This is a genomic window from Kitasatospora sp. NPDC001261 (assembly GCF_042896795.1).
In the GTDB taxonomy this organism is placed as follows: domain Bacteria; phylum Actinomycetota; class Actinomycetes; order Streptomycetales; family Streptomycetaceae; genus Kitasatospora.
The window spans coordinates 547,817-662,287 of the sequence record NZ_JBIAXP010000001.1; the positions used below are offsets into that span (position 1 = coordinate 547,817).

91 protein-coding genes, 5 tRNA genes and 1 pseudogene (1 of these 97 running past the window's edge) are annotated in these 114,471 nt (G+C 73.3%); 17 read left to right on the forward strand and 80 right to left on the reverse strand.

Annotated elements, in window-relative coordinates:
• Positions 1-220 precede the first annotated feature (220 nt).
• The 15 genes from ACFY4B_RS02460 to ACFY4B_RS02530 all read right to left on the reverse strand — a co-directional run bounded on the left by ACFY4B_RS02460 (position 221) and on the right by ACFY4B_RS02530 (position 16,268).
• Positions 221-2,899, reverse strand: coding sequence for a ComEC/Rec2 family competence protein (locus tag ACFY4B_RS02460; RefSeq protein WP_387966268.1), 2,679 nt, complete (start codon positions 2,897-2,899; stop codon positions 221-223).
• 84 nt (positions 2,900-2,983) lie between these two features.
• Positions 2,984-3,946: a helix-hairpin-helix domain-containing protein gene (locus tag ACFY4B_RS02465; RefSeq protein ID WP_387966269.1), complete on the reverse strand. Its 963-nt coding sequence runs from the start codon at positions 3,944-3,946 to the stop codon at positions 2,984-2,986.
• A 207-nt stretch (positions 3,947-4,153) separates the two neighbouring features.
• Positions 4,154-4,999, reverse strand: a complete 846-nt coding sequence (locus ACFY4B_RS02470; protein ID WP_049657405.1) for a DegV family protein — start codon at positions 4,997-4,999, stop codon at positions 4,154-4,156.
• A gap of 118 nt (positions 5,000-5,117) precedes the next feature.
• The gene (locus ACFY4B_RS02475; RefSeq protein ID WP_387966270.1) at positions 5,118-5,939 is read right to left on the reverse strand and encodes a hypothetical protein; all 822 of its coding nucleotides are present in this window, start codon (positions 5,937-5,939) and stop codon (positions 5,118-5,120) included.
• Positions 5,940-6,329: 390 nt separating this feature from the next.
• Positions 6,330-9,224, reverse strand: coding sequence for a leucine--tRNA ligase (gene leuS / locus ACFY4B_RS02480; protein ID WP_375877173.1), 2,895 nt, complete (start codon positions 9,222-9,224; stop codon positions 6,330-6,332).
• A 369-nt stretch (positions 9,225-9,593) separates the two neighbouring features.
• Complete coding sequence (locus ACFY4B_RS02485; RefSeq protein ID WP_074000712.1) at positions 9,594-10,889, reverse strand: hypothetical protein; 1,296 nt, start codon at positions 10,887-10,889, stop codon at positions 9,594-9,596.
• A gap of 98 nt (positions 10,890-10,987) precedes the next feature.
• Positions 10,988-11,060 (reverse strand) — tRNA-Ala (locus tag ACFY4B_RS02490).
• Between the two features lie 370 nt (positions 11,061-11,430).
• A tRNA-Ala gene (locus ACFY4B_RS02495) sits at positions 11,431-11,503 on the reverse strand.
• Between the two features lie 43 nt (positions 11,504-11,546).
• Positions 11,547-11,619, reverse strand: a tRNA-Ala gene (locus tag ACFY4B_RS02500).
• Positions 11,620-11,789: 170 nt separating this feature from the next.
• The gene (locus ACFY4B_RS02505; protein ID WP_049658575.1) at positions 11,790-12,440 is read right to left on the reverse strand and encodes a histidine phosphatase family protein; all 651 of its coding nucleotides are present in this window, start codon (positions 12,438-12,440) and stop codon (positions 11,790-11,792) included.
• Positions 12,437-12,895, reverse strand: coding sequence for a ribosome silencing factor (gene rsfS / locus ACFY4B_RS02510; protein ID WP_049658573.1), 459 nt, complete (start codon positions 12,893-12,895; stop codon positions 12,437-12,439). Before rsfS ends, ACFY4B_RS02505 begins: the two co-directional genes overlap by 4 nt.
• 192 nt (positions 12,896-13,087) lie before the next feature.
• Positions 13,088-14,935: a LytR C-terminal domain-containing protein gene (locus ACFY4B_RS02515; RefSeq protein WP_387966271.1), complete on the reverse strand. Its 1,848-nt coding sequence runs from the start codon at positions 14,933-14,935 to the stop codon at positions 13,088-13,090.
• 14 nt (positions 14,936-14,949) lie between these two features.
• Complete coding sequence (gene nadD, locus ACFY4B_RS02520) at positions 14,950-15,582, reverse strand: nicotinate-nucleotide adenylyltransferase (protein ID WP_049658574.1); 633 nt, start codon at positions 15,580-15,582, stop codon at positions 14,950-14,952.
• 123 nt (positions 15,583-15,705) lie between these two features.
• The gene (locus ACFY4B_RS02525) at positions 15,706-15,861 is read right to left on the reverse strand and encodes a hypothetical protein (protein ID WP_181970583.1); all 156 of its coding nucleotides are present in this window, start codon (positions 15,859-15,861) and stop codon (positions 15,706-15,708) included.
• Positions 15,862-16,121: 260 nt separating this feature from the next.
• Complete coding sequence (locus ACFY4B_RS02530) at positions 16,122-16,268, reverse strand: hypothetical protein (protein WP_158077652.1); 147 nt, start codon at positions 16,266-16,268, stop codon at positions 16,122-16,124.
• 324 nt (positions 16,269-16,592) lie between these two features.
• Here ACFY4B_RS02530 and ACFY4B_RS02535 point away from each other — a divergent pair, with 324 nt between their 5' ends.
• Complete coding sequence (locus ACFY4B_RS02535; protein WP_375877175.1) at positions 16,593-17,672, forward strand: M48 family metallopeptidase; 1,080 nt, start codon at positions 16,593-16,595, stop codon at positions 17,670-17,672.
• A gap of 92 nt (positions 17,673-17,764) precedes the next feature.
• Here the strand turns inward: ACFY4B_RS02535 and ACFY4B_RS02540 are convergent, their stop codons facing one another.
• The 5 genes from ACFY4B_RS02540 to proB form a co-directional block, all read right to left on the reverse strand.
• Positions 17,765-18,826: a hypothetical protein gene (locus ACFY4B_RS02540; protein WP_387966272.1), complete on the reverse strand. Its 1,062-nt coding sequence runs from the start codon at positions 18,824-18,826 to the stop codon at positions 17,765-17,767.
• A gap of 106 nt (positions 18,827-18,932) precedes the next feature.
• The gene (locus tag ACFY4B_RS02545) at positions 18,933-19,514 is read right to left on the reverse strand and encodes a hypothetical protein (protein WP_387966273.1); all 582 of its coding nucleotides are present in this window, start codon (positions 19,512-19,514) and stop codon (positions 18,933-18,935) included.
• Between the two features lie 134 nt (positions 19,515-19,648).
• Positions 19,649-20,965: a glutamate-5-semialdehyde dehydrogenase gene (locus ACFY4B_RS02550; RefSeq protein ID WP_387966274.1), complete on the reverse strand. Its 1,317-nt coding sequence runs from the start codon at positions 20,963-20,965 to the stop codon at positions 19,649-19,651.
• A 98-nt stretch (positions 20,966-21,063) separates the two neighbouring features.
• Positions 21,064-21,588, reverse strand: coding sequence for a hypothetical protein (locus ACFY4B_RS02555; protein ID WP_387966275.1), 525 nt, complete (start codon positions 21,586-21,588; stop codon positions 21,064-21,066).
• 191 nt (positions 21,589-21,779) lie between these two features.
• Positions 21,780-22,916, reverse strand: coding sequence for a glutamate 5-kinase (proB, locus tag ACFY4B_RS02560; RefSeq protein WP_049660991.1), 1,137 nt, complete (start codon positions 22,914-22,916; stop codon positions 21,780-21,782).
• Positions 22,917-23,220: 304 nt separating this feature from the next.
• Between proB and ACFY4B_RS02565 the strand changes: the two genes are divergently transcribed.
• The gene (locus tag ACFY4B_RS02565; protein ID WP_387966276.1) at positions 23,221-23,970 is read left to right on the forward strand and encodes a hypothetical protein; all 750 of its coding nucleotides are present in this window, start codon (positions 23,221-23,223) and stop codon (positions 23,968-23,970) included.
• A gap of 92 nt (positions 23,971-24,062) precedes the next feature.
• On the opposite strand, the gene obgE is transcribed toward ACFY4B_RS02565, so the two are convergent.
• The 6 genes from obgE to ACFY4B_RS02595 all read right to left on the reverse strand — a co-directional run bounded on the left by obgE (position 24,063) and on the right by ACFY4B_RS02595 (position 33,555).
• Positions 24,063-25,541 carry a GTPase ObgE gene (gene obgE / locus ACFY4B_RS02570; RefSeq protein ID WP_049659936.1) on the reverse strand — a complete coding sequence of 493 codons (1,479 nt, stop codon included), beginning with the start codon at positions 25,539-25,541 and terminating at the stop codon, positions 24,063-24,065.
• A gap of 140 nt (positions 25,542-25,681) precedes the next feature.
• Complete coding sequence (rpmA, locus tag ACFY4B_RS02575) at positions 25,682-25,939, reverse strand: 50S ribosomal protein L27 (RefSeq protein ID WP_030309712.1); 258 nt, start codon at positions 25,937-25,939, stop codon at positions 25,682-25,684.
• Positions 25,940-25,953: 14 nt separating this feature from the next.
• Complete coding sequence (gene rplU, locus ACFY4B_RS02580) at positions 25,954-26,271, reverse strand: 50S ribosomal protein L21 (protein WP_045696828.1); 318 nt, start codon at positions 26,269-26,271, stop codon at positions 25,954-25,956.
• Positions 26,272-26,501: 230 nt separating this feature from the next.
• Positions 26,502-30,197: a ribonuclease E/G gene (locus ACFY4B_RS02585; RefSeq protein ID WP_387966277.1), complete on the reverse strand. Its 3,696-nt coding sequence runs from the start codon at positions 30,195-30,197 to the stop codon at positions 26,502-26,504.
• Between the two features lie 397 nt (positions 30,198-30,594).
• On the reverse strand, positions 30,595-31,395 hold the full coding sequence (locus ACFY4B_RS02590; protein ID WP_049659422.1) for a TIGR03936 family radical SAM-associated protein: 801 nt from the start codon (positions 31,393-31,395) through the stop codon (positions 30,595-30,597).
• A gap of 231 nt (positions 31,396-31,626) precedes the next feature.
• Positions 31,627-33,555: a TIGR03960 family B12-binding radical SAM protein gene (locus ACFY4B_RS02595; RefSeq protein WP_387966278.1), complete on the reverse strand. Its 1,929-nt coding sequence runs from the start codon at positions 33,553-33,555 to the stop codon at positions 31,627-31,629.
• Positions 33,556-34,110: 555 nt separating this feature from the next.
• Here ACFY4B_RS02595 and ACFY4B_RS02600 point away from each other — a divergent pair.
• Positions 34,111-35,415 (forward strand): M14 family zinc carboxypeptidase, encoded by a 1,305-nt coding sequence (locus ACFY4B_RS02600; RefSeq protein WP_387966279.1) that lies wholly within the window; start codon positions 34,111-34,113, stop codon positions 35,413-35,415.
• Positions 35,416-35,513: 98 nt separating this feature from the next.
• Here the strand turns inward: ACFY4B_RS02600 and rodA are convergent, their stop codons facing one another.
• The 8 genes from rodA to ACFY4B_RS02640 all read right to left on the reverse strand — a co-directional run bounded on the left by rodA (position 35,514) and on the right by ACFY4B_RS02640 (position 44,458).
• Positions 35,514-36,713: a rod shape-determining protein RodA gene (gene rodA, locus ACFY4B_RS02605; RefSeq protein WP_049658703.1), complete on the reverse strand. Its 1,200-nt coding sequence runs from the start codon at positions 36,711-36,713 to the stop codon at positions 35,514-35,516.
• Entirely contained in the window at positions 36,710-39,025 is a 2,316-nt protein-coding gene (gene mrdA, locus ACFY4B_RS02610) for a penicillin-binding protein 2 (protein ID WP_049658705.1), read from the reverse strand. Before mrdA ends, rodA begins: the two co-directional genes overlap by 4 nt.
• An 80-nt stretch (positions 39,026-39,105) precedes the next feature.
• Positions 39,106-39,744 (reverse strand): rod shape-determining protein MreD, encoded by a 639-nt coding sequence (gene mreD / locus ACFY4B_RS02615; RefSeq protein WP_049658707.1) that lies wholly within the window; start codon positions 39,742-39,744, stop codon positions 39,106-39,108.
• Between the two features lie 3 nt (positions 39,745-39,747).
• On the reverse strand, positions 39,748-40,719 hold the full coding sequence (mreC, locus tag ACFY4B_RS02620; RefSeq protein WP_074000688.1) for a rod shape-determining protein MreC: 972 nt from the start codon (positions 40,717-40,719) through the stop codon (positions 39,748-39,750).
• Positions 40,720-40,834: 115 nt separating this feature from the next.
• Positions 40,835-41,860 (reverse strand): rod shape-determining protein, encoded by a 1,026-nt coding sequence (locus ACFY4B_RS02625; protein WP_049648984.1) that lies wholly within the window; start codon positions 41,858-41,860, stop codon positions 40,835-40,837.
• A 332-nt stretch (positions 41,861-42,192) separates the two neighbouring features.
• On the reverse strand, positions 42,193-42,606 hold the full coding sequence (gene ndk / locus ACFY4B_RS02630) for a nucleoside-diphosphate kinase (protein ID WP_049648947.1): 414 nt from the start codon (positions 42,604-42,606) through the stop codon (positions 42,193-42,195).
• Between the two features lie 108 nt (positions 42,607-42,714).
• Positions 42,715-43,065, reverse strand: a complete 351-nt coding sequence (locus ACFY4B_RS02635) for a DUF4233 domain-containing protein (RefSeq protein WP_049648948.1) — start codon at positions 43,063-43,065, stop codon at positions 42,715-42,717.
• A 1-nt stretch (position 43,066) separates the two neighbouring features.
• Positions 43,067-44,458, reverse strand: coding sequence for a folylpolyglutamate synthase/dihydrofolate synthase family protein (locus ACFY4B_RS02640; protein ID WP_079271806.1), 1,392 nt, complete (start codon positions 44,456-44,458; stop codon positions 43,067-43,069).
• A gap of 184 nt (positions 44,459-44,642) precedes the next feature.
• Here ACFY4B_RS02640 and ACFY4B_RS02645 point away from each other — a divergent pair, with 184 nt between their 5' ends.
• From ACFY4B_RS02645 to ACFY4B_RS02655, 3 genes are all read left to right on the forward strand, one after another.
• Positions 44,643-46,076 carry a glycosyltransferase family 2 protein gene (locus ACFY4B_RS02645; protein ID WP_082345126.1) on the forward strand — a complete coding sequence of 478 codons (1,434 nt, stop codon included), beginning with the start codon at positions 44,643-44,645 and terminating at the stop codon, positions 46,074-46,076.
• A 52-nt stretch (positions 46,077-46,128) separates the two neighbouring features.
• A complete protein-coding gene (gene wecB / locus ACFY4B_RS02650; RefSeq protein ID WP_310593133.1) occupies positions 46,129-47,274 on the forward strand; it encodes a non-hydrolyzing UDP-N-acetylglucosamine 2-epimerase in 1,146 nt (381 codons plus the stop codon).
• Positions 47,275-47,439: 165 nt separating this feature from the next.
• Positions 47,440-48,987 carry a chitinase gene (locus ACFY4B_RS02655; RefSeq protein WP_387966280.1) on the forward strand — a complete coding sequence of 516 codons (1,548 nt, stop codon included), beginning with the start codon at positions 47,440-47,442 and terminating at the stop codon, positions 48,985-48,987.
• Positions 48,988-49,018: 31 nt separating this feature from the next.
• On the opposite strand, the gene ACFY4B_RS02660 is transcribed toward ACFY4B_RS02655, so the two are convergent.
• Together ACFY4B_RS02660 and ACFY4B_RS02665 are read right to left on the reverse strand one after the other, a co-directional pair.
• On the reverse strand, positions 49,019-49,543 hold the full coding sequence (locus tag ACFY4B_RS02660) for a hypothetical protein (RefSeq protein ID WP_074000687.1): 525 nt from the start codon (positions 49,541-49,543) through the stop codon (positions 49,019-49,021).
• Positions 49,544-49,854: 311 nt separating this feature from the next.
• Positions 49,855-52,494 (reverse strand): valine--tRNA ligase, encoded by a 2,640-nt coding sequence (locus ACFY4B_RS02665; protein ID WP_049648951.1) that lies wholly within the window; start codon positions 52,492-52,494, stop codon positions 49,855-49,857.
• Positions 52,495-52,684: 190 nt separating this feature from the next.
• Here ACFY4B_RS02665 and ACFY4B_RS02670 point away from each other — a divergent pair, with 190 nt between their 5' ends.
• Positions 52,685-53,515: a hypothetical protein gene (locus ACFY4B_RS02670; protein WP_387966281.1), complete on the forward strand. Its 831-nt coding sequence runs from the start codon at positions 52,685-52,687 to the stop codon at positions 53,513-53,515.
• 69 nt (positions 53,516-53,584) lie between these two features.
• Here the strand turns inward: ACFY4B_RS02670 and clpX are convergent, their stop codons facing one another.
• The 5 genes from clpX to ACFY4B_RS02695 all read right to left on the reverse strand — a co-directional run bounded on the left by clpX (position 53,585) and on the right by ACFY4B_RS02695 (position 58,531).
• Positions 53,585-54,874: an ATP-dependent Clp protease ATP-binding subunit ClpX gene (clpX, locus tag ACFY4B_RS02675; RefSeq protein WP_045696864.1), complete on the reverse strand. Its 1,290-nt coding sequence runs from the start codon at positions 54,872-54,874 to the stop codon at positions 53,585-53,587.
• A gap of 278 nt (positions 54,875-55,152) precedes the next feature.
• The gene (locus tag ACFY4B_RS02680; protein ID WP_049648953.1) at positions 55,153-55,815 is read right to left on the reverse strand and encodes an ATP-dependent Clp protease proteolytic subunit; all 663 of its coding nucleotides are present in this window, start codon (positions 55,813-55,815) and stop codon (positions 55,153-55,155) included.
• 56 nt (positions 55,816-55,871) lie between these two features.
• Positions 55,872-56,492, reverse strand: a complete 621-nt coding sequence (locus ACFY4B_RS02685; protein WP_049648988.1) for an ATP-dependent Clp protease proteolytic subunit — start codon at positions 56,490-56,492, stop codon at positions 55,872-55,874.
• A 268-nt stretch (positions 56,493-56,760) separates the two neighbouring features.
• Complete coding sequence (gene tig / locus ACFY4B_RS02690) at positions 56,761-58,152, reverse strand: trigger factor (protein WP_074000685.1); 1,392 nt, start codon at positions 58,150-58,152, stop codon at positions 56,761-56,763.
• 305 nt (positions 58,153-58,457) lie between these two features.
• Positions 58,458-58,531 (reverse strand) — tRNA-Pro (locus ACFY4B_RS02695).
• A gap of 182 nt (positions 58,532-58,713) precedes the next feature.
• On the opposite strand from ACFY4B_RS02695, the gene ACFY4B_RS02700 reads away from it, so the two are divergent.
• A tRNA-Gly gene (locus ACFY4B_RS02700) sits at positions 58,714-58,784 on the forward strand.
• A 105-nt stretch (positions 58,785-58,889) separates the two neighbouring features.
• Here the strand turns inward: ACFY4B_RS02700 and ACFY4B_RS02705 are convergent.
• Positions 58,890-59,447, reverse strand: a complete 558-nt coding sequence (locus ACFY4B_RS02705; protein ID WP_387966282.1) for a hypothetical protein — start codon at positions 59,445-59,447, stop codon at positions 58,890-58,892.
• A gap of 189 nt (positions 59,448-59,636) precedes the next feature.
• Between ACFY4B_RS02705 and ACFY4B_RS02710 the strand changes: the two genes are divergently transcribed.
• Entirely contained in the window at positions 59,637-60,428 is a 792-nt protein-coding gene (locus ACFY4B_RS02710) for a DUF6348 family protein (protein WP_143204453.1), read from the forward strand.
• Between the two features lie 33 nt (positions 60,429-60,461).
• Here the strand turns inward: ACFY4B_RS02710 and ACFY4B_RS02715 are convergent, their stop codons facing one another.
• The 4 genes from ACFY4B_RS02715 to ACFY4B_RS02730 form a co-directional block, all read right to left on the reverse strand.
• Positions 60,462-60,659 carry a hypothetical protein gene (locus tag ACFY4B_RS02715; RefSeq protein WP_049648957.1) on the reverse strand — a complete coding sequence of 66 codons (198 nt, stop codon included), beginning with the start codon at positions 60,657-60,659 and terminating at the stop codon, positions 60,462-60,464.
• A 500-nt stretch (positions 60,660-61,159) separates the two neighbouring features.
• The gene (locus tag ACFY4B_RS02720) at positions 61,160-62,386 is read right to left on the reverse strand and encodes a PP2C family protein-serine/threonine phosphatase (RefSeq protein ID WP_079271718.1); all 1,227 of its coding nucleotides are present in this window, start codon (positions 62,384-62,386) and stop codon (positions 61,160-61,162) included.
• Positions 62,387-62,715: 329 nt separating this feature from the next.
• A complete protein-coding gene (locus ACFY4B_RS02725; RefSeq protein WP_049648958.1) occupies positions 62,716-63,201 on the reverse strand; it encodes a ribose-5-phosphate isomerase in 486 nt (161 codons plus the stop codon).
• 79 nt (positions 63,202-63,280) lie between these two features.
• Entirely contained in the window at positions 63,281-63,880 is a 600-nt protein-coding gene (locus ACFY4B_RS02730; protein ID WP_074000683.1) for a biotin transporter BioY, read from the reverse strand.
• 266 nt (positions 63,881-64,146) lie between these two features.
• Between ACFY4B_RS02730 and ACFY4B_RS02735 the strand changes: the two genes are divergently transcribed.
• Positions 64,147-65,574: an amino acid permease gene (locus ACFY4B_RS02735; RefSeq protein WP_117487765.1), complete on the forward strand. Its 1,428-nt coding sequence runs from the start codon at positions 64,147-64,149 to the stop codon at positions 65,572-65,574.
• A gap of 66 nt (positions 65,575-65,640) precedes the next feature.
• Here ACFY4B_RS02735 and ACFY4B_RS02740 read toward each other — a convergent pair whose 3' ends face one another.
• Positions 65,641-66,273, reverse strand: coding sequence for a DsbA family protein (locus ACFY4B_RS02740; RefSeq protein WP_074000681.1), 633 nt, complete (start codon positions 66,271-66,273; stop codon positions 65,641-65,643).
• 226 nt (positions 66,274-66,499) lie between these two features.
• Between ACFY4B_RS02740 and pepN the strand changes: the two genes are divergently transcribed.
• Complete coding sequence (gene pepN, locus ACFY4B_RS02745; protein ID WP_387966283.1) at positions 66,500-69,064, forward strand: aminopeptidase N; 2,565 nt, start codon at positions 66,500-66,502, stop codon at positions 69,062-69,064.
• A 129-nt stretch (positions 69,065-69,193) separates the two neighbouring features.
• On the opposite strand, the gene ACFY4B_RS02750 is transcribed toward pepN, so the two are convergent.
• The 14 genes from ACFY4B_RS02750 to ACFY4B_RS02815 form a co-directional block, all read right to left on the reverse strand.
• Positions 69,194-69,493, reverse strand: coding sequence for a putative quinol monooxygenase (locus ACFY4B_RS02750; RefSeq protein WP_049648963.1), 300 nt, complete (start codon positions 69,491-69,493; stop codon positions 69,194-69,196).
• Positions 69,493-70,458, reverse strand: a complete 966-nt coding sequence (locus tag ACFY4B_RS02755) for an NAD-dependent epimerase/dehydratase family protein (protein WP_049648964.1) — start codon at positions 70,456-70,458, stop codon at positions 69,493-69,495. The genes ACFY4B_RS02750 and ACFY4B_RS02755 overlap by 1 nt, the downstream gene beginning before the upstream one ends.
• Positions 70,459-70,527: 69 nt before the next feature.
• Complete coding sequence (locus tag ACFY4B_RS02760) at positions 70,528-71,784, reverse strand: MFS transporter (protein WP_380782125.1); 1,257 nt, start codon at positions 71,782-71,784, stop codon at positions 70,528-70,530.
• Positions 71,781-73,130, reverse strand: a complete 1,350-nt coding sequence (locus ACFY4B_RS02765; RefSeq protein WP_117487769.1) for a hydrolase — start codon at positions 73,128-73,130, stop codon at positions 71,781-71,783. The genes ACFY4B_RS02760 and ACFY4B_RS02765 overlap by 4 nt, the downstream gene beginning before the upstream one ends.
• On the reverse strand, positions 73,127-74,380 hold the full coding sequence (locus ACFY4B_RS02770) for an ATP-grasp domain-containing protein (RefSeq protein ID WP_049648966.1): 1,254 nt from the start codon (positions 74,378-74,380) through the stop codon (positions 73,127-73,129). Before ACFY4B_RS02770 ends, ACFY4B_RS02765 begins: the two co-directional genes overlap by 4 nt.
• Before the next feature lie 78 nt (positions 74,381-74,458).
• On the reverse strand, positions 74,459-75,409 hold the full coding sequence (locus tag ACFY4B_RS02775) for a transketolase family protein (protein WP_117487770.1): 951 nt from the start codon (positions 75,407-75,409) through the stop codon (positions 74,459-74,461).
• Positions 75,406-76,224, reverse strand: coding sequence for a transketolase (locus ACFY4B_RS02780; protein WP_049648968.1), 819 nt, complete (start codon positions 76,222-76,224; stop codon positions 75,406-75,408). Before ACFY4B_RS02780 ends, ACFY4B_RS02775 begins: the two co-directional genes overlap by 4 nt.
• On the reverse strand, positions 76,221-78,074 hold the full coding sequence (locus tag ACFY4B_RS02785; RefSeq protein WP_387966284.1) for a M20/M25/M40 family metallo-hydrolase: 1,854 nt from the start codon (positions 78,072-78,074) through the stop codon (positions 76,221-76,223). Before ACFY4B_RS02785 ends, ACFY4B_RS02780 begins: the two co-directional genes overlap by 4 nt.
• Entirely contained in the window at positions 78,071-79,123 is a 1,053-nt protein-coding gene (argC, locus tag ACFY4B_RS02790; RefSeq protein ID WP_074000676.1) for an N-acetyl-gamma-glutamyl-phosphate reductase, read from the reverse strand. Before argC ends, ACFY4B_RS02785 begins: the two co-directional genes overlap by 4 nt.
• A complete protein-coding gene (locus ACFY4B_RS02795; RefSeq protein ID WP_387966285.1) occupies positions 79,116-80,435 on the reverse strand; it encodes a DegT/DnrJ/EryC1/StrS family aminotransferase in 1,320 nt (439 codons plus the stop codon). Before ACFY4B_RS02795 ends, argC begins: the two co-directional genes overlap by 8 nt.
• Positions 80,435-81,064 carry a DegT/DnrJ/EryC1/StrS family aminotransferase gene (locus tag ACFY4B_RS02800; RefSeq protein ID WP_049648972.1) on the reverse strand — a complete coding sequence of 210 codons (630 nt, stop codon included), beginning with the start codon at positions 81,062-81,064 and terminating at the stop codon, positions 80,435-80,437. Before ACFY4B_RS02800 ends, ACFY4B_RS02795 begins: the two co-directional genes overlap by 1 nt.
• Before the next feature lie 14 nt (positions 81,065-81,078).
• The gene (locus tag ACFY4B_RS02805; protein WP_049648973.1) at positions 81,079-81,948 is read right to left on the reverse strand and encodes a RimK family alpha-L-glutamate ligase; all 870 of its coding nucleotides are present in this window, start codon (positions 81,946-81,948) and stop codon (positions 81,079-81,081) included.
• Entirely contained in the window at positions 81,945-82,133 is a 189-nt protein-coding gene (locus ACFY4B_RS02810) for a lysine biosynthesis protein LysW (RefSeq protein ID WP_049648974.1), read from the reverse strand. The genes ACFY4B_RS02805 and ACFY4B_RS02810 overlap by 4 nt, the downstream gene beginning before the upstream one ends.
• A gap of 116 nt (positions 82,134-82,249) precedes the next feature.
• Entirely contained in the window at positions 82,250-82,408 is a 159-nt protein-coding gene (locus ACFY4B_RS02815; RefSeq protein WP_158077651.1) for a hypothetical protein, read from the reverse strand.
• A 138-nt stretch (positions 82,409-82,546) separates the two neighbouring features.
• On the opposite strand from ACFY4B_RS02815, the gene ACFY4B_RS02820 reads away from it, so the two are divergent.
• Positions 82,547-83,593 carry a LuxR C-terminal-related transcriptional regulator gene (locus tag ACFY4B_RS02820; protein WP_049648975.1) on the forward strand — a complete coding sequence of 349 codons (1,047 nt, stop codon included), beginning with the start codon at positions 82,547-82,549 and terminating at the stop codon, positions 83,591-83,593.
• Between the two features lie 57 nt (positions 83,594-83,650).
• Here the strand turns inward: ACFY4B_RS02820 and ACFY4B_RS02825 are convergent, their stop codons facing one another.
• Together ACFY4B_RS02825 and acnA are read right to left on the reverse strand one after the other, a co-directional pair.
• Positions 83,651-84,958, reverse strand: a complete 1,308-nt coding sequence (locus tag ACFY4B_RS02825; protein WP_074000673.1) for a glycoside hydrolase family 18 protein — start codon at positions 84,956-84,958, stop codon at positions 83,651-83,653.
• 191 nt (positions 84,959-85,149) lie between these two features.
• Positions 85,150-87,795: an aconitate hydratase AcnA gene (gene acnA, locus ACFY4B_RS02830; RefSeq protein WP_049648977.1), complete on the reverse strand. Its 2,646-nt coding sequence runs from the start codon at positions 87,793-87,795 to the stop codon at positions 85,150-85,152.
• A gap of 573 nt (positions 87,796-88,368) precedes the next feature.
• Here acnA and ACFY4B_RS02835 point away from each other — a divergent pair.
• Positions 88,369-88,902: a superoxide dismutase family protein gene (locus ACFY4B_RS02835; RefSeq protein WP_387966286.1), complete on the forward strand. Its 534-nt coding sequence runs from the start codon at positions 88,369-88,371 to the stop codon at positions 88,900-88,902.
• Between the two features lie 54 nt (positions 88,903-88,956).
• On the opposite strand, the gene argF is transcribed toward ACFY4B_RS02835, so the two are convergent.
• From argF to ACFY4B_RS02850, 3 genes are all read right to left on the reverse strand, one after another.
• Entirely contained in the window at positions 88,957-89,958 is a 1,002-nt protein-coding gene (gene argF / locus ACFY4B_RS02840) for an ornithine carbamoyltransferase (RefSeq protein ID WP_049648979.1), read from the reverse strand.
• Positions 89,959-90,132: 174 nt separating this feature from the next.
• The gene (locus ACFY4B_RS02845) at positions 90,133-92,829 is read right to left on the reverse strand and encodes a polynucleotide kinase-phosphatase (protein ID WP_387966287.1); all 2,697 of its coding nucleotides are present in this window, start codon (positions 92,827-92,829) and stop codon (positions 90,133-90,135) included.
• Complete coding sequence (locus ACFY4B_RS02850; RefSeq protein WP_387966288.1) at positions 92,826-94,427, reverse strand: 3' terminal RNA ribose 2'-O-methyltransferase Hen1; 1,602 nt, start codon at positions 94,425-94,427, stop codon at positions 92,826-92,828. Before ACFY4B_RS02850 ends, ACFY4B_RS02845 begins: the two co-directional genes overlap by 4 nt.
• A gap of 141 nt (positions 94,428-94,568) precedes the next feature.
• On the opposite strand from ACFY4B_RS02850, the gene dapD reads away from it, so the two are divergent.
• Positions 94,569-95,573, forward strand: coding sequence for a 2,3,4,5-tetrahydropyridine-2,6-dicarboxylate N-succinyltransferase (dapD, locus tag ACFY4B_RS02855; RefSeq protein WP_049648981.1), 1,005 nt, complete (start codon positions 94,569-94,571; stop codon positions 95,571-95,573).
• A gap of 185 nt (positions 95,574-95,758) precedes the next feature.
• On the opposite strand, the gene ACFY4B_RS02860 is transcribed toward dapD, so the two are convergent.
• Together ACFY4B_RS02860 and helR are read right to left on the reverse strand one after the other, a co-directional pair.
• The gene (locus ACFY4B_RS02860) at positions 95,759-96,058 is read right to left on the reverse strand and encodes a DUF6087 family protein (RefSeq protein WP_063780004.1); all 300 of its coding nucleotides are present in this window, start codon (positions 96,056-96,058) and stop codon (positions 95,759-95,761) included.
• Between the two features lie 142 nt (positions 96,059-96,200).
• On the reverse strand, positions 96,201-98,357 hold the full coding sequence (gene helR, locus ACFY4B_RS02865) for an RNA polymerase recycling motor ATPase HelR (RefSeq protein ID WP_387966289.1): 2,157 nt from the start codon (positions 98,355-98,357) through the stop codon (positions 96,201-96,203).
• 500 nt (positions 98,358-98,857) lie between these two features.
• Here helR and ACFY4B_RS02870 point away from each other — a divergent pair, with 500 nt between their 5' ends.
• Complete coding sequence (locus tag ACFY4B_RS02870; RefSeq protein WP_387966290.1) at positions 98,858-99,103, forward strand: hypothetical protein; 246 nt, start codon at positions 98,858-98,860, stop codon at positions 99,101-99,103.
• On the opposite strand, the gene ACFY4B_RS02875 is transcribed toward ACFY4B_RS02870, so the two are convergent.
• The 6 genes and pseudogenes from ACFY4B_RS02875 to ACFY4B_RS02900 all read right to left on the reverse strand — a co-directional run bounded on the left by ACFY4B_RS02875 (position 99,040) and on the right by ACFY4B_RS02900 (position 104,630).
• On the reverse strand, positions 99,040-99,759 hold the full coding sequence (locus ACFY4B_RS02875) for a DUF6099 family protein (protein ID WP_387966291.1): 720 nt from the start codon (positions 99,757-99,759) through the stop codon (positions 99,040-99,042). The two genes, ACFY4B_RS02870 and ACFY4B_RS02875, sit on opposite strands and share 64 nt — an antisense overlap.
• A gap of 299 nt (positions 99,760-100,058) precedes the next feature.
• Positions 100,059-100,364, reverse strand: a pseudogene (locus ACFY4B_RS02880) (nucleotide pyrophosphohydrolase); the annotation flags it as partial.
• A gap of 32 nt (positions 100,365-100,396) precedes the next feature.
• Positions 100,397-101,836 (reverse strand): AAA family ATPase, encoded by a 1,440-nt coding sequence (locus ACFY4B_RS02885; RefSeq protein WP_387966292.1) that lies wholly within the window; start codon positions 101,834-101,836, stop codon positions 100,397-100,399.
• Positions 101,837-101,981: 145 nt separating this feature from the next.
• Complete coding sequence (locus ACFY4B_RS02890) at positions 101,982-102,818, reverse strand: putative RNA methyltransferase (protein WP_375877225.1); 837 nt, start codon at positions 102,816-102,818, stop codon at positions 101,982-101,984.
• 88 nt (positions 102,819-102,906) lie between these two features.
• Positions 102,907-103,728 (reverse strand): RimK family alpha-L-glutamate ligase, encoded by an 822-nt coding sequence (locus ACFY4B_RS02895; RefSeq protein WP_387966293.1) that lies wholly within the window; start codon positions 103,726-103,728, stop codon positions 102,907-102,909.
• Positions 103,725-104,630 (reverse strand): RimK family alpha-L-glutamate ligase, encoded by a 906-nt coding sequence (locus ACFY4B_RS02900; protein WP_049659122.1) that lies wholly within the window; start codon positions 104,628-104,630, stop codon positions 103,725-103,727. The genes ACFY4B_RS02895 and ACFY4B_RS02900 overlap by 4 nt, the downstream gene beginning before the upstream one ends.
• Positions 104,631-104,857: 227 nt before the next feature.
• On the opposite strand from ACFY4B_RS02900, the gene ACFY4B_RS02905 reads away from it, so the two are divergent.
• A complete protein-coding gene (locus tag ACFY4B_RS02905) occupies positions 104,858-105,733 on the forward strand; it encodes a GNAT family N-acetyltransferase (protein ID WP_387966294.1) in 876 nt (291 codons plus the stop codon).
• A gap of 155 nt (positions 105,734-105,888) precedes the next feature.
• Here the strand turns inward: ACFY4B_RS02905 and ACFY4B_RS02910 are convergent, their stop codons facing one another.
• The 4 genes from ACFY4B_RS02910 to ACFY4B_RS02925 all read right to left on the reverse strand — a co-directional run bounded on the left by ACFY4B_RS02910 (position 105,889) and on the right by ACFY4B_RS02925 (position 110,525).
• A complete protein-coding gene (locus ACFY4B_RS02910) occupies positions 105,889-106,317 on the reverse strand; it encodes a fic family toxin-antitoxin system, toxin component (RefSeq protein ID WP_074000663.1) in 429 nt (142 codons plus the stop codon).
• Complete coding sequence (locus tag ACFY4B_RS02915) at positions 106,314-106,550, reverse strand: toxin-antitoxin system HicB family antitoxin (protein ID WP_049659744.1); 237 nt, start codon at positions 106,548-106,550, stop codon at positions 106,314-106,316. The genes ACFY4B_RS02910 and ACFY4B_RS02915 overlap by 4 nt, the downstream gene beginning before the upstream one ends.
• A 215-nt stretch (positions 106,551-106,765) precedes the next feature.
• Complete coding sequence (locus ACFY4B_RS02920; protein ID WP_387966295.1) at positions 106,766-109,417, reverse strand: collagenase; 2,652 nt, start codon at positions 109,415-109,417, stop codon at positions 106,766-106,768.
• A 157-nt stretch (positions 109,418-109,574) separates the two neighbouring features.
• Positions 109,575-110,525, reverse strand: a complete 951-nt coding sequence (locus tag ACFY4B_RS02925; protein ID WP_049659995.1) for a LysR family transcriptional regulator — start codon at positions 110,523-110,525, stop codon at positions 109,575-109,577.
• A gap of 401 nt (positions 110,526-110,926) precedes the next feature.
• On the opposite strand from ACFY4B_RS02925, the gene ACFY4B_RS02930 reads away from it, so the two are divergent.
• Positions 110,927-111,121 carry a hypothetical protein gene (locus ACFY4B_RS02930; RefSeq protein ID WP_143204452.1) on the forward strand — a complete coding sequence of 65 codons (195 nt, stop codon included), beginning with the start codon at positions 110,927-110,929 and terminating at the stop codon, positions 111,119-111,121.
• A 76-nt stretch (positions 111,122-111,197) separates the two neighbouring features.
• Here ACFY4B_RS02930 and ACFY4B_RS02935 read toward each other — a convergent pair whose 3' ends face one another.
• Both ACFY4B_RS02935 and ACFY4B_RS02940 read right to left on the reverse strand, forming a co-directional pair.
• Positions 111,198-112,547, reverse strand: coding sequence for a class I SAM-dependent RNA methyltransferase (locus ACFY4B_RS02935; RefSeq protein ID WP_074001135.1), 1,350 nt, complete (start codon positions 112,545-112,547; stop codon positions 111,198-111,200).
• Positions 112,548-112,966: 419 nt separating this feature from the next.
• A protein-coding gene (locus ACFY4B_RS02940; RefSeq protein WP_049657522.1) for an APC family permease crosses the window boundary here: on the reverse strand, positions 112,967-114,471 show its 3' portion. 571 nt of this gene lie beyond the right edge of the window; the window shows 1,505 of its 2,076 coding nt (coding positions 572-2,076); the start codon falls outside the window, past its right edge — the gene reads right to left on this strand; the stop codon is at positions 112,967-112,969.

A 114,471-nucleotide genomic window follows, 5' to 3' on the forward strand; every position in this document is an offset into this window, starting at 1 on the left:
CCCCGCCCTATTGTTTTTCTGTGTGTTTGTGCTCCTCGGGGTCCATCTTGGGGGGGTCCGCTGGTGGTTGGGTTTGTTGGTTTTGGGGGGGGGCCGGGGGGGGGGGGCCCGGCCCCCCCCCGGAACGTTTCTGCTGGCTTTGCGCCGCTCCTCCTCCCACCACCCCCCTTCTACTTTCCATGCCCCCACGTTGATTGGTGGAAGGAGGAGAGCGCGGGGGTCAGGTGGGCGGGGCCCGCGGGGCGCCCGGGGTCCGCTCCGGGTGGGCGTGGGGTGCGGGGCCGTGCCCGTCGGCCCCACCGGTTCCGCCGGCGCCGCCGGGCCTGGCGTTGCCGCTGGAGTGGCGGGCCGCGTGGGCGGGTTGGGGGTGGACGGCCGCGCCGAGGGTGGCCGGTGAGTCGCCCGTCACCGCGATGTCCCCCTCCCGATCGGTGCGCAGAACGGTGGCGCCGAGTGCGCGCAGGTGGTCGACCGTCTTCGGGGACGGGTGACCGTACGGGTTGCCCTCACCGCAGGAGACGAGGGCCAGCCGGGGCCGCAGCGCACCGGCCAAGTCCCAGTCCTGGTGGGCCGATCCATGGTGCGCCACCTTCACGACGTCGACCTTCCCCAGTCGGCCCAGCAGGGCCGACTGGGCCTGCGGTTCGAGATCTCCGAGCAGTGCCATCCGTAGTCCTCCGGTCAGTGACACCATCAATGCGACGCTTGCGTTGTTCGGTCCGGGCGCCTCGGCAGCCGCACCGGGGACGGGCCACACCACGTCCCAGGCCAACTCCGCCCCGACGGAGCGCCGTTCACCCCGACCCGCTCTCAGTAGCGGCAGGCCGGCCCCGGCGGCCCAGCCCGTCACCCGGGCCGCCTCGCCCGGCGGGTCGTCCAGCGTGGTGCCCTCGACGGCGCCGACCCGGCGGCCCCGCAACACCCCCGGCACGCCCTCGACGTGGTCGGCATGGAAATGCGTCAGCAGGAGTAAGGGGACGGTCGTGACGCCGAGGTCGCGCAGGCATCGGTCGGCGGCGTTCGGGTCCGGCCCGGCGTCGATCACCACCGCGCTGTCCGGCTCCCCCGTCGCCAGGGCCAGCATGTCCCCCTGCCCGATGTCGCACATCACCAGTCGCCACCCCGGCGGCGGCCAGCCGGTGGCGATCCGGATGAGCTGCGGCGGGCGGAGCAGCACGGCCAGCAGGACCATCATCAGCACTGCCGTCACCAGCGCCCGCGCCCAGCGCCGCCGGGCGGGCACCGGCACCGGACTGCCCGGCTCCCGCCGTCGGGGCAGCAGGAGCGGCGCCGCCCAGCAGGCCGCCAGGACGGCCAGCGCGACCGTCGCCGTCCCGAACCACCCGCCGGGCCAGGTCAGTTGGCCACCTGGCACCTCGGCGCCGCGCCGTGCGACCAGGGCCAGCCAGCCAGCCGGCAGCCCGGCCGGTTCCGCGAGCAGGCGGGCCAGGGCCGGAAGGAGCGGCTGAAGGGCGAGCACCCCGAAGCCGAGCAGCGTCGCCGGAGCCACCGCCAGCTCGGCCAGCAGGTTGCAGGGGATGCCGACCAGGCTGATGTGCCCGGACAACACCACCGTCACCGGCGCGCACAACGCCTGGGCGGCCGCCGTCGCCGCGAACGCGCCCGCCAGGTGGTGCGGCCAGCGGCGGGCCCGCAGGGCTTCGGCCCAGTGCGGCCCGAGGACGAGCAGCCCGGCGGTGGCGAGCACGGAGAGCAGGAAGCCGAACGAGCGCGCCAGGAACGGGTCCAGCAGGACCAGCACCAGGACGGCCCCGGCGAGCGCGGGCACGGCCTTGCGGGGACGGCCGGTGGCCAGGGCCAGCATGCCGATCAGTCCCGTCCCGGCCGCCCGAAGCACGCTGGGCTCGGGCCGGCAGACGGTGACGAAGGCCAGCGTCAGAGCCGTGCCGAGCAGCGCGCCGGTGCGAAGTGACAGCCCCAGCACCGCGGCCAGCCCGCGCCGTTCCGGGGTGCCGGCCTGCCCGGGCGCTCCCAGCAGCGCACCGAGGACGATCGCCAGGTTGGCCCCGCTGACCGCCACCAGGTGGACCAGGTCGGTGGCCCGGAAGGCGTCGTCGAGGTCGTCGGGCAGTCGCGAGGTGTCGCCGACGACCAGCCCCGGGAGCAGCCCGCGCGCGTCCGCGGGAAGTCCGTCGGTGGCCGTGCGGAGGCCTTCACGGAGGCGCCCGGCGATCCGCTGCGGCAGGCTCGGCGGCGCCAGCTGCCGGGGCGCCCCGTGGACGACCAGCAGAGCGGCGGACTCGGTGTCGTGCCCCTCCCCCGCCGGCCGTACCTCGGCCTCCACGGCCAGCCGCTGGGACGGGAGCAGCCGCTGCCAGGGCTCGCCCTCCGCCCCTCGGGCCATGACGGTCACCGGCGTACGCGTGCGGGTGCTCCGCCCGTCCGGGAGCGGGGTGACACGGTCGGCCACCGCGTCCACGGTCAGGAGCGTCTGCCCGCCGACGGTGCCGCCCCGGGAGGTGTGGACCTTCGGATCCCCCGCGACGGTCAGCTCCACCTCCACCACCGGGGCGGGCTCGCCCGGCGCTCGCGGACCGGCGGCCGCGGACGCACGGGCGAGCGCCGGCAGCGGCCCCCGGTGGAGGGCGGCGGTGTGCAGCGGGGTGGCGACCGCGGCCGCCGCCCCGGTGAGCAGGACGGCGGCCAGCGTCGCCGAGGCCCCGCGCCGGCGCAGGACCCCCGGCCGGGTGAGCAGCAGGACGGCCGCGACCGCGGCGATGCCCGCCGCGGTGAGGACGAGGGCCGCGTACCCCGGCTCCAAGCGCAGGAGTGCCGCCGTGACCGCCCAGGCCGAGACGGCGGGCAGCAGCAGCCGGAAGTCGGCGCCCGGGGAACGGGACGCAACGGCCGGACCGACCGGCACGGTGGCGACGGACATGGCGGCACCTCCCTTCGAAGGCCGGGCATGCGGGCGGGGGAAGCGGACAAGGGGGACGGGCAGGGACAGCGGCAGGACAGGGCGTCAGAGGGTGAGCAGCGGACGGAGCTCCGCGTACGTGCGGGCGCCGATGCCGCTGACCTGCCGGAGTTGGTCGAGGGAGCGGAAGGAGCCGTGCGAGGTGCGGTAGGCGAGGATGCGCTGGGCGAGGGTGGGGCCGACGCCGGGAAGGCTGTCGAGCTGTTCGAGCGTCGCGCGGTTGAGGCTGACGGGCGGCCGGGGCACGACGGCGCCCGGAGGGCCGCTCCCGCTTCCGACCACCGGGCCGGGAGCGGGCGCCTGCTCGCCGACCAGGATCTGCTCACCGTCCGTCAGGATGCGGGCCAGGTTGAGGTTCCTGGTGTCCGTCTCCGGCAACGGACCGCCCGCCGCCCGCAGGGCGTCGGCTACCCGGGAGCCGCCGGGCAGGGTGTGCAGGCCCGGGAGGTGGACCCGGCCGCCGATGTCCACCACGACAGCCGGCCCGGTGCCGGGCACGGCCTCGGCACCGGCGCCGGGCCCGGCCCTGGAAGGAGCGGAGCCGTCGGGGACGGACGGCTCCGCCCCCGACGGCGCCGCGACCGCCGCGAGCGCGGGTACGGCGACCGCCTCCGGCCGGGCCAGCCAGAAGTGCTGCACGGCGTAACCGACCGCGAACAGCAGCAGGATGGCCAATCCGGCCACCGCGCGCCGATCGAGTGCCAGCACCGAGGCGAACGAGGGGATTGAGGAGGATGCGGAGAACCGCGAACGCGCCCCGGCCTCCGGCGGACCCATGTCGGCGTCGCCCGGATCCGACGCAACACCCGCATCCGGCGGGACCGGCGTCGCATCCGACAGCACCGGCACCGCCATCGCAACCGGCGACGGCGGCGGGACCGGCCCCGAGGGACCCCCTCCGACACCGCCCTCCGGCTCGTCATCCATCGGCAGCAGCGCGGCCATCCGCAGCCGCACCGTCTCGTTGATCGCATGGCGCTTCGCCGCGCCCAGGCCCATGGTCGTCATGCCGAGGACGGTAGGAGTCCTCCGGCGAACGTGCGGAAATTAACGAAACCCTGTGGATAACCCGGGGGTTGTGGATAAAAAGCGTCACTCACAAGAGTGGGTAGGACCGCCTGAGGTTGACCGAGCGGCCAGCGAACCACCCACCGGACCACCCACCCAGCGAACCGCCCAACGAACCACCCACCGGACCGCCACCCCGCCACCCCCTCAGCGCGGCGCGACCACCACCGCCAGCAGCCCCGGCCCGACGTGCGCCCCGATCACCGCCCCCACCTCGCCCACGTACAGCTCCCGCAGCCCCGGCACCCGGGCCCGCAGCCGCTCCGCGAGCGGTTCGGCCCGCTCCTCGGCCGCCAGGTGGTGCACGGTGATGTCGACGTCCAGCTCCCCCGACCGCTCGACCGCGATCTCCTCCAGCCGCGCGATCGCCCGCGACGCCGTCCGCACCTTCTCCAGCGGCTCGATCCGCCCGCCGTCCAGGTGCAGCAGCGGTTTGACCGCCAGGGCCGACCCGAGCAGCGCCCGCGCCGCCCCGATCCGTCCGCCCCGGCGCAGGTGTTCCAGGGTGTCGACGTAGAAGAACCCGCTGGTCCCGGCCGCCCGCCGGCCGGCCGCCTCGGCCGCCTCGGCCAGGCCCTGCCCGGCCGCGATCGCCTCGGCCGCCGCCAGCACCCCGTACCCGAGCGCCATCCCGACCAGTCGGCTGTCCACCACCCGCACCGGTACGGGCGCCTCGGCGGCGGCCAGCCGGGCGGCCTCGACGGTGCCGGACAGTTCGCCGGAGATGTGCACCGAGACGATGCCCTTCGCCCCGGCCTCGGCGGCCGCCCGGTAGGCGGCGGCGAAGGTCTCCGGGTTCGGCCGGGAGGTGGTCACCCGCTGCTTGCCGCGCAGCGCCTCGGCGACGTCCTTCGGGGAGATCTCGACGCCCTCGCTCAGCACCGAGTCGCCGACAGCGACGCTCAGCGGGACCACCGTGATCCCGTACCGGTCGAGGGCGTCCTGCGGCAGATAGGCCGTGGAATCGGTGACAAGTGCGAGGTCGGAGGGCATGAGCCGGAGGTTACCCCCCGTCGCTCCGGGAGGACAGCGCCCGGTCCGGGCCCCCTCGGGAGGCCCCGTGACGCGCGACCGGATCAGCCCGCCCAGGGTCCCGTGACGCCCGACCGGCTCAGCCCGCCGAGGGCCCCGTCGAGGGCTTGCGCAGCCGCTGCGCCAGCTTGGCCAGCGGATCGGCGAGCCCGAGCAGCTCCTCCGCGCTCGGCCGCCCCTTCCCGTCGGTCAGCCCGGCCCGAGCCGCACCCCCGGCCCGCGCCGCACCCCCGGTCGCCCCCGCGGAACCACCAGAGCCCGCAGCAGCACCACCGACCCCCGCGGACCCACTGGCCCCCGAAGCTCCACCCGCCCCCGCGGAACCGGCAGCCCCCGAAGCACCCCCCGCGACATCCCAGTGCCGCAGCGCCCCCGCCTCGCTCTCGCACTCCTGGCTCAGCCGGCTCAGCTCGTCGTCCGCGAACCGGTGCATCCGGTCCTGCGCCGCCCAGCGCATGGTCTCCGCCGAGTGCGTGATCCGCTCCGCCCGCTCGCGCAGCTCCGGCAGCTTGGCGGCGATCCGCGCGGTGTCCGGCTCGCGCTCCAGCATCCGCAGCTCGCCGTCGAGTTCGGCGGCGTGCGTGTCGAGCCGGTCGAGCAGGGCGAGCGACTCGCCGAGCTGGCTGTCCTGTGCGAGGCCGCCCTCCAGTACCTGCCGGGTGCCGTCGAGCGAGGTCCGCAGGCCCAGCCGGACGGTGGCGATCTGCGCGGGCGGGCCGACCCTGGTGTACGTCTTCGCCTTGAGGGTGGCGGTCTCCACGGCGCGCCGGGCGTTGGCCTCGTGCTTCTCGATCTTCGCGCCGACGGCCTTGGCGGCCTTGACCGTGCCGATCACGGCCAGGACCATCGCCGCGACCCCGAAGAGCAGGACCAGCCCGATCATCACGCCGAACACGTCCATCGCGCGCCACCTTCCGCCGTCGTTCCGGCCCCCACCGGGCCCAACGCGGGCCGCATTGCCGAGGGTTCCACGGTAGCCGCCGGAACCCGCCCGGGGGCAGCCGAGAGGGCCCCGGCGGACGGAGATCAGGGTCAGATCCGGGATCTCCCCGAGGGCCCCCGACCACCCTGGAAGCCCCCCGCAAGCGCCCCGCAAGACGCCCAGCCGGCACCGAACCCGAAAACGCCGACTCCCCGAAAGCACCGGCCCCCGAGAACGCCGACTCCCCGGAAGCGCCGACCCCCCGAGACGCCCCGAAAACGCCGGACGGGCGCCCCGAAGGACGCCCGCCCGACCGCTCACGCGACCGCTCCCGCGATCACCCCGCGGTCACTTCCGCACCAAGAACACTCAGCCGGTGACGATGTTCACCAGCTTCGGCGCCCGCGCGATCACCTTCCGCACCTCGGCCCCGCCGATCGCCGCGACGACCGCCGGCTCCGCCAGCGCCAGCGCCTCCAGCTCGGCGTCCGAGATGCCCGGCGCGACCTCCAGCCGCGCCTTGACCTTGCCCTTGATCTGGACCACGCAGGTCACCGTCTCGTCCACCACGTACGCCGGGTCGGCGACCGGGTAGTCGGTGTGCGCCAGCGACTCGCCGTGGCCCAGTCGGCGCCACAGCTCCTCGGCGACGTGCGGGGCCAGCGGCGCGACCATCAGCACCAGCTGCTCGGCCACCGCCCGCGGCGTGGAGCCGCGCTTGACCAGGTAGTTGTTCAGCTCGATGGCCTTGGCGACGGCCGTGTTGAAGCGCAGCCCGGCCATGTCCCCGCGGATGCCGTCGATGGCCTTGTGCAGGGCGCGCAGCGTCGCCTCGTCCGGCTCCTCCTCGGTGACGACCAGTTCGCCGGTGGTCTCCGAGACGACGTTGCGCCACAGGCGCTGCAGGAAGCGGTACGAGCCGACGACGGCGCGGGTGTCCCACGGGCGGGAGACGTCCAGCGGGCCCATCGACATCTCGTACAGGCGCAGCGTGTCGGCGCCGTACTCGTCGGCGATGTCGTCCGGGGCGACGGCGTTCTTCAGGGACTTGCCCATCTTGCCGGCCTCGCGCTTGACCGGCTCGCCGTCCCAGAAGTACTGGCCGTCGCGCTCCTCGACCTCGGCGGCGGGCACCGGGAAGCCGCGCTCGTCGCGGTAGACGTCGGCGGTGATCATGCCCTGGTTGAACAGCTTGTGGAACGGCTCGACGGACGAGACGTGGCCCAGGTCGTGCAGCACCTTGTGCCAGAAGCGCGCGTACAGCAGGTGCAGCACGGCGTGCTCGGCGCCGCCGACGTACAGGTCGGCGCCGCCGGCGGGCTTGGTCTCCGTCGGGCCCAGCCAGTACTTCTCGTTGGCCGGGTCGACGACCGCCTCGGAGTTGGACGGGTCGACGTAGCGCAGCTCGTACCAGCAGGAGCCGGCCCAGTTGGGCATGGTGTTGGTCTCGCGGCGGTACTTCCTGACGCCGTCGCCCAGGTCCAGTTCGACGTTGACCCAGGCCTCGTTGCGCGACAGCGGGGTCTCCGGCGAGGAGGCGGCGTCGTACGCGTCGTAGGTGCGCGGCGAGTAGTCGTCGACCTCGGGGACCTCGACCGGCAGCATCGACTCGGGCAGCGCGTGCATCACGCCGTCCTCGTCGTAGACGATCGGGAAGGGCTCGCCCCAGTACCGCTGGCGGCTGAACAGCCAGTCGCGCAGGCGGTAGTTGACGGTGCCCTCGCCGATGCCGCGCTCGGCCAGCCAGGCGGTGACGGCGGCCTTGGCCTCGACGACGCTCAGCCCGTCCAGGGACAGCGACACGTCGCCCTCGGTGCGGGCGGAGTTGACGATGACGGAGTCGTAGGTGTCGAACGCGTCGTCCCACTCGGCCGGGTCCTGGCCCCGCCCGTCGGTGGGCTCGACGACGCAGCGCATCGGCAGCGCGAAGGCGCGGGCGAAGGCGAAGTCGCGGTGGTCGTGGGCGGGGACGGCCATGATGGCGCCGGTGCCGTAGCCCATCAGCACGTAGTCGGCGATGAACACCGGGACGGACTCGCCGCTGACCGGGTTGACGGCGTGGGCGCCGGTGAAGACACCGGTCTTGACCTTGGCCTCGACCTGCCGCTCGACGTCCGACTTGGCGGCGGCCGTGGCGCGGTAGGCGGCGACGGCCTCGGCGGGGGTGGCGGCACCGCCGGTCCACTCGGCGGGCACGCCCTCGGGCCAGGCGGCGGGGACGATCGAGTCGACCAGGGCGTGCTCGGGGGCCAGCACCATGTAGGTGGCGCCGAACAGGGTGTCGGGCCGGGTGGTGAAGACGGTGATCTTCTGGTCGCCGGGGGCCGCGAAGTCGACCCGGGCGCCCTCGGAGCGCCCGATCCAGTTGCGCTGCTGCAGCTTGATGGCCTCGGGCCAGTCCAGCAGGTCCAGGTCCTCGATCAGCCGGTCCGAGTACGCGGTGATGCGCATCATCCACTGGCGCAGGTTGGACTTGAACACCGGGAAGTTGCCGCGCTCGGAGCGGCCGTCCGCGGTGACCTCCTCGTTGGCCAGGACGGTGCCCAGGCCCGGGCACCAGTTGACCGGCACCTCCTTGGCGTAGGCCAGGCGGTACTCGCCCAGCACCTCGTCGCGCTCGGCGACGGTCAGCCCGGCCCAGGCGCGCCCGTCCGGCAGCTCACGCGCGCCGGACTCGAAGTCGGCGACCAGCTCGGCGATCGGGCGGGCCTTGCGGGCGTCCGCGTCGTACCAGGAGTTGAAGATCTGCAGGAAGATCCACTGGGTCCAGCGGTAGTAGTCCGGGTCGATCGTGGAGATCGAGCGGCGCGGGTCGTGGCCCAGGCCCAGCCGGCGCAGCTGCTGGCGCATGTTGGCGATGTTGGCCTCGGTGGAGACCCGCGGGTGGGTGCCGGTCTGCACCGCGTACTGCTCGGCGGGCAGGCCGAAGGCGTCGTAGCCCAGCGTGTGCAGCACGTTGTGGCCGGTCATCCGCTGGTAGCGGGCGAAGACGTCGGTGGCGATGTAGCCCAGCGGGTGGCCGACGTGCAGGCCCGCGCCCGAGGGGTACGGGAACATGTCCATGATGAAGCTGTGCGGCTTCGCGGCGACGTCGCCGGCCGCCGGGTCGGCCAGCGCACCGGTGGGGTTGGGGGCGTGGAAGGTGCCCTCCTTCTCCCAGATGTCCTGCCAGCGGGACTCGATCTCGGCCGCCAGCGCAGCGCTGTACCGGAACGGCTCGGTCGCGGTCTCGGCCGCGCCGGACGCAGGGGTCGTCTCGCTCATGGTCCTTCAAGCTCCATCGGTGTCGGTTGGCGAACCGCGCGGGCGGCCGGCCCGTGGACCCGGCCCGGGACGGGATCGGGGGGCGGAAAACAAAAAATCCCCTCGCAGGAGGGGACGCCACGCCGACTCCGGCACCGCCCGAAGGCTCAGCCGGTCCTGGTCAGCGCGGCCGGCTAAGGAGCAGGCGCACGGTTCGCATGGGCTCAGGGTACCGCAAGCGGGTCGACGGGCTGCGGGGTATACCGCCGGGACGGCGGCACGGAGCCGCCCAGGGCCGCACGGGGCTCCGCAGGACCACGCGGAGCCGCACGAGCCCCGCAGAGCCACGCAGGACCGCAGGAGGCCGTACGGCACCGACCCGGCCCCGCCCTACCGCGCCGCCACCCGCCCCGCCGCGTCGAACTCCCGCAGCGCCTTCGCCACCCGCTCGGACTGCATCCCCGCCGCGAGCGAGCGCGCCAGCGAGGCGGTGCGGGCCGCCTCCCGCTGGTCGCCGAGCCGGCGGTGGGCCTCGGCGAGGCGCACCATCAGCAGCGTCTTGGTGCGGGCCCGTCCCGGTCCGAGACCGGCCACCGCCTCGGCGAGCAGCACCTTGGCCAGCCGGTGCTGGCCGAGCGCCAGCCGCCCCTCCCCCACCATCCCGGAGAGGGCGGCCCGGACCTCCTCGGTGCCGGGCAGGCCGTCCAGTTCGGCGAAGGCCCGGGCGGCGGCGGCCTCGGCCCGTTCGGCCTCGCCCCGGCGGCCGTACGCGCCGGCGAGCCGGCCGTACTGGCGGGCCCGGGCGACGGGGCTGAGCGCGGCGCCGTGGGTGTCCAGGGCGGTCACCAGCGCGGAGACGGCGTCCAGCCCGCGCCCGCCGGTGCCCTGGGTGGCGAGCACGACCAGCGCGCCGAGCACCGCGACGCCGAGCCGGGGGTCGCCGCTGACGTGGGCGGCGCGCAGCGCGGCGACGAAGGCGCGCTGGGCGGCGGCGTCGTGGCCGAGGTCGTACGCGGCCCAGCCGGCCAGCCGGGCGAGTCTGCTGGCCGTGCCGTAGAGCTCGCGGCCGAGCCGTTCGTCGTACGCGCCGAGTTCCAGCAGCTTGGCCAGCATGGCGAGTTCGGCCCGAACGGGGCCGAGGACGAGGCCGCCGCCGCAGGCCCGTTCGAGCTTCTGCTTGCTGCGGTAGGACAGGCCGAGTTCGCCGGCCAGTCCGGGTTCGACGCGCAGCGCGCCCTCGCCGCCGCCGACGGGCGGCGGCGGGGAGTCCAGGCGGGCGGCGGCCTGGTCGAGGTCGGCACCGCGGAACAGGTCGGTGAGGCGCACCGGGCCGGCGTCGGTGGCGGCCTCGCGCAGCGCGGTCTGGGCGGTGTCGGCGGTCCACGGGTCGGTGAGCAGCCGGGGCGAGAGGATCTTGGCGCCGCGGTGGCCGCCCATCCGGCCCCAGAGCTGTTCGTAGGTGACGGCGATGCCGAGGGTGCGGCTGAGCACCTCGCAGACCGCCTGGTCGTGCGGGCTGCGCGGGACCATGCCACGGTCGCGCCACTTGTACGGGGCGGTGGAGCTGATGGCGAGGCCCGGCGGCAGAGCGAGGCTCACCTCGCGGGCGAGCCGTTCCGGACTCCATCCGAGCTGGTGGAGTATCCGGGCCAGTTCCTCGTTCCGCCTTCGCTCCAGATCGGCCATGGCACGACGGTAGCGGGATTCCGGCCGCCGGGACCGGCGGCGCGGGCAGAACGGCGAAGAGCCGCCCCCCGTTTCCGGGAGGCGGCTCTCGACTGCTGTGGAGCTATGGGGAATTGAACCCCAGACCTCTTGCATGCCATGCAAGCGCTCTACCAACTGAGCTATAGCCCCTTGACCTGCGTTGTCACCGTGGTTCCCGGTTGTTTCCGGCCGTTTCCCTCGGCGACATCGACTACTTTACACGCTCCGGGGCGTGCTCCTGAAATCCGTTTCCCGAGGTCCGCACCACGCGCCCCGGGAGCCCGTCTCCCGCACTCCGGGCGTACGGCGCCCACCCCCGGCGCCCGCCCTGACGCACGCTCCCAGCGCGCACTCCCGACGCACGCGCCCCGCCAACGCACCACCCGCCGACCGCACGCGCCCCAGGAGAACCGCGAAGCCGCACCACCCGCCGACCGCGCGCCCACCAGGAGAACCGCGAGGCCGGGCCCGAAACGCCGGAAGGCCGCCACCCCTTGGGTGACGGCCTTCCGAACTACTGTGGAGCTATGGGGAATTGAACCCCAGACCTCTTGCATGCCATGCAAGCGCTCTACCAACTGAGCTATAGCCCCGCGACACGGGCGACCCTGGCTGACCACGACCGCCGATGCGGAGTGGAGCTATGGGGAATTGAACCCCAGACCTCTTGCATGCCATGCAAGCGCTCTACCAACTGAGCTATAGCCCCGCACTCACCGGATCTCCCGCTTCCCTTCCGGGCCGCGTTCCTTCCCTGCGAACGAGGAAGACTCTAGCTGGTCAGGGCCGGAACTGCGAAATCCGCTCCCTCCGGACCCCCGCCGAGGGCCCCGTGAGGGCCCCCGGCACCCGGTGCCGCCCGAGCCGGTACGGCTCGGCTCAGGTGTCGTCGCCGATGACCGGCTGCGGGAGGGTGCCCGCGTTGTGCTCCAGCAGGCGCCAGCCGCGCGTGCCCTGGCCGAGCACCGACCAGCAGCAGTTGGACAGTCCGCCGAAGCGCTCCCACTGGTCCGGCTCCATGTCGAGCAGCCGCCCGAGCATGGTGCGGATCGTCCCGCCGTGGCTGACCACCACCAGCGTGCCGTCCTCGGGGAGCTTGCCGACGGCGTCCAGGACCACCGGCACCGAGCGGTCGGCGACCTCGGTGGCCAGCTCGCCGTCACCGCCCCGCCGCACCGGCTCACCGGCCGCCCAGGCCTCGTACTCCTCCGGGAAGCGCTCGCGGATCTCGGCGTTGGTCAGGCCCTGCCAGGAGCCCGCGAAGGTCTCCCGCAGGCCCTCGTGGTGCCGCACGTCGAGCCCGGTGACCTCGGCCAGCTCCGCGGCGGTGCGCCGGGCCCGCTGGAGGTCCGAGGAGATCAGCAGGTCGGGACGGAGCCCGGAGAGCAGCCGGGCCGCCCGCTGGGCCTGCTGGACGCCCTGGCCGGTCAGCTCGATGTCCGTGGTGCCCTGGAAGCGCGATTCGAGGTTCCAGGAGGTCTGGCCGTGCCGCCAGAAGACGATGCGCGGGCCGCGCGGGCCCCGGCTCAGTGCAGGTCCTCGGGCTTGCCGAAGTCGTCGGCGGGGGCGACGACGTTGCCGGCCTCGTCGGTGAACGCGTCCGGACGGTTGCGCGAGGCCAGGGCGTCCTCGGGCAGCGGGAGCTCGGGGCAGTCCTTCCAGAGCCGGTCCAGCGAGTAGAAGGAACGCTCCTCGGCGTGCTGGACGTGCACGACGATGTCCAGGTAGTCGAGCAGGATCCAGCGGCCGTCGCGCTCGCCCTCGCGGCGCACCGGCTTGATGTCCAGCTGCTCGCGCAGCTGGTCCTCGATCTCCTCGGCGATCGAGCGGACCTGGCGGTCGTTGTTCGCGGAGGCGATCAGGAAGGCGTCGGTGATCGACAGCACCTCGCTGACGTCGAAGGCGATGATGTTGTGCGCGAGCTTGTCGGCCGCCGCCTGCGCGGCGACGGTGATGAGCTGCTGGCTGTGGTCGGTAACGGTCACGGTGTTCTTCCGGCTCGGCGGCTTGGGGGGCGCCCCGGCGCTCGGCCGGGGTCGCCTTCCAGGATCTCACGCCGCCCGGGCGGGCCCGGAACCGTTTTTCCAGGCCCCCGAGCCCCGGGCCCCCAAGCCAATACCGGGCCACCGCCCCCGCCGCCACCAGGCCCGGACCCCCGTCGGGCCCGGGCCACCGCCCTACTGGGTCTTCGGCGGCTGGTAGTCCTTGCCGAGCACCACCAGCAGGTCCGCGTTCTGGGTGTCGCCGGTCACCTTCTTCACCGCCGTGTCCGGCAGCCCGAGGCTGGTCGCCAGCGACTTCGCCGCGCCCTGCCGGGCGTCGTCGGTGTAGCGGATCTCACTGGTGGCCTGCGGGGCGCCCTTGGCCCCGCCCGGGATGAAGGTCAGACCGGAGTTGACGATCTGGACCTGTACGGCGGCCGCCGCCGCGTCGTTGCCGCTGGAGTCCTGGACCGCGACCCGGACCGGGGCGTCGCCGGCGGCCGCGGACTTCACGGTGCCGCCCAGCACGTCCTTGACCTGCTTGCCCGCGGTCGCCTCGTCCAGGCTGCCGTCCGGCTTGACGGTCAGCGCGGTGGTGCCGAAGTGGCCGTCCTTCGCCTGCTGGGAGAGCTGGACGAGCACGCCGGCGAGGGCGTCCTCGGGCAGCGAGGGGTCGAGCACCGCGTTCATCCGGTGCACGTCGTCCTTGGCGTCCTTGAACTCGGTCGGCATGGCGCGCACCAGCGCGTCCATGACCTGCCCGAACCGGGCCAGCTGGGCGTCCCGGTTCTCGCCGGGGTTCTGCAGGGTGGCGTAGGCGACCGCGGCCTTCCCGCTGAGCATGGTGTTCTTGCCCGCCGCGGACAGCAGCTTGCCGTCCGGCTTGCCGCCCTCGTGGGTCTCGGCGTTGGTGTCCACCCGGACGCCGCCGAGCTGGGAGACCAGCAGTTCCAGGTACGGGGTATCCAGCCGCCAGGTGCCGGCCACCGGGGCGCCGAGCACGGTGGACAGGCCGTCGCGGGTCGCCGAGGCACCGATGCCGTCCATGGACTGGCCGACCGTGGTGACCGGCGGGTCCCCCGGGCCGGGCAGCCGCAGGGTGTCGGGCAGCAGCAGCACCGTGCCCTTCTTCCCGGAGGCGTCGTTGACCAGCAGCGCGCTGGACACCTTGCCCTGGAGGTCGCGCAGGTGGACGACGTTGACCTGGCGCCCGCCGGCGGCGGCGGCCGCGGTCGGCTTGCCGCCGGTGAGGAAGAGGTACCCGCCGACGCCGGCGGCGGCCAGCGCCACCACCGCACCGAGGCCGATCAGCCGGTTGCGCAGCTTGCGGCGGCGCTCGGCGCGCACCTCGCTGCGGGACTCGGCGAACTTCAGCCAGTCGATGACGTCCTCGGTCTCCTCCGCCTCCTCGTCGACGAAGGTGAACTCCCCCGTGGTGTAGCTGTCGTCGGGCGCCTTGCCGCCGCCCTTCCCGCCCTTCCCCGCCTTCCCGGCCCGCGCCCCGGCGACCTGCTCGGACGGCGGCTCGGCCTTGGCCGGCACCGGCTCGGCGGCCGGCCGGGGCACCCGCGGACGCGCCGGTGCAACCGCCGCGGCCGCGGCCGGCTCGGCCTGCACCGGTTCCTGCGCCTGCGACGGCGCCTGCGGTTCGGTCACGACCGGGGCGGCCGCCTGGTACGGCTGCTCCTGGTACCCCTGGTAGCCCTGCTGCTGGTAGACGTACGTGCCCTGCCCGTACACCGGCTGCCCGTACTGGTCGTACTGCTGGTCGTACTGCTGCTGCTCGTACGGCTGTTGCTGCGGGAACTGCCCGCCCTGCTGGTACCCGTCGTACCCCTGGTAGCCCTGCTGCTGGTAGCCGTACGCGCCCTGCCCGTACACCGGCTGCCCGTACTGGTCGTACTGCTGCTCGTACTGCTGCTGCTCGTACGACTGCGCCTGCGGCTGCTGCGGGTCCTGCGGCTGCTGGTAGCCCTGGTACGGCTGCTGGTACTGCCCGGTGGACCAGTCCTCCGGCCGCCGGCCGTCGCTGCGATCAGTCATGCACCGCTCCCGGATCAGTCCCCGCGCGGCGCGTACAGCGCCCGCTTGTCGATGTAGCGGACCACGCCGTCCGGGACGAGGTACCAGACCGGTTCGCCCTTGGCGACCCGGTTGCGGCAGTCCGTGGAGGAGATGGCCAGCGCCGGGACCTCCACCAGGGAGACCCCGCCCACCGGAAGCCCGGCGTCCGACAGAGTGTGCCCCGGGCGGGTGCATCCGATGAAGTGGGCCAGCGAGAAGAGCTCGTCGGAGTCGCGCCAGGACAGGATCTGGGCGAGCGCGTCGGCGCCGGTGATGAAGAAGAGGTCGGCGTCCGGGTGCAGGGCGTGCAGGTCGCGCAGGGTGTCGACGGTGTACGTCGGGCCCTCGCGGTCGATGTCGATCCGGCTGACCGAGAACTGCGGGTTCTCGGCGGTGGCGATGACCGTCATCAGGTAGCGGTCCTCGGCCGGGGTGACGTGCCGGTCGCTCTTCTGCCACGGCTGCCCGGTCGGCACGAAGATCACTTCGTCCAGGTGGAACGCGCTCGCGACCTCACTGGCGGCGACGAGGTGGCCGTGGTGGATCGGGTCGAAGGTGCCGCCCATCACGCCGAGGCGCTTCTTCACCGGTTCCGGTCCGCCGGGATTCCCGGCCTGCTCTCCCATGCCGCCACACCTTACGCGACACGCGTTACGGTGCGGGAACGGCCGGGTGGGGGTTCTCCGCAGACGCGTGAGGGAGCGTCCGGCCGGTGGCCGGACGCTCCCCGAGCGGCCCCAGGCCCCGGCTCAGCGGTCCCGGTTGAAGCGGGTGGTGATGAAGAGCAGGACGAGCAGGATGACCAGTGCGGCGCCACCGGTCAGGGCCGGGTTCAGACTGTCGTGGTTGCCCCCCTCGCCCTCGGCGAGCAGGTTCAGAACGGGGAGTGCGGCAGCAGTGCTCATGGTCGGCGGGACCTTCTCGGCTCGGTGAACGGACCTGGGGGTTGTTCCGGGCCGGGTGAGGGCCCACCCGTCATCGTACGGGGGGTTACACGGCAACCGCTCGGCGGCCCACCGCCGCTGACCGGGCGTGAGCGCGGGCCGAGGGACCGACCGGCGAACGGGCCCGGGCCCCGGCGAACGGACCGGAACGGCCCCGGCGAACGGACCGGGGACGGCCCCCAGGAACGGACCCCTGGGACGGCCCCGGGGAACGACCGGCCCTAGTTGTTCTTGAAGGCGCGGGCCATGATCCAGATCAGCAGGCCGATGCCCACGAAGGACGCGACCACGATGATCCGCAGGAACAGGCCGGGGCCGGACTCGTCGGAGATGGGCGCGGCCAGGCTGACAAGCGTGTCGGTGGACATCTGCGGGGGCTCCTCGTACTGCTCGGTACCGCGGCCGGGTCCGGTCTCGGTCGTCCAGGCCTCAGGGTAAACCGGCCTCACACCGGCGGAGCCCCCGGCCCCGCGGACGCGCCCCGCAGACGCGCGCCACCGGCCCCGCGGGCGCGCCCCGGCGGCCCACCGAGCCGCCCACGGCCCCGGCGCCCACCGCGCGGACCGCGCGTACGCTGACCCCGGGGACGAGTACGCAACCGCGCACGTTGCACAGACAGTCGTTGCAGGCGAAGACCAGCGGGGGGCGGGCCAGCGGGCCGCGGCCGCCGTCGACCAGGAGGTACTCACACCATGACCGACACGACCTCGAAGACGCCGAGCCGCCGCCGCGAGCGCTTCCCCGGGATCTCCACCCGGGCCTGGGAGCACCCGGCGGACCGCTCGGCCCTGGTCGCACTGCGCAGGCTGACCGGCTTCGACGACATCCTGAAGAAGCTCGCCGGCCTGGTCTCCGAGCGGGCGATCCGGCTGATGTTCCTGGCCACCGCGGTGAAGACCTCCGAGCGCCAGTTCCCGGAGCTGCACGACATGGTGCGCGACGCCGCCTACGTGCTCGACCTGGAGCAGGTCCCCGACCTGTACGTCTCCCAGGACCCGACGGTCAACGCGTACTGCATCGGCATCGACACCCCGGTCATCGTGATCACCAGCGGCCTGGTCGAGCTGCTGGACGAGGAGGAGCTGCGCTCCGTCATCGGCCACGAGGTCGGCCACGCGATGTCCGGCCACGCCGTCTACCGGACGATGCTGATGATCCTCACCAACATCGCCACCCGGATCGCCTGGGTGCCGCTCGGCAACCTGGCGATCACCGCGATCATCACCGCGCTCAAGGAGTGGTTCCGCAAGGCGGAGCTGTCCAGCGACCGGGCCGGCCTGCTCGCCGGGCAGGACCTCCAGGCGTCCATGCGGGCCCTGATGAAGCTGGCCGGCGGCCACAACCTGGCCGAGATGAACGTCGACGCCTTCCTGGAGCAGGCCGAGGAGTACGAGAAGGCCGGCGACCTGCGCGACGGCGTGCTCAAGGTGCTCCAGCTGCTGCCGCAGACCCACCCCTTCGCGGTGGTCCGGGTCGCCCAGCTGAAGAAGTGGGCGGAGAGCGACGACTACCGCTCGATCATGGCCGGCGCCTACCCGCGCCGCTCGGACGACCCGGACACCTCGGTGACCGAGCAGTGGAAGGCCGCCGCCGAGCACTACACGACCTCGGTCAAGGAGAGCAAGGACCCGCTGATGGGCCTGCTCCGGGACGTGGCCGGCGGCGCCGCGACGGTCGGCGGCAAGCTCCGCGACACCTTCACCGGAGGCGGCGGCAGCAGCAGCAACGGCAACGGCAGCCGCGGCGGCTCCGCGGACCGCGACGGCAGCTGACCCACCGCGACCGACCACGACCGCGAGCCGCGACGGCGGCCGGCGTCCCGCCCGGGGCACCGGCCGCCGTCGCGTTCCACGGCCCGGGCGCCTCAGCCGCCCGCCAGCACCTCGCACACCTGCCAGCCCGGCCGGGCGTGGTTGCCGGGGTCGACCGGCGCCGGCGGCGTGACCGCCGTGCCCTGCGCGGTGGCCAGCACCGGCTGCAGGAATCCCGCCATCGAGGCGCCGCAGGGCTCCGGCCCGGCCTGCACCACCGAGTCCACCAGCCGCAGCTGCCCCGAGGCCAGGTCCACCCGGTCGAACTCGAAGGTCAGCTGCCGCCGCACGGTCTCCAGGGTGACCGGTGCCCCGGCCGGGGCGCCGGCCGGCTTGAGCGCGTAGACGAAGGTGTGGTCGGTGGTGATCTGCAGCGTCCCGCTGTCCGCCTCGTCGATCCGCATCGCGCCGACCACCTTCACGGTGTTCGAGGCCAGCGCGACCTGTGCCGGGTCGAAGCGGACCATCCAGCCGGTCACCGCGTGGTGGCGGTCGTCCACCGGCTGCGCCACGCTCGCGTCGAACTCCGCCTGCTCACCGGGCGTGACGAAGACCCGTACGTCGGCGGTGGCGCCCTGGACCAGCGTCGCCGGGGAGAGCGAGGAGGCGACCAGGTAGCGCTGGACGGTGTCGAGCGCCTTGGCCACCTCGACCCGGCCGAAGTTCCCGGTGGCGGCGCCGGTCGGGGTGTTCAGCCCGATCGTGCCGTCCCCGTACCCGAGCGGCAGCGCGGCGAACGGGTCCACCGGGTCGGCGACCGGGTGGACGGCCGACGCCGGGCTCAACGCGACCAGGCTGACGGTCAGTTGGCTGCCCTCGGGCCGCACCGCGGTGCCCTTCGGCGAGCTCACCCCGAAGTACACCGCGGCCCCGAAGGCGAGCAGGATGAGCAGCAGCAGGATGAGTGCCTGGCGCGGGACGGTGCCCAGCGGGCCGAACCGCACCCGCGACCGGGTGGCCTTGCCGAAGGAGCCCGCCAGCCGCTCCCGGGCGGAGAGTTCCTGGATGCGGGCAGCCCGCACGAACGATTCGTCGAACACGACGGACCGGAATTCGTCCTCGTTGCCGGAACCGCCCTCGGGCGTCCCCTCAGGAGGCTCTCGCGGGTCACCCACACCACCAGGGTAGGCGGACACCAGCGCCGCCACGAGGGTCCGGGCGCACATTCCCGGGAACGCTCCGTGACCACCGCCCCGGGGCGTGCGCCCCCGGGCGCTCGGACTAGCCCGCGGGCGCCGTGACCACCAGCGGGGGCTCCGCCGGGGCCTGCCCGGGGGCCGCCCCGGTGCTGCTGCTGCCGGACTGGGGGCGCCGGGGCGTGCCCGAGGGGCCGCCCACCCCCTGGTAGATCGCCGCGACGGCGACCGCCACCAGGCTCACCCCCATGATCACGGCGAGCACCCAGGCCACCGGCCGGTGCCACCGCTGCTGGGCCACGTACCGCCCGGGGACGCGCACCGGGTCGTCACCGCGCCGCCACCGCCGGACCCGGCGGTCGGCCGCCCGGCCCGGCCCCGACCAGGGGTCGGGGTAGAGGTGGTCCGCGTCGAGTCCGCTCGGGTACGGGCGCAGCTCCAGCGGCAGCCCGTCCCCGGCCGGAACGTCACGGCCCCAGCCCGGCCCCGCGGCGTCCGGCTCGAACCGGGCCTCGGCGGCGGCGAGTTGCCGCTCCTTGGCGGTCGGCTCGTGCACGGCGGCGGACCGGACGAAGGCCTCGTCGAAGACCACGGTGGCGAACTCGTCGTCCGCACCACCGTGGTCGGAGCCGTCGGGGTACGGGAAGCCCCCCACATCCTCAGCCACGGATTCAGCGTATTACCGGCCGGACGATTTGTCTGTGGCTCCCGGCAGTTGGTCCGTCGCACGTGTGACGGACGCCCCGCGCGCGCCGCTCGGCGGCCGTCCGCGCCCCCGCCCGCGGCCTGCGGCCTGCGCGCCTACTCGGCCCCGCCGCCCACGGTCTGCGCGGCCTCGCCCCGCACGTGCCCGTCACCAGTGACGATGTACTTGGTGCTGGTCAGCTCGGGCAGGCCCATCGGGCCGCGGGCGTGCAGCTTCTGGGTGGAGATGCCGATCTCCGCGCCGAAGCCGAATTCGCCGCCGTCGGTGAAGCGGGTGGAGGCGTTGACGGCCACCGTGGTGGAGTCCACCAACCGGGTGAAGCGGCGGGCGGCGGCCTGCGAGGTGGTGACGATCGCCTCGGTGTGGCCGGAGGACCAGCGGCGGATGTGCTCGACGGCGGCGTCCAGCGAGGGCACCACGGCGGCGGCCAGGTCCAGCGAGAGGTACTCGGCACCCCAGTCCTCGTCGGTGGCCGGCACCACGGTGGCCGGTCCGCCCTCGGCGGCCTTCAGCACCGCCTCGTCGCCGTGCACGGTGACCCCGGCCTCGGCGAGCGCCGCCAGCGCGAGCGGCAGGAAGGCGTCCGCGACGTCCTGGTGGACCAGCAGCGTCTCGGCGGAGTTGCAGACGCTGACCCGCTGCGCCTTGGAGTTCAGCAGGATGCCGACGGCCATCGCCAGGTCGGTCTCGGCGTCCACGTAGACGTGGCAGTTGCCGGTGCCGGTCTCGATCACCGGGACGGTGGAGCCCTCGACCACGGTGCGGATCAGCGAGGCGCCGCCGCGCGGGATCAGCACGTCCACGTAGCCGCGGGCGCGCATCAGCTCCCGCACCGACTCCCGGCTCTCCCCCGGCACCAGCTGGACCGCGTCGGCGGGCAGCCCGGCCGCGGCGACGGCGTCGCGCACCACGGCGACCAGCGCGCTGTTGGAGCGGTAGGCCGAGGCGGAGCCGCGCAGCAGCACCGCGTTGCCGGACTTGAGGCAGAGCGCGGCGGCGTCCGCGGTGACGTTCGGGCGGGCCTCGTAGATGATGCCGACCACGCCGAGCGGCACCCGGACCTGCCGCACGTCCAGGCCGTTGGGCAGGGTGTAGCCGCGCACCACCTCGCCGACCGGGTCGGGCAGGCCGGCCACGTCGCGCACGTCGGAGGCGATCGCGGCGATCCGCTCGTCGGTCAGGGTCAGCCGGTCGATCACCGACTCGGCCGTGCCGGCCGCCCGGGCCCGCTCCACGTCCTCGGCGTTGGCCGCGACGATCTCCGCGCTGCGGGCCACCAGCGCGTCCGCGACCGCCAGCAGCGCGGCGTCCTTCGCGCCGCGCGGCAGCGGGGCGAGCGCGGCGGCGGCCTCCCGGGCTCGGCGCGCTACGGCGAGGACGGGGCTGTCGGCGGTGGCGAGATCGCTGGTCATGCCGCCAAGGGTAGCGACTGCGCCCGCCCCGCCCGGGCGGCATTTCGCCCGGTGAGACAGCTCGGTACGGCGTTCGGTCCGGCGTTCGGTCCGGGCGCTCAGTACGGGTGCACGCCGCCCAGGTGCGGCGGCGGCTCGCCGAAGCCCTCCGCCACCCGCTTGTGGTACGTCGCCCGGTCGACCACCTCCAGCCCGACGATCTCCCAGGGCGGCAGGTTCGAGGTGACCTTGTGCTCGCCCCACAGCCGCAGCGCGATGGCCGCCGCGTCGTGCAGGTCCCGGGCCTGCTCCCAGTAGCGGATCTCGGCGTGGTCGGCCGCGTAGCGGGCGGTCAGGAAGAACGAGTGGTCGTGCGCCAGCTGCTCCAGCGAGGCGCGCAGCGCGGACAGCGGGGTGACCTGCCCGGCCACGCTCAGCACCACGTGCCACAGCCGCGCCTGCTCGGGCACGGTGGGCGGCTGGGCCGCCCGGTCGAGTTCGGGCCGCATCCCGCGCATCCCGCCGGGCCGCTGCGTCGGCGGACCGGCCGGCTCGGCGGGGCCGTCCCCGCGTCCGCCGTCGATGCTGGTCAGCCGCCGGCCCGTGGTTCCTGCGGTCAGCGCTGCCTCGCGCCTGCGTTCCACCGGCGGCCTCCTGTTCGGCGATGTCGTGTCGTCCCCACCGGCCCCGTCGGCCCTCGGCCGACCGGTACGGCTGCGCCCCTCCTCGCCCGCGGCCGGGCCGCTCCCGGTACGGAGCGGCCCGCCGTCCGCGCGGCGCCGATCGGCCGGGCGGCCGGTGCCGGGGCAGGCCCCGGCACGGTCGACCGGGCCGGTCAGCCGCGCAGAACGACCAGGTCGTCGCGGTGGACGACCTCGCGCTCGTACGCGGCGCCGAACTCCTGGGCCAGGTCGCGGGTGGACCGGCCGAGCAGGCGGGGCAACTCCCTCGCATCAAAGTTGACCAGTCCGCGAGCCACGATGTGGCCGTTTTCGGCAAGAAGGTCCACCGGATCACCCGCGGCGAACTCCCCGTCGACCTTGGTGACCCCGGCGGGCAGCAGCGAGGCGCCGCCGGAGACGACCGCCCGGACGGCGCCCTCGTCCAGGTGCAGCGCCCCGCGCGGGCTGCTCGCGTGGGCCAGCCAGAGCATCCGGTCGGAGGTGCGGCTGCCGGTGCGCAGGAAGAGCGTGCCGGTGGGCCGGCCGGCCAGCGCGTCGGCGGCCTGGCTGGCGGCGGTGAGCACGACCGGGATGCCGGCGCCGGTGGCGATCCGGGCCGCCTCGACCTTGGTGACCATGCCGCCGGTGCCGACGCCGGCCTTGCCGGCGCTGCCGATCTCGATGCCGTCGAGGTCCTGCGGGCCGCGCACCTCGGCGATCCGGCTGGTGCCGGGGCGGGACGGGTCGCCGTCGTACAGGCCGTCCACGTCGGAGAGCAGTACGAGCAGGTCGGCCCGGACCAGGTGGGCGACCAGGGCGGCCAGCCGGTCGTTGTCGCCGAACTTGATTTCGGCGGTGGCGACGGTGTCGTTCTCGTTGACGATCGGCATCGCGCCCATCGCCAGCAGCTGGTCCAGGGTGCGGTACGCGTTGCGGTAGTGGGCGCGCCGGCTGGCGTCCTCGGCGGTGAGCAGCACCTGGCCGACCCGGATGCCGTACCGGGCGAAGGAGGCGGTGTAGCGGGCGACCAGCAGGCCCTGGCCGACGCTGGCGGCGGCCTGCTGGCGGGCCAGGTCCTTGGGCCGGCGGTCCAGGCCGAGCGGGGCGAGCCCGGCGGCGATCGCGCCGGAGGAGACCAGCACCACCTCCGGGGCCTCGGGGCGGCCGCGCAGCTTGGCGAGCGCGTCCACCAGGGCGTCGACGCGGTCGGCGTCCAGGCCGCCGGTCGCCGTGGTCAGGGACGAGGAGCCGACCTTGACGACGATCCGTCGTGCGGTCAGCACCTCCTCCCGCAGAGGGTCCTCGCTCATCTCGCTGTACGCCCTTCCGGTGTGGTGCGGGTACGGCGGGGCCCGGGCCCGGCCGTCACCCCCGAAATCTACGCGATCCCCGCAGGTCACCGGCGGGGTGTTTCACCGGATGGACCGGATCCGGTACGGGCCGCCGCGGGCCGCCCGCCAAGCCGGATGGCTGGTATGGTCCCTGACCGCAAGCCAGATCGGGGGACGGCTTCTTGCCCGCTGTACCCATGTCGTCATCGACCCTTCCTGTCACGACGGGCGGCGCCGCACTGGGCAAAGGCCGGCAACGGTCGCGGCCGTGCGCCCAGGAGAAATGCGCACCATGCGTTCGTACACCACCAAGCTGACCGTCGCCGCGCTCGCGGCGGCCACCGCCCTCTCGCTCGCGGCCTGCGGGCCGGACAACCCGGACACCCCGGCCGGTACCGGCGGCGCCACCGGCGCGGCCCCGGCCCAGACCGGCGCGCCCCAGACCGGCGCGACCCCGGGTGCCACCGCCGGGGGCGCAGCCGGCGGTTCGGCCGCGGCCCCCTCGGGCGCGGCCCCCTCCGGTGCGGCGGGCGGGGCCGGCACGGCGGGCGGCGGGGCCGGTGCCGGAGCCGTCCCGGCGGCCGCCACCAGCGTGAAGGTCGGCCAGAGCGCCACCGTGGACTTCGCCGACAAGACCTCCAAGGTCGCCACCAAGCTGGAGGTCACCATCACCGGCGTCGAGGCCGGTTCGGCGCAGGACTTCACCGCCGCCAAGATCAGCATCGTCGGCCTGGAAGGCCGCACCCCGATGTACGTCAGCTACACCATCAAGAACCTCGGGGACGCCAGCCTCTCCTTCACCGCCCCGGACTCGAAGCTCGTGCTCTTCGACACCACGGGCAAGAAGGGCGTCAACGTCCTGACCGCCGCGACCCCGCTGCCCAAGTGCACCGGCGCGAAGTTCCAGGGCGTGGCCAAGGGCGCCGAGGTCAAGGGCTGCACCATCATCTCCACCCCCGGCAACACCCCGGCCGCCGTCGGCTACACCGACCTGGCCGACCCGCTGAAGCTCCAGGCCTCCTGGACCAAGTGACGCCCAGTCACCGCCGGACACGCGGACGGCCCCCGCCACCTCGACAGGTGGCGGGGGCCGTCCGGACCGGACCGGTCAGCGGTCCTCAGTCCTCAGTCCTCGTCGTCGTCGCCCTCGATGGCGGCCTGGCGGCCGCTGGAGAGCGCCTCGAAGGCGAGGAACTCGGACTCGGCCGCGTCCCGGCCCTTCTGCTTCTCGCGACGGCGGTCGACCGCCGGGCGCGGGGTCTCGAAGCGGTGGTCCTCACCACGGCGGCCGAGCATCTCGGCACCGGCGGCCATGGTCGGCTCCCAGTCGAAGACGACGGCGTTCTCCTCGGGGCCGATGATGACGGTGTCGCCCTCGTGCGCCCCGATCTTCCACAGCTCCTGCTCGATCCCGAGGCGGGCCAGCCGGTCGGCGAGGTAGCCGACGGCCTCGTCGTTGCTGAAGTCGGTCTGGCGGACCCAGCGCTCCGGCTTGACGCCGCGGATGCGGTACGCGCCGTCCTCCTCGGTGATGGTGAAGCCGGCGTCGTCGACGGCCTTGGGCCGCAGCACGATCCGGGTCGACTCCTCGGCCGGCTTGGCGGCGCGCGCCTCGGCGACGATCCCGGCCACGGCGAAGCTCAGCTCGCGCAGGCCCTTGCGGGAGGCGGCGGAGACCTCGAACACCCGGTAGCCGCGCTCCTCCAGGGAGGCGCGGGTCAGGTCGGCGATGTCCTGGCCGTCCGGGACGTCCACCTTGTTGAGCGCGACCAGGCGCGGACGGTCTTCCAGACCGCCGTACTCGGCGAGCTCGGCCTCGATGGTCTCCAGGTCGGTCAGCGGGTCGCGGCCGGGCTCCAGGGTGGCGCAGTCCAGCACGTGCACCAGCACCGAACAGCGCTCGACGTGGCGCAGGAACTCCAGGCCCAGGCCGCGGCCCTGGCTGGCGCCCGGGATCAGGCCGGGCACGTCGGCGATGGTGTAGACGGTGTCGCCCGCGGTGACCACGCCCAGGTTGGGGATCAGGGTGGTGAACGGGTAGTCCGCGATCTTCGGCTTGGCGGCCGAGAGCACCGAGATCAGCGAGGACTTGCCGGCGCTCGGGTAGCCGACCAGGGCCACGTCGGCGACGGACTTGAGCTCCATGACGATGTCACGGGCCTCGCCGGGCTCGCCGAGCAGCGCGAAGCCGGGCGCCTTGCGGCGGGCCGAGGCCAGCGCGGCGTTGCCGAGGCCGCCGCGGCCGCCCTGGGCCGCGACGAAGCTGGTGCCGTGGCCGACCAGGTCGGCCAGCACGTTGCCCTTGCGGTCCAGCACCACGGTGCCGTCCGGCACCAGCAGGACGAGGTCCTCGCCGTCCGCGCCGGTGCGGTGGCCGCCCGCGCCGGGCTTGCCGTTGGTGGCCTTGCGCTTGGGCGAGTGGTGGTACTCCAGCAGGGTGGTGACCTGCGAGTCCACGGTGAGGATGACGCTGCCGCCCTCCCCGCCGTTGCCGCCGTCCGGGCCGCCGAGCGGCTTGAACTTCTCGCGGTGCACGGAGGCGCAGCCGTGGCCCCCGTTACCCGCGGCGACGTGAAGTTCGACGCGGTCCACGAAGGTGGTCATGGGTGTGCCTCCAGTGCGCGAGAGTCTGCTTGCTACCTGCGTAAAGCGTGAAGGGTGGACCGGAGAATTCCGGCCCACCCTTCACTGTGAGTCTTGTCCCGACCCGGTGGGTCTTCTCAGACTCGGGAGTCCGCGGGGACTCAGGCCTCGACGGCCACGATGTTGACGACCTTGCGGCCACGACGGGTGCCGAACTGCACCGCACCGGCGGTCAGCGCGAACAGGGTGTCGTCGCCACCGCGGCCGACACCGGCACCCGGGTGGAAGTGGGTGCCGCGCTGGCGGACGAGGATCTCGCCGGCGGAGACGACCTGGCCACCGAAGCGCTTCACGCCGAGGCGCTGGGCGTTCGAGTCACGGCCGTTACGAGTAGAGCTTGCGCCCTTCTTGTGTGCCATTTTTCGCTATCCCCTTACTTGCTGACCGAGTCGATGCTGGTGATGCGCACCGCGGTGTGCTGCTGACGGTGACCCTGACGGCGGCGGTAGCCGGTCTTGTTCTTGTAACGCAGGATGACGATCTTGTCACCCTTGGTCTGGTCGACCACCTCGGCGTGAGCCTTCACGCCGGCCAGGACCCACGGGTCGGAGGTGACAGCGTCACCGTCGACGACGAGGATGGTCGAGAGCTCGACCGAGTCACCCGGCTTGGCCTCGATACGGTCGATCTCCAGCACGTCGCCGACGGCGACCTTGTGCTGGCGGCCGCCTGCGCGAACGATCGCGTACATGCGGTACCTGCTTTCCTTGCTCGGTCGGAACCCCCGACGCCAGCCACCTGGGTACGGACACAGGAGCCTCTCCCCGGCCCTCCGCGCGAACGCGGTGACCTCGGGAAGGTGATGTGCTCGGGAGCAATGGCGTAGACACGCCGATGGTCAAGAATACGGACCGGCCGCCCGGGGGGCAAACCGGCCCGTACGGCCCGGGGCGGGATCACTCCCGCCCCGGGGCGTGGGCACTACTCGGACGCCGTATCACCCTCGGCGGCCGCGGCCTTCTTGGCCGCCGCGCTCGTCCGCTTGGTGGCGGTCTTGCGGGCGGTGGTCTTCTTGGCCGCCGTGGTGGTCTTCTTGGCGGCGGTCTTCTTCGCGGCGGTCTTGCGGGCGGCCCGCTTCTTCGGCGCCGGCGCCTCCTCGGCCGCAGCCTCGGCGGCGGCCTCGACGGCCTCCGGTGCCTCGACGGCCTCCGGAGCCTCGGCGACGACCGCGGCCTCCGCGGCCACGACCGGCTCACCCGGCGCCTCGGTGACGGCCTCGGCCGCGGCTTCCGCGACCGCCGGGGCGGCGGCCTCCAGGGCCGCCTCCAGCGCCGCCTCGGCCTTGGCCTGGAGCACCACGATCTCGGCGGTGCCCGGGGAGCCCGCCGGAGCGGTCGCCTTGCGCACCGCGCGGCGGCGCGGACGGCCCGCCGGAGCGGCGGCCGGGGCCTCCGCCACGGGAGCCTCGACGACCGGGGCCGGGATGGCGGGAGCCGCCTCGGCCGGGGCCTCGACGCCCGGGACCTCCAGGGCCAGCTGGCCCTCGATCTCCTCGCGCACCGGCTCGGCCGGCTCGGCGAAGGCCTCCACCGCGACCGGCTCGGCCGCCACGGCCACCGCGGCCTCGACGGCCTGCGGCTCCTCGTGGCCCGCGCCGCCCTTGCCCCGGCGACGGCGCTTGCCGCTGCCCGCACCGGCCTCGCCCGCCACCACGGGGGCGTGGACGTGGGCGCTCGGCTGCTCCATGTGGACGATCACGCCGCGGCCGTTGCAGTGCACGCACGGCTCGGAGAAGGACTCCAGCAGGCCCTGGCCGACCCGCTTGCGGGTCATCTGGACCAGGCCCAGCGAGGTGACCTCGGCCACCTGGTGCTTGGTCCGGTCCCGGCCCAGGCACTCCAGCAGGCGGCGCAGCACCAGGTCGCGGTTGGACTCCAGCACCATGTCGATGAAGTCGATCACGATGATGCCGCCGAGGTCGCGCAGCCGCAGCTGGCGCACGATCTCCTCGGCCGCCTCGATGTTGTTCCGGGTGACCGTCTCCTCCAGGTTGCCGCCCTGGCCGACGAACTTCCCGGTGTTGACGTCGATGACGACCATCGCCTCGGTGCGGTCGATCACCAGCGAACCGCCGCTGGGCAGCCAGACCTTGCGGTCCAGCGCCTTCATCAGCTGCTCGTCGATCCGGTAGGTGGCGAACACGTCCACCTCGGAGGTCCACCGCTGGAGCCGCTCGGCGAGGTCCGGGGCCACGTTGGAGACGTACTCGTGGATGGTCTTCCACGCCTCGTCGCCGGAGACGATGACCTTGGTGAAGTCCTCGTTGAAGATGTCGCGGACGACCCGGACGGTCATGTCCGGCTCGCCGTACAGCAGCGCCGGGGCGTTGCCGGTCGCGGCCTTCTTCTGGATGTCCTCCCACTGCTGCTGGAGGCGCTGGACGTCGCGGGTCAGCTCCTCCTCGGAGGCGCCCTCGGCGGCGGTGCGCACGATGACGCCCGCGTCGTCCGGGACGATCTTCTTGAGGATCTGCTTCAGCCGGGCGCGCTCGTTCTCCGGGAGCTTGCGCGAGATGCCGGTCATCGAGCCCTCGGGCACGTACACCAGGTAGCGGCCGGGCAGCGAGATCTGGCTGGTCAGGCGGGCGCCCTTGTGGCCGATCGGGTCCTTGGAGACCTGCACCAGCACGGACTGGCCGGACTTCAGCACCGACTCGATCCGGCGCGGGCCGCCGTGGCCCAGCGCGCCGAAGTTGACCTCGCCGGCGTACAGCACCGCGTTGCGGCCCTTGCCGATGTCGACGAAGGCGGCCTCCATCGACGGCAGCACGTTCTGGACCTTGCCCAGGTAGACGTTGCCGACGTACGAGGTGGCCTGCTCCTTGTTGACGTAGTGCTCGACCAGCACGCCGTCCTCGAGGACGCCGATCTGGGTCCGCTGGCCGCTCTGGCGCACCACCATGACGCGCTCGACCGACTCGCGGCGGGCCAGGAACTCGGCCTCGGTGATGATCGGCACCCGGCGGCGGCCCAGCTCGCGGCCCTCGCGGCGGCGCTGCTTCTTGGCCTCCAGACGGGTCGAGCCCTTGATGGACTGCACCTCGTCCGGGTCGAACGACGGCTCGGTGGAACGGCGGCGCGGCTCGCGCACCTTCACCACCGTACGGACGCCGTCCTCGGTGGTCTCGGCGGTCTCGACGGCGCCGGCCTCACCGCTGCGGCGGCGACGGCGACGGCGGCGGCGCGACGAGGACAGGCCGGCGGCCAGGTCGTCGTCCTCCTCGCCCTCGTCCTCGGCGACGGCCTCGGCCGACTCCTCGACGGACTGCTCGGTCTCGACGGCCTCGGCGGCCTCGAACTCCTCGGCCTCACCGCGGCGACGGCGGCGACCGCCCCGGCGGCGACGGCGCGACGGACGGCCGTCCTCCCACTCGTCCTCGGTCTCCGGACCGGCGGCGGGGGCCTCGACGGCGGGCGCCTCGACGACCGGGACCTCGACGACGGGCGCCGCGACCGGCGCCTTCGCCGCGGCCTTGGCGGCCTTCGCGGCGGCCTTCACCGGAGCCTGGGCACCCGACTTGCGACGGGTCGGCTCGACCCGGGTGCGGACCCGGCGGCGACGGCCGACACCGCTGTACTCGAACTCGTCGTCCTCCTCCTCGCGCCCGGCCTGCACCGGGGCCGCGGCCGGAGCCTCGGCCTTCGCCGGGGCGGCGGCGGGCTGCTGCGGAGCGGCCTGCGCCACCGGAGCGGACGGCGCGGCCGGTGCCGCCTGAGCGGACGGCGCGACGAAGGCGGCGGGCTCCTGGAACACCGGCGCCTGGAAGACGGCGGTGGCCGGGCGGACCGCACGGCGGCGCACCCGGTGGGGCGGCTCGGCCTCGGCGGCCGGGGCGGCAGCGGCGGGCCGGGCGGCCGGCGCGGCGGCGGGGGCCTCGGCGGCCTCCTCCTCGGGCTCCTCCGCGACGGCGGGCTCCTCGGCCTGCGGCTCCTCGGCGGCGGGCTCCGCCACCGGGGCCTCGACGACCGGCGCGGCCTCGACCACGCGACGGCGGCGGGGGCGGCGGGCCGGAGCGGCCGGGGCCTCCTCGGCCACCGGCTCGGCGGCGGGGGCCTCCACGGCGGGGGTCTCGACGGCGGGCACCTCGACGACGGGTGCCGCGGCCTCGGCCACGGGGGCACCGGCGGGCGCCTCGGCGCGCTTGCGGGTACGGCGGGCCCGGACGGGCTTCTCGGCGGCCGGCTCGGCCGTCGGCTCGGCGGTCTCCGCCTTCGCGGCCTTGGCGGCCCTGGTGGTCTTCGAGGCCTTCGCGGCCTTCACGGGGGCCTCGGCCACCGGGGCCTCGACGGCCTCCGGCGCGGTCACCACGATCGGGGTGGCCTCCGGCGCCCCGGCCGGGGCCTCGGCGCGCTTGCGGGTACGGCGGGCCCGGACGGGCTTCTCGGCGGCCGGCTCGGCCGTCGGCTCCACGGCCGGAGCCGGGGCGGCCGCGGGGGCCTCGGCCGGCACGACCGTCTCGGCCGCGTCGGCGGCCGCACCCTGCGGGGTACCCGCCGGGCGGGACACCGCGCGGCGGCGACGGCGCGGCGGCGCGGCGGACGCGCCCTCACCACCGGTCGCGGCGGTTTCGTTCTGTTCCGTGGCCGCAGTCTGCTGCGGATCGGTGTTATCGAGCATGCGGGTGGATCTCCCGTCAGGCCCCCGGGCTCCGCATCCGGGCACGGCACGGCACCGCTGGGCGGCCGGCATCACGACGATGCCTGGACCGGACCCTTGGAACGGTGCCGCCGCGCGGACGCGAGGCCGCACAGGGGCTCGTAGTCTCGCTCGGCGCCCCGCACACGGCGGGGTGTCGAAAGTCTTCTGGTCTGACCAGTCTTCTGAGGTTTTCCCAAGCTGCGCCGTCCCCCAACCCCGGGTGGCTCCCGGACGGGGTCCCGGACCGGCCGACCTTCCTGGTCGGCAGGCCCCGGTTGGCAGGCCTGCGCTGCGACGACGCTCGCTCCCCTGGGGAGCCGCGGGAACCCTGGAGGACCGTCGGGCCCAGTGAGGCACTGGGCCCGGCCTCCCCCCGCTAGGCGGACGCGGTAGCGTGCGGCCCTGCTGCCGGCTCCGAGCCGACCGGGGCCGCTGCGCGGTCGAGCGCCAGCGGGTCGGTCACCGTGCCGGACTCCTCGTCGAGCGGCCCCTGCGCCAGCCTGGTCACCTCTGCGGGGACCGGCGGCGCCAGGTCGGCCGTCACACGGAGACCGGACAATACGTCGTCGGGTCGTACGGCTGGTGTGGCGTGTCGTACTACCAGGCGCAGTATCGCACAGGGACGGCCGGTCCGAACATCGCGGTCGGTTCCGGCCCCGGCGTCCGCACCGGCCTCGACCTGGGCCGGGACGGCTTCCAGCGCCGCCACCGCGCCCCGCGCGTCGAAGACCCGCAGGCCGTTCTTGGTGCGGCGCTCGACCTCGACCCGCTCGGCGGCGAGGAAGCGCGCGACCGCGTCGGCGGCCGCGTCGGGCTCGACACCGTCCAGCCGGAGCAGCCACTCGGAGGCCTCCAGGCGCTCCACGAAGTTCGGCGTCCGCACCTCGACCGCGTCGATCACGTCCAGGCCCGTCGGCAGCGACTCGTCCAGCTGCGCCCGCAGCTGCTCGGGGTCGCGGACAGCGGCCAGGCCGATCTCCAGGTACTCCGCCTCGCTCGCCACCCCGGTCGGGGCCGCGTTCGCGTAGGAGACCTTCGGGTGCGGGGTGAAGCCGGCCGAATAGGCCATCGGAACGGCGGACCGGCGCAGGGCGCGCTCGAAGGCGCGCTGGAAGTCGCGGTGGCTGGTGAAGCGGAGCCGGCCGCGCTTGGTGTAGCGGAGACGAATCCGCTGCACCGTCGGCGCGGGCGGCGGACCGTCGGGCGTACGGCGTGCCAGGGTCGCTCAGTCCTTAGTCAGTTGTCCCCGTCCGGCGTGGCGTCTTCCCGCCACTGTCCGGACTCTGTCACCTCAAAGGGTACGCGCCCCGCCACCCCCCTCGCTCCGCCCCTGGTCAGCCACCGGTCCCCCGCACGCCGCGACCCCCGGCCGAATCAGTCCGGCCGGGGGTCGCGGGTGTGACGTGCGCTACTTGTTGACGACCGTCAGGGGGAGCATCTTCTTGCCGGTGGGGCCGATCTGGATCTGGGTGTCCATCTGCGGGCACACGCCGCAGTCGAAGCACGGGGTCCAGCGGCAGTCGTCGACCTCGACCTCCTCCAGGGCGTCCTGCCAGTCCTCCCAGAGCCAGTCCTTGTCGAGGCCGCTGTCCAGGTGGTCCCAGGGCAGCACCTCCTCGTAGGTGCGCTCGCGGGTGGTGTACCAGTCGACGTCGACGCCGGTGCCGGCCAGGCCCTTCTCGGCGCAGGCCATCCAGCGGTCGTAGGAGAAGTACTCGCGCCAGCCGTCGAAGCGGCCGCCGTCCTCGTAGACCTCGCGGATGATCGCGCCGACCCGGCGGTCGCCGCGGGAGAGCAGGCCCTCGACGATGCCCGGCTTGCCGTCGTGGTAGCGGTAGCCGATGTTCTTGCCGTACTTGCGGTCGCCGCGGATGGAGTCGCGCAGCTTGGCCAGGCGGGCGTCGGTGGCCTCGGCGGACAGCTGCGGGGCCCACTGGAACGGGGTGTGCGGCTTGGGCACGAACCCGCCGATGGAGACGGTGCAGCGGATGTCGTTCTGGCCGGTGACCTCGCGGCCCTTCTGGATGACGTTCTTCGCCATCTCGCCGATCTGGAGCACGTCCTCGTCGGTCTCGGTGGGCAGGCCGCACATGAAGTACAGCTTCACCTGGCGCCAGCCGTTGCCGTACGCGGTGGCGACGGTGCGGATCAGGTCCTCCTCCGACACCATCTTGTTGATGACCTTGCGCATGCGCTCGCTGCCGCCCTCGGGGGCGAAGGTGAGGCCCGAGCGGCGCCCGTTGCGGGACAGCTCGTTGGCGAGGTCGATGTTGAAGGCGTCGACGCGGGTGGACGGCAGCGACAGGCCGATCTTGTCCTCGGTGTAGCGGTCCGCCAGGCCCTTGGCGATGTCGCCGATCTCGGTGTGGTCGGCGCTGGACAGCGACAGCAGGCCGACCTCCTCGAAGCCGGTCGCCTTCAGCCCGCGCTCCACCATCTCGCCGATGCCGGTGATGCTTCGCTCCCGCACGGGGCGCGTGATCATGCCGGCCTGGCAGAAGCGGCAGCCGCGGGTGCAGCCGCGGAAGATCTCCACGGACATCCGCTCGTGCACCGTCTCGGCGAGCGGGACCAGCGGCTGCTTCGGGTACGGCCACTCGTCGAGGTCCATCACGGTGTGCTTGGACACCCGCCACGGCACGCCGGGGGCGTTCGGCACGACGCGGCTGATCCGGCCGTCGGCCAGGTACTCCACGTCGTAGAACTTGGGGACGTAGACCCCGCCGGTGCGGGCCAGGCGCAGCAGCAGCTCGTCCCGGCCGCCCGGGCGGCCCTCGGCCTTCCAGGCGCGGATGATCTCCGTGATGTCGAGGACGGCCTGCTCGCCGTCGCCGACCACGGCGCAGTCGATGAAGTCCGCGATCGGCTCCGGGTTGAAGGCCGCGTGGCCGCCGGCCAGGACGATCGGGTCGTCGATGGTGCGGTCCTTGGCCTCCAGCGGGATGCCGGCCAGGTCGAGCGCGGTCAGCATGTTCGTGTAGCCGAGCTCGGTGGAGAACGACAGGCCGAACACGTCGAAGGCCTTCACCGGGCGGTGGGCGTCCACGGTGAACTGCGGGACGTGGTGCTCGCGCATCAGCGCCTCGAGGTCCGGCCAGACGCTGTAGGTGCGCTCGGCGAGCACACCCTCACGCTCGTTCAGCACCTCGTAGAGGATCATGACGCCCTGGTTGGGCAGCCCGACCTCGTAGGCGTCGGGGTACATCAGCGCCCAGCGGACGTCGCAGGCGTCCCAGTCCTTGACGGTCGAGTTCAGCTCGCCGCCGACGTACTGGATCGGCTTCTGGACGTGCGGGAGGAGGGCCTCCAGGCGTGGGAAGACCGATTCGACAGTCATGTACTAGGAACCCTTACGACGTGATTCGGTGCCGCGAGTCGGCACGGGAGGGGTGACCCTCAAGGGTAGCCCAATCCGGGGAACGGGCCGTCTGCCCCGGTTCACGGGCCCTCCGCGCTCCGGCGCGACCCCGGACGGCCGGTCTCCGCCCGCACCCGCCGGTGTCCACCGGTGCCCACCGGTGGCCTCCCGTGCCCGCTGGTGCCCGCCCCGGCACGCGCGGTGGGCGCCCGCCGGCCGGTCCCGTCCGCCGTTGACACGCCCGGACGGCCCGTGCGGTACTGACAGGGCTCCGCCAAAGACATCTGCACCCCTTCCGGACAAGGAAGTTGAGTCGTACGCTCGGCCCTCGTCGGTTTTCCGGCCGGCACGCCTCTCCCTCCCCACGGGCCGCCCACGGACGGCCCCGTCCGTCCCCGCACGGCCGCCGTTCCCGGCCCGCGGTGCCACGCCCAGCCCCGTCCCCCTCCCCCGTCCCCCCGCCCGCACGCCGTGCCCGGCGGCGCACCCGCACGCCCGCGCCCCGGCGGCCGTACGACCGGCGCAAGGAGAACCATGACCGACACCGGTCGGCGGATCCGCCCGCTCCGGACCCTCGACACCCGGCCGGCCCGCTACCCAACGCCGGCCCAGGCCGAGTCCGCCGCACGGCGGCTCGCCCTGCGGCACCCGGACCGCTGCCGGCTGCGCGAGGTGGGCCGCTCCCGGGCCGGCCGCCCGCTGCTGCTGCTCTCCGTGGACCGCGGCCCGCGGGCCGTCCTGGTGGTCGGCGGCCCGCACCCCAACGAGCCGATCGGCACCGCCGGGACCGTCCGGCTCGCCGAGGTGCTGCTCGACCGCCCCGCCCGCCCCGGACTCTCCTGGCACCTGCTGCTCTGCCTCGACCCCGACGGCGCCGCGCTCAACGCCGGCTGGCTGGACGGCCCGCTCACCATGCGGCGCCACTACGAGCACTTCTTCCGCCCCTCCTTCGAGGAGCAGCCCGAGCTGCTGCCCGCCCCCGGCTCCGGCCGCCCGCCGATGCCGGAGAGCCTGGCGCTGACCGGACTGATCGACGAACTGCGCCCGTTCCTCCAGTGCTCGCTGCACGGGGTGGACTTCGGCGGCGCGTTCGCCCAGCTCACCCGCCCCGTCCCGGGCCTGGCCGGGCGCTTCGCCCGCTCCGCGCAGCGGGCCGGCGTGCCGCTCGACGTGGACTCCTACGACGCGATCGGCTGGGCCAGCCCGGACCCGGGCACCTACCTGATGCCGTCTCCGGGCACCGGCGGCTCCCGGGCCCTGCCGGACGAGCCCGAGCTGTCCACCTGGTCGTACGCGGCCCGGTACGGCGCGGTCTCCGCGGTGCTGGAGGTCCCGATGTGGGCCGTCGACGCGGTCGGCGACGCCCACCGCCACCCGGCCGGCCCGCAGGCCCTCGCGGCCGCCGCCCGCGACCTCACCGCACGCGCCGCGGACCTCACCGCCCTGCTCCCGGCCGTCCGCGCGCACCGGCCCGGGGCGCCCGGCCACGAGGCGTACGGCCCGCTGCTGCGCACCGCCGAGTCCAGCCTGGCGGTCGCCCCGCGGGTGGCCGAGGAGTGGCTGGAGCGCTGGGGCGCCGAACCGCTCACCGCCTCCCGGGTGACCACCGCCGGACTGGTCGCCGCCCGCGTACCGCTGCGGGTCGCGTCGATCCTGCTGCGGCTGCTCGCCGACACCCGCGGCCCCGGCGTCGAGGCCGCCCGCGACCGCGCCCGCACCGTCGTCGCCGACAGCCTCGACCGGCTGCGCCACCGCTTCGGCACCCGCTGGGTGCCCGTCCAGGAGCAACTCGCCCACCAGACCCGCGCCGTCCTCACCACCGCCGACTGCCTGCTCTGAACCCGCCCCGGCCCCGGACACGACAGCGCCCCCGGACACGACAGCGGGGCCGGCCCGGGAAATCCGGACCGGCCCCGCCGCCGCACGGCGCGGCGCGCTCAGGCCGCTATCGGCCGCTGGCTCCGCACCGCCTGGAGCAGCCCGATGGCGATCCAGTTGGCGAACATCGACGAGCCGCCGTACGAGACGAACGGCAGCGGGATGCCCGCGACCGGCATGATGCCCAGGCACATCCCTATGTTCTCGAAGGCCTGGAAGGCCATCCAGGCGATGACCCCGGCCGCCACGATCGTCCCGTACAGGTCGGTCGCCTGCCGGGCGATCCGGCAGGCCCGCCAGAGGATCACGCCGACCAGCGCGATGATCGCCAGCGCCCCGACGAAGCCCAGCTCCTCGCCGGCCACGGTGAACACGAAGTCGGTCTGCTGCTCCGGCACGAACTGCCCGACGGTCTGGGTGCCGTGGAACAGCCCCTTGCCGGTCAGTCCGCCCGAGCCGATCGCGATCCGGGCCTGCGCGGTGTTGTAGCCGACGCCGTTCGGGTCCAGCTGCGGGTTGGCGAAGGCGGCGAAGCGGTCGATCTGGTACTGGCTCAGCAGCCCGAACTTCCAGATCGCCACGCATCCGGCGGTGCCCGCCACCAGCAGGCCGAGCACCCAGCGGTTCGCCGCGCCGGAGCCGAGCAGGATGCCCAGCACGATGGCGGCCATCACCATCACCGAGCCGGCGTCCGGCATCAACAGCACTATGCACATCGGCACCCCGGCCCAGAGCAGGCCCCGGAACACCGCCCGGTGCGAGGGGAACTCCCGCTCCCCCGCGTCCACCTGGTCCGACAGCACGACCGCCATCGCCAGCACGATCGCGAGCTTCGCGAACTCGGCCGGCTGGATCGAGAAGCCACCGCCGAGCTGGATCCACGAGTGCGCGCCGTTGATGGTCGAGCCGAGCGGGCTGAGCGTCGCCAGCAGCAGCACGAGCACGCCGACGTACAGGAACGGCACGATCGTGCGGAAGCGCCGACTCCCTATCGCTATCACCACGGAGCACAGCACCAGCCCGACCACGAAGTTGGTCAGGTGCCGGTACAGGAAGTACTGCGGGTCCCCGTGGGTCAGCGAGTCGCGCCCGCGGGTGGCCGACCAGACCAGCAGCGAGCTGCCGGCCGAGAGGGCGAGGGCGGCCACCAGCAGTATCCAGTCCAGCCGCCAGAGCGGTGAGTCCTTGGACAGCGCCTTGGAGACCCCGCGGCGCTGCGGGGCCAGCCGCAGCTGCCGGTACGAGCCGTAGGAGGTCATGCCCGTCCCCTTCCCGGTCCGCGCGTGGGTTCGAGCGCGGCGTCGGCCGCGGTGTACGACGCCGGACGGTCGGCCGGCGGCGTCCGGTCGAGGAAGGCCGTCGCCGGGGCCGGCTGCGCCGTGGCCGTGTCGAGCAGCGCCGGAGCGGCGGCGACGGCCTGGGCCTGGAGGCCCGGGGCCTGGGCGCCCTGCGCCGCGTCGGCGCCGTACGAGACCGGCTTGATGATCGCGGTGCCGTCCGGGTTGAACTTCGGCAGCTCGGCCTGCGGCGCGGGCAGCAGCGCCTTGCCGCTGTCGATGCCGCCCTTGTCGTCCACGCCGTACAGCGCCTGGTAGATCCGGCGGATGGCGTCGCCGGAGCCGCCGGAGCCGGTGCCGCCCTGGCTTATCGTCATGACGACCGCGTAGTCCTTGCTGTACGTGGTCAGCCAGGAGGTGGTCTGCTTGCCCTCGACCTCGGCGGTGCCGGTCTTGGCGTGCAGCGTGATCTTGTCCTGCGGCCAGCCGTTGAACTTCCAGGCGGCGGTACCGCTCTTGATGACGCTCTCGGTGGCCTGGTTGATGTAGCTGAGCAGCTTCTCGTCGCCGGGGAACTTGGCGTCCTCGTGCGGGGCGATCTCGCGGACGAGGTCCCCGCCCGGGCTTATCACGGCCTTGGCGATGGTCGGCCGGTAGAAGGTGCCGCCGTTGGCGAGCGCCGAGTAGATCCGGGCCATCTGGACCGGGGTGACGAGGGTGTCGCCCTGGCCGATCGCGAAGTTGACGGCGTCACCGGCGCGCATCTGGTAGCCGTCGACGCAGTTCTCCCGGGCGATCTGGTCGGAGTAGCTGTTGCCGCCCTTCTGCCCCTGGGCGCACCAGGCGTCCTTGTTGTTGTCGTAGAAGGACTGCTTCCACTGCCGGTCCGGCACCCGGCCGGTGACCTCGGACGGCAGGTCGATGCCGGTCTTGGCGCCGAGGCCGAACTCGTGGGCGGTCTTGAAGAACCAGTCGCCCGGGTCCTTCTTGGGCTTGATGCCGCCGTCCTTCATCCACTGGTCGTACGCCAGGCCGTAGAAGACGGTGTCGCAGGAGACCTCCAGCGCCTTCTCCAGGGAGATCTGGCCGAAGTTCTCGCTCTCGAAGTTCTTGAACTCGCGGCCGCCGATGGTCATGCTCTTCGGGCAGTCGTAGCGGCCGTCCAGCGAGTAGCCGGCCTGCACGGCGGCGGTGGTGGAGATGACCTTGAAGGTCGAGCCGGGGGCGGACTGACCCTGTATGGCCCGGTTCAGCAGCGGGAAGTTGGAGTCCTTGCTGGTCAGCGACTGGTAGTCCTTGCCGCTGATGCCGCCCACCCAGAGGTTCGGGTCGTAGGTCGGGGCGCTCGCCATCGCGACGATCCGCCCGGTGTGCACGTCCATCACCACGGCGGCGCCGGAGTCGGCCTCGTAGTTGCGGTTGGTGATCTTGTCGAAGGTGTTCCGGGCGTCGTTCATGGCCTGCGCCAGGTTGTCCTCGACCACCTTCTGCACCCGGGCGTCGATGCTGGTGACCAGGTTGTCACCGGTCTGCGGGGCGACGGTGCCGGCGTTGCCGATCACCCGGCCGAGGTTGTCGACCTCCAGCTTGGTGATGCCCGCGGTGCCGCGCAGGTCGCGGTCGTACACCGACTCCAGGCCGGCCCGCCCGATCTGGTCGGCCGGCAGGTAGCGGTCCAGGCCGCTCTTGCCGGCGGTCTTGCTGACCTCCTCGTCGGTGACCGGCGAGAGGTAGCCGAGCACCTGGGCCATGTTGGCGCCCTCGGCGCCGGTGTAGCGGCGTACGGCGGTGGGCTGCGCGGTGATCCCGGGGAAGTCCTCGCGGCGCTCCATTATCTGCATCGCCTGCTGGGTGGTCGCCTCCTTGGTGACCGGGATCGGCTGGTACGGCGAACCGTTCCAGCAGGGCTGCGGGGTCTTGGCGTCGCAGAGCCGGACCTTCTCCTGCACGTCCTTGGCCGGCATCCCCAGCACCTCGGCCAGCCGGGACAGCACCGCCTTGCCGCCGTCCTTCTGCTGGAGCAGCGAGGTGCGGCTGACCGAGACCACCAGCCGGGTCTCGTTGCCGGCCAGCACCCGCCCGGAGGCGTCCAGGATCTCGCCGCGGACGGCCGGCTCGACCACCTCGCGGATGTGGTTGCCGGTCGCCTTGGCGGTGTACTCCTTGGCGTTGCGGATCTGCAGGTACCACAGCCGTCCGCCGAGGGTGGCGAGCAGCGACAGCACCAGGATCTGCAGCACCACCAGACGGATCGTCACCCGTCGGGTGCGGCCGGTCTCGGGGATGTTGCTCACGTCTCGTGCGCTCCAGGATGCGGGGAGGTCGGGTGGTCGGGGCCGGAGGGCCGGGCGGCCGGGGCCGGGCGGCGGTCCGGTTACGGGCGGCGGGCGAAGCCCGGCACGCGCCGCTTCTTGTACGACGGGCCCGTCGAGGTGTCGCGGGTGGTGCGGTAGCGGGCCAGCGTGCCCAGGCCGGAGCCGCCCTCGTCGTCGTCCGCGGCGGCCACCGGGTCGCGGCCGAAGCGGCGGCCGAGGTACATCACCAGCGGCACCACGAAGGGGGCCAGCAGCAGGTCGTAGAGCAGGGCGCTGATGACCAGTCCGCCGAGGCCGACGTGCCGGGCCGCGGTGTCGCCGACCAGGGCGCCGACCATCGCGTAGAGCAGGGTGGAGGCGACCGCCGCGGCGCCGACCACGACCAGCGAGCCGGCCACGGACCGCTGGCGGCCGTGGTCCGGGCGCAGCAGCCCGGCAGCGTAGCCCATCAGGCAGAGCACCAGCGCGTAGCGGCCGATGGCGTGGTCGGAGGGCGGCGCGAGGTCGGCCAGCAGGCCCCCCGCGAAGCCGACCAGGCAGCCGCCGGTGGGCCCGTAGACCATGGCCAGGCCGACCACGACGAGCAGCAGTATGTCCGGGGTGGCTCCCGGGAGCTGGAGCCGGCCGAACACGCTGACCTGGAGGATCAGGCCGAACAGGACGAGGCCGGCGGAGACGGGGATGCGGGCGAGGCGCATGGCTCAGTTCCCCCCAGTGGGCTTGGCGGGCGGGGCGGCGGGCGCGGAGGCCGGGACCTGGCCGGGCACGGAGGCCGGGACCTGGCCCGGCGCGGCGGCCGGCTGGCCCGCGGCGGGCGCCGGCGGCAGGACGGCGTCGCGCGGGTCGGCGCGCGGCGGCACGACCACCACGCCGACCAGGTCCAGCCGGGTGAACTGGACGAAGGGCTCGACCAGGACGGTCTTGGTCAGCTGGCCGGCGTTGGCCTGGACCTCGACGACCTTGCCGACCGGGACGCCGGGGACGAAGGGGCGGCCGCTCTGCGAGCCGAAGGTGACCAGCCGGTCGCCGGCCTTGACCTGGGCCTTGCCGTTGAGCAGGGAGACCTTCATCGGGCTGTCGCCGCCGCCGGAGGCGAAGCCGATCTCGCCGGTGCCCTCCAGCCGGGTGCCGGCCGAGAAGCCGGGGTCGGAGGCGAGCAGCACGGTGGCGGTGGTGGGCGCGACGGTGGTGATCCGGCCGACCAGGCCCTGACCGTTGATCACCGTCATGTCGCGGGTGAGGCCGTCGTCGCTGCCAGCGTCGATGGTGATGGTCCAGGAGAAGCCCTGGGCCGGGCCGATCGCGATGACCTGGGCGGCCTTGACGGTGTAGCCGCCGGCGCCGGCGGTGCGCAGCAGGTCGTCCAGCTGTTTGGTGCGCCCGGTGGCCATGTCGGAGGAGGCGAGCTTCTGCCGGAGTTCGGTGTTCTCGCGGGCGAGCTGGTCGGTGCGGCCGCTGTCGGTGGCCGCGTCGCGGAAGGCGCGGACGGTGTCGGCGACCGGGTCGACGACGGTGGCGGCTCCGCGCTCGACCGGTCCGAGGACGCTGGCGGCGGCGTGCCGGGCGGGCCCGAGCGGGGAGTCCTCACCGCCCTTGATGTCCACGGTGATCAGCGCGAAGGCGACGGCCACCAGCAGGATCAGCAGCAGCCGGCTCTCTCGTGTGTCCCTCACGGTGCTGGTACTGCCCCTTCGTACCTGGCCGCCGCCCGGGGCTGTGGGGCCCGGGCGGCGGCCCGTTCAGTCGAGTGTCTGATGTGACGCGTGGTGCCGGTGGTGCGGCGACCTGTCAACGACGCGGCGAAGCGTCGAGTACCTGCTGGAGCGCCTCGAACTCCTCGACGCACTTGCCGGAGCCGAGCGCGACGGAGTCGAGCGGGTTCTCCGCGATGTGGATCGGCATGCCGGTCTCGCGGCGCAGCCGCTCGTCCAGGCCGCGCAGCAGGGCGCCGCCGCCGGTGAGCACGATGCCCCGGTCCATGACGTCGCCGGCCAGCTCTGGCGGGCACTGGTCGAGGGTGGTCTTGACCGCGTCGATGATCGCGTTGACGGGCTCGTCGATGGCCTCGCGGACCTCGGCGGCGGAGATGACCACGGTCTTGGGCAGACCGCTGACCAGGTCGCGGCCGCGGATCTCGGCGTGCTCGTCCTTCTCGCCCTCCAGGCCGAAGGCGCTGCCGATGCTCATCTTGATCTGCTCGGCACTGCGCTCGCCGAGGAGCAGCGAGTACTCCTTCTTGATGTGCTGGACGATCGCGTTGTCCAGCTCGTCGCCGGCGACCCGGATGGACTGGGCGGTGACGATGCCGCCGAGGGAGATCACGGCGACCTCGGTGGTGCCGCCGCCGATGTCGACGACCATGTTGCCGGTGGCCTCGTGGACGGGCAGGCCGGCGCCGATCGCGGCGGCCATCGGCTCCTCGATGATGTGCACCTGGCGGGCGCCGGCCTGCGAGGAGGCCTCGATGACGGCGCGGCGCTCGACGCCGGTGATGCCGGAGGGCACGCAGACCACGACGCGGGGGCGGGCGAGGTAGCGGCGGCGGTGGATCTTGAGGATGAAGTACCGCAGCATCCGCTCGGTGATCTCGAAGTCGGCGATCACACCGTCCTTGAGCGGGCGGATGGCGACGATGTTGCCCGGGGTGCGGCCGATCATCTTCTTGGCCTCGGCGCCGACGGCGAGGATGCCGCCGGTGTTGGTGTTCACCGCGACGACGGACGGCTCGTTCAGAACGATGCCCTTGCCCCTGACGTACACCAGCGTATTGGCTGTTCCGAGGTCGATCGCCAAGTCGCGGCCGATGAACGACAGGTTGCTCGCCATGGGGTGTGGGTGCCTTCCCGGGCTCGGAGTTCATGGGGGGGTGGACGAATGCGCGCGTCCACGCGTGGGCGGAGAACAGCTGAGCTGTCTTACCGGGCCCTTGAGTCGCGTCCATCGTAGCCACGCCACTCGGTACGGACGTCGGCGTGGGGCATACCGTCCATTGTCCGGGGCGTGATCGCATCTCCGAGGATTGGGACGCCGTGTCGGCGCCGCCAGTTCCCTATTTCACGATAAGAATGCCCCGGCCGGGCCAATGGTCCCGACCGGGGCGGTACGAACGTCCCCCCGGGCGTGTCGCCCGGGTCCCGCTCGCCGGATCAGGCGTGCGCGGGGAAGAAGATCTTGATCTCGCGCTCGGCGGACTCCGGGGAGTCGGAGGCGTGGATCAGGTTCTCGCGGGTGATCGTCGCGTAGTCGCCGCGGATGGTGCCGGCCCCGGCCTCCAGCGGGTTGGTGGCGCCGGCCAGCATGCGGATGCCCTTGACGACCTCCTCGCCCTCGACGATCAGCGCGATCGACGGGCCGGTGGTCATGAACTCCAGCAGCGGCTCGTAGAACGGGCGGCCCACGTGCTCCGCGTAGTGCTGCTCCAGCGTCGCCCGGTCGAAGGTGCGCAGCTCGATGGCGGCGAACCGCCAGCCGGCCTTGCGCTCGATGCGGCTGATGATCTCGCCGGCCAGGCCGCGGCGGACGGCGTCGGGCTTGAGCAGGACGAGAGTGCGCTGGGACACGGTGCGTCTCCTGGGGATTCGGTTCGGCAGACAGTCGGGTCGACAGGCGGCGCCGACAGGGCAGAGATTACCTTGCGTACACGGCGTGTCGGTCCGCTGGTCCGGGCCTCAGGCCTGTACGGCGGCGGCCTCCGCGGCGGCCCGGGCGGCCTTGAACGCGTCCACCTTGCGGCCGTAGTGCACCGAGCACCACCACAGGCCGGCGAAGACCACGCCGAGCCCGAACATGGTCGGCAGCACGAAGCCGCTGGCGATCAGCCCGATCTGCAGCGCCCAGCCGATCTGCACCGCGCCGGGGCGGTCGATCATGCCGCAGAGCAGGACGCACAGCGCCATCGCGATGCCGCTGACCGTCCAGATCTCCGCGTTGGAGACGTCGGTGAGCCGCATCGCGACCAGCGCCGCGAACAGGACCAGCAGCACTTCGCCGATCAGAGTCGAGGAGCAGAGCGTCCTCATGTCACTTCCTCCCGAGCAGCAGGCGGGCCTCGCCCACCGTGATGACCGAACCGGTGACCAGCACCCCGGCGCCGCCGAGGTCGCCCTCCTCCTCGGCGAGGCTGACGGCGGCGGCGATGGCGTCGTCGAGCCGGGGCTCGACCTGCACGCGGTCCTCGCCGAAGATCTCGACGGCGAGGGCGGCGAGCGCGTCGACGTCCATCGCGCGGTGGGTGGAGTTCTGGGTGATGACGACCTCGGCCAGGATCGGCTCGAAGGCCTCCAGCACGCCGGCCACGTCCTTGTCCCCGGAGGTGCCGATCACGCCGACGAGCCGGGTGAAGCCGAAGGACTCGGTGAGCGCGGCCACGGTGGCGCGGGCGCCGTGCGGGTTGTGCGCGGCGTCCAGGACGATCGTGGGGCTGCGGCGGACGACCTCCAGGCGGCCCGGCGAGGAGACGCCGGAGAAGCCCTGGCGGACCTTGTCCACGTCCAGCTGCCCGCCGCGCGCGCCGCCGACGCCGAAGAAGGCCTCGACCGCGGCCAGGGCGAGGGCCGCGTTGTGCGCCTGGTACTCGCCGTGCAGCGGGATGAAGACGTCCTCGTACTCCTCGCCGCCGAGTCCGCGCAGCGTCACCAGCTGGCCACCGACGGCGAGTTCGCGGCGGATCACGCCGAACTCCATGCCCTCGCGGGCGACCGTGGCGTCCACCTCGACGGCGCGGCGCAGGATGTTCTGGGCGGCGTCCAGCTGCTGCTGGGCGACGACGGCGACGGCACCGGACTTGATGATCCCGGACTTCTCGACCGCGATCTCGCCGGTGGTCTCACCGAGCTTGTCGGTGTGGTCCAGCCCGATCGGGGTGATCACGGCGACGGCGGAGTCGATGACGTTGGTGGCGTCCCAGGAGCCGCCCATGCCGACCTCGACCACGCCGACGTCCACCGGGGCGTCGGCGAAGGCCGCGTAGGCCATGCCGGTCAGCACCTCGAAGAAGGACATCGGCACCGGCTGCGCCGCGTCGACCATCTGCACGTAGGGCTCGATGTCGCGGTAGACCTCGACGAAGCGCTCGGGGGTGATCGGGGCGCCGTCCAGGGTGATCCGCTCGGTGACGGACTCCACGTGCGGGCTGGTGTAGCGGCCGGTGCGCAGCTCGAAGGTGTTGAGCAGCTGCTCGATCATCCGGGCGGTGGAGGTCTTGCCGTTGGTGCCGGTGATGTGGATGGAGGGGAAGGACCGCTGGGGCTGGCCCAGGATGTCCATCAGCGCCTCGATCCGGTCGAGCGAGGGCTCCAGTTTGTTCTCCGGCCAGCGCTTGGAGAGCTCCACCTCGACGTCGCGCAGGGCGTCGCCGGTGCCGCCGTCGGCGGGGCGGATGGTGTACGGGTTCGGGTCGGCCTTGTCGCTCACGTCCACAGTCTACGGAGCGCTGGCGGGTCCTCCTCACGGGGTGAGAACGACCACTTTGCCCGTTCTTTCCCATGATCAGCTAGTTTCCTCCCTTTACTATTGATTTAGCGATTTGAACCGCAATGAAGCATCGATTCGCAACCGATAGGAGCCTTCAGCCTTTGATCACTGGGAGCGCTGCGCCATGCCCGACGCCCTGCACGAATGGATCGTGCTTCGCCAGGACGCCGTCGTCTGGGTCGCCGGACTGATCTCCCTGGCGCTCGTCGGCTACATGGCCCTCGTCTTCGGACGCTTCCTCGTGTACTGGGCCGGCTCCCGCCACGCCTTCCGGCACGGCCGCCCCGCCGAGCCCGGCGACCCCGCCGCCTTCCGGTGGCACCTGGTGATCCCCTGCCGCGACGAGGAGGCCGTGGTCACCCAGACCCTGGACGGCCTGCGGACCAGCGCGCCCGAGGCCCACCTGTGGGTGATCGACGACGACAGCGAGGACGCCACCCGCGAGCTGGTCCTCGCCGCCGCGGCCCGCGACCCGCGGATCCACCTGGTCCAGCGCCGCCGCCCGCACGCCCGGATCGGCAAGGGCGCCGCCCTCAACGCCGCCTACCGGGAGATCTCCGCCCGGCTGCCCGAGGGCACCGACCGCTCCCGGGTGGTGATTGGCGTGGTCGACGCCGACGGACAGCTCGACCCCGGCACCCTCGCCCGGGTCTGCAACCCCAAGGCCCTCGGCCGGCCCGACACCGGCGCCGTCCAGATCGGCGTCCGGATGCGCAACGCCGACGACGAGCTCCCGCTGCCCGGCCGCGGCCGGATCGCCAACGCCCTGGCCCGCGCGCTGGTGCGGATGCAGGACGTCGAGTTCCAGGCCACCAACACCGGCATGCAGCTGCTGCGCCGCCGCACCGGCAGCGTCGGCCTCGGCGGCAACGGCCAGTTCGTCCGGCTCACCGCCCTCGACTCGCTCACCGCCGAGGAGGGCCGGGCCGGCCGCCCCTGGCCGGAGCGCGCCCTGCTGGAGGACTACGAGTCCGGCCTCGACCTGCGCCTGGCCGGCTGGCGGCTCACCCACGTCACCGAGGCCCAGGTCTCCCAGGAGGGCCTGATCTCGCCGCGCCGCTTCCTCACCCAGCGCACCCGCTGGGCCCAGGGCAACATGCAGTGCCTGCGCTACACCGGCCGGGTGCTGCGCTCGCCGCACTACACCGCGACCGGCAAGGCCGAGGTGCTGTACACCTTCCTCCAGCCGGTGGTCTGCGTGCTGCTGGTGCTGCTCTTCCCCGTCTCGCTCGGGATCACCGGCGCCGGGCTGGTGCTCTTCCCGGAGGAGACCGCCGAGTTCCAGCTCCGGTTCGGCCCGTGGATGCTGCTCGCCTTCGTGCTCGCCACGCTGCCGATGGTGTTCTGGGGCTTCGCCTACCGCCGGGCCGTCCACCCCGACCGCGGCCGGCTCACCGGGCTGCTCTGGGGCGTCCTGGTCTGGCTCTACGCCTACCACCTGTTCGTGGTCGCCACCCGGGCCGCGGTCCGGATGCTGCTCGGCCGCAACGGCTGGGCCAAGACCCGCCGCAACGCCGAGAAGACCGCCCTCGGCGCCCCCACCGCGCTCGAGTCCTGAGCCCGCCCCTCTCCCTTCGCGCCGCCCCTCCCCCACGCCACCGGAGCCCCGCATGAGCATGTGCCTGCCCCCGTCCAGCGTCGCCGTCGTCCTCGGCACCCGCCCCGAGCTGGTCAAGCTCGCCCCGCTGATCCACGAACTCGGCGACGCCACCCGGCTGGTGCACACCGGCCAGCACTGGGACGAGGCGATGTCCGGCCGCTTCCTGCGCGACCTGGACCTGCCCCGGCCGGAGCTGCTCACCGGGGTCGGCGGCCGCCCCCGGGCCGGTCAGATCGCCCAGTCCCTCGGCCAGTTGGACGCCGCCTTCGCCGAGGACCGCCCCGCCGCCGTGGTCGTCCAGGGCGACACCAACGCCACCCTCGCCGGGGCGCTGGCCGCCAACGCCCGGGAGATCCCGCTGGTCCACGTCGAGGCCGGGCTGCGCAGCTTCGACCGGGCGATGCCCGAGGAGCACAACCGGGTGATGGTCGACCACGTCTCCGACCTGCTCTGCGCCGCCACCGGGGAGAACGTCGCCAACCTGCGCGCCGAGTCGCTGGCCGAGGACCGGATCGAGCTCACCGGCAACACCGTCGTCGAGGTGGTCCGCCGTCAGCTGCCGGACGGGGCCGCCCGCGCCGCGCTGCTCGCCGCGCACGGCCTGCGCCCGGACGCGTACGTGCTGGCCACCGTGCACCGCCCGGAGAACACCGACACCGCCGAGGCGCTCGGCGCGGTGCTCGCCGAGCTGGACCGGATCGCCCGGGCCGGCACCCCGGTGCTGTTCCCGATGCACCCGCGCACCCGGGCCGCCGTCGAACGCTTCGGCCTGGACGGCCTGCTGGAGCGCCTCGCCGTCACCGGCCCGGTCGGCTACGGCGACTTCCTGGGCCTGGCGTGCCACGCGGCGCTGCTGGTCTCCGACTCCGGCGGCGTGCAGGAGGAGTGCACCGTGCTCGGCCGCCCGCTGCTGGTGGTGCGCCGCTCCACCGAGCGTCCGGAGGCGGTGGCGGCCGGCTTCGCCGCGCTGGTGCGGCCCGGCGAGGAGCTGGGCACCCTGGCCCGCGCCTGGCTCTCCGACACCCCCGAGCGGCTCGCCCGGCTGGCGGCCACCCCGAGCCCGTACGGCGACGGCCTGGCCTCGGCCCGGATCGCCGCGCTGACCGCGGCACTCGCCGGGCCGGCCGGCCGGCAGGCCTTGCCTTCAGCCGCCTAGGTCCTCTTGACAGCAGAATTGGTCTACTCCACCTTGTGAGGCAAGTCTCCGTTCCCGACCGGGACTTGAGTTGTCGGTAGCTCCCGCACGCGCACCATCGACACCCCGGACGGCGCTCCTCCCCCACGAGGCGCCCGCCGGGCCTCCCCCACTGGAGACGGAGTCATGCCACCTGCCCGACACCGGCGCCCGCGCGCCGTCCACTCCCTGCTCGCCGGAGCGAGCGCCCTGGTCATCGGCCTGGGCGGACTCGTCCTGGCCGGCGGCACCGGCGCCCACGCCGCCGACACCGACCTGATCGTCAACGGCGGCTTCGAGACCGGGAACCTGTCCGGCTGGACCTGTTCGAGCGGTACGGTCCAGCGCACCACCGTCCACTCCGGCACATACGCCCTGCAGTCCACCCCGGCCGGGAGCGACACCGGCGAGTGCACCCAGACCGTCCCGGTGAAGCCCTCCTCCGCGTACACCCTGAGCTCCTGGGTGCAGGGCTCGTACGTCTACCTGGGCGCCCGCGGCACCGGCGGCACCGATCCGAGCACCTGGACCCCCGGCGCCGGCGGCTGGACCCAGCTGACCACGAGCTTCACCACCGGCCCGAACACCACCAGCGTCACCGTCTACCTGCACGGCTGGTACGGGCAGCCGGCCTTCGCCGCCGACGACGTCTCGCTGCTCGGCCCCGGCGGGCCGCAGCCGTCACCGAGCCCGACGGCCACCGCCACCTCCACCGCCTCGCCGAGTCCGACGGCCACCCCCACGGACAGCGGCACGCCCACCCCCACCTCCACCTCCACCTCCACCGGCAAGCCGCCGGACCTGCCCAAGCACATCCTCACCGGCTACTGGCAGAACTTCGACAACGGCGCCACCGTCCAGCGGATCAGCGACGTCCCGGCCGCCTACGACATCATCGCGGTCTCCTTCGCGGACGCCACCGCCACCCGCGGCGGCCTGAGCTTCACCCTCGACCCGGCGCTCTCCTCCCGCCTCGGCGGCTACACCGACGCCCAGTTCAAGGCCGACATCGCGGCCAAGCGGGCGGCCGGGAAGCGGGTGGTGCTCTCCATCGGCGGCCAGAACGGCACGGTCTGGGTGGGCGATTCCGCCTCCGCCGCGACCTTCACCAGCACCGCCTGGGCGCTGATGCAGAGCTACGGCTTCGACGGGATCGACATCGACCTGGAGAACGGCATCAGTTCCACCTACATGGGCCAGGCGCTGCACGCCCTGGCGGCGAAGGCGGGGAGCGGATTCATCCTCACCATGGCGCCGCAGACGATCGACATGCAGTCGACCGGCATGGAGTACTTCAAGCTGGCGCTGAACGTGAAGGACATCCTCACCATCGTCAACATGCAGTACTACAACTCCGGCGCGATGAACGGCTGCGACGGGAACGTCTACTCCCAGGGCACCGAGAACTTCCTCACCGCGCTGGCCTGCATCCAGCTCAAGGGCGGGCTGCGGCCCGACCAGGTGGGCCTCGGGGTGCCGGCCTCCACCAGCGCCGCGGGCGGCGGGTACCTCGCCGCCGGCACCGTCAACAACGCGCTGGACTGCCTGGCCTCCGGCACCAACTGCGGCAGCTACAAGCCGGACGCCACCTGGCCGGGCATCGGCGGCGCGATGACCTGGTCGACCAACTGGGACGCCAAGGCGGGCAACCCGGTGGCCGGCACCATCGGCTCGCACCTGCACGCCATGCCGTAACCGGCCCGGCCGGTCTGCCGGAGGCCCGGGTTCAGACCCCGGCCCGGGCCTCCGGGACATGCGCGGCTCCGCCGTGCCGACGGCGCAACTCGGCTGTGATCTCGGCCAGTTCACCGTCGGGCAGCAGCGGCAGCATCATCGCGACGCCCTGCAGCAGACCGCCGAGCAGGAAGGTGGTGTCGGGCGTCGCGGCCACCAGGCCGCGGACCTCGGCCACCTCGCCGGCCGCCACCGCCTCGATCAGCTGGGCCGCGCTCGCGGTCTCCTCGTCCACCGCGACCCCGCCGGTGTCCTCCGGGGCGCGCCGGGCCATCGCCCGCAGCACCCGGTCGCCGACCTCGGGGGCGTACGCCTTGCGGACGGCCTCGGCGGCGATCCAGGCGAGCAGGGTGGTCACCTCGCGCTCGGCGTGCTCGGCGAACAGCAGGTCCAGCTCGTGGTCGAACGCGATCTGGTTGCCGTGCCGGAACGCGAGCAGCAGGGTCGCCGCCCTGGCCTTGGCCTCCTCGACCGCCTCCAGAGGCAGTTCGTCGGCCAACTCCTCGGTCACCACCACGCCATGCCCTCCCGTCCGTCGCTCAGCAGGAACGCTCAGCGGAAACGCCCATTCGGAAACTCCGTGCACACGGTACACAGCGGACCTGCAAACTTCCGCGAACCCGCGCGGGCAAGACCGGAATCAATTCGCTCGGAATAGGACCTCACCCGGTCGCAGGATGATAATTCGCCGGAAGGGAGCAATGTTCCTGGGCTATTTGGTGTAAGGAAAGCGGCCGGGGAAGCCGAACCGGAACCGGAACCCGGAAAACGCCGAGGGGCCGCACCCCGCGCGTCGCGGAGTACGGCCCCTTCGGCGGGGACGGGCGGTCAGCCCTGCGGCAGCGCCGCGAGCTGGGCGGTGATCCGGGCGATGTCGGCCTCGGCGGCCTCCTGGCGGCCCCGGATCTTGGCGACCACCTCGTCCGGCGCCTTGGCGAGGAACGCCTCGTTGCCGAGCTTGGCGGTGGTCTGGGCCTTCTCCTTCTCGGCGGCCGCGAGGTCCTTGGCCAGGCGCTTGCGCTCGGCCGCGACGTCGATGGTGCCGGAGAGGTCCAGCGACACGGTGGCACCGGCCACCGGCAGCGAGGCGGTGGCCGCGAAGCCCTCCTCGGGCGCGGTCAGCCGCAGCAGCGAGCGGATCGCGTCCTCGTGGACGGCCAGCACGGTGCCGGCCAGCTCCAGCCGGGCCGGGACGCGCTGCGCGGGCTGCAGGCCCTGGTCCGAACGGAACCGGCGGACCTCGGTGACCACCTGCTGCAGCGTGGCGATCTCCGATTCGGCGGCCGCGTCACGGTAGCCGCTGTCCTTCGGCCACTCGGTCACGACCAGCGACTCGGCGCCGGTGAGCGCCGTCCACAGCGCCTCGGTGACGAACGGGACGACCGGGTGCAGCAGCCGCAGGGTGACGTCCAGGACCTCGCCCAGCACCCGGCGCGAGGCGTCCGCCTGCGGACCGCCCTTGGCCAGGGTGGTCTTGGAGAGCTCGACGTACCAGTCGAAGACCTCGTCCCAGGCGAAGTGGTACAGCGCGTCCGTGGCCTTGGCGAACTGGTAGTCCTCGTACAGCCCGTCCACCTCGGCGACGGTGGCGTTCAGCCGCGACAGGATCCAGCGGTCGACCGCGGTCAGCTCCTCCGGCGCGGGCAGCGGGCCCTCGACGGTGGCGCCGTTCATCAGCGCGAAGCGGGTCGCGTTCCAGATCTTGTTGCAGAAGTTGCGCGAGCCCTTGACCCAGTCCTCGCCGATCGGCACGTCGGCGCCCGGGTTGGCGCCGCGGGCCAGGGTGAAGCGGACGGCGTCGGCGCCGTAGGCGTCCATCCAGTCCAGCGGGTCGACCGCAGTGCCGGAGGACTTCGACATCTTCTTGCCGAACTCGTCGCGCACCAGACCGGTCAGGGCGACGGTCTTGAACGGCGCCTCGCCGTCCATCGCGTACAGGCCGAACATCATCATCCGGGCGACCCAGAAGAAGATGATGTCGTGGCCCGTCACCAGGACGTCGGTCGGGTAGAACTTCTCCAGGTCGGCGGTCTTCTCCGGCCAGCCGAGCGTGGAGAACGGCCACAGGCCGGAGGAGAACCAGGTGTCCAGGACGTCCGGGTCCTGGTGCCAGCCCTCGCCGGTCGGCGGCTGCTCGTCGGGGCCGACGCAGACGACCTCGCCGTCCGGGCCGTACCAGACCGGGATCCGGTGGCCCCACCACAGCTGGCGCGAGATGCACCAGTCGTACATGTTGTCGACCCAGTCGAAGTAGCGGCGCTCCAGCTCCTTCGGGTGGATCTCCACCTTGCCGTCGCGGACGGCGTCGCCGGCGGCCTTGGCCAGCGGCTCGACCTTGACCCACCACTGCAGCGACAGCCGCGGCTCGACCACGGTGTGGCAGCGCGAGCAGTGGCCGACCGCGTGCATGTACGGACGCTTCTCGGCGACGATCCGGCCCTGTTCGCGCAGCGCGCCGACGACGGCCGAGCGGGCCTCCAGCCGGTCCATGCCGAGGAAGGGGCCGTGCACGGTGATCGCACCGCACTCGTCCATGACGGACAGGTTGGGCAGGTCGTGGCGCTGGCCGATGGCGAAGTCGTTCGGGTCGTGCGCGGGCGTCACCTTGACGGCGCCGGTGCCGAACTCCGGGTCGACGTGCTCGTCGGCGACGACCGGGATCTCACGGTCGGTCAGCGGCAGCTTGATGGTCCGGCCGACGAGGTGCTTGTAGCGCTCGTCCTCCGGGTGGACGGCCACCGCGGTGTCGCCCAGCATCGTCTCGGCCCGGGTGGTGGCCACGACGATCGAGTCGTCGCCCTCGCCGTAGCGGATCGAGACCAGCTCGCCCGGGGTGTCCTCGTGCTCCACCTCGATGTCGGACAGCGCGGTGAGGCAGCGCGGGCACCAGTTGATGATGCGCTCGGCGCGGTAGATCAGGCCGTCGTCGAAGAGCCGCTTGAAGATGGTCTGGACGGCCTGGGACAGGCCCTCGTCCATGGTGAAGCGCTCGCGCGACCAGTCCACGCCGTCGCCGAGCCGGCGCATCTGGCCGAGGATGCGGCCGCCGTAGCTCTTCTTCCACTCCCAGACCTTCTCGACGAAGGCCTCGCGGCCCAGGTCGTGCCGGGACAGGCCCTCCTCGGCGAGCTGCTGCTCGACCTTGTTCTGGGTGGCGATGCCGGCGTGGTCCATGCCGGGCAGCCAGAGCGTCTCGAAGCCCTGCATGCGCTTGCGGCGGGTCAGCGCGTCCATCAGCGTGTGCTGGAAGGCGTGGCCCAGGTGCAGGACGCCGGTGACGTTCGGCGGGGGGATGACGATGGTGTACGCGGGCTTGTCGCTCTTCGCGTCCGCGGTGAAGTAGCCACGGTCTACCCAGCGCTCGTACAGCTCGCCCTCTACGTCCGCGGGGGTGTAGGTCGTCGGGAGGGTCGCTGCTTCGTCCCCGGCAAAGGTGCTCACGGGGCGCTGGTTCGTCGTGTCGGTCACGACGCACAGTTTACGTAACCGGGGGGTGGGCCACGAACCGCTTTCCGGTCCGCGGCCCCGGCGCGGACCGGACGGGTCCCGGCCCGGCGCCGTGCGGTAGCGTGCCCGGGCACTCGTCCGGTGGACCGGACAGGCACGGACGACCGGACAGACGACAGGCCGCGGGTGCGGCGGGGGAGCACGGACGCAGATGTACGGCCAGGGACAGCAGTACCCGCAGGGACAGCCGCAGCCGTACGGGGGTCAGCCGCCGTACGGCCCGCCGCCGCAGCAGCCGTACGGCGCGCCCCCGCCCCCGCCCGCGTACGGCCGGCCGCAGTACGGCCAGCCCCAGCAGCAGCCGTACGGCGTGCCTCCGCAGGCCCCGTACGGCCAGCCGGGCTACCCGCAGCAGCCGCAGCAGCGCAAGGGCAAGGGCGGCCTGGTGATCGGGCTGGTGGTCGGCGCCCTGGTGCTGGGCGGCGGCGGCTTCGCCGCCTGGAAGTTCCTCGGCGGGAGCGACCAGGGCGGCCGGTACCGGATGTCCGCCCCGGACACCATCCCGGACGGCTACTCCCAGAAGTCGGCCGAGGACAAGGCCGTCGACCCGAACAAGCCGGAGGCGGCGGACTTCGGCAAGGACCTCCACGTGATCGCGGCCAGCTACAGCCGGGGCACCGACCTCGACACCTTCTCGGTGCTCGGCGTCTACGGGAAGCTCAACGACCCCGGGAAGATCATCGCGGACGCCAAGAAGAGCACCGGCGACGACGACGTCACCTGGACCACCCCGCTGACCGACTTCCCGGCCCGCGACTCCAGGAACTCCTCCGCGAAGCTCTCCTGCGGCGTGGCCGGGATCGCGGGCAAGCCCGGTCCGACGGTCTGCGTGTGGGCGGACAGGTCCACCACCGGCCGGGTCACCTTCAGCAAGATGAACGTGAACAGCCACGGCCAGCTCACCGGCGGCCAGGAGACCACCCTGACCCAGGCGGCCGACCAGACCAGGGCGATCCGCGACGCCATGGTCGTCGCCAAGTAGCGCACACCACGAGGAGGGGCCCCGCACCGGATCCGGTGCGGGGCCCCTCCTCGTGGCGTCGGCCTCGGGTCAGGCGCTCTTCTCCCGGCGCTCGCGCTTGATCATGTCGCGCGGCACCAGGGTGGGGATGGCGTGCTTGGAGACGACGTCCCCGGTGACCACCACGCGGGCGACGTCCTGGCGCGAGGGGACCTCGTACATCACGGACATCAGCACCTCCTCCATGATGGCCCGCAGCCCGCGCGCGCCGGTGCCCCGCAGGATCGCCTGGTCGGCGATCGCCTCCAGCGCGTCCCGGGAGAACTCCAGCTCCACGCCGTCCAGTTCGAACAGCTTGCGGTACTGCTTGACCAGCGCGTTGCGCGGCTCGGTGAGGATCTGGAGCAGCGCCTCGCGGTCCAGGTTGTGCACGCTGGTGATCACCGGCAGACGGCCGATGAACTCGGGGATCATGCCGAACTTCACCAGGTCCTCGGGCATCACCTGGCGGAAGTGGTCGCTGGCGTCCGACTCCCGCTTGGAGCGGATGTTGGCGCCGAAGCCGATGCCCTTGGCACCCGCGCGGCCCTCGATGATCCGCTCCAGGCCGGCGAACGCGCCGCCGACGATGAACAGCACGTTCGTGGTGTCGATCTGGATGAACTCCTGGTGCGGGTGCTTGCGGCCCCCCTGCGGCGGCACCGACGCGGTGGTGCCCTCCAGGATCTTCAGCAGGGCCTGCTGCACGCCCTCGCCGGAGACGTCCCGGGTGATCGACGGGTTCTCGCTCTTGCGCGCGACCTTGTCGATCTCGTCGATGTAGATGATCCCGGTCTCGGCCTTCTTGACGTCGTAGTCGGCCGCCTGGATCAGCTTGAGCAGGATGTTCTCGACGTCCTCGCCGACGTAGCCGGCCTCGGTCAGCGCGGTGGCGTCCGCGATCGCGAACGGCACGTTCAGCATCCGGGCCAGGGTCTGCGCCAGCAGCGTCTTGCCGGAGCCGGTGGGGCCCAGCAGCAGGATGTTGGACTTGGCCAGCTCGATGGCGTCCTCGCGGCCGTTGCCCCCGCTGCGGCCCGCCTCACCCGCCTGGACCCGCTTGTAGTGGTTGTAGACGGCGACCGACAGCGCCTTCTTGGCGAGGTCCTGGCCGACCACGTACTGGTCCAGGAACTCGTAGATCTCGCGCGGCTTCGGGAGCTCCTCGAAGCGCACCTCGGAGGTCTCGGCGAGTTCCTCCTCGATGATCTCGTTGCACAGGTCGATGCACTCGTCGCAGATGTACACGCCTGGGCCGGCGATCAGCTTCTTCACCTGCTTCTGCGACTTGCCGCAGAACGAGCACTTGAGCAGGTCGCCACCGTCTCCGATGCGTGCCACGAGGTGCTTCCCCTTCGCCAGGGGCCCCGCAGGGGTTCCGGGGCCTGGTGCTGTGGACCGTCAACGCCGACGGCGCTCGGTCTCGCTATCCGACGGTACTCTGCCGGGCCCGTGATTCCGTCCTCTTCGCCAGGTCTGCCCTACGCCCTGGGCGAATTGATACCGAACAGATGCCGTCGCACGGGCCCGCCGATGGGCCGGGGCGGGGTGCGCACCCGTGTGCGCACCCCGCCCCGACGGGCCCCGCCGACCCGCTCGCGGGCCGGAGGGAGCCGACCTCAGGAGGTCAGCGAGGTCTTGCGGGTGGAGATGATCTGGTCGATCAGGCCGTACTCGGCGGCCTCCTCGGCGGTCAGGATCTTGTCGCGCTCGATGTCCTCGCGCACCTGCTCCGCCGTCCGGTTGGAGTGCTTGGACAGCATCTCCTCCAGCTGCTCGCGCATCCGGAAGATCTCCTTGGCCTGGATCTCCAGGTCGGACACCTGGCCGCGGCCGGTCTCGGTGTACGGCTGGTGGATCAGGATCCGGGCGTTCGGCAGCGCCATCCGCTTGCCGGGGGTGCCGGCCGCGAGCAGCACGGCCGCGGCGGAGGCCGCCTGGCCCATGCAGACCGTGGTGATGTCCGGCTTCACGTACTGCATGGTGTCGTAGATGGCCGTCAGGGCCGTGAACGAGCCGCCGGGCGAGTTGATGTACATCTGGATCTCGCGGTCCGGGTCCATCGACTCCAGGCACAGCAGCTGCGCCATGATGTCGTTCGCCGAGACGTCGTCGACCTGCGAGCCGAGGAAGATGATGCGCTCCTCGAACAGCTTGGCGTACGGGTCGTACTCGCGGATGCCCTGCGTGGTGCGCTCGACGAAGCGCGGGACGATGTAGCGGCCCTCGGCGCGCATGTCCTCGACGCGGGCCTGGGCGGCCGACAGGCTGGGGATGTTCATGGGGGTCCTTGTCCTCCGAGGCGTTGGGGCTGTGGTGTCGCGGGCCGGGCCGAGGCTCAGGCAGCGCCCGTGCCGCCGCCGCCGGGGACGTCCGCGGCGCTGTGCATGATCGCGTCGATGAGGCCGTACTCCAGGGCCTCCTCCGGGGTGAACCAGCGGTCGCGGTCGGAGTCGGCGGTGATCTGCTCGAAGGACTGGCCGCTGTGGTGCGCGATCAGCTCGGACATCCGCTTCTTGGTGCGGAGCAGCTGCTCGGCCTGGATCCGGATGTCGGTGGCGGAACCGCCGAGGCCCGCGGAGGGCTGGTGCATCAGGATCGTGGAGTTCGGCAGCGAGAAGCGCTTGCCCGGGGCGCCCGCGGTGAGCAGGAACTGGCCCATCGAGGCCGCCATGCCCATCGCGATGGTGACGACGTCGTTCTTGATGTACTGCATGGTGTCGTAGATCGCCATGCCGGCCGAGATCGAGCCGCCCGGGGAGTTGATGTAGAGGAAGATGTCCTTCTCCGGGTCCGCGGCCAGCAGCAGCAGCTGCGCGGTGATCTTGTTGGCGATGTCGTCGTCCACCGCCTGGCCGAGGAAGATGATCCGCTCGTTGAGCAACCGGTTGTAGACCTGGTCGCCAAGGCCGCCGAGCACGTCACCAGCGGCGGCGTGCGGTGCCATCGGGCCAGGCATCTGCATCTGCGGGAACGTCACTTAGCCACCTGCTCAGTCGATTTGGACGGTCGCTCCACGGCCGTCGCGGTGTCGCACAGCTTCCGGGTATCACGTCGTGATTGTTGCTGTCCAAGGACCCTAACGCGCAGGCCCGGCCGCAGAATCCCTCACGCAGAACTGTTCGCTGTGAGCGCAGGGTCGCGGCGGCCGCCGGGCCGGACGACAGCGGGCCCGGACACCGTACGGCGTCCGGGCCCGCTGCGGCCGGAAGGGGCTACCGGGGCGCTCAGGCCTCGGTCTTCTCCTCGGTGGCGGTCTCCTCGGCGGCGGCCTCGACGGTCTCGGCCGTCTCGTCCTCGTCGTCGAAGTTGACCTCGTTGCCCTCGGTGTCGACGACCTTGGCGGCCTCGACCACGGTGGCCAGCGCCTTGCCGCGGGCGACCTCGCCGACCAGCAGCGGAACCTGGCCGCCCTGGACGACCTGCTGCGCGAACTGGTCCGGGGTCAGGCCCGAGCCGGCGGCGCGGCGGATGAGGTGCTCGGTGAGCTCCTCCTGGTTAACACCCAGCTCCTCGTTGGCGACGATCTGGTCCAGGACGAACTGGGTCTTGATGCCCTTCTTCGCCTGCTCCTCGATCTCCGCGTCCCACTCCTCGCGGGTCTTGCCCTGGGTCTCCAGGTACGCGTCGATGGTGAGGCCCATCGGCTGGAGCTGGTGGTGCTCCACGTTGTGCTTGCGGGTCTCGACCTCGTCCTTGAGAAGCTTCTCGGGGTACTCGATCTCAACCAGCGCGAGCAGCGCGTCCAGGACCTTCTCCTGGGCCTGGGTGGCCTGGTCGTACTCCTTCATGCGCTCCAGGCGCTTGCGGGAGTCGGCGCGCAGGTCCTCCAGGGTGTCGAACTCGCTGGCCAGCTGGGCGAACTCGTCGTCCAGCTCGGGCAGCTCCTTCTCCTGGACGGCGGTGACGGTGACGGAGACCTCGGAGGTCTTGCCCGCCTGGGTGCCACCCTTGAGCTCGGTCTCGAAGGTCTTCTCCTCGCCGGCCGACAGGCCGATGACGGCCTCGTCGATGCCGTCGATCAGACGGCCCGAGCCGATCTCGTAGCTGACGCCGTTGGCGGTGCCGTCCTCCGGCACCTCGCCGTCGACCTTGGCCACCAGGTCGACGACCACGATGTCACCGGCGGCGGCGGCGCGCTCGACGTCCTTGACCGAGGAGAAGCGCTCGCGCAGCTGCTCCAGCGACTTCTCGATGTCCTCGTCGGAGACGGCGATCGGGTCGACGGTCACCTCGATGGAGGAGAACTCCGGCAGGGTGACCTCGGGACGAACGTCCACCTCGGCGGTGAACTTCAGGTCGCCGCCATCGGCGATCTTCTCGACACCCTCGATGTTGGTGATGTCGGGCTGTCCGAGGACCTCGATCTTGCCCTCGTCGACGGCCTGCGTGTAGAAGCGCGGCAGGGCGTCGTTGACGGCCTCCTCCAGCACGGCGCCACGGCCGAAGCGCTGGTCGATGACCCGGTTCGGGATCTTGCCCTTGCGGAAGCCCGGGACCGAGACCTGCTGGTTGATCTTCTTGTACGCCGCGTCGAGGCTGGGCTTGAGCTCCTCGAAGGGCACCTCGACGGTGAGTCGAACCCGGGTCGGGTTCAGAGTCTCGACGGCGCTCTTCACGGTTAGGTCTCCTAGGGGCTTGCGGTCAGGTTGTCTCCGCCCGTCCCCGTCGTCCGGACGGAGCCGGAAGGGGGGTCGGACGAGACGGGCGATGGGCGGTTGGAGCTGCATCTCCCGTGGGGTGGACGGTGAGCTTGACTCCTCGCCCTCGTGCGGTTGACCTGGGTTGACGCCACAGGGACTACCGCCAGCGCCCCATCCTACCGGTACCACCAAAGGCGGACGCCAGGCGCCACCGTACCGCCGTCCGGGAGCGCCGAGACAGAACAGGGCCCCGCCCCTACGGACGAGACCCTGCCGCACTGTCGGGGTGACCGGATTCGAACCGACGGCCTTCCGCTCCCAAAGCGGACGCGCTACCAAACTGCGCCACACCCCGTGGTGCCGAGAGGAAGCGTACACGCCGGGCCTGGGCGGCTCGCCGACACAATCCGCCCGGGCGCGACGCGGGATATACCGCGCGGGCGCGCAGGGGGTGTGCGCGATCCGGTGTGCACGCGGGCGGCCGGACCAGGTAGGCTGTCCCCCGAACTTCCGGCCGGTGACGGCTGGGAAGGTCGTGCGGGCGTAGCTCAATGGTAGAGCCCTAGTCTTCCAAACTAGTCACGCGAGTTCGATTCTCGTCGCCCGCTCTCCGGTCCGGCCCCGGTGTGCCCAGCACACCGGGGCCGTCGACGTTTTCCCGCCCGGAAGCCCCCGGAGGCGTCGCGGGGCCACCCGGAGGCATCGCGGGGGCCTCAGAGCCCGAGCCGGGCGGCCCGGGCGGCGGCCCGGTCCAGCAGCTGGTGGACGTCGCCCTCCCGGGTGGTCGGGCGGTCGTTGTACTCGTCCGGGGAGCGCGCCGGGCGGCCGGTGGCGTGCAGCACCTCCATCAGCTGGACCCGGGCGGTGCGCACGGTGGCCGGGGTGCCGTAGCCGTGCGCCAGCACGGCGGCCTGCGCGCCGAGCAGGCAGACCCGGCCGACCTCGTCCCACATCGCGCCCTGGAGCCAGCCGTGCGCCCCGATGTAGCGGGAGGCGAGCCTGAGGTGGTCGGCCGCCGCGACCGGGACGGGCCGGGCGGGCCGGCCCAGCGCCCGGTCGAGCAGGGTCGCCCGGGGTTCGGGGTGGCCGGCCTGCCAGGGCCGCACGGTGCTGCCGTACGGGCAGACGTACGGCACCGGGGTGCGCGCGGGGGCGGGCAGCGAGGCGAGGTAGGCCTCGATCTCGGCGACCAGTCCGGAGTCCGCGGGGCCGAACGGCGGCGGACCGGGGGCGAGGAGGACGGGCGGGGGCGGGGCGGCGCTGCGGGGCATGCGGGTCCTCCGGGCGGACGGCCTTCAGGTTCCGCTGCCCAAAATGGGGCATGCCGGACATTTCCGCGACCGGAGGGCCGCGGGGTCCGCACGGTTTCCCGGTGGGCTGCCAGGCCGATAGCCTCGGCGGCGTTCGAGCGGAGTTCGAGCGCGACCTCATCCGCGCGCTCCCGAGGTGGAGGAGTCCCGGTGGGTCCTCAGGAGCGGCTGGCCGTCATACAGCGCTGTGTGGTCCGCGAGATGGCGCGGCTGGGCCAGGTGTTCCGCCCGGACGGCGAGGTGGTCCGCGGCCCCGGCACCACCGCGGTGGCGGTCCGCGAGCACCCCGGGGACGACGGCGCCGGGCACGTGGACCTCGGCTTCGTGCTGCACCTGGGCCGGGCGGACGCCCCGGTGGTGTGGGACTGCGCGGCCGGCCTCGGCAAGACCGAGGAGGAGAAGCTCGCCAACGCGGTGAAGATGTGGGCGACCACCACCGCCCCGGTGCTGGTCGAGTTCGCGGAGGGCCGCGGGGTGCACGCCGACCGCCCGGCCCTGCCCGAACTCCCGGGCTGGCGGGCGGTGCAGGGGCCGGCCGCGGTGTTCGGCTTCGGCAACGAGCACCTGGCGGGCTGGCTGGCCGAGCACCGGGTGCTGCCGGCGCTCGCGCCCGCGCTGCGCGCGGAGTTGACCGGGACCGGGCCGGTGGGCGTCAAGCTCTTCCTGGGCGGCAAGGCGGGGGACGACGTCGCCGAGGTCCGGGTGGGCGGCGAGGTGTCGGAGGCGGCCTCGGCGGCGCTGCGCGCGCTGGACTGGCCGCGGGGTGAACGGCTGTGCTGGGCCCGGCTGTTCGTCCTGCTGACGGCCGAGCCTGCGGCGTCGGGGCAGCACACGTCGGCGGGTGCCGTGGCACCCGCACCGATGCGTGTCCCGGCCCCGGCGGCCGCGCGCCCCCGGGGACTTTTCGCTCGCTGGCGGGAAGCCAGACGGGCCGGCCGGTAGCCCCGCGGCGGGGGTGCGGACGGCCCGGCCGGATCAGCCTCCGGTGATGCCGGAGATGCTGTGCGCGAGGTTGGCCAGCAGGGAGTTGATGGAGGTCGCGACCGTGGTCTCGTGCAGCATGAAGCCGAACAGGGCGGCGACGATCGCGTGCGGGATCTTCATCTGCTTGTTGCGGATGAAGATGATGCACAGGATCGCGAACAGGACCAGTGCGGAGACGGAGAGTGCCACCCGGACTCACTTCCTCGTTTTCATAGCGTGGTGCCGCCGCCCGGCGGCACCTGCGAAAGCCGGACCCCGGCCTGTCCGACGGTCCCGAGGCGGAATCGCGGACCGTCCGGCACACCGCCGGTGAGGGAGCCCGCGGTCGACCGCTGTCTGTCGTGCCGCACGTGACGCCCCCTATCCCCCGAATCCTGAACAGTCCCGCCCGGACTCAGTGTGGTCGACCGTGCCGATTGCGTAAAGGTCTGAAAGTCAGCCCAACGCCGATATCCTGCGATGCGAGACGAGTTTCCGCCGACCGGGACGATAGCGGAGCCGTCCTGACGAATCGTCGGCGGGGCCGTGCTGAGCGGCCGGGAAACCGTCGGGGGCGGGTAACGGAAGCCAGTGGTCCGGTCAGTCGACGGGGCGTCCGATTTGGCTGAAGATCAGCTGCCAGGCTTGACAGCCGCGGCTGCCTCCGGCATGTGCCCCGGCGACGGGGGCCGGGCGGGTGCCAGCGGGCGTCAGTCGCGCCAGAGCAGCAGCACGGCGCGGTCGTCGTTGATGTCCCGGGCGACCGTCTCGATCAGCGCGCCCGCGGCGCCCGCGCCCGTGCCGGGTCCGCCGCCGGGCACCAGCCGGTCCGCCTCCCCCATCAGCCGGTCCATGCCCTCCCCGAGGTCCCGGCCCGGCGCCTCGACCATGCCGTCGGTGCACAGCATCAGCACGTCGCCCCGGTTCAGCCGGCCGCGCACGCCCTCGAACTTGGCGCCGTCGTAGATCCCCAGCAGCGGGCCCTCGGCCTGCTTGACCTCCCAGCGCCCCTCCCCCGCCAGCCGCTGCATGCCCGGCAGGTGCCCGGCCGAGAGCAGCTCGTACTCACCGGTGTCCAGGTCCAGCACCAGGTGGACGGCGGTGGCGAAGCCCTCCTCCCAGGACTGGCGCAGCAGGTAGCCGTTGGCGGCGGGCAGGAAGTCGTGCGCGGGCAGCGAGCCGACCAGGCCGCCGAAGGCGCCGGAGAGCAGCAGGGCGCGGGAGCCGGCGTCCATGCCCTTGCCGGAGACGTCCGCGAGGACCACCTCCAGCAGCCGCTGGCCGGGGCCGGTGCGCGCGGCGACCACGAAGTCGCCCGAGAAGGACTGGCCGCCGGCCGGGCGCAGCGCCATGTCCGCGTGCCAGCCGTCCGGCAGCTCGGGCACCCGGCTCTGCACCCGCAGCCGCTCGCGCAGGTCGAACAGCATGGTGGAGCCGCCCCACCACGGCACGCCGACCCGGGCCCGGAACTGGGCGAGCAGCAGGCCGCCCACGCCGGCGGCGCCGACCACCAGGGCCGCGCCCGGGGTCACCCCGTAGAGGTACGCCTCGGGGTTGTTGCTGGCGACCCGCTGGCCGGTGTGGATCACGGACTCGGAGGAGAGGCCGAGGGCGGCCAGCGCGTAGAGCACCACCAGGCTGCCGGGGCGCAGCAGCAGGGCGCCGGCCAGGATCGGCAGGACCAGGGAGGTGGGCGGGGCCCAGCCGGGGATCCAGATGTTGAGCATGATCAGCAGCGGGACGAGCAGGGCGAGCGCGCAGAGCACCGGCCAGTCGGCGGCGCCGCCGCGGAAGTAGTCCACCCCGGCCGTGCGCAGCCTTCGGCGGACCCGGCGGAGCCTCTTGCGCAACCGGGCCGTCACGGACTCGGACGCCGGGGCGGCGCCGGGCCTCGTCGCAGTCGTCTGGGGCGGTGTGCCCGGCGCTCTGCCAGCCATGGGGTCCGACCCTATCCACGGGCACCGCCCGGCGTCGACGGGACGGGGGCGGGCGGTGGCGCCGGAGTGCGGGGCGTCCACCGGGTTTCGGCCGATCGGAACGGTTGCGGGCGTGCCGTCAGGAGGCCTGCGCGGGTTGGGCGTACGAACCGTGCGGGCGGCGCGTGCGCCCCGCGCGCGGAGGTTCCGGCACGCGGGGGCCTGTGGCCGATCCCACAGGCGGCGCGGGGCCGTTCCGGGCGCGTCACGCGCTTCCGGGGGCCCGGAGACGGCGGCGGCCGGTCGCACGGGAGCGTGCGGCCGGCCGCCGGAGAGGGTGGGTGGCGGGATCAGCCCTGCGGGTGGTGGGCCGGGATCGGCGGGAGCTCGCCGGTGGTCTCGTACTCGCTCAGCATCTCGATCCGGCGGGTGTGCCGGGCCTCGCCGCTGTAGGGGGTCTTGAGGAAGACCTCGACGAAGCCGGTGGCCTCCTCGACCGTGTGCATGCGGCCGCCGATGGAGATCACGTTGGCGTTGTTGTGCTGACGGCCGAGCTCGGCGGTCTGCGCGCTCCAGGCCAGCGCGGCCCGGACGCCCTTGACCTTGTTGGCGGCGATCGCCTCGCCGTTGCCCGAGCCGCCGATGACGATGCCCAGGGCGTCCTCGTCGGCGGCGGTGCGCTCGGCGGCGCGCAGGCAGAACGGCGGGTAGTCGTCCTCGGCGTCGTAGATGTGCGGCCCGCAGTCGACCGGCTCGTGGCCGGCCCCCTTGAGCCACTCCACGAGGTGGTTCTTCAGTTCGTATCCGGCATGGTCTGAGCCCAGGTACACGCGCATGCCATGAGTGTGGCATGCGCGTGCGCCCGGGCCCGACAACGGGGGCGCCGGCGGGGAGCGGTCGGCGCGGCGGGGGTGGTCAGCGCCGGCCGAGCAGCTTCCAGGCCAGCGGCAGGGCGCCGGCGGCGAGGGCGGCCTTGAGGGCGTCGCCGACCAGGTACGGGTAGAGGCCGAGCTCGGCGGCGCGGGCGAGCGGGACGTGCAGCGACAGGGCGAGGTACGGGACGCCGACCGCGTAGATGGCGAGGCTGCCGAGGACCATGGTGACGGCGGTGTTGACCGGGGTGCGGTCGGCGCCCCGGCGGGCCAGCGCGCCGGTCAGGGCGGCGGCGACGACGAAGCCGAGCACGTAGCCGAAGGTCGGGAACGCCCAGCCGGTGGCGCCGCCGGTGAACCAGGGCAGGCCCGCCATGCCGGCCAGCAGGTACAGCACCAGCGAGGCGGCGCCGCGGCGGGTGCCGAGCGCGGTGCCGACCAGCAGGGCGGCGAAGGTCTGGCCGGTGACCGGGACCGGCGAGCCGGGGACGTTGACCGACAGCTGGGCGGCCACGCCGGTCAGCGCGGCGCCGCCGGCCACCAGGGCCAGGTCGCGGGCCTGGGCGCCGAGGCGGGTGGAGGCGGCGGGCAGCAGGTCGGCGAGGACGGCGCGGCGCGGTATCGGGGTGGTGGCAGTGGCCATCGGGGCTCCTCCGTGAGAGTCCAGGTGAGTGAACACCTGTGAACCTACGCGGTGATCCACTGGGCGAACGGCACGGTTTCGGACAAACCCCCGCCCTCGGGCGTTGTCGGAACCGACTCGGGACAACCCCTGGTCACAACATGATCACTTTGGGTTTCGGCATGGTCCGCATACTGGGCCCGAACCGATCATCTTTGGCATGGACAGCGGCGGCGCCGGATATTGGACAGCTCATGTCGCATACCGCACAGTCTGGAACCACCCCTATGGCCCCCACTTCCGCCCCTCCGGCGCCCGGGACCCCCGACGGCACCCGACCGGCCGCGGCCCCGGCGCCGGGTGGCCAGCAGCTCACCCACGGCCTGAAGCAGCGCCACCTGTCCATGATCGCCCTCGGCGGCGTGATCGGCGCCGGCCTCTTCGTCGGCTCCGGCGCCGGCATCGCGGCCGCCGGCCCGGCGATCATCCTGGCGTTCGTGCTCTCCGGCCTCCTGGTCATGCTGATCATGCGGATGCTCGGTGAGATGTCCGCCGCCCGCCCCGCCTCCGGCTCGTTCTCGGTGCACGCCGAGAAGGAGATCGGCCCCTGGGCCGGGATCACGGCCGGCTGGATGTACTGGGTGATGCTCTGCTGCGGCGTCGCCGCCGAGGCCACCGCCGCCGGGAAGATCGTCAACGGCTGGATACCCGGCGTCTCCGCCTGGGTCTGGGTCGCCCTGTTCATGGCCTTCTTCTGCGCCAGCAACCTCACCGCGGTGAAGAACTTCGGCGAGTTCGAGTTCTGGTTCGCCGCCATCAAGATCACCGCGATCATCGCCTTCCTGGTCCTCGGCGGGCTCGGCATCGCCGGGGTGATCGGCCCCGGCGCCCCCGGCGCGCACAACCTCACCGGCGAGGGCGGCTTCCTGCCCAACGGCGTCAGCGGGCTGATCGTCGGCCTGCTCGCCTCGGTCTTCGCGTACGGCGGTCTGGAGACCGTGACCATCGCCGCCGCCGAGTCCGACGACCCCAAGAAGAACGTCGCCAACGCCGTGCGCACCGCGGTGTGGCGGATCGCGATCTTCTACATCGGCTCGATGGCCCTGGTGGTCACCCTGGTCTCCTGGAAGGACCCGAAGGTCGTCGCGGACGGCCCGTACGTCACCGTGCTGAGCCACCTCGGGGTGCCCGCCGCCGGACTGATCATGCAGGTGGTGGTGCTGGTCGCGCTGCTGTCCGCGATGAACGCCAACATCTACGGCGCCTCCCGGATGGCGTACTCGCTGGTCGGCCGCGGCCAGGGCCCCAAGGCGCTGGCCAAGGTCGGCGGCGGGGTGCCGCGCAGAGCCGTCCTGGCCTCCTGTCTGTTCGGCTTCGGCGCCGTGCTGGCCGCCAAGTTCTGGCCGGACACCGTGTTCACCTGGCTGATGAACACCACCGGCGTGGCGATCCTGGTGGTCTGGCTGTTCATCTGCGTGGTCCAGCTGCGGATGCGCCGCCGGCTGGAGCGCGAGGCCCCCGAGCTGCTCACCGTGAAGATGTGGGGCTACCCGTACCTGACCTGGATCGCGATGGCCGCCGTGGCCGGCATCCTCGCCCTGATGACCACCACCGAGGGCAACCGCCAGCAGCTGTACGCGGCCGGCGTGCTGGTCGCGGCGCTCACCGTCGCCGGGCTGCTCAAGCAGCGCCGGGACGCCGCCGCGCTCCGCTGACCTCCCCGCGCACGCGGCAGGGCCCGGTACCGAGCGGTACCGGGCCCTGCCGCGTGTCCGGCGCCGTTACTCGAAGGACGGGCCGGCCGTACGGGTGCGCTTGATCTCGTAGAAGCCCGGGGTGGAGGCCACCAGCAGGGTGCCGTCCCACAGCCGGGCCGCGGCCTCGCCCTTCGGGGCGGGGGTGACCACCGGGCCGAAGAAGGCCACCCGCTCGCCGTCCGCGCCCTCGACCGCGATCACCGGGGTGCCGACGTCCTCGCCGACCAGGGTGATGCCCTCCTGGTGCGAGGCGCGCAGGGCCTCGTCGTACGCGTCCGTGTCGGCCGCGGCGGCCAGCTCGGCGGGCAGGCCCGCGGCCACCAGGGCGGCCTCGACGGTCTCCCGGTTCTGCGGCAGGCCCTGGTTGTGGAAGCGCACGCCCAGCTCCGTGTAGAGCCGTCCGAGCACCTCCGGCCCGTGCTGCTCGGCGGCGGCGACGCAGACCCGCACCGCGCCCCAGGCGTTGTCCAGCAGCTCCCGGTAGTTCTCCGGGAGGTCCCGGTGCTCGTTGAGCACCGACAGGCTCATCACGTGCCAGCGCACGTCGACCGGACGCACCTGCTGGACCTCGATCAGCCAGCGGGAGGTCATCCACGCCCACGGACAGGCCGGGTCGAACCAGAAGTCGGCGGTCTTGCGCTCAGCGGCAGTCGTCACTGCGGGTGCCCTTCGTGAGGTGGTCCGGGACACGGAGGAGTTCCGCCCCGGGAACGCCAACACCCGCCCCGCACCGCTGATTCCGGTGCGAACGCGGCGGCCTGTGCAATGGTACTGACGCCGCGGGGCGTGAAAGGATGACCCCGCGTGCGCGGGGCACACCCCGCGCCGAGACCGCACCACCCACAGGCGCACCACCGTGCGAGCCGGACAAAGGAGTACCGCCGTGCCGGGCAAGAACCTCAGCCGCGACGAGGCGCAGCAGCGGGCCAGCATCCTGGCCGTGGACGGCTACCAGGTCCGGCTGGACGTGACCTCGGCCCCGGACCGGGAGGCCGGCACCTTCCGCTCCACCACCACCGTCACCTTCCGCTGCTCCCAGCCCGGTGCGGACACCTTCCTCGACCTGCTCGCCCCCGCCGTCCGCTCGGTCACCCTCAACGGCCGCGCCCTCGACCCGGCCACCGCCTACGACGGCGCCCGGGTCCACGTCGACGGCCTCGCCGCCGAGAACGTGCTGACCGTCGAGGCGGACTGCGCCTACAGCCGCACCGGCGAGGGCCTGCACCGCTTCGTCGACCCGGTGGACGGCGAGACCTACCTCTACACCCACTACGAGCCGGCCGACGCCCGCCGGGTGTTCGCGAACTTCGAGCAGCCCGACCTGAAGGCCCCGTTCACCTTCACCGTGACCGCCCCGGCCGCCTGGGACGTGCGCTCCAACGCCCCGCACGAGGACGTCACCGAGCAGGACGGCGCCCGCACCTGGGAGTTCGCGCCGACCAGGCCGATCTCCACCTACCTCACCGCCGTCGTCGCCGGCCCGTACCACGTCGCCCGCGACCACTACCGCCGCGAACTGGCCGACGGCACCGCGCTGGAGATCCCGCTCTCCGCGATGTGCCGCAAGTCGCTGGCCCCGTACTTCGACGCGGACGAGATCCTCGGCGTCACCAAGCTCGGACTCGACTTCTTCCACGAGCAGTTCGACTACCCGTACCCCTTCGGCAAGTACGACCAGGCCTTCGTCCCCGAGTACAACATCGGCGCGATGGAGAACCCCGGCTGCGTCACCTTCCGCGAGGAGTACGTCTTCCGCTCGAAGGTCACCGACGCCGCGTACGAGGCCCGGGCCAACGTCATCCTGCACGAGATGGCGCACATGTGGTTCGGCGACCTGGTCACCATGCGCTGGTGGGACGACCTGTGGCTGAAGGAGTCCTTCGCCGACTTCATGGGCTCCTACGGCCTGATCGGCGCCCGCACCCGCTACTCCTCGGCCTGGGTCACCTTCGCCAACCAGCGCAAGGCCTGGGCCTACCGGCAGGACCAGTTCCCCACCACCCACCCGATCACCGCGGACATCCGGGACCTGGAGGACGCCAAGCTCAACTTCGACGGCATCACCTACGCCAAGGGCGCCTCCGTCCTCAAGCAGCTGGTGGCGTACGTCGGTTCGGAGGCGTTCTTCGAGGGCGCCCGCCGCTACTTCAAGCGCCACGCCTTCGGCAACACCGAGCTGGGCGACCTGCTGGAGGTGCTGGAGGAGACCAGCGGCCGCGACCTCAAGGCCTGGGCCGCCGCCTGGCTGCAGACCTCCGGGGTCAACGCGCTCACCCCGCAGGTCACCACCGACGCCGAGGGCCGGATCACCGAGCTGGCCGTGCTCCAGGACGGCGACGTGCTGCGCCCGCACCGGATCGCGGTCGGCCTGTACGACCGGGACGCGGACGGCGCCCTGGTCCGCACCGGGCGGATCGAGCTGGACGTCACCGGCGCCCGGACCGTCGTCACCGAGGCCGCCGGCCTGCCCCGCCCGGCGCTGGTGCTGCTCAACGACGACGACCTGACCTACTGCAAGATCCGCTTCGACGAGGAGTCGCTGGAGACCCTGCGGGCCGGCCTCGGCGAGATCCGCGACGAGCTGGCCCGGGCGCTGACCTGGTCCGCGGTCTGGAACCTCACCCGGGACGGCCTGATGCCGGCCCGCGACTACGTCGCCCTGGTGCTGCGCTTCGCCGGCCAGGAGGGCAACATCGGCGTGCTCCAGTCCCTGCACGCCCAGGCCAAGACCGCCGTCGACCTGTACGCCGACCCGGCCTGGCGCGGCGAGGGCGGCCGGCTGCTCGCCGACGGCGCCCTGCGCGAGCTGCGCGAGGCCGTCCCCGGCAGCGACCACCAGCTGGCCTGGGCCCGCTTCCTCGCCCAGACCGCGGGCGGCGCCGAACACCTCGGCCTGGTCCGCGGCCTGCTGTCCGGCAGCGCCCGGATCGACGGCCTGGAGGTCGACCAGGACCTGCGCTGGTCGCTGTGGCTGGCGCTGGCCGCGGCCGGCCAGGCCGCCGACGAGGAGCTCGACGCCGAGCTGGCCGCCGACAACACCGCGAGCGGCAAGCGGCACCACACCCAGTGCCTGGCCGCCCGGCCCACCGCGGAGGCCAAGGCCGCCGCCTGGTCGGCCGTCATCGACTCGGACGAGCTGCCGAGCGCCCTGGTCGAGGCCAACACCGGGGGCTTCTCGATCCCCTCCCAGCGCGACCTGACGGCCCTCTACGCGGCGCCGTACTTCAAGCTGCTGGAGCGGGTCTGGGCCGACCGGACCATCGAGATCGCGATCCGGATCGTCGGCGGCTTCTTCCCGCTCGCCCAGGCCTCCGAGCAGACCCTGGCCGAGGCCGACGGCTGGCTGGCCGGGCACCCGCAGGCCGCGCCGGCGCTGCGCCGCCTGGTGCTGGAGCGCCGGGACGACCTGGCCCGCGCGCTGCGGGCGCAGGCCTGCGACCGGATCTGACGGGCCGCCGTACGCCGCACCGACCGCGCCGCGACAGCCGTACGCGGTAAAGGCCGTGGGCCCCGGCCCGCTCCTGGAAACCAGGGGCGGGCCGGGGCCCACGGCCGTTCTCCGGCGCGGCCGGTGCGCTCAGCCGGCGCTCACGGAGACCGGAACGCTGGGGTGCACCTCGCGCTCGACCCGCGGCAGGATGTCCGGGATGTAGACCTTCTGGATCGCGTCGCCGCCGTCGTGCGCCTCCCAGGCCTCCCGGGTCGCCCAGCGCTCCACCAGGACGAAGCGGCCCGGGTCGTCCTGCGAGTGGTACGCCTCCCAGCTGACGCAGCCGTCCTCGGCGAGGCACAGCGGCCGCATCCGGGCCAGGGCGTCGGCGACCGCCGGGACGCCGTCCGGCTCGGTGACCCTGACGATGACGATGAGGTCGAACATCACTGCTCCTTGGCGGTGGTGGGATCGGTGTCGGCGGCGGCGGCCCGGCCGAGCGCGGGCAGCCACTCGGCGATGGGGGTGAACCGGTAGCCGAGCGAGGCGGCCCGGTCGGCCGACATCGCGAAGTCGGCCGGGCAGGAGAACGGGGACAGGTCGGGGTCGCCCGCCGGGTCCTCCTTCTCGATGACCTGGGCCGTCAGCCCGGTCGCCCCCTCCACCGAGGCAACGACATCGTAGACGTCGGCGGTGTCCGGGGAGGCCACGTTGACCGCTCCGGTCACCTCGTTCACGGCCGCCCAGGCGAGGAAGCCGGCCGCGTCCTCGGCCCGCACCAGCGAGGTCCGGCCCGGCCCGGCGTGGGCCACGATCGGCCGCCCGTCCCGGATCCGGTCGACGTGGAAGCGGTAGCGGCCGGTGAAGTCGCCCTCCTCGGCCAGCACGTGGGCCACCCGGGCCAGCAGCACCGGTACCCGGGCGCGGTCGGTCACCGCGGCCTCGGCCTGGCGCTTGCCCTCGCCGTAGTTGGCCTCCAGGTAGTCGTCGTCCTGCCAGGGCAGGGTGAGGTCGTACGGGTAGCCGGCCGGGTCGAGCTCCTCCTCGCGGGCGAGCGCGCCGAACTCCGGTGCGGCGACCGGCCCGCGGAAGGTGTCCCGGTTGTAGACCTCGATGGTGCTGGTCAGCACCAGCTTCCCGGCCCGGTCCCCGAAGGCCTCGCAGGCCTCCACGGCGGCGTTGGGGGTGTAGCACATCTGGTGCACCACGGCGTCGAACCGCTCCCCGGCGACCGCCTCGGCCAGCTCGCCGGGACGGTTGACGTCCGCGCGCAGCCGTCGGACGGAGTCCCCGAACGGGTCCGGGGTCCGGCCGCGGGTGACGAGGGTGACGCGGTGGCCGGCCGCCAGCAGCCGGCGCACCAGCAGCTTGCCGAAGTAGCGGGTCCCGCCGATGACGCAAATGTCTGCCATCTGCTCTTTCCTGTCTCTTTCTCTCTCGTTCCGTCCGCGGCCCCGCGACGCGCGACCGCTCGGGTTCTGTCAGGCGGACGCGGCGCCCACGGCGTCCGAGCTGCCCGCCTCCGCCTCCTGGGCCGCCGCGGCCTCGGTGCCCTCCGCCCGGCCCACCAGGCAGACCACCGCGCAGCCGGCGGCCACCACCGCGTCGACGTACCAGTTCGCGCCGGGCACCCCGGCGGAGCGCGACAGGTCGAACAGCACACCGGCGAGCACCGAGCCGGCCATGTTCCCGGCGCTGCGGAAGAAGTGCATCGCCCCCATCGCCTTGGCGAGTTGGCGCTCGGGGACCTTGCGGGCGATCCACATGTCGAAGGACGGCACGAAGAGGATCTCGCCCAGCACCACCGTCAGCGCCCCGACCACCACCCAGGCCGCGCCGCGCCCCGCGCCGAGGGCGGTGAACGCCACCGTCATGCCGGTGAGGCCGATCGCCATCACCACGGCCGGGCTGAACCGGCCGATCAGGAACTTGAACACCGGGTACTGGAGCACCAGGATGCTCAGCCCGGTGATCCAGAACGGCGAGGACGGCGCCCACTGCGGCACGTACCGCTCCATGTGCAGCGGGATGCCGACGATGAAGCCGATCGACAGGAACCAGAACACCGCCGACAGCAGGAAGTAGCGGGTGGCGCCCCGGATGTCGATGCCCTTGAACACCGCGGTGGAGAACAGCGGCTTGCGGGCCGCCGCCCCGGCCCCGGGCTCCACCGGCGCCGGGGGCTGGAAGCCGTCCCGGGGGATGAAGGACGAGGCCGCCAGGCAGAACGCGAGGAAGATCGCGAACACCACCGAGAACAGGGTGCGCAGTTCGACGTCGGCGAGCACGGCGCCCAGCATGGCGCCTCCGAACACGCCCACCTGACCGGCCATCTGGAAGGTCGAGAAGGCCTTGGGGCGCTCGTCGTCGGGGTAGGAGGCGAGGACGTTCTTCAGGCCGGGGAAGGAGGTGCCGGAGCCGAAGCCGATGAAGAAGGCGAGCACGGCGTAGACCAGCACCCCGGTGCCGAAGCCCATCAGGCCCAGCGCCACCGCCTCCAGGGCGGTACCGAGGAAGACCGCACCGCGGATGCCGATGCGCAGCGCCACGCCCTCGTAGAAGAAGGTGGCGAGCAGCCGCCCGACGTACGTCATGGCCATCACGACGCCGGCCCAGAAGCCGCTGTCCACCCCGCCGAGCGAGGCCACCAGCACGGGGAACCAGATGTAGCTGCCGGTGTTGGCGAGCAGGATGCCGGCGTTGACGCCGATCAGCGCCCGCTTGCGGTCGACGGTCACAGGGCCGCCCCCTCCTTCGTGTCGTGCGTCGTCGTGCCGGCCGCCGCGGCGGCGCGGAGCCCGGCGATGGCCCGGGCGACCGCCTGGCGGTCGATCGGTGTCCCCCGCACGACGGTGGCGGTGGGCAGCGCGGAGAGCGGCCGGCCCGGCGCGTGCAGGTTGTAGGTGGCCGGCGCCCCGACGCTGATCGGGTGGGCGGCGCCGGACTCGCCGCGCAGCTCGTCGAAGTAGCGCCGGCCGCCGACGGTGGCCTGGTGGCGCAGCGCGTCGGCGAGCGAGGGGTCGTCCCCGCGCAGCAGGTCGAGCTCGCCGAGCAGGGAGTAGCCGTGGTAGGCACCGGTGTTGCCCGAGTCGGTGCCGACCAGCAGGTTGCCCTCGCGCAGCGCGGCCAGCGCGTTGCGGCGCATGTCGCCCAGCGCGCCGGTGCGGGTCTCCTGGAGGCCGTAGGTGATCCCGTACGGCTGCTCCAGGCCGCGGACGGCGTCCAGGTTGCGGACGTCCTGGGTCTCGGCGAAGCCCTCGCGGCCGTACGCGGCGAGGAAGTCGTCGGCCGTCATGACCATCGGGCGGAGCCCGGAGAGGGTGGAGACGAACCGGGCACCGGCCAGGTCCTTCCACTCGGCGTCGCCGAGGGTGCGGTCGCGGACGGTGTGGGCGAAGAGCCGGAAGCCGCAGTCGTAGGCCCAGCGGGTCTCCTCCAGCGTGTTGCAGTCGATCACCGCGGTGATGCCGCGCTCGGCGGCGATCCGCGCGGTGAACCGCAGCACCCGCTCCGACAGCCGGGAGAAGCGCACCTTGGAGCCCGGCTGCTCGGTGCCGTCGGTGAACATGACCTTGAGGAAGGTCGCGCCGCGCTCGGCGTTGTTGCGCAGCGCCTGGTCGAGGTCGGCCTCGACCGCGAGCATGTACACCGGGGTCGGGAACTCCACGCCGTGGCCGGAGAGGCCCGCCGCGTTGGTCATCGCCGTCACCGCGTAGCCGCAGTGGACCAGTTCGGGGTACGGCAGGTCCGAAGCGGCCCGGCCGGCCTCCCAGGCGTCGGCCACCATCGGGTAGCCGAACATGTCCACCACGTGGGTGACGCCGTGGTAGAGGTACTGGAGGGCGATGATCCGCGGGTCCTCGGCGGTGTCGTCGAAGTTGGCGGGCAGGGCGATGTGGGCGTGGGTCTCGGTGTAGCCGGGCCACAGCTCCGGCTCGTCGCCGCGACGGGTGCCCGAGGGCTCGATCCGGGTGAAGACCCCGTCCTCGACGGTCACGTCGAACAGCGCCTCGGCGTCCAGGGCGGGGACGGCCACGCCCGACAGTACGGCGGGCCGCCGCTGCTCGGGGGTGGCCGCGCTCACCGGGCCACCTCGACCGACAGGCGCAGGTCGATGCGGTCCAGGCCGTCCTGGCAGCGCTTGGCGGCCTCGTCCCGGTCGCCGCCGGTGAAGATGATGTGGCCGATCCAGTCGAAGTTGCTGCGGGACAGCCGGTTCACGGCCGTGCCGGGCTTCTTGTAGCCGAGGGCGCTGTGGAAGCCGGGCAGGTCGGTGAGGGCGTCGAAGCCGATCGCCTCGACCGTCCCGGCGACCGGGGAGCCGAACCAGTGGCCGCTGGCCGTGGTCTCGCGGGGGAAGGCCAGCTCGGGCCGCTCGCCGAGGGCCTGGCGGATGACCTCCAGGTACGGGTCCACGCCGGAGGTGATCTCCATCAGGGTCGGCACGATCCCGCCGGCCAGGCGGCCGTTGACCTCGCACAGCACCGGGCCGTCCGGGCCGAGCAGCCACTCGGTGTGGATGAAGCCGAAGTCCACGCCGAGCCCGTTCAGCACGGCGGTGGTGGCGGCGAACAGCTCCTCCTGGAGCGGGTGGCCGCTGAAGTAGGTCAGGCCCATCTCGATGAAGTACGGGAACCCGCTGAGCGAGCGGTCGGTCAGGCCGAGGTTGACCACCTCTCCCCCGGCGAGCACGCAGGACTCGACGGAGATCAGCTCGCCGGTGACGAACTCCTCGATGACGATCTCCGGGATGCGCACGACGCCGCGCCCGTAGTCGGCGACCTGGGCCAGCTCGGCGAGGTACTCGCGCAGGTCCGCCTCGTCCTTGAGGTGCAGGACGTGGAGGCTGGCGGTGCCGTCGGAGGGCTTGGCCACGCAGGGGAAGCCGACCTCGCGGACGGCGGCCTCCACCTCGGCCGGGTCGGTGGCCACCGCGAAGCGCGGCTGGCGGATGCCGGTGCCGGCCAGGGTGGTGCGGGTCAGGTGCTTGTGCCGGGCGTTGCGGGCGCCGTCGACGCTCATGCCGGGCAGGCCGAGCGCCTCGGCGACGGCGGCGGTGTGCACGGTGTGGTACTCGCTGTACGTGGTGACGCCGTGGATCGGCTTGGCCTCGTGCAGCCGCCGCGCCAGGTCGGTCAGCTCGTCGAGGGAGAAGGCCTGCTCGCTCTTGACGACCTGGCAGTTCGGGTGGGCGTAGGCGGCCTCGGTCAGCGGCGAGACGCTGAGGTAGAAGTCGGGGTCGACCGAGACCAGGGTGACGTCGTGGCCCAGTTCCAGGGCGTTCGCGATACCGGCGATCCCGTTCGGGTTGCACTCGATCATGAGGATGTGCATGGCTGTGCTCCTTGTCGGACTGTGGCGGATCAGGGGATGACGGGGGGCGGGGGCGCGGCGGACGCGGGCCCCGGCGGCTCAGCGGACGCAGGCTCCGGCGGCGGCCGGCAGCCGGCCGGCGCCGCCGGCCCGGGCCACCGCGGCGAGCACGGCGGGCAGCGTGAGCCCGACCGCGGCCATGACCTCCTCGTGGTCGCCGCCGGTGGAGGGCCAGGTCAGGTCCGCGCTCGCCGCGGTGACCTCGCACCCGGGCATCAGCAGCGCGAGGGCCTCGGCCGCCCCGCCCTGGGCGCGGTGCTCCTCGACCACGACGAACCGCCGGTGGTGGCGGGAGAGTTCGGCCGCGGCGCGGGCCAGGTTCGGGTGGTCCAGGTAGACCAGGTGGGCGTGGCCGGTGCCGGGGCGGGCCTCCCGCGCGGCCAGCGCCAGGCGGGTGCCCTCCTCGCCGACCGACACCAGGCAGACCTCGCCCGGCTCGGCCCGGGACTCCCAGGTGACCAGCGGCGCCCGCTCGCCCTCCCGGTCGAGCGAGCGGTACTGGGCGTTGCGCCCGGTGCGGATGTAGTGCGGCCGGCCGGAGCGCACGGCCTCGCGGACCACCGCGCGCATCTCCGCCTCCCCGTAGGGGGCGGCGATGACCACGCCCGGGATGCTGCGCAGGACGGCGAGGTCCTCCAGGCAGTGGTGGGTGGTGCCGAACCAGGCGCCGGAGACGCCCGCGTACGGCGCCACCACGGTGACCCCGGCGTTCAGGTAGCCCAGCGTCAGCTTGAGGCTCTCCGCCGCGCGCAGCGCCGCGAAGGGCGCGAAGGTGCTGACGAAGGGCTTGTACCCGCCCGCGGCGAGGCCCGCCGCCATGTCGACCATGGCGCCCTCGGCGATGCCGAGGTTGAAGAAGCGGTCGGGGTGGGCGGCCTGGAACGGGTGGCCCTTGCCGCCGAGGTCCGCCTCCAGGCAGAGGATGGTGTCGTCCTCGGCGGCGAGCCCGGTCAGCTCGTCGCGGTAGGCGTCACGGCCCGAGAGGGTCATCGGATCGCTCGCTTCCACTTGGCGGCGCGCGTGGCGTCGATGGTCACGTAGTGGGAGCCGGCCTTGCCCTCCACGGCGGGCACGCCCTTCCCCTTGACGGTGTTCGCGATGACGGCCAGCGGCCTGCGGGCCCCGGCCCGGTCCCCGGCGAGCAGCCCGGTGAGCGCCGCCAGGTCGTGCCCGTCGGTCTCGGCGACCTCGAACCCGAAGGCGGCGAACCGCTCGGCGAGCCGGGGCAGCGGCGAGATGTCGGCCACCATGCCGTCGTTCTGGCCGCCGTTGCGGTCGACCACCAGCACGAAGTTGCCCAGCTCCTGGGCCACGGCGACCTGGCAGGTCTCCCAGACCAGGCCCTCCTGGAGCTCGCCGTCGCCGGCGACGGCGATGCCGAGTCCGCTCCGGCCGCCGATCCTGCGGGCCATCGCCCAGCCGGCGGCGTACGGGACGCCGTGGCCGAGGCTCCCGGTGGGGAAGCGCACGCCCGGGACCTTGGGGCCCGGGTGGCCGGTGAACGGCTCGCCCGCCAGGCCGTAGCGCGGTGTCGGGTCCTCCGGGAGGACGCCGCTGACGTGCAGGGCCGCGTAGAGCCCGGCGGCGGCGTGGCCCTTGCTGAGCACGACCTCCGTGCCGTCCCCGGCCGAGGCCCGGTGCAGCGCGGCGATCAGGATGTCCAGGACGGACAGGCTGCCGCCGAGGTGGCAGCCGCGCGGCCCGGCGGCCATGTCGACCACCAGCCGGCGGGCCCGTACGGCCCGGTCGGCCAGGGTGGCCAGCAGGTCGTCCCCGGTCTGCGGCGGGGCGAGCAGGGTGCTCATCGACGGCTCCCCTCGGGCAGGGCGAACCACCGGTTGACGGCGTCCGCGAGCAGCGAGCGGGCGGTGCGGTACTCCATGGCGCCGATCCGCTCCTCGTCGGTGTGGTCCAGCGAGGAGTCGCCGGGGCCGTACGCGACCATCGGCACGTCCCGCCAGGTGGTGGCCAGGGTGTTCATGTCCGAGGTGCCCTTCTTCACGACGAAGCGGGGCCGGATGCCGGTGTCCGCGAAGGCCCGGCTGAAGACCTTGACCAGGGAGCTGGAGCGGCCTCCGACGTACCCGGGGGTGGCCCGCAGCACCTCGATCTCCACCCCGGGCCGGACCTGGTCGAGCGCGGCCGAGCGCAGCGCGTCGAGGTCGGCCGTGGGCGGCACCCGGAAGTTGAGGATCCCGGTGGCGTGGTGGTGCTCGCGCCCGGTCCGGCTGCTGATCTCGATGACCGCGCTCAGCGCGTCGGTCGCGTGGGCCAGCACGGCCGTCCGGATGCCGCCGAGCGCCTCGATCAGCAGGTCGGGGGCGGATACCGCGTCCTGTCCGGCCGAGTGGCCGCTGGACACCGAGGCGGTCACCTTGAGCTTGAAGAGCCCGAAGTAGCCGAGCGTCAGCTTCTCCGAGCCGCTGGGCTCGCCGATGACGACCGCGTCGGCCGGGTAGTGGTCGCGGACGTGGAACGCGCCCTTGGAGGAGGAGATCTCCTCCTCGACCGCGCCGACCACGCACAGCTGGCCGTCCTCCGGGATGTCCGCGTGCGCGAGCACCTCCAGGAAGTTGGCGAGGCAGCCCTTGGCGTCCACGCTGCCGCGGCCCCACAGTTCGCCCTCGCGCCACTCGGCCGGCCAGCGGTGCGGCACGGTGTCGAGGTGGCCGAGGAGGAGCAGCCGGCGGGGCCCGATGCCGCGGCTGGCGACGAGGTTGCCCGCCTCGTCGACGACGGCGTCCATGCCGCGCTCGCGGCACCACTCGGCCAGCAGGGTGGCGAGTTCGGCCTCGTCGCCGGAGACCGAGGGCACCGAGACCACCCGGGTCAGCAGACTCAGGTCGGCGGAGGGCTCGCGCACCCGCCAGAACCTGGTCCAGTTGGCCGGCTCGGACATGGTGTGCGGCCCGGTGATGGCCACGTCGGCGCTGCCCTCCAGGGCGATCTCGGCCGCGCGGACCTTCTGCCGCATGCGCCCCGCGGCGTACCGCGCTCCGTCGCCCGGGTAGGCGTCGGCCAGCGTGGAGCGCGGGTCGTCCTTGTCCGTCAGCAGTCCGGCGGTGCCGGTGACCAGCCGCAGGTGGTCGGCGTCCAGCGCGTTGGCGAGGATCGCCGCGAGCACGTCGGCGTCCACGTTGAGCGGGGCGCCGCCGTCCGGGTCGGCGACCGGCGCGGACAGGCAGACCAGGTCGTACGTGTCGAGCAGGGCGTTCAGCCGGGCGGTGTCCACCTGGGCGGGCACGCCGGCCCGGTGGTCGCGGACCACGATCGGCCGGCCCTCGGCGGACAGCGCCTTGAGCGGCCGGTTGGCCCGGCCGGTCACCAGGGCGCCGCGCGCCGCGACGGCGGTGAAGACGCCGAGCCCGAGGGCCCGGGCCTCCCGCTCCACAGCGGGCAGGGTGACCCGCTCGTAGGCGTCGACCAGGTGGGTCATCTCCTCGGGCGGGCAGTAGCGCACCTCGTCGCCGTTGGCGAGCCGCAGCTGCGGCATCGGGCGGGCGATCGCGCGGTAGTGGGCCTCGATGCCGGTGGCACCGCCGGCGACCAGGAGCACCCGGGCGCCCCGGGCCACCAGGTCGGCCAGCTCCTTGTGGATCGTGCCGTGGTCGAGCGTGGCGCTGCCGACTTTGATCACGTACAGCGGACGGCTCACGGCGACACCGCCGTGGTGGGCAGTCCGGTCGTCTCGTCCAGGCCGGAGATCAGGTTCATCGCCTGGATCGCCTGGCCGGCCGCGCCCTTGATCAGGTTGTCCAGGGCCGCCACCGCGACGCACTGGTCGCCGCGCACCGCGACCGCCACCTCGGCGACGTTCGAGCCGACGACCGCCTTGAGCATCGGGAAGTCCTGCGCCGCCTTGGGGGCCGGCCGGACCCGGACGAAGGGCTTGCCGAGGTACGCCTTGGCGTAGGCCCGCTTGACGTCCAACGCCGTGACGCCGTCCCGCAGTTCGGTGTACGCGGTGACCATGATGCCGCGCGACACGTCCAGGCTGTGGGTGGAGAACCGCAGGTCCACGGCGGCGCCGGTGAGGTCGGCGATCGCCTGCTGGACCTCCGGGGCGTGCCGGTGCCCGTGCAGCTTGTGCACCCGGATGTTGCCGCTGCGCTCGGCGTGCGGCTCGCCGCCGCCGCGACCGCTCCCGGTGGAGCCGGTCTTGGCGTCGACCACGACCCGGTCGGTCGCGAGCGAGGCGGCGAACATCGGGTAGAGCGCGTAGATGGTGGTGACGGCCATGCAGCCGGGCAGGCTGATGAACCGCTCCTGCGGGACCTCGGGGCTCAACTCCGGTATGTAGTAGGCGAAATCCTCGCTCGGCGGGTTCGCGGCCGTCCTCGGGTAGTGGGTCCGGACGTCGTCGCCGTCGCGGAGCCGGAAGTCGCCGCCCAGGTTGAGCACCCGCTTGGCGTTGTCGGCGATCAGCGGCAGCTGCTCCGGCAGGGTGCCGGTCGGCAGGCAGCCGAAGGCGACGTCGACGGGGCCGGCCTCGGCGAGCTGCGCCAGCGGCCGGAGCGTCAGCGAGCCGGCCCTGGGGTGGTTGCGCAGCCACGGGTGGACGCTGCCGACCGTGGCACCGGCGTTGCGCTCCGCGGAGAGGAACGCGAGCTCCACCCCGGGGTGTTCGAGCAGCAGCCGGATGACCTCGCCACCGGTGTAGCCGCTCGCGCCGATGACGGCGACGCGGATCTTCTGGTCAGCCAAGGCGGGCCGCCTTCTCCCACGGACGGCGGTAGTCGCCGCTCTCGACGAGCTTGCGGATGGCGTCCGGGCGCCGGGCGACCTTCCGGAAGGCGTCCGCGTAGCGCAGGATCCGCTCGTACTCGACCGGGGAGCGCAGCTCGCGGCAGAGCACCAGGGTGCTGTCGAGCATGCCCAGGGTGACCGGGAAGTCCTCCGGCCGGTGGTCGCGCACGGCGTCCGGGTTGAGCGAGAACGGGTAGCCGTTGCCGAAGCCGTCGCGGTGCCGGAACGGCAGGTGGCACGGGATCGGGGTGTTCTGCCACTCGCGGGCCGGCACGCCCTCGGCGACCAGCAGCTCGTGCACCGCCTCCTTGACGGCGTGCACCGGCAGGTCCTCCAGGCCGACGGCCTCCGGGTGCAGGGTGGTCCGGTACATGTTGTACGCGTGCACGTGCCCGTCCGGGACGTGCGGCGGCGTGAACAGGCCGGTCCCCGCCAGGGCCTCGCCGAGCAGGGCGGCGTTGCGGGCCCGGATCTCGTCGTAGTACGGCAGCCGGGCCAGCTGGCTGGTGCCGAAGGCGGCGGCCACCCAGGACATCCCGTAGTCGATGGCGTGGCGCTCCAGGTAGGCGACCGCCCGGCCGTACGCCTCCTCGGTGGCGTAGAAGGCGATGCCGCCCTCGCCGCCGAGCGGGAAGTTCTTGTCGGCCATCAGGCTCTGGCCGGCGGCGTCGCCGAAGGAGCCGGCCACCCGGTCGCCGATCTTCGCGGAGTGGGCGTGCGAGGCGTCCTCGACGAGGGCGATGCCGTGCTGGTCGGCCAGGGCGCGCAGGGCCGGCACGTCGGCGGGCAGGCCGTGGACGTGCACCGGCATGAGCGCCCTGGTCCGGGGGGTGATCGCGGCGGCCGCGGCCCGCGGGTCCATGCAGTAGGTGTCCGGGTCGATGTCGACGAACACCGGGATCGCGTGGGCGGCGACCACGGCCTGCGCGGTGGCGATGAAGGTGAACGCCGGGACGATCACCTCGTCACCGGGCTGCACGCCGGCGCCGACCAGGGCCATGTGCAGGCTGGAGGTGCCGCTGGCGGTGGGCAGGGCGTACTCGGCGCCGACGTAGGCGCGGTACGCCTCGGCGAAGTCGGCCACGACCTTGTCGGGCGACTGCCGCTGGGCGAGCATCAGGTTGAAGACGTCTTCCTTGGTGATGATCGGGAAGAGCGTGCGGCGCTGGGCCTTGGGGATCATCGCGCCGCCGCCGAGGGCGGCGAGCTCGTCGGCGAGGTCGGCTTCGGTGGGCAGGGGCAGGGGCGAGTTCGGGAAGTCGGTGATCATCAGCGTGCTCCGGAGCTTGCGGCGGCGGGGCGAGCCGCGTGGGTCAGGGCCATCCGTACGCAACCGGCCACCAGGGGGCTCAGCCGGTAGTTGAACTGCACCCCCGGCACCAGGTCCTCGTCGGCCTCCTGCTGGGTCCACATGGTGCGCAGGTCGTAGGCGCCGAAGATCTTCAGCCGCTCGGCCCGGGCCCAGAGCCGCTCGTCGTCGGTGAGCACGGCGGCGGCCGGGCCGAAGCCGAGCCCGCTCAGGTCCACCACCAGCGCGGGGGCGGTGGCTTCGGCGGTCAGCTCGTCCAGCCGGCCGGCGTTCTCGGGGGTCAGCGAGACCAGGTCGAAGGCGGCCGGGGCCTGCCCCTCGACGGTGACGCCGAGCCAGGCCAGGAAGGCCGTGGTGGCCTCGTCCGGCCCGGCCAGGGCGACGGTGTCGCCGTGGCCGATGCCCTGGCCGGCCAGGGCCGCGTGCAGGGCCCCGGTTCGGCTGTTCAGCAGGACGGCCTTGGCGCGGCCGGTCCGCTTGGTCAGCAGCCGCTCCAGGGCGGGCAGTTCACGGTCGCTCTTCTCGATGCTCATGACCACGCCCGAGGTGAGCACGCGGGCGAGCACCGTCGCGGTGTCGAACAGTTCCATGGTTCCTCTCCGGGTCACACGGCCGCGGCCGTCAGCTGCCCCGCCACGTACGAGGCGAGGTGGCCGGCGACGTTCACTCCGTGCAGGGCGGAGGAGCGGGCGAATTCGGGGTTGGCGTTCACTTCCAGGACGAGCAGGTCACCGGTGGTCCGGTCCTCCACCAGGTCGACCCCGTAGAAGCCGGGGCCGAGCACGTCGACGATCTGGACGCAGAGCTTCTCCATCTCCGGGGTGATGTCGACGCGCCGCACCTCGGCGCCGAGGTGGGTGTTGGTGCGCCAGTCGTCCGAGACCCGTTGGATCGCCACGACCGGGGTGGTCCCGACGACGACCACGCGCAGGTCGTGGCCGGGCTTGTCGATGTACTCCTGCACGATGACGGGGAAGAGCTTCCCCGCGGCGTCGACGGACTCGCGCCCGGCGGCCCAGGCCTCCAGGCACGCGGCGTCCGCGAGCTTGGTGACACCGCGCCCCCAGGAGCCGCTGACCGGCTTGACCACCGCCGGCATGCCCAGCTCGGCGACGATCGCGCGCACCTGGTCGTAGCTGAAGGCGTGCCGGGTGTGCGGGTGGGGGATGCCGTGCCGGGCGAAGAGCAGGGCCTGCAGGCCCTTGTCGTTGCAGGTCTCGATGGTCGACGCCCGGTTGAGCGTGGTGATCCCGGCGTGTTCCAGGCGGCACGAGACGCTGATCGCGTCCCGGTGCGAGAGGTTGCGGATCAGGGCCAGGGCCGGCGGGTCGGTACGACCCGCCACCACGTCGGCCAGATCCTCCATGAGCAGTGGAGTCGCCGTCAGACCCTCCCCGCGCAACGCCCCGAGGAGGAGTTTCTCCTCGGGGCGCAGCATGGTGGCCGACAGCAGGACGCGGCCGGAGGAGGTCACTCGCCCCAGTCCTCTTCCACCTCGGGGGCCAGGTCGAGGCGGACGCCGGCCTCGGACTTCTCGACGACCTCGTGCTCCTGGCCGCAGGCCGCGCACTCGGTCACCTCGCCCCGCTCCCAGGCCTCGTCGACCTCGAAGTCGGTGTCGCACACCAGGCATTTCGGTACGGCAATCGCAGCGGTCATTTCTCTCTCCTTCTGAATGTCGGCGCGCCGATATCCGCGAAACGTGATTCGCAGCACTCCCGCAGGTCGGCGGATCGGCGCTACTGTCCAGGGGTGGCGGATTCCCGCCCGGCCGATCAGGCCCAGCCGGGGTCGCCCGGCAGGAGCGCCACGTCGCTGGCGGCAGCGGTGGGGGCGCTGCTGGGGGCGTCCGGCGCGGCGGAAACGACGATCACCGCGACGGCGGCCATAACGAAGGACGCGAGGATTCGACCCGGGAACCGCATGATCTTCATTTCCACCCCTAGATAGACCTATCCGTTCGTGCTGGGGGGTTTCCCCGCACACAGAGAGAATGCCTGGGAATGGGTCCTTGCCAGAAGAGATCCGATGGCTCAGGATCGTGCACTGCAAGATTCCGAAGGGGGTGGCACATGTGCGACATATCGGACGTCAGTGGCCCGGAGGCCCACCCCGGGCCCTGTGACGAGGGGATCACGTTCTACCGCAAGGCCGTCCTGCTGGGGAGGGCCCCGACGGCGGAGCCGCCCGCCTGCCTGACCGAGCTGGGGCTGCTGACGGCGGCGCTGGGCGACCCCTCGGTCCTGGTGCCGGTCCCGCCCGAGGTCGCGACCACGGCGCTGCTGCACCCGATGGAGCAGCAGATCCTCGAACAGCAGCAGCAGGTGGCCGCGATCCGGACCGCCATGTCCCAGGTCGAGAGCGTCTACCGGACGCTGCGCCGGGAGGGCCGGGACAACGTCCAGCGGCTCAGCGGCGCGGCGGTCATCGCCGCCGCGGTGGCCGAGACGACCCAAGCGACCGAGCGGGAGCTGCTCACCGCTCATCCGGGCGGCAGCCGGCCGACCGACGTCCTCGCCAGATCGCTGGTCCTGGCCCTGGACGCGCAGAAGCGGGGTGTCCGCCAGCGCACGCTCTACCAGCACTCCGTCCGGGCGCACTACCCGACGCTGGACTACATCAAGGCCGTCACCGAGGCCGGCATCGAGGTGCGGACCGTCGACGAGGTCTTCGACCGGCTCATCATCTGCGACCGCTCGGTGGCGTTCATCCCCGACAAGGAGCTCGAGCACCACAACCACGCGCTCAAGGTCACCGACCCCGGCGTGGTGCACTTCCTGGCCTCGGTCTTCGAGCACGCCTGGGAGCGGGCCGCGCCGGTCGTCTACGAGAGCGACCAGCAGCGCCCGCCGCTGCTCACCGACGAGACCCGGCTGCGGGTGCTCCAGCTCATGGTGGACGGCTACACGGACGCCGCGATCGCCAGCCGGCTCGGCATCAGCTCACGGACCGTGGCGAGCCACCTCAAGCGGGTGTCGGAGATCCTCGGCAGCAACAGCCGGGCCCAGCTCGCCTACCTGACGGCGCAGAGCGGCATCCTGGACGGCTCCCCGCCGCCCGCCCGGCAGCCCCGGGGCCCGCACGAGCAGCCGGCCGGGCCGGCCGGTCCCACGGCGTAGCAGGGCCCGCCGCGGGGGCGTCCGCGGCGGGCCCTGGGTACGGGGAGGGGGGAGCGGTCAGTCGCGGCTCAGGCCGCGGTCCAGCGCGGCGATCGCGCTGCCCCGGGCGTCGTCGCCGTCCAGCGACCAGACCATCACCCCGGCCAGGTCGTTCCAGCGCGTGTACCGCGCCTTCTGGGTGAGCACCTCGGCGGTGTCGTAGCTGTAGAACGTGGTGCCGTCGTACTTCCAGGACGCGCCGTGGTCGCGGTCCAGGTAGACCTTGCCCGGCAGCGCGTTGATCTCCTGGTACGAGTGGTCGGGCGCGGACGCGGTGGCGCTCTGGAAGAGCCCGCCGCGCTTGCCGGGGGCGACGCCGGTCCAGCCGTGGCCGTACAGCGGGGCGCCGAGGACCAGCTGCTCGGCGGGCAGGCCGCGCTCCTGGTAGTGGTCGGCGGCCTGGTCGGCACTGCGCCGGCGCGGGTCCGGGTCGGCCGGGTCGGAGTACAGCGGGGCCTGGTGGTTGGCCGGCCCCTTGCCCTCCCACGGGCCGTGCAGGTCGTAGGTCATCAGGTTCAGCCAGTCCACCGACTCGCTCAGCTGCGGCAGTTCGAGCCGGTCGGCGACCGTCTCGTTGGCGGCCACGGCGGCGGTCAGCAGGTACTTCTTGCCCTTCCGGCCGCTCAGCGCGTCCAGCTGGTCGCGGAACTCCTGCATCAGCAGCGTGAAGTTGTGCCCGTCCTCGGGGCGGACCACGTTGCCCGCGTCCCCGCCGCCGCCCGGGTACTCCCAGTCGATGTCGATGCCGTCGAAGACGCCCGCGGCGGCGCCCTTGCCGCCCTCCGGGGAGTCCGCCAGGACCGGCAGGTCGCCCTTGACGTAGAGGTCGATGCAGGAGGAGACGAACTTCTTGCGGGCCTCGTCGGTGGCGGCCGCGTCGGAGAAGTACTTGGACCAGGACCAGCCGCCCAGCGAGATGACCGTGCGCAGCTGGGGGTTCTTCGCCTTGAGCTTGCGCAGCTGGTTGAGGTGGCCCTTCAGCTTCTGGCCCGGGGCGTCGGCCACGCCGTCCACCGACTCGGCGGCGGAGAAGGAGCGCTGGTAGTCGTTGCGGGCGTCGCCCTGGCCGGCCTCGTTGCTCTCGAAGCAGGTGCCCTCGGCGGAGACGTTGCCGAAGGCGTAGTTGATGACGGTGAGCCTGGCCGCCTGGCCGGACTCCTGGACCCTCTTCGCGGAGCTGTCGGCGCCCCACTGGGTGAAGTAGCCGACCCGTTGGCCCTTCAGCTTCGGGCCGTGCCGTCCGTCGGCGGCGTTGGCGGTGGCGGGGGCGGCGAGCAGCGCGGCGACGGTGGCGGCGGCGAGCAGGGCTGAGGCGCGAGTGGGCATACCGGACCTGTTCTCTGAAGCGGCGTCAAATGGTCTGGACCAGATGGCACAGAGGTTTAGTCCATCCGCCGTTCACCGCACAAGGGGGCGACCGCAACCGGCGCAGTATGCAAAAAGCTGGTGCGAGAAGCCGTCGCAAAAAGAGGAGGCCGGACCGCGGGATGCGGTCCGGCCCCCTCAGAGGCTCATGCTCAGCCGATCAGCGAGCGCAGCACGTACTGCAGGATGCCGCCGTTGCGGTAGTAGTCCGCCTCACCGGGGGTGTCGATGCGGACGACCGCGTCGAACTCCTTGTCACCGGCCTTGACCTTGACGGTCTTCGGGGTGCGGCCCTCGTTGAGCTCGGTCACACCGGTGAAGGAGAAGGTCTCCTCGCCGGTCAGGCCGAGGGACTCGGCGTTCTCGCCCTCCGGGAACTGCAGCGGCAGGACGCCCATCCCGATCAGGTTCGAGCGGTGGATGCGCTCGTACGACTCGGCGATGACGGCCTTGACGCCCAGCAGCGCGGTGCCCTTGGCGGCCCAGTCGCGGGACGAACCGGAGCCGTACTCCTTGCCGGCCAGGACGACCAGCGGGACGCCGGCGGCCTGGTAGTTCTGCGAGGCGTCGTAGATGAACGACACCGGCGCGTCGGCCTGGGTGAAGTCGCGGGTGTAGCCGCCCTCGGTGCCCGGCGCGATCTGGTTGCGCAGGCGGATGTTGGCGAAGGTGCCGCGGATCATCACCTCGTGGTTGCCACGACGGGAACCGTAGGAGTTGAAGTCGCGCTTCTCGACACCGTTGGCGGTCAGGTACTGCGCCGCCGGGGTGCCCGGCTTGATGTTGCCGGCCGGGGAGATGTGGTCGGTGGTGACCGAGTCGCCCAGCTTGGCCAGGACGCGGGCGCCGGCGATGTCGGTCACCGGGCTCGGGGTCTTGGCCATGCCCTCGAAGTACGGGGGCTTGCGGACGTAGGTGGACTCGGCGTCCCACTCGAAGGTGTTGCCGGTCGGGACCGGGAGCGACTGCCAGCGGTGGTCGCCGGCGAAGACGTCCTGGTAGCCCTTGTCGAACATGGCCTCGTCGATGGAGCCGGCGACGGTGTCGGCGACCTCCTGCTCCGACGGCCAGATGTCGGCGAGGAACACGTCGTTGCCGTCGGCGTCCTGGCCCAGGGCGTCCCGGGTGATGTCGATGTTCATGTTGCCGGCGAGGGCGTAGGCGACCACCAGCGGCGGGGAGGCCAGGTAGTTCATCTTGACGTCCGGGTTGATCCGGCCCTCGAAGTTGCGGTTGCCGGACAGCACCGAGACGACCGCGAGGTCGGCCTCGTTGACGGCGGCCGAGACCTCCTCGGGCAGCGGGCCCGAGTTGCCGATGCAGGTGACGCAGCCGTAGCCGACCAGGTTGAAGCCCAGCTTCTCCATGTACGGGAGCAGGCCGGCCTTCTCGTAGTAGTCCATGACGACCTTGGAGCCCGGCGCCAGGGTGGTCTTGACCCAGGGCTTGACGTGCAGGCCCTTCTCCACGGCCTTCTTCGCCAGCAGGGCGGCGCCCAGCATGACGGAGGGGTTGGAGGTGTTGGTGCAGGAGGTGATCGAGGCGATCACGACCGCACCGTTGTCGATCTCGTAGGACGAGCCGTCGGGGGCGGTGACGGCGGTCGGCTTCGAGGCCTCGGCGGAGTAGGTCGGCAGCGCCTCGGCGAACCGCTCGGCGGCCTCGGCCAGGATCACGCGGTCCTGCGGGCGCTTCGGGCCGGAGATCGACGGGACGACGGTGGAGACGTCCAGCTCGAGGTACTCGGAGTAGACCGGCTCGTGCGACGGGTTGTGCCAGAGACCCTGCTCCTTGGCGTACGCCTCGACCAGGGCGAGCTGCTGCTCGTCGCGGCCGGTGAGCTTCAGGTAGTTGATGGTCTCGGCGTCGATCGGGAAGATCGCGCAGGTCGAGCCGAACTCCGGCGACATGTTGCCGATGGTGGCGCGGTTGGCCAGCGGGATGGAGCCGATGCCGTCGCCGTAGAACTCGACGAACTTGCCGACCACACCGTGCTTGCGCAGCATCTCGGTGATGGTGAGCACCAGGTCGGTGGCGGTGGTGCCGGCCGGCAGCTCGCCGGTCAGCTTGAAGCCGACGACGCGCGGGATCAGCATGGAGACCGGCTGGCCGAGCATCGCGGCCTCGGCCTCGATGCCGCCGACGCCCCAGCCCAGCACGCCCAGGCCGTTGACCATGGTGGTGTGCGAGTCGGTGCCGACGCAGGTGTCCGGGTAGGCCTGGCCGCCGCGGACCATGACGGTGCGGGCCAGGTGCTCGATGTTCACCTGGTGGACGATGCCGGTGCCCGGCGGGACGACCTTGAACTCGTCGAAGGCGGTCTGGCCCCAGCGCAGGAACTGGTAGCGCTCCTTGTTGCGGCCGTACTCGATCTCGACGTTCTGGGTGAACGCGTCCTTGGTGCCGAACTTGTCGGCGATGACCGAGTGGTCGATGACCAGCTCGGCCGGGGCCAGCGGGTTGATCTTGGCCGGGTCGCCGCCCAGCTCCTTGACGGCCTCACGCATGGTGGCGAGGTCGACCACGCACGGCACACCGGTGAAGTCCTGCATGATCACGCGGGCCGGGGTGAACTGGATCTCCTGGCTCGGCTGGGCGTTCTCGTCCCAGTTGCCGAGGGCGCGGATGTGGTCGGCGGTGATGTTCGCGCCGTCCTCCGTGCGGAGCAGGTTCTCCAGCAGCACCTTGAGGCTGTACGGCAGCCGAGCGGAACCCTCGACGGCGGAGAGCTTGAAGATCTCGTACGACTCGTCGCCCACCTGCAGCGAGCTGCGGGCGTCGAAGCTGTTCGCGGACACGACTGACTCCTTCTGGGTGCTTCGTGCGGTATCCGGCCGTCACGCGGTGGTAAGGTCAGCCTTACTTAGGCTTGCCTTGCCCGCATCGCCGGCGAGCGCCTCTCGGCAAGTATCTTGATGTCGAGATATATCCTAGGCGGCAGTTATCTCGATGTCGAGATAAACCATAGTGCATGCCTCGGGACACCGATCGTCCGGGCCGCACCGCTCGCGCTCCGGCCCCTTCGGCCGGACCGCACCGGCCACGACGGCGGCCGCCGTCAGCGGCACCACCACTAGCTCACCACCGGAACCGCCGGTCGGCGAGGGGGCGGCGTCGGCCGGCGGGGCCGTCCGCACTCTTTCCCCTCTGTTCGCGCCCGGTTCGCGTCCGGACCCGGTTCACCCCCGCGCCCGGGCCCGGGCGGGTGTGGCGGCTCGCCTGTACGGGGTCCGGCGCGGGGTCCGGTCGGGGTCCGGCGCGGGCCGTCCGCCTGACGTGCCGGGGTCCCGGGAGCCCGGAGCGGTGTCCTCCGGGCCGGGGCGCCGTTAGCAGGGGGACCCCCGTCGCCCCGCCCCCGGAAGGCCCGACCGATGACCGCTCCGCTCGCCGCCGCCCTGCTGCCGCTGGCCCTGCTCGCCCCCGCCGCCTCACCGGTCTCGGTCGTCGAGGCCGACTTCGACCCGGCCACCGCCTTCGTCCCCCCGGCGGCGATCAGCTACGCGAGCGACCTGGTGCCGTACGGCGCCCACGTCCGGATCGTCACCGACCGCTCGGCACCCGGGCGGACGGTGCTCACCCTGAAGGCCTCCGGACTCGCCCCCGACCACGAGTTCCCCGCACACCTGCACACCGGCCGCTGCGGGGCCGACCCGGCCTCCTCGGGGCCGCACTACCAGGACGAGGTCGACCCGGTGCAGCCGTCCACCGACCCGGCGTACGCCAACGAGCGCAACGAGCTGCGGCTGGCGCTGCGCACCGACGGGCGGGGCCGGGGCAGCGCCACCACCGTGGTGGGCTGGCAGCCGCGACCGGGCGAGGCGCGCTCGCTGGTGCTGCACGCGGGCACCCCGGCCGGCCCGCACGCGGCGGGCGACCGGGTGGCCTGCGTGAGGCTGGACGGCTGAGCCGCGCGGCCGCCGGGGCGGGCGCCCAGGAGCGGGCACTCAGGAGCCGGTGCCTCAGGAGCCGAGGGTGGCGACCAGCACCGCCTTGATGGTGTGCAGCCGGTTCTCGGCCTGGTCGAACACGATGGAGTGGGCCGACTCGAACAGCTCGTCGGTGCACTCCAGCTCGGTCATGCCGGTCGCCTCGTGCATCTGCCGCCCGACCGCCGTGCCGAGGTCGTGGAAGGCCGGCAGGCAGTGCAGGAACTTCACGTCCGGGTTGCCGGTGGCCCGGACGGTGTCCATGGAGACCTGGTACGGCTTGAGCAGCTCGATCCGCTCGGCCCAGACCTCCTTGGGCTCGCCCATCGAGACCCAGACGTCGGTGTAGAGGAAGTCGGCGCCGGCCACGCCCTCGGCCACGTCCTCGGTCAGGGTGATCCGGGCGCCGGTCGTCCCGGCCAGGGCCTTCGCCGACTCCTGCACCTCCTCGGTCGGCCAGAGCGCGCGCGGGGCGACGATCCGGATGTCCATGCCGAGCAGGGCGCCGGTGATCAGCAGCGAGTTGCCCATGTTGGAGCGGGCGTCGCCGAGGTAGGCGAGCGCGACCTCCGGCAGCGGCTTGGCGGTGTGCTCGGTGACGGTGAGCACGTCGGCCAGCATCTGGGTGGGGTGCCACTCGTCGGTCAGGCCGTTCCAGACCGGGACGCCGGCGAACTCGGCCAGCTCCTCGACGATCTCCTGGCCGTGGCCGCGGTACTCGATGCCGTCGAACATCCGGCCGAGCACCCGGGCGGTGTCCTTGACGGACTCCTTGTGGCCGATCTGCGAGCCCGCCGGGTCCAGGTAGGTGGTGGTGGCGCCCTGGTCGTGGGCGGCGACCTCGAAGGCGCAGCGGGTGCGGGTGGAGGTCTTCTCGAAGATCAGCGCGATGTTCTTGCCGCGCAGCCGGGGCTGCTCGGTGCCCGCGTACTTCGCCGCCTTGAGCGTGGCGGCGAGGTCCACCAGGAAGCGGAACTCCTGGGGCGTGAAGTCGAGCTCCTTGAGGAAGTGCCTGTTCCGGAGGTTGAAGGCCATGCCGGGCTCCTGGGGTGACGGGACTGACGGACTGCGGAAAGCGGCAAGTCTATACGATACTCGGAATTTATATGCGGAGGCTGGGCGGAGGAGGGAGCCCACGGGGGCTCCGTCGGTTCCGTGGGCCCCCTCCTCGTGGGCTCCGTGGGCTCCCCTCCCCCTCCGCCGCCGCCGTCACAGCCGCGGGTCGACCGGCTCCGACTCCAGCGCGAGCACCGCGAAGACCGGCTCGTGCACCCGCCACAGCGGCTCCCCCGCCGCCAGCCGGTCCAGCGCCTCCAGGCCCAGCGCGTACTCGCGCAGCGCCAGCGAGCGCTTGTGGCCCAGCGCGCGCAGGCGCAGCCGGTCGAGGTGCTCGGTGTAGTCCGGTCCGTAGACGATCCGCAGGTACTCCCGGCCGCGCACCTTCACCCCGGGCTGCACCAGGCCGCCCGGCCGGCCCTTGCCGCGCGCCGTGCGCACCGGCGAGACCAGCGGCTTCACCACCATGCCCTCGCCGCCCGCCTCGGTCAGCTCCTCCCACCAGGCGGTGGCGGCGGCCATCGAGGCCTCGTCCTCGGTGTCCACCAGGATCCGGCGGGTGCGCTGCAGCAGGGGCCCCTCGCGGCGCTCCGGCTCCTCCGGGCCGGTCCCCCCGGCCGAGCCGGCGGTGTCGATCCCGTCGATCCCGTCGGTCTCGTCGGCGGCGGCCAGGCGGTCGATCCAGGCCAGGTGTTCGTCGTGCGGGCGCACCGCGAGGTTCGCCCCCTCGGCCGCGAGCAGCTGGAACGGCGCGAGCCGGATGCCCGACAGGCCCTCGGTCGGCCAGCAGTAGCGCCGGTACGCCTCGGTGAACGCCCGCGCGTCGGCCGCGCGCTGCCGCTGGCGGTCGGTCAGCCGGGCCAGGTCCAGGCCGCGCCCGGCCGCCCGCTCCAGCGCGGACAGCACCTCCGGCAGGGCGGCACCCGCCGCCGCGCCGACCGCCGCGTACTGGCGGCGCAGCAGCTCCACCGCCTTCAGCGACCAGGGCATCAGCTCGGCGTCCAGCAGCAGCCAGTCGGTGGCCAGCTCCTCGAACAGCCCGGCGCGCTCGGCGGCCGCCCGGACCCGGTCGAGCACGGCGCCGGTCAGCTCCTCGTCGGCGAGGAAGGCGCGGCCGGTCCGGGTCCAGATCGCGCCGGGGCCGGCCACGCCGAAGCGGCGCTCCAGCGCGGCCCCGTCCCGGGCCACCAGCAGCACCGCGCGGGAGCCCATGTGCTTCTCCTCGCAGACCAGGTGCCGCACGCCGTCCGCCCGGTAGCCGAGGAAGGCCTCCTCCGGGTGCTCCAGGTAGCCGTCCCGGCGGGACGTGGCGCTCGGTGCCATGGTCGGCGGCAGGTAGGCGAGCAGCCGCGGGTCCAGCGCGAAGCGGCTCATCACCTCCAGCGCGGCGGCCGCGTTCTCCTCCCGGACGGCCACCCGCCCGTGCAGCCCGGTCTCGACGGTCCGGCGCCCGGCCACGTCGCCGAGGTCCAGCGGACGGCCCTCGCGCGCGCCCGGCGCGTCGGTGATCAGCGGGCGCACCGGGGCGTACCACTCGCGCTCGGCCTCGACGCCCACCAGCTCGCGCTCCGGGTAGCGCAGCGCGGTCAGGCTGCCGCCGAAGACGCAGCCGGTGTCCAGGCAGACGGTGTTGTTGACGAAGCTCGCGGCCGGCACCGGGGTGTGGCCGTAGACCACCAGCGCCCGGCCCCGGTACTCCTCCGCCCACGGGTAGCGCACCGGCAGCCCGTACTCGTCGGTCTCGCCGGTGGTCTCCCCGTACAGCGCGTGCGAGCGGACCCGGCCGGAGTTGCGGCCGTGGTACCGCTCCGGCAGGCCTGCGTGGCAGACCACCAGGGCGCCGCCGTCCAGCAGGTAGTGGCTGACCAGGCCGCGCATGAACGCTCGGACCTCGGCCCGGAACTCCTCGCTCTCCCCCGCCAGCTGGTCCAGCGACTCCTGGAGGCCGTAGGCGACGTTGACCTTCTTGCCGTCCATCGCCCGGCCGAGCTTGTTCTCGTGGTTGCCCGGCACGCAGAGCGCGTGGCCGGCCGCCACCATGCCCATCACCAGGCGCAGCACGCCCGGGGTGTCGGGGCCGCGGTCGACCAGGTCGCCGACGAAGACGGCGGTGCGGCCCGCCGGGTGCACGGCGTCCACCGGGCGGCCCCCGGCGTCCCGGGTCAGGGTGTAGCCGAGCCGGGTCAGCAGGGTCTCCAGCTCGGAGCGGCAGCCGTGGATGTCGCCGACGATGTCGAACGGGCCGGTGAGGTGGCGCAGGTCGTTGTAGCGCTTCTCCAGCTCGATCCCGGCGGCCGCCACCTCGGCCTCGCCGCGCAGGACGTGCACCTTGCGGAAGCCCTCGCGCTCCAGCCCCCGGAGGGAGCGGCGCAGCTCCCGGTGCTGGCGGGGGATCACATGGGCCGGCAGCTGCCGGTCCGGGCGGGAGCGGTTGCGCTCGGCGCACACCCCCGGCGGGACGTCCAGGACGATCGCGATCGGCAGCACGTCGTGCTCGCGGGCGATCTCGACCAGCCGGCGGCGGGCCTCGGGCTGGACGTTGGTGGCGTCCACGACGGTCAGCCGGCCGGCCGCCAGGCGCTTGCCGACGATGTAGTGCAGGACGTCGAAGGCCTCGGCGGAGGCGGACTGGTCGTTCTCGTCGTCGGCGACCAGACCGCGGCAGAAGTCGGAGGAGACCACCTGGGTGGGCAAGAAGTGGCGGCGGGCGAAGGTGGACTTGCCCGCGCCGCTGGTGCCGACCAGGACGACGAGGGAGACGTCGGTGACGGGGAGGCGGCGGGGGGCGGTGCTCTCCGCGCGGTCCTGGTCCCGGCTCTCGCCGGGGGTGTCGGTCGGGTCATCGGTCATCGGGGCTCGCCTCCTTCGGGCGTCGCGGTCGTGATGGGCACGGTGGTCGCGGTGGGTGCCGCGGCCGTGGTGGATCCCGGGGTCGTGGTGGATCCCTGGGTCGTGGTGGTCGCGGGCGTCGGCGTCGTGGTGAACAGGGCCAGCTGGGTCGGGGCGCCGACCTCCTCGTCCTCCGGGCCGACCGGGCGCAGCTCCACGGTGTAGCCGTACGCGGCCGCGACCTTCCCGGCCCAGGCCCGGAACTCGGCCCGGGACCACTCGAAGCGGTGGTCGGCGTGCCGGACGGCGCCCGCCGGCAGGCTCTCCCAGCGGACGTTGTACTCCGCGTTCGGCGTGGTGACCACGACCGCCCTCGGCCGGGCGGCGCCGAACACCGCGTACTCCAGCGCGGGCAGCCGCGGCAGGTCCAGGTGCTCGATCACCTCGCACAGCACCGCCGCGTCGAAGCCCTTGAGCCGGGCGTCGGTGTAGGTGAGCGCTCCCTGCGCCAGCGTCACCCGGGCCGCCTGACGCTCCGGCATCCGCTCCAGGCCCAGCCTGCGGCCCGCCGACCGCAGCGCCCGGGCGGAGACGTCCACGCCGAGGATTCCGGTGAACCGGGCGTCCTTGAGCAGTTCGCCGATCAACTCGCCCTGGCCGCAGCCGAGATCGGCGACGCGGGCGGCACCGGTCTCGCGCAGCGCGGCGAGGATCGCGGTGCGGCGCTGCTCGGCGAGCGAGGGCTGCCGGGGCTCCGGATCGTCCCGCACCTCCTCCTCGGACCGGTCGTCGACCGCGTTGTCGATCTCCTCGACCTCGCGGTCGTCGGCCTCCGCCAGCCGGGCCAACTCCAGGCGCTCCATCGCGGCGCGGGTCAGCGACCAGCGCCGGGCCAGGTAGCGGCGGGTGATCAGGGCGCGCTCGGGGTGGGCCGCCAGCCAGCCCTGACCGGCCGCGAGCAGCTTGTCCACCTCGTCCGGGGCGACCCAGTAGTGCTTGGCGCCGTCCAGCACCGGCAGCAGCACGTACAGCTGCTGGAGCGCGTCGGCGAGCCGGACCGTCCCGGAGGAGAGGGCGATCCGGACGTAGCGGGACTCGCCCCACTCGGGGAACGACTCGTCCAGCGGGACCGCCGTCGCCTCGACCTGCCAGCCCAGCGGCTCGAACAGCCGGACCACCAGGGCCGGGCCGCCGCCCCCGCCCGCACCGTTCGCGGGCACGGCGGGCAGCTCGATCCGCAGCGGGCGGGCCCGCCCGGGCAGTTCAGGCCGGGCCGGGCAGTCGCCCTTCATCGCGGACCGGAACACCGTCCGCAGCGCCACCGCGAGCAGCGAGGAGGCGGCGTACGGGCGGTCGTTGACGTACTGGGCGAGCGCGAAGTCGGGCGAGCCGCCGCGCCCCCTGCCGTCGCCCCGGCCCTTGCGGACCAGCGCGATCGGGTCGACGTCCAGCAGCAGCGCCGCCGTGCAGACCTCGTCCCCCGCCTCGGGGTAGAAGACGTGGGCCTCACCGTGCGACGTGGTGAACCGCTGGACCTTGTCGGGGTGCTTGTGCAGCAGGAACCCGAGGTCCGTGGCCGGGTCCTCGGCGCTGCCGGTGGTGGAGATCGACATGAACACCCGCTGAAGTATTGCCCAGCGCCCGAACGCCGGGCACCGGGTTTTCCCGCCCCGCGGGCCGCCGACCGGCGCGTTCGCCGGGCGCGTCCGCCCGGTGGGCGTGTTCGGCACCGGGGCCCCGCATTGGTTAACGTGCACGGTGTGACTGCTGAATCCACCTCGCTCGAATCCACCTCCCCGGCGAACGGCGCCGTGGCCACCGGTCTGGCCACCATCGCCGCCGACGGCACCGTCCTCGACACCTGGTTCCCCGCCCCCGTGCTGGCCGCCGAGCCCGGCCCGGCCGGCACCGTCCGTCTGACCGCCGAGCAGGCCGAGGCCGAGCTCGGCGCCGGCGCGGCCGAGGCGCTGCGCGTCGACGCCCGCCGCGGCGTCGAGGTGGTCGCCGTGCGCACCACCATCGCCTCGCTGGACGAGAAGCCGCTCGACACCCACGACGTGTACCTGCGCCTGCACCTGCTCAGCCACCGCCTGGTCAAGCCGCACGGCCAGAACCTGGACGGCGTCTTCGGCCTGCTGGCCAACGTCGCCTGGACCAGCATCGGCCCCGTCCCGGTGGACAAGGTCGAGCAGGCCCGGCTCGCCGTGCGCGCCCAGGGCGGCCAGCTGGCCGTCTACGGGATCGACAAGTTCCCGCGGATGACCGACTACGTCGCCCCGACCGGTGTGCGCATCGCCCACGCCGACCGCGTCCGGCTCGGCGCCCACCTGGCCGTCGGCACCACCGTGATGCACGAGGGCTTCGTCAACTTCAACGCCGGCACGCTGGGCACCTCCATGGTCGAGGGCCGGATCAGCGCGGGCGTCGTCGTCGGCGACCACAGCGACATCGGCGGCGGCGCCTCGATCATGGGCACCCTGTCCGGCGGCGGCAAGCAGGTCGTCTCGGTCGGCGAGCGCTGCCTGCTCGGCGCCAACGCGGGCATCGGCATCTCGCTCGGCAGCGACTGCGTGGTCGAGGCCGGCCTGTACGTGACCGCCGGCACCCGGGTCACCACCCCGGACGGCACGGTGGCCAAGGCCGTCGAGCTGTCCGGCCAGGACAACCTGCTGTTCCGTCGCAACTCGCAGAGCGGCGCGGTCGAGGTCATCGCCCGCTCCGGCTCCTGGGGCGGCCTGAACGCCGACCTGCACGCCCACAACTGACCTCCGGTCGGAGGTCGTTGGGGTCCGGCGCCCGGGTGGCGCCGGACCCCGCCCGCTTCTCGGGGTCCGGTCGCCTCTCGGGGGCCGGTTACCGCCCGGGGTCCGGTTACAGCCCGGGGTCCGGTTACAGCCCGGCGTCCCGTTACGGCCCGGCGTCCGGGCCGAGGCCCGGGCCCGCGCGGGCTTCAGGGCTTGCGGTGGCGCCCCGGTGCCTTCCCCGGCCGCCGCGCCTGGCGCCCGGGCCGCGGCGCTCCCGCGCCCTCGGCCCCGTACAGGATCCGCTGGGCGGTGGCGTAGTCCTCGGCCACCGTCTCCGGCAGCCACTGGTAGCCGTCCCAGCGCACGATCAGCCTCGGTTCGCCCGGCAGCACATGGGCGCCCCGCTGCCGCCCGACCGTGAGCCGTACGACCCGCAACTGCCCGACCGGCCGCAGCCGTTGCTCCCGCCTGGCCGCCCACGACGCCAGCGGTTCCTCCTCGTCCATCGCCCCAGTCTGGCCTCCCGACGCCGTCACCCGACACCTGCGTCACCCGACCGGGCGACGCGCGTTCCAGCCCCTCCGCTCCCTCCGTCCGCACCCCGCTCCCTTCGCCGTCTCTTCGCCGTCTCTTCCGACGCTTGACGCTTCACACGCTCCTGAGGACCACCAGCCGCTGGGTGGCCCTGGTCATCGCGACGTAGCGGTCGACCGCCCCCTCGACACCCCCGCCGAACGCCTCCGGGTCGACCAGCACGACCAGGTCGAACTCCAGCCCCTTGGACAGCTCCGGGGTCAGCGACCGGACCCGCGGCCGCGCCTCGAAACCTGGGGCGCCGATCACGCAGGCGACCCCCTCGGCGTGCTCGGCGAGCCAGCCGTCCAGGACGGCGTCCAGTTCCGCCACCGACCCGTGCACAACGGGGATGCCGCTGCTGCGGACGGAGGTCGGCACGTTGGCGTCCGGCAGCGCGGCCCGGATCGCGGGCTCGGCCTCGGCCATGACCTCCTCCGGCGTCCGGTAGTTGATGCTCAGCGAGGCCACCGTGCTCCGGTCGAGCCCGATCCGCTCCAGCCGCTCCTGCCAGGACTCCGTGAACCCGTGCCTGGCCTGCGCCCGGTCCCCGACGATGGTGAAGCTCCGGGACGGGCAGCGCAGCAGCAGCATCTGCCACTCCGCGTCGGTCAGCTCCTGGGCCTCGTCCACCACGATGTGCGCGAACGGCCCGGCGAGCGGCTCCGGGTCGGCACCGGGCAGGGCCGTCTCGTCGACCAGGGTGTCCTGGAGGTCGCGCCCGCGCAGCATCGTCACCGCGCCCTCGCCGTCGTCGTCGGCCTGCAGCAGGTCGCCGATGACGTCGGCCATCCGCGCGCGCTCGGCGGCGGCCGCGGCCTCCCGACGGCGCCGGCGCCGGTCCGCCTCCGGATCGCCGAGCCGCTGCCGGGCCGCGTCCAGCAGCGGCAGGTCGGACACCGTCCAGGCCTGGGGCGCGTCCTTGCGCTGGAGCCTGCGGACCTCCTCGGGGGCGAGCCAGGGCGCGCACATCCGCAGGTAGGCGGGCACCGACCAGAGGTCGCCGACCAGGTCGGCCGCGTCGATCAGCGGCCAGGCCCGGTTGAGCGTCTCGGTCAGCTCCCGGTCCTGCCGCAGCGACCGGCGGAACAGTTCGGGCGAGACCCCCGCGTCCTCGTCCAGCTTGTCCATCAGGATCGTGGCCAGCTCCTCCCAGATCTGCTCGCGGGCCTCGTTGTGCGGGGTGCCCGGGTCCGGCGCGTCGAACGCGTCGGACCAGTCCTCGGCGCTCAGCCAGAGGTCGGCCCAGTGGGTGGTGACCTCCATCCCCTCGGCGGGCGGCTCCTCGTAGAACCGGACGGCCTTCTCGATCGCCCCCACCATGTCGGCCGAGGACTTCAGGCGGGCCGTCTCGGGGTCGCTCTCGGCCCCGGCCTTCGCCCCCTCGGCGACGAGGTCCCGCACGGTGCAGGTGCGCACCCCCTCCTCACCGAGGCTGGGCAGGACGTCGGCGACGTAGGCCAGGTAGGGCTGGTGCGGGCCGACGAACAGCACGCCGCCGCGCCGGTGGCCGAGCCGGGGGTCGGAGTAGAGCAGGTACGCGGAGCGGTGCAGCGCGACGACCGTCTTCCCGGTGCCCGGGCCGCCGTCCACCACCAGGGCGCCCCGGGACCCCGCCCGGATGATCGCGTCCTGGTCGGCCTGGATGGTGGCCAGCACGTCCCGCATCCGGGCCGACCGGTTGCCGCCCAGGCTCGCGATGAACGCGGACTGGTCGTCCAATGCGGCGTGCCCCTCCAGGGCCTCGGCGCTGAACACCTCGTCCCAGTAGTCGCCGATCCGGCCGCCGGTCCAGCGGTACCGGCGCCGGCTCACCAGGCCCATCGGGTCGGCGTGGGTGGCCCCGAAGAACGGCTCGGCCGCGGGCGAGCGCCAGTCGACCAGCAGTCGGCGCCCCTCACTGTCGGTGAGGCCGAGCCGCCCGATGTACACCGGCTCCGGGTCGTCCGCGTGGACGACCCGCCCGAGGCACAGGTCCAGGCCGAAGCGGCGCAGGGCGCGCAGCCGACCGGTCAGCTTGTGCACCTCGATGTCCCGGTCCATCGCCTCCCGGCCGAGGCCGCCCGGCGCGCGGCGCAGCGCGTCGAGGCGGTCGGACAGCTCCGCGATCGACTGCTCCAGGCTCTCCGCGACGGCCGCGAAGTGCCGCTCGTCCTCACCGATCAGCGCCGGGTCGGCCTTGGCGACGAGGCGGGCGGGAAGGTCGAACGCGCTGGTGGTGCGGCTGTTCATGGCATCAGCTCCGATCTGAGGCCTGCGATTGTGCGCCACCACGGGGGCCTTGCCGCAAGACCCCCCATGCGCTATACGTTGAGAGTGGCAAGGGGTGGGTTCTCCCCCGGCCCGTCTCCGGTTCGTCTCCTGCTCGTCTCCGAATCATCCCCGGCTCCTTTCCGGGCGCGCTCGACCGTTCCGCGCTCCGCATCGCCGCTCACGCCCCCGCTCCGCGCCGCCCGGTCCACCCGCACCGTCCGCGCCGCTCAGGCTCCCCGGGCCGCGCCGCGCCTAGCCGAGGCGGCGCCGCGACGGCAACCCCGGCTCACCCGGGAGGCTTACCGCACAGCGGAGTTGGACCGCATCGGGTGGTGTCCGGGTGACGGCATCCGGACCGGTTCGTTGGGTGCTACGGCGGGGGTGGGTGCCCCGGTAGCGGGCACTGCCGCCTCCCGCCGTGCGGTCCGAGCCACCGTCGGCCGCCCTACACCGCACCACCGATCCGAAGAGGTCCCGCAATGTCCGAACCATCTGCCACGCCGCAGTTCCCGAGCAGCCCGACGGGCTCGGCCGACGGCACCTCGGCCGGACCCGCCACCCCCAAGAGCCTGCTGGAGCAGATGCAGGAACTGCTCGCCTCCGTCAGCGCGGACCTCGCCGAACTCCAGGGCTCCGTCCCCGGGAGCGCCGACTCCACCGCCTATCCGACCGGCACGGACACCTCCGGTGCGTCCGAGGCCTCGGACGCACCGGGCGCCCGGTAGCCGACCACCCGGTCCTCCTCGGCCGGCCCGCCCGCACCGGGCGGGCCGCCGCCGGAGGGCGGGCTGCCGCTCGCCGCACCGCCACCGTCACCGCCCGGCGGACCGGTCTCGCCCGGAGGGCCGAGCCGGACCACCAGTAACGGCGCCCCGCCACCCGCCCGCTCGCGTTCCCGCTCCGCACCGCCGAGCGCGGCGGGCTCCGCCGCCCCGGCCCGGAGCGCCGCCGCACGCAGCCGTACCGTCAGGTCCTTGCACTCCGAGACCGCGTCCACACCGTCGATGCACGTCCAGTAGAGGCTCTCGGTGTCCGCCCCGCAGGCCAGCACCACCAGCGTCTCGCCGACCTCCTGGAGCAGCCCGTCCAGCGCCCCCAGGGCCGGCGCCAAGTCCCCCAGGTCGGTGAGCCGCGCGGCCCGGCCGCCGCTCACCAGGGCGGCCCGGACGACGGAGCGGTCCAGGCAGACCGCCGCGTGCGCCCCGGCCTCGGACAGCTGCTGCCCCAGCCCGGTGAACTCCTCGTCCTCCGACTCCGCCAGCCTGGCACCCACCGCCTCGGTGAGCAGCGCGGCCTGCCGCGCCTCGGCCAGCACGTCCGGTACGTGCCTGGCCTCGGCCAGGGCGTACCGGGCCGTCTTGATCAGTCGCAGCGCCTCCATGGCCACCGCTCCTCCCGCTCGCTGTCGCCGTCGACCCGGGCCGCCGGAAGGGGCGGTCCGCGTGGTGACGGCTGGTCACGGCGAAAGCGTGCGAGGAAGTGCGCGAGCGCGCATCCACGTTGTCAGAAGCTGTGGACAAGTCCGGGGTTGTGGATAACTTTCGTCCCTCACACGGGTTGGTCGTCCACGTCCGGGTTGACGGAGGCCGCCCTCTCGGGCGCGCGGGCCACGCTCCCGGCGGCCTCACCCGCCCCTGGGTCGGCACCGCCCGCGTCCTGGCCGGCGGCGCCCGCGTCCGTCGGCACCGGGAAGCGGAGCTCGTTCCGCTCGATCTTGGCCGCCAGGGCCTCCAGCGGATCCACCCCGACCGCCGTGCAGAACTGCAGCAGGTACGCCAGCACGTCCGCGACCTCGTCGTGCACCCGGTGCGCGCGCTCCGGGTCGGACATCACCGCGGCCGCCTGCTCGGGCGTCAGCCACTGGAAGATCTCCAGCAGCTCCCCCGCCTCCACGCTCAGCGCCGCCGCCAGGTTCTTCGGGGTGTGGAAGGGCTCCCACCGCCGGGCCGACGCGAAGTCCACCAACCGCTGCCGCAGGACATCCACCGTGGGCTCTGCCGGCCCCGTCACTCGTTCGCTCACCCCTCCAGGTCTACCGCATCCCGGCCCGCCGCCCCACCGCCCACCGAGGACACCTCGCCGCTCCCCGCGAATCCGGCCACCCCCGCCGACCCCGCTGCCCCCGCCGGCTCCTCCGACCCGCCCCCGCCCGCTTCCGCCTCCAAGCCGACCGCTTCCCCGGCCGCCTCCCCGTCCACCGCGCCGGCCGCGCCCCCGGCCGCCTCCCCGCGCCCGCCCTGGACCGGCACCCGCGCCGCCTCCGGCCGCAGCACCGTGAACCCCGAGTCCGGGTCCCGCCGGCACTCGACCAGCACCACCCCGCCCCCGGGCCCGCCACCCAGCACCTCCCGCGCCGCCGCCGGCTCCTGCAGGGCCGCGACCACCCGCAGCTGGCTGCGCTCCGCCATCTCCCGCGCCAGCCGCAGCAGCGTGCCGGTCTGCTCGACGGAGAGTCCCGCCCCCAGGTCCTCGGCCAGCACGGTGAGCTGCCGGTGCGCCCAGGGCACCTCGGCGGCCACGTCGAGGTCGAGCACCCCGGCCCCGGTCAGCAGCACCGCGGCGAAGGCGAGGTGGCGCAGCATGCCGTCGGAGGCCTGGTCGGCCCCGGTGCGTCCGAGGACGCCCTCGTCGAAGACGGCGAGGACCCGCTTGACGCCCGCGCTCTCGCGCTCGGCCAGGGTGAGCCCGAGCAGCGGGTGCGGCGCGGCGGCCTGCACGGCGCGCAGCAGCTGCCCGTACCGGCGCGGGCACTCGTTGCTCAGCCGGGCGACGACGGCGGAGATGTTGGCGGCGTTGCTGCGCAGCCGGGCCTGCGGGTCGGCCCGGGCCCAGCCGCGCATCAGCGCGGGGACGGGGTGCAGCGGGAAGACCTCGCGCAGCGCGGTGAGGAGGTCCTCGGTGGCGGCGAGGACGAGGCACTCCCCGGCCGAGGATCCCGCGACCCGCAGCGGCAGCTGTGCGGTGATCATCGTGCCACTGGGGAACGGTGCCCGGATGTCGCCCTGGCGGGTGTCGTTGTGCCAGCAGACGTTGACCCGCCGGTTGCGGACGTCCTGCTCGCCGGTGTCCATCAGGGTCCGGCCGTCGAGGGTGAGCGATTCCCGGGCGATCCGGACCGGGCCGTCGGTGCGGACCACCACGTCGAGCCGGATCAGGCCGTGCGGCGAGCGGACGGTGCAGCCGAGGTTGATCGCGTGCCGCCCGTGCGGGACGCACCCGTCGAGGCCGCCGCGGACGGGTGCGGCGAGCGGGCCGGTGCGCTCGGGCAGTCCGTCCAGCGAGTCGGCGATCTCCTCGCCGAGGGCGAGCCGGGACAGCACGGCCAGCGCGTCGAGGGCGTTGGACTTGCCGACGCCGGCGGGCCCGTGCAGCACGGTGAGGGGCGCGAGCGGCAGCACCGCGCGCCGGTAGGACTTGAACGAGGTGAGTCGGAGCTCCTCGACGGTGGGTCGCGGCACGGGCGGCCGGTCGGGCCCCGGGGCGCCCGGTCGGAGGTGGGACGGCCCTGCGGGCACGGTGGCGTCGCGGTTCACCTGTCGGACGTTAGCCGCAGGCCGACCGGCAGAAACGTGCCTGCGCGGCAGATTCATCCCAACGTGGGGCTCAGCGCCGGTACGCGGCCACCGTCACCGAGGCCGTCACCTCGACCGGCTCCGGCAGTTCCGCGAGCGCGGCGGCGAGCCGTTCCGGGTCGGTGTGCCAGGCGCTCGGCCCCATGCCGACGACGGTGCGCACGTCCTGCGGGCCGAGCCGCAGGGTGAACTCGACCTCGCGCCGCCCGGCGGGCTCCAGGTACGGCCCGAGCTTCTCGTCGATCCGCCGCTGCTTCTCCTCGTCCACCGACAACAGCCCCAGCGCGCCGACGAGTTCACGCAGGTGGCGGGCGGTCGGCGAGACCAGCAGCAGGGTGCCGCCGGGGCGCAGCACCCGGCGGATCTCCGGCCCGTTGCGCGGTGCGAAGACGTTGAGCATCAGCTCGGCCGAGGCGTCCCGCAGCGGCAGCGGGCGCCAGGCGTCGCACACCACGGCGCCGATCCGGGGGTGCGCCTTGGCGGCCCGGCGCAGCGCGAACTTGGAGATGTCCAGGGCCGCGCCGACCGTACCGGGCAGGGCGTCCAGGACGTGCGCCAGGTAGTGGCCGGTGCCGGCGCCGAGGTCGGCGACCAGGCCGTCGGACGCACCGGCGACGGCCGCGGCGGCCTCCGCCAGCGCCTCGGCGATCGGCCGGTAGTGCCCGGCGGCGAGGAAGTCCGCGCGGGCCGCGACCATCTCGGCGGTGTCCCCGGTGCCGGTGTGGGCGTCGCCGGCGAGGAGGCTGACGTAGCCCTGCTTGGCGAGGTCGAAGCTGTGCCCGGCCGGGCAGCGCAGGCTGCGGTCGTGCCGGGTGAGGGCCTGCGCGCAGTGCGGGCAGGCCAGGTAGCGCTCGATGTCCTGGAGCAAGGTTCCGTCTTCTCTCGCCGTACGCCCCGGCCGGTCGGGGCGCCAGCCAGCCTAACGACCCCGGCGGGCCGGACGCCCCAGGCCGGCCCTACTCCGCACCCCTCCCGGACCCCGGCCCGAGCCCCGCGAGCGCCCACCCCCGCTCCGCCCCGACCCGCAGCGCCAGCGCCACGAGCGCCTCCGGCGCGCCGGCCCGGCCCCGGACCCCCGGGAAGGCGTTGACGTCCACGATGACCGGCTCGGCGGGCCCGTCGAGCAGGTCGACCCCGTACACGTCGAGCCCGAACACCTCGCCCACGCGCAGCGCGAGCGCCGCCCGCCCGGCGGACGGCTCCCAGTCCTCGGCCCGCCCCGACTTCCCCGTGCCGGTGGCGAGTTCGGACTGCCGCCGGGCCGCGAACACCTGTCCGTCGACGACCCACAGCTTCTGGTCCCAGCCGGTCCCCGGGACGAACGGCTGGGCGACGACCGGCTCCCCGGGCCAGCGCTCGGCGAGTTCGCGCAGCCGGTCCGGCCCGTCCACCCGGGCGACCAGGTCGTGCCGCCTGCTGTGCCGGCTCTTGACCACGAACGGGTAGGCCGGGTCGGCGAGTTCACCCAGCAGGCCGACCGCGTCGGTGGCCGCGAAGGGCAGCCCGGCGGCGCGGGCGAGCTCGGCCATCCGCACCCGGTCCTGGCACAGCCCGGTGGCCGCCGCCGAGTTGACCACCGGCGCGCCCCGCCGCTCCAACTCCCCTGCCAGCGCCAGTGCCTGCGGCGTACGGGCCTTGAGCAGGTAGACGTCCGCGAGCCCGGTCACGGGCCCCGCGGGCGGGACGGCCGCGACCTCGTGCCCCCGGCGCACCAGCAGTTCGGCGGCCGCCGCCAGCACCGGGTGCCCCGGGTCGCCGGTGATCAGCCCGACCTTCACAGCAACTCCCCCTCACCAAAGCCCCGTTGGCCGTACGGGTCGCCGCCCGCCGGCACCAGTTCGGCGGGCCCGGCGGGCAGCGACACGGCCGTGCCGCTGCGCGCGAGCCGCAGCACCGCCCGGGCGACCCGGGCCACCGCGTCCGGCACCTGCCGGAAGCTCGGGAAGTCGTTGACGTCCACCACCACCGGTCCGTCCGGCCCCAGCAGCACGTCCACCCCGTACAGGTCCAGCCCGAACACCTCGCCGACCTGCGCCACGATCCGCGCGACACTCCCCGGCAGCGGCACCTGCCGCTCGCGCACGCCCTGCCCGGGGTGCAGCGGGGAGGAACGTTCCGTCGCGAAGAGCTCGCCGTCGACGCAGTACACCTTGAGGTCGGTCCCGGAGTTGGGCACGTACGGCTGCGCGATCAGCAGCCCCTCCCCCGCCAGCTCCGGACCCACCTCCAGCAGCTGCTCGGGGCTGCGCACCAGCCGCACGGCGCGCCCGGAGCTGCCGTCGGCGGGCTTGACCACCAGCGGGTACTCGGCCGCCGGGATCTCCGCCAACCGCTCCCAGCGCGCGGCCGCGTACGTCACCGGGACGGGCAGGCCGCGGGTGCGGCCGATGACCGCGGCGAGCGCCTTGTCCCGGACCCCGCGGATCGAGCGCACGTCGTTCACCGTGGTGAGGCCGACGGCGGCGGCCGACTCCAGCAGGGTCAGCCCGGGACCGCCGGACACGGTCTTGAGCACCCAGGCGTCGTGGCTGCCGGCCCGGACCTCCTCGGAGATCGCCAGCAGCGAGTCCCCGGGGCGCAGCACGTCCACCCGGTGCCCCCACGCGGTGAGTTGGCGTGCCACGTCGAGCGGCATGCCGTCGTGCCGGTAGTGTTCCTCCACCAGAAAGCAGAGCCTCATCGGCCTGTCTTCCCCCTTGCCTCGCCTCGTGCAGACGTCCGCCGTCCCCCTCGGCAGAGCTGTAAAGCCTTCAGCATGCACGCCGCGGCCGCACAAGATCGCTGCGGGCGGGTAAGCGTTCGGCAACAATCGGCCCCCGGAACGGCGACGCGCGGGCGGCGCCGAGCCCGGAGGAGCCGCGGCCCGCCCCGACAAACCGGTGGCGCCCCTCCCCCGCCCCTGCTTGGATGCACGCCGTGACCCCTGATGATCATGCCCACGACCGCCCCCTGCTCGACGAGATCGAGCGCTACTACGACGCCGTGCCCCGCAGCGCCGCCCGCACCGAGGACTTCGGGCCGCTGACGCTGTTCCTCCGTGACGGGGCCGGCTGGCCCTACTACGCCCGCCCGCCCCTCGGCCACATCGGCCCCGCCGCCACCGCCGAGGACGTCCGCCGGGTGCTGGAGCGGCAGCGGGAGGCGGGCGCGCCGGAGGCCTTCGAGTGGGTGGCCGAGCAGAACCCGGAGCTGCGCGCGGCGGTCGAGGCTGCGGGCCTGACGGTGCACGAGCACCCGCTGCTGGTGCTGGGCCCGCAGGACGAGGCGGCCCCGGCGCCCGAGCTGCCGGAACGGGTGGAGGTCCGGGTGCTGGCACCGGACGCCCCGGAGCTGGCGGCCGCCGTCGCCGTCCCGCACCTGGCCTTCGCCGAGCCGGGCACCGCCGTCGGCCCGGCCGGCGCGGCCGAACTCGCCGAGCGCGCGGCGACGTTGGCGGCCGACGGCACGGCGGAGCGGATCGCCCGGCGGATCGCCACCGGCACCACCGTGCTGGCCGCGGCCGTCGAGGACGGCACGGTCCTGTGCGCGGGCCAGCACAACCCGGTGGGCCCGGTCACCGAGGTGGCCGGGGTGGGCACGCTCCCGTCCGCGCGCCGTCGCGGGCTGGGCCTGGCGGTCACCGCGGCCCTGGTCGAGCACGCCCGGGCGAACGGGGTGCGGACGGTGTTCCTGTCCGCCGCCGACGAGGACGTCGCCCGGATCTACCGCCGGGCCGGCTTCCGCACCTTCGCGACGGCCCTGATCGCGGAGCCCGCCGCCCAGCAGGAGCCCGCCGCCCAGTAGGAGCCCCCCGCCGGCAGGAGCCTGCCACGCGGCAGGAGCCCTCCACCCGGCAGGAGCCCCCCGCGTAACAGGCCGCCCACCGGCCCCGGCCCGGGAGGCCCCGGCAGGAACGGGAACGGAAACGGGAACGGGGACGGGGACGGGGACGGCGCCGGTCAGTCGTCGTCCTCGTCCTCGTCGTCCGCCCCGCTGACCTCCTCCCCCTCCGCCTCGTCCACCACCCAGGCCGCGAGCCGCTCGGCGACGCCCGACACCCCGAGCCGCCCCTCGCGGATGGCCCGGGAGAGGCTGCGCACCTCGCGGGCGGTGGTGGCGACGGTGCAGCCGCTGGCGACGAGGTAGGCGTAGGCGACGGCGGTCGCGAAGAGTTCGTTGGTCTTCTCCAGTGCGGGCACCCGGATCAGCTGGTGCATCAGCGCGGCAGCGCGGTCCTGTGGTTCGGGGTAGACCGAGATGTCGAATATCTCGGCCTGGTGGCGGGTGACCGCCGCGAGCAACGAGCCGTAGTCGGTGACCTGCGGATCACCGGGCGTGTACTGCTCGGCGGTCATGAGCAGCCACGAGAGGTCGACCTCCAGCTTCAACGGCGCACGTCCTGGAGGTCGCCGGGCTCCCCGAACTCGGCGAGGAAGGCCGACTCGTACTCCTTCATGAACTGCGCGGCCGCGTCCACGAAGGCCCGCCCTGACTCGCCCATGTCCTGTTGGACCAGGCGCTCGATGTACTGGTTCATGGAGATCCCCTGCTGCTCCGCCCGTTCCCGGGCCATCTCGGCGGTCGTGGCGTCGACCCGCACGTTCAGCTGCTTCTTACCCATGCCGTTCAAGCTAGCGCTCAAGTGCTAGCACAACAAGGGCGTGCGCACACCGCCCGCACACCTGCCGCACGCCCCCGCGCAACCCGGCCGTCACCGCGGCGCCGGACGGCAGCCACCGGAACGCCGGACGGGCCGCCGGCGAGGCGCCGGAACGCCGGACGGGCCGGGCCCGCGGCTGGCTGCCACGGACCCGGCCCGCGCCGGAAGGGGACGGATCAGAACTGGGTGCTGACGGTCACCCCGCTGAAGTCGCTCTTCGCGTAGAGGCTCACGTAGCGGTAGCCCGCCGTCGGGTTGGTCACCGTGATGCTCTGGGTGGTGCCCGCGTTGGTGGAGGCGGCGGTGTAGGCGCTCGGCGAGGCCCAGGTGCTGTCGCTGTAGTACAGGTACGCGGTGCCGGTGCCCCCGGAGGTGGTGATCTTCAGGGTGCTGGTGCCGGCCGGCAGGTAGACGTACAGGTAGTCCAGGTTGCCGGCGGTGGCCGACAGGTTGGCGCGCGAGCAGTTCTTGCCGAGCGCGTCGGCGCGCGGGTCGGTGCAGGCCGGCGGGGTGGTCGGGCCACCGCCGCCGCCCGTGGTCACGGCGACGGAGGCCGGGGTGCTGGCGGTCCTGCCGGTGTCGTCGGTGACGGTCAGCGCGACGGTGTAGGTGCCGGCGGCCGCGTAGGTGTGGGTCGGGTTCTGCTGGTCGGAGGAGCTGCCGTCGCCGAAGGTCCAGTGCCAGGCGGTGAGCCGGCCGGCGCCGGTCTGGACGGACTTGTCGGTCAGCGTGACGGTCGCGCCGGAGACCGACTGGCCGAACAGCGCGGTCGGGCCGGCCGCCAGGCAGGCGCCGCCGGCGCAGGTGTCGAGCCAGGCGTCGAAGTCGGCGTCGTAGCGGGTGCCGATGCCGTTGTAGACCGCGTAGCCGCCCTGGTAGTCGCCGGTGCGGAAGTGGGCGAGCATGGCGTCGATGTCCGCCGGGTGCTTCTCGAACATGTACCGGACGGCCAGGTAGCCCCACGGGTAGGTGCGCACGGTGTCCGAGTTGCCGTACGTGTTCTGGAAGAGGGTGCTCAGCTTGTAGGTGTGCTTGGCGGCCTCGGCCATCGCCTGGGTGTCGGTGGTGCCGCGGTAGGCGTAGGACTCGTACTCGGCGACGCCCTCGATCCACCAGATGTCCGGGACGGAGATCTCGGTGGAGAAGTTGCCCTTGAGGTCGTAGATGTTGTCCAGGTAGTGGGTGTACTCGTGGTTGAGGTTCCACACGTTGGCGGTGAAGCCGTCGTTCCAGGACTTCTGGTACATCACGCACACGGCCCGGTTGTTCGGGTCGGTCGGGTCCATGACGGTCTGTCCGCCGTTGTCGGTGGAGTTGTTGAAGATCGCCCAGGAGTAGGTCAGGTAGTCCGCCTGGTTGGCGAAGACCGCGAGGGTGAGCTCCTTGTCGTACTGACCGGGGATCGGACCGTTGTCCTTCACCAGCTTGTGGAAGAAGGTGTCCTCGCCGCGCAGGCTGGCGCAGACCGCGGCCAGGTCGGCGGGCGACAGGACCTCGGTCTGGATGGTGCGGTTGTCGCACACCAGCTGGTTCGGCAGCACCGCGGCGGTCAGCTTCGCCGGCAGGTCGCAGATGCCGTAGTACGAGCACTGGCCGGGGTCGAAGCTGTTGGCCTGGTAGGCGGTGTGGACGTACAGCGGGCCGGTGGCGCCGGTGATCTGCGCGCCGTCGAGGACCGCCTTGACCTTGCCCTTGACCGCGGCCTCGACCACCGGGCCGTCGCCGGCCATCCGGCCGAGGTCGTTGCCCGCGTTGACGTCCAGGTAGGCGTTGGCCGTGCCGAGGAGGTCCTTGTGGTTCAGCGCGAAGTCGCCGAGGGTGGCGCCGATGCTCGGGTCCGCGCCGACCGCGCTGACGAAGTCGGGGTTCCAGTTGCCCCGCCACAGCGGCGCGGAGAGCACCGCGTTGACCGCCTTGAGCATCTTCGGGAAGGCGTTGTACGAGTTGTCGTACGCCGTCAGCACCTGCTTGTAGACGCCCAGGTAGCTGCCCTGGAGGTTGGCGCTGTCGGTGAGCACCAGCACCTCGTTGAGCACGGCGCCGTTGGCGTCGCTGACGTCGGTGCGGTGCGGGGCGGCGAAGAACGCGTCGAGGGCGGCCTTGGAGCCGCTGGTCAGGGCCGCGCCGTACGGGCCCACCGCGTCCGCGTTGTTCGACTGCACGAACCAGCCGGCCCGCTGGAAGAGCACGAGCTGCAGGATGGCGGTCGAGTTGTCGCCGGTGTAGCCGGCCGCCATGGTCCGGAAGGCGTCGGCGACGGTGAGCATCTTCGATTCCTTGAAGATGCTGCCCGCGTCGGTGCCGGTGACGTTGAACAGCGTGTTGACGCAGTCCGTGGTCGAGCCCTCGATGAAGGAGACCAGGTCGGCGCCGCTGCGGCTGCCGAAGTCGGCCGGGGTGCAGCTCTGCGCGGCGGCCGCTCCGGCGGCGCCGCGGGCGGCGAGGGCCGGCTTGGCCGGGGGCGCCTTCGGCTCGGCCGGGCGCGGCGCGGTCTGCACGACGGTGTCGGCCGGCTGGCCCATCACGACCTGGCCGAGCAGCGCCGGGGGCAGCGGCTTGGCGACGGGGGCGAGGTCCTCGGCGGCACGGGCCTGGGCGGCCGGGTCGACGGTGAGGAAGGCGCCGAGCGGCTTCGGCTGGACGGAGCCCGGGTCGGCCGTCGGAGCACCGGCCGCGGGCCGGGCGGGAGCGGCGGAAGCACCGGAGGCGGCCGAGGCAGCCGAGGCGGCGGAGGCGGCTGACGCCGTGGCCGGCAGCAGCGTGGCGGCGGCGCAGCAGCCGGCCACGAGGCCGGCCAGCAGGGTGGGGAGGGGTATCCGTGGGCGCACTGGTGGGGTCCTTCTCCTGTGAGGGAGGCGCTGGGAGGACTGCCGAGACGTTGGGGGAACGCGTCATGATCCTGCCAGCGACGGAGGGTCAGAACAATGTCACAGGTCATATGACATCTCCCGGCCCGGCCATAACACGGACCCCCACCCACTGCCGCTACGACCGGTACGTCCGCGCGGCCCATGCCTGGAAGCTCGGCGCGGCCGCGATCAGGTCCCGGTACGCCGCGGCGGCCGCCCCGAACAGCGTCTCCACCACCTCCCCGCCCACCCCGGCCGGCCGCCAGACCAGCAGCTGCCGGACCCAGATCGGCGTCCCCGCCAGCGGCTTGACCACCACCTCCGCGAGCGGCCGGGTGGTGGCCTGGACGACGGAGATGCCGAGCCCGGCGGCGATCATCTCCTGGAGCTCCAGCCGGCCGCCGAGGAACTCGTGGACGGTCGCCGGGGCGAACCCCGCCGCGGCGCAGGCCCCGTGGAAGACGCCGTGCCAGCCGGCCCCGTCGTCGGGGGTCAGGAACCACTCCTCCTCCGCGAGGTCCGCCAGGGCCACCTCGGTGCGGTGCCGCAGCCGGTGGCCGGCCGGCAGCGCGACGAAGACCGGCTCGGTGACGATGCCGCGGTGCGCGACGGACGGCGAGTGGCACAGCTCCCGGCCCGGGTAGTCCACGGCCACCGCGACGTCCGCCTCGCCCCGCTCCAGCAGCTCGACGATGTCCGAGGAGCGGTAGACCGACGTCACGGTGAAGCGCTGCCCGGGCCGCTGGTGCCGGGCCCTGGTGACCAGCCCGGGCAGGATCGGGGCGTTGGTGGCCGCCAGCCGCAGCTCGCGCGGGGCGGGCCCGGCCGAAGCCTCCGCGCGGCGGCCCAGGCAGTCGGCGCGGGTGAGCAGTTCCCGGGCGGCGGCCAGCACCTCCACCCCGAAGCCGGTCGGCGCGACACCGGCGGCGGTGCGTTCGAACAGCGGGGCGCCCAGGTGGCGTTCGATCCGGCGCAGCTGGGTGCTGGTCGCCGGCTGCGAGGCGCCGAGCAGGGCGGCGGCCCGGCCGACGCTCCCGGTGTCGGCGATGGCGCACACCACGCGCAGGTGCCGCAGCTCCAACTCCATGACGCTCCCCCTCACGCATCGGCCGGCCCCGGCCGACGGCGCGGGGCGGCTGCCGCCAAGGGCGGTGCAACAGCACACATCACATGTCAGCTGCTCACCTTCGCCCCGGCGATTTGCCTCGTCAAGCCCCCTCCCGGGACCCGACGGCACTCCGCGCACCATCTTTTACCCGCGCATTGCCGACGCCTGACCTTCCGCCCTGCTCCGGACCCCGCCCGCACCTGCCCTCCGCCCCGGTCCGGGCCACGCCACACCTCTCCTCCGCCCCGCTCCGGCCCCCGCCCACCACCGCCGTGCCGCCACCAGGCGGAGCGGGACTTGAAGACCGACCCACCGTCCGGGACGCTGAAAACCCCCTTGCGTTCCCCCGAGCGGGCACCGACCGGTGCGGAGGCCGACCGATGACAGCCATGTTCGATCAGGAGCTGCGCGAGCAGCTCGCCCAGGCCCGCCGGGACCTCGCGGCGGCCCGGGCCGAAGGGGACGCCGACGGCGTCCAGGCGTACGAGGGCCGGGTCGCCTCGCTCCTGCGGCTCGCCGCCCAGCACGGCATCGACCTCCCGCACAGCGTCGACGAGGAGGAGCACAACGAGTAGCCGGCCCCCGGACGCGGCGGAGGCGGCCACCCCGAACGGGTGACCGCCTCCTGCCGTGCCTTCCCGGCGCCCGGGATCACTCCCCGGTCGGCTCCAGGATCGCCACGCACTCGAAGTGGTGCGTCATCGGGAACAGGTCGAAGGCCCGCAGCGACACCGGCCGGTAGCCGCCCTCGCGGAAGAACTTCAGGTCCCGGGCGAGCGCGGCCGGGTCGCAGGCCACGTACGCGATCCGGCGCGCCTCCAGGCCGACCAGGTGGGCGACGGTCTCGCGGCCGGCGCCCGAGCGCGGCGGGTCCAGCACGATCAGGTCGGTGGCGGTGATGCCGGTGCGCGGCAGCAGCGTCTCGACCCGGTCGCACTCGATCTGAACGTTGTCCAGCGCGGCCAGGTTGTGGCGGGCGTCGACCACGGCCTGCTTGGCGGACTCGATGCCGAGCACCGCGCCGTCCTCGCCGACCCGGTCGGCCAGCGCGCCCGCGAACAGGCCGACTCCGCAGTACAGGTCGAGCGCGCTCTCGCCCCACTGCGGGTCCAGCCCGTCCAGCACCGCGTCGACCAGGGTGTCCGGCGCCTCCGGGTGGATCTGCCAGAAACCGCCGTCGCTGATCCGCCAGGTCCGCCCGGCGGCCCGCTCGCGGACGAAGCCGCGCCCGTGCACCTTGTGCACGTCGCCCTGCTCGTCCACCCGGGCGATCGACACCGGCTTGTCCAGCTCGACCAGCGGCAGCTGGGCACCGTCGCGCGGGGTGAGCACCACCTGGCGGTCGGAGGAGCCGGTCGCGGCGATCACCTCGACGCTCGCCACGCCCGGCCAGTCCCGGGTCTCGACGCCCAGCTCGGTGACGCCCTCGGCGGCGATCAGGCAGCGGTCCACCGGCTGCACCTCGTGCGAGCGGTACTTGCGCAGGCCGACCTTCCCGGTCTCGGCGTCCACCGTGTACTGCACCCGGGTGCGCCAGGCCGGCACCTGCCCGGCCGGCAGCTTGCCGCCGACCGGCTCGACGCTGCCGTCCCAGCCGGCCTCGGCCGGGGTGAGCCCGGCCAGCTTGGCCAGCTGCTCGGTCAGCACCGCCGCCTTGAGCTTGCGCTGCCCGCCGGGGGTGACGTGCTGCCAGTCGCAGCCGCCGCACTTGCCCGGACCGGCGAACGGGCACGGCGCCTCGATCCGGTCCTTGGAGGGCTCCAGCACCTCCACCGCGTCGGCCCGCAGGAACCGCGAGGTGGTGGTCCCGTCGGTCACCAGCGCGACGACCCTCTCACCGGGCAGCGCGTGCCGCACGAACAGCACCCGGCCCTCGTGCCGGGCCACGCAGTGCCCGCCGCCGTGCGCGACCGGGCCGACCTCGACCTCGTAGCGCTGCCCGACCAGCGGCTCCCCGGACGGCGCCTCGGGCCGCGAGGGCCGCGCGGCGGCGGTGCGCAGCGCCTTGGGCGGCCGCACCGCCTGCTTGCGCGGCGCCTTCCGCTCGGCCCCGGCGGCGCCCTTCGGCGCACCCTGGCCGGCGCCCTGGCCGGCGTCCTTGCCCGCACCCTTGGGCGCGTCCTTGCCGGAGCCCTTGGCGGAGCCCTTGGCCGCGGCACCCTTCGCCGCGGAGCCCTTGCCCGCGGCACCCTTCGCCGCGGAGCCCTTCCCGGCCACCGGCTCGGCGGGCCCCCGGTCCTCCCGCTCGCCCGGGACGAACGGCGCGGTGCTCGCGGTGAGGCCGTCGCGGTCGGTGGCCTCCGGACGGGACGGCCGGCCCCAACGCGGCCGGGAGACCTGACCGGGCTTGGAGCCGCCCCGGCGGGCGCCCTTGCCGGAGGCGCCGGAGGAGCCCGAGGAACGGGGCGGAGTGTTGCGGGTCACTGGGAGGAGTCCTTGCTGCGGTCGGGGCTGTCACCGGCGTTCGTACCGGTGGAGACGGAATCCTTCGACTTTACGGCCTTCGGCGCCCGAGGCTCGCCACGCCGGACGGCGCCCGGCGCCGACCAGGCCTTCTGCGGCTTGCGCCGCTCGGAGGACTCCAGCTGCCACGGTACCGAGGTGACCATCACACCGGGCTTGAACAGCAGCCGCCCCTTGAGCCGCAGCGCGCTCTGGTTGTGCAGCAGGTGCTCGTACCAGTGGCCGACCACGTACTCCGGGATGTAGACCGAGACCACGTCCCGCGGGCTGCTGCGCCGCAGGTTCTTCACGTAGTCCAGGACCGGCCCGGTGATCTCGCGGTACGGCGAGTCCAGCACCTTGAGCGGCACCTCGATGCCGCGCTCGTCCCACTCCCGCCGCAGCGCCGCCGTGTCCGCCGGGTCGACGTTGACCGTGACCGCCTCCAGCGTGTGGGCCCGGGCCAGCCGGGCGTACGCCAGGGCGCGCAGCGCCGGCTTGTGCAGCTTGGAGACCAGCACGATGGCGTGCACCCGGGTGGGCAGCACCACGTCGTCCGGCTCCTCGGCGGCGATGAGCTCGTCGGAGACCCGGTCGTAGTGGCGCCGGATGCCCTTCATCATCACGAACAGCACGGCCATCGCGGCGATCGCGATCCAGGCGTGGCCGATCTTGGTGACCAGTACGACGATCAGCACGGCCATGGTCATCACCAGGCCGAAGGCGTTGATCGCCCGGCTGCGCTGCATGTGGCGGCGCTTGGCCGGGTCGGTCTCGGTGCGCAGCAGCCGGGTCCAGTGCCGGATCATGCCGGACTGGCTCATGTTGAAGGCGACGAAGACGCCGACGATGTAGAGCTGGATCAGCCGGGTCGGGTCGGCGTCGAAGGCGAGGATCAGCAGGATCGCGGCGATCGCCAGCAGGATGATGCCGTTGGAGAAGGCCAGCCGGTCGCCGCGGGTGTGCAGCTGGCGCGGCAGGTAGCGGTCCTGGGCGAGGATCGAGCCGAGCACCGGGAAGCCGTTGAAGGCGGTGTTGGCGGCGAGCACCAGGATCAGGCCGGTGACGCCGGCGACGAAGTAGAAGCCGGGCGTGAAGTTGTTGAACACGGCCTCGCTGATCTGCGCCAGCGCGGTCTTCTGGTGGTAGCCGGGCGAGGAGCCGACGAGCTGCTCGGCCGGGTTCTCGGCCATCTGGACACCGGTCAGCCGGGCCAGCCAGATGATGCCCATGAACATCACGACGGCGATGCTCGCCATCATCAGCAGCGTGGTGGCGGCGTTCTTGCTCTTCGGCTTGCGGAAGGCCGGCACGCCGTTGGAGATCGCCTCCACACCGGTCAGCGCGGCACAGCCGGAGGAGAAGGACTTCAGCAGCAGGAACACCATCGCGAAGCCGGTCAGCGAGTCGTTGCCGGGGGTGGCGGCGAGGTGGAACCCGGAGCTCTCCGCGGGCATGTCCTGGCCGAGCGCGAAGTGCCGGA

What these genes read in the sequence shown, in the direction of transcription:
- wecB (WP_310593133.1), top strand. Translation starts at nt 46,129, where the DNA reads ATGAGCATGTGCCTGCCCCCGTCCAGCGTCGCCGTCGTCCTCGGCACC.
- leuS (WP_375877173.1), bottom strand. Translation starts at nt 9,224, where the DNA reads ATGAGCGAGACGACCCCTGCGTCCGGCGCGGCCGAGACCGCGACCGAG.
- ACFY4B_RS02475 (WP_387966270.1), bottom strand. Translation starts at nt 5,939, where the DNA reads ATGGACGTGTTCGGCGTGATGATCGGGCTGGTCCTGCTCTTCGGGGTC.
- ACFY4B_RS02525 (WP_181970583.1), bottom strand. Translation starts at nt 15,861, where the DNA reads ATGAGCACTGCTGCCGCACTCCCCGTTCTGAACCTGCTCGCCGAGGGC.
- ACFY4B_RS02810 (WP_049648974.1), bottom strand. Translation starts at nt 82,133, where the DNA reads ATGACCGCTGCGATTGCCGTACCGAAATGCCTGGTGTGCGACACCGAC.
- proB (WP_049660991.1), bottom strand. Translation starts at nt 22,916, where the DNA reads ATGAGCGAGGACCCTCTGCGGGAGGAGGTGCTGACCGCACGACGGATC.
- ACFY4B_RS02905 (WP_387966294.1), top strand. Translation starts at nt 104,858, where the DNA reads ATGCACGCCGTGACCCCTGATGATCATGCCCACGACCGCCCCCTGCTC.
- ACFY4B_RS02585 (WP_387966277.1), bottom strand. Translation starts at nt 30,197, where the DNA reads ATGCTCGATAACACCGATCCGCAGCAGACTGCGGCCACGGAACAGAAC.
- ACFY4B_RS02770 (WP_049648966.1), bottom strand. Translation starts at nt 74,380, where the DNA reads ATGCACATCCTCATGATCGAGTGCAACCCGAACGGGATCGCCGGTATC.
- ACFY4B_RS02530 (WP_158077652.1), bottom strand. Translation starts at nt 16,268, where the DNA reads ATGTCCACCGACACGCTTGTCAGCCTGGCCGCGCCCATCTCCGACGAG.
- ACFY4B_RS02755 (WP_049648964.1), bottom strand. Translation starts at nt 70,458, where the DNA reads ATGGCAGACATTTGCGTCATCGGCGGGACCCGCTACTTCGGCAAGCTG.
- ACFY4B_RS02900 (WP_049659122.1), bottom strand. Translation starts at nt 104,630, where the DNA reads ATGAGGCTCTGCTTTCTGGTGGAGGAACACTACCGGCACGACGGCATG.
- ACFY4B_RS02600 (WP_387966279.1), top strand. Translation starts at nt 34,111, where the DNA reads ATGACCGACACCGGTCGGCGGATCCGCCCGCTCCGGACCCTCGACACC.
- ACFY4B_RS02820 (WP_049648975.1), top strand. Translation starts at nt 82,547, where the DNA reads ATGTGCGACATATCGGACGTCAGTGGCCCGGAGGCCCACCCCGGGCCC.
- helR (WP_387966289.1), bottom strand. Translation starts at nt 98,357, where the DNA reads ATGAACAGCCGCACCACCAGCGCGTTCGACCTTCCCGCCCGCCTCGTC.
- ACFY4B_RS02680 (WP_049648953.1), bottom strand. Translation starts at nt 55,815, where the DNA reads ATGAACATCCCCAGCCTGTCGGCCGCCCAGGCCCGCGTCGAGGACATG.
- ACFY4B_RS02735 (WP_117487765.1), top strand. Translation starts at nt 64,147, where the DNA reads ATGGCCCCCACTTCCGCCCCTCCGGCGCCCGGGACCCCCGACGGCACC.
- mreD (WP_049658707.1), bottom strand. Translation starts at nt 39,744, where the DNA reads ATGCGCCTCGCCCGCATCCCCGTCTCCGCCGGCCTCGTCCTGTTCGGC.
- ACFY4B_RS02655 (WP_387966280.1), top strand. Translation starts at nt 47,440, where the DNA reads ATGCCACCTGCCCGACACCGGCGCCCGCGCGCCGTCCACTCCCTGCTC.
- argF (WP_049648979.1), bottom strand. Translation starts at nt 89,958, where the DNA reads ATGGCCTTCAACCTCCGGAACAGGCACTTCCTCAAGGAGCTCGACTTC.
- rpmA (WP_030309712.1), bottom strand. Translation starts at nt 25,939, where the DNA reads ATGGCACACAAGAAGGGCGCAAGCTCTACTCGTAACGGCCGTGACTCG.
- ACFY4B_RS02845 (WP_387966287.1), bottom strand. Translation starts at nt 92,829, where the DNA reads ATGACCGATGACCCGACCGACACCCCCGGCGAGAGCCGGGACCAGGAC.
- ACFY4B_RS02825 (WP_074000673.1), bottom strand. Translation starts at nt 84,958, where the DNA reads ATGCCCACTCGCGCCTCAGCCCTGCTCGCCGCCGCCACCGTCGCCGCG.
- ACFY4B_RS02795 (WP_387966285.1), bottom strand. Translation starts at nt 80,435, where the DNA reads ATGATCACCGACTTCCCGAACTCGCCCCTGCCCCTGCCCACCGAAGCC.
- nadD (WP_049658574.1), bottom strand. Translation starts at nt 15,582, where the DNA reads ATGGGAGAGCAGGCCGGGAATCCCGGCGGACCGGAACCGGTGAAGAAG.
- ACFY4B_RS02725 (WP_049648958.1), bottom strand. Translation starts at nt 63,201, where the DNA reads ATGCGCGTGTACCTGGGCTCAGACCATGCCGGATACGAACTGAAGAAC.
- ACFY4B_RS02705 (WP_387966282.1), bottom strand. Translation starts at nt 59,447, where the DNA reads ATGCCCCGCAGCGCCGCCCCGCCCCCGCCCGTCCTCCTCGCCCCCGGT.
- ACFY4B_RS02875 (WP_387966291.1), bottom strand. Translation starts at nt 99,759, where the DNA reads ATGGAGGCGCTGCGACTGATCAAGACGGCCCGGTACGCCCTGGCCGAG.
- ACFY4B_RS02800 (WP_049648972.1), bottom strand. Translation starts at nt 81,064, where the DNA reads ATGGAACTGTTCGACACCGCGACGGTGCTCGCCCGCGTGCTCACCTCG.
- ACFY4B_RS02930 (WP_143204452.1), top strand. Translation starts at nt 110,927, where the DNA reads ATGACAGCCATGTTCGATCAGGAGCTGCGCGAGCAGCTCGCCCAGGCC.
- ACFY4B_RS02535 (WP_375877175.1), top strand. Translation starts at nt 16,593, where the DNA reads ATGACCGACACGACCTCGAAGACGCCGAGCCGCCGCCGCGAGCGCTTC.
- ACFY4B_RS02730 (WP_074000683.1), bottom strand. Translation starts at nt 63,880, where the DNA reads ATGGCCACTGCCACCACCCCGATACCGCGCCGCGCCGTCCTCGCCGAC.
- ACFY4B_RS02750 (WP_049648963.1), bottom strand. Translation starts at nt 69,493, where the DNA reads ATGTTCGACCTCATCGTCATCGTCAGGGTCACCGAGCCGGACGGCGTC.
- ACFY4B_RS02460 (WP_387966268.1), bottom strand. Translation starts at nt 2,899, where the DNA reads ATGTCCGTCGCCACCGTGCCGGTCGGTCCGGCCGTTGCGTCCCGTTCC.
- ACFY4B_RS02780 (WP_049648968.1), bottom strand. Translation starts at nt 76,224, where the DNA reads ATGAGCACCCTGCTCGCCCCGCCGCAGACCGGGGACGACCTGCTGGCC.
- ACFY4B_RS02720 (WP_079271718.1), bottom strand. Translation starts at nt 62,386, where the DNA reads ATGGCTGGCAGAGCGCCGGGCACACCGCCCCAGACGACTGCGACGAGG.
- ACFY4B_RS02645 (WP_082345126.1), top strand. Translation starts at nt 44,643, where the DNA reads ATGCCCGACGCCCTGCACGAATGGATCGTGCTTCGCCAGGACGCCGTC.
- ACFY4B_RS02670 (WP_387966281.1), top strand. Translation starts at nt 52,685, where the DNA reads ATGTACGGCCAGGGACAGCAGTACCCGCAGGGACAGCCGCAGCCGTAC.
- rodA (WP_049658703.1), bottom strand. Translation starts at nt 36,713, where the DNA reads ATGACCTCCTACGGCTCGTACCGGCAGCTGCGGCTGGCCCCGCAGCGC.
- ACFY4B_RS02465 (WP_387966269.1), bottom strand. Translation starts at nt 3,946, where the DNA reads ATGACGACCATGGGCCTGGGCGCGGCGAAGCGCCATGCGATCAACGAG.
- ACFY4B_RS02565 (WP_387966276.1), top strand. Translation starts at nt 23,221, where the DNA reads ATGCGCACCATGCGTTCGTACACCACCAAGCTGACCGTCGCCGCGCTC.
- ACFY4B_RS02925 (WP_049659995.1), bottom strand. Translation starts at nt 110,525, where the DNA reads ATGGAGTTGGAGCTGCGGCACCTGCGCGTGGTGTGCGCCATCGCCGAC.
- rplU (WP_045696828.1), bottom strand. Translation starts at nt 26,271, where the DNA reads ATGTACGCGATCGTTCGCGCAGGCGGCCGCCAGCACAAGGTCGCCGTC.
- ACFY4B_RS02860 (WP_063780004.1), bottom strand. Translation starts at nt 96,058, where the DNA reads ATGGACGAGGAGGAACCGCTGGCGTCGTGGGCGGCCAGGCGGGAGCAA.
- ACFY4B_RS02515 (WP_387966271.1), bottom strand. Translation starts at nt 14,935, where the DNA reads ATGACTGATCGCAGCGACGGCCGGCGGCCGGAGGACTGGTCCACCGGG.
- ACFY4B_RS02835 (WP_387966286.1), top strand. Translation starts at nt 88,369, where the DNA reads ATGACCGCTCCGCTCGCCGCCGCCCTGCTGCCGCTGGCCCTGCTCGCC.
- ACFY4B_RS02485 (WP_074000712.1), bottom strand. Translation starts at nt 10,889, where the DNA reads ATGGCCGATCTGGAGCGAAGGCGGAACGAGGAACTGGCCCGGATACTC.
- ACFY4B_RS02550 (WP_387966274.1), bottom strand. Translation starts at nt 20,965, where the DNA reads ATGACCAGCGATCTCGCCACCGCCGACAGCCCCGTCCTCGCCGTAGCG.
- ACFY4B_RS02775 (WP_117487770.1), bottom strand. Translation starts at nt 75,409, where the DNA reads ATGACCCTCTCGGGCCGTGACGCCTACCGCGACGAGCTGACCGGGCTC.
- ACFY4B_RS02595 (WP_387966278.1), bottom strand. Translation starts at nt 33,555, where the DNA reads ATGACTGTCGAATCGGTCTTCCCACGCCTGGAGGCCCTCCTCCCGCAC.
- ACFY4B_RS02685 (WP_049648988.1), bottom strand. Translation starts at nt 56,492, where the DNA reads ATGCCTGGCCCGATGGCACCGCACGCCGCCGCTGGTGACGTGCTCGGC.
- ACFY4B_RS02815 (WP_158077651.1), bottom strand. Translation starts at nt 82,408, where the DNA reads ATGAAGATCATGCGGTTCCCGGGTCGAATCCTCGCGTCCTTCGTTATG.
- ACFY4B_RS02915 (WP_049659744.1), bottom strand. Translation starts at nt 106,550, where the DNA reads ATGGGTAAGAAGCAGCTGAACGTGCGGGTCGACGCCACGACCGCCGAG.
- ACFY4B_RS02635 (WP_049648948.1), bottom strand. Translation starts at nt 43,065, where the DNA reads ATGAGGACGCTCTGCTCCTCGACTCTGATCGGCGAAGTGCTGCTGGTC.
- obgE (WP_049659936.1), bottom strand. Translation starts at nt 25,541, where the DNA reads ATGACCACCTTCGTGGACCGCGTCGAACTTCACGTCGCCGCGGGTAAC.
- ACFY4B_RS02870 (WP_387966290.1), top strand. Translation starts at nt 98,858, where the DNA reads ATGTCCGAACCATCTGCCACGCCGCAGTTCCCGAGCAGCCCGACGGGC.
- ACFY4B_RS02470 (WP_049657405.1), bottom strand. Translation starts at nt 4,999, where the DNA reads ATGCCCTCCGACCTCGCACTTGTCACCGATTCCACGGCCTATCTGCCG.